We start from the raw sequence: 115343 nt of genomic DNA, 5'->3' as shown, positions 1-115343 counted from the left end.
TACCTGCCGGCCCTGTTGCGCGGCGCCCAGGTGACGATCGTGCTCGCCTTGCTGTCCGTCGCGCTCGCCGTGTGCATCGGCATCGCGGGCGCGATGGCCAAGCTGTCGGGCTCGCGCGTGCTGGTGTCTGCCGCCACCGCGTATACCACGCTGATTCGCGGCGTGCCGGAGTTCGTGATGATGTTGCTGGTGTTCTATGGCGGCCAGATCGTGCTGAACCGTCTGTCGGCCGCGTTCGGCTTGCGTGCGCCCGACGTCGACGCGTTCGCCACCGCGGTGCTGACGATCGGTTTCATATTCGGCGCGTACTACACGGAGACGTTCCGTGGCGCGATCCTCGGTGTGCCGCGCGGCCAGATGGAGGCGGCGCGCGCATACGGATTCTCGGGCTGGCTCGCGTTTCGCCGCATCCTGTTGCCGCAGATGGCGCGGCTCGCGTTGCCCGCCGCCCTGAACAACTGGCTGGTGCTGCTCAAGACCACGGCGATCGCGTCGCTGATCGGCCTGCACGACGTGATGTTCATCTCCGACCAGGCCGGCCGCACGACCCAGGCGCCGATGACGTTCTATCTCGCGGCCTGCGCGGTGTATCTGCTGGTGACGTCGGGATCGACGGCGTGCGCGGCGCGTGCCCGCGTGCGCCTGAACCGCGGCATGCGCGAGGGGAGGCTGCACGGATGAGCCATGAACAATGGATGTCGCTGCTCGGTGCGTACGCAGGCGGGCTGTGGGTGACGGTGCAGCTGACCGTGGGTTCGCTTGCTCTCGGGCTGCTGCTCGCGATTCCGCTCGCCGTGCTGCGCGTGTCGCCGAACCGCTTCGTGCACGGCCCGGTGGCGGTCTATACGTGGTTCATGCGCGGCACGCCGTTGCTCGCGCAACTGATGATCGTGTATTACGGCTTCGGCCAGTTCCAGTGGGTGCAGGACGCGTGGCAGCGCGGCAATCCGCTGCTGTTGCTGCTGCGCGATCCGTTCGGCTGCGCGATGATCGCGCTGACGGCGAACACCTGCGCGTACACCGTCGAAATCCTGGCCGGCGCGATCCGCGCGACCGCATACGGCGAAATCGAAGCGGCGCAGGCGTACGGGATGTCGCGTGCGACCGCCTGGCGCCGCATCGTGTTGCCGTCGGCACTGCGCCGGTTCCTGCCCGCGTACAGCAACGAAGTCATCCTGATGCTGCACGGCACGTCGCTCGTCAGCGCGATCACGCTGATCGACCTGACGGGCGCGGCGCGCGATTTCTACGCGAACTATTACGCGCCGTTCGAGGCGTTCATTTCGGTCGGCACCGTCTATTTCGCGTTGACCGGGCTCGTCGCGCTGCTGATCCGCGCAACCGAGCGCCGGCTGCTCGTTCACTTGCGGCCGCTGCCGCTTTCCCCGCTCGCCCAATCGCGGAGCCACGCCACATGAATGCACTGTCCGTCGAAAATCTTCACAAGCGCTACGGCGACAACGAGGTGCTGAAAGGCGTCTCGCTGGCCGCCAACCCGGGCGACGTGATCAGCGTGATCGGTTCGTCGGGGTCCGGCAAGAGCACGCTGCTTCGATGCATCAATTTCCTGGAATCGCCTTCGTCGGGCCGCGTCTCGCTCGGCGGCGGCGAGGTCAGGACGTCGGTCGACCGCAGCGGCCAGATCAGGATCTCGGATCCCGTCCAGTTGCGCCGGATGCGCACGCGGCTCGCGATGGTGTTCCAGCATTTCAATCTGTGGGCGCACATGACGGTGCTGCAGAACGTCGTCGAGGCGCCGCTGCGCGTACTGAAGCTCGGCCGCGCGGAGGCGCGCGAGCGGGCGGCGCGCTATCTCGAGCAGGTGGGCATGACGCGTTTCGCCGATGCGTATCCGGCGCACCTGTCCGGCGGTCAGCAGCAGCGTGTCGCGATCGCCCGCGCGCTCGCGATGGAGCCCGACGCGCTGCTGTTCGACGAGCCGACGTCGGCGCTCGATCCGGAGCTGGTCGGCGACGTGCTCAAGGTGATGCGCGATCTCGCGCGCGAAGGCCGCACGATGATCGTCGTCACGCACGAGATGGGCTTCGCGCGCGAAGTGTCGAACCACGTGATGTTCCTGCACGAGGGCATCGTGGAGGAGGAAGGCCATCCGCGCGACATATTGAAGACGCCGAAAAGCGGGCGATTGCAGAAGTTCCTGTCCGGCGGGCTCAAATAGCGGGAACGGGCGGCCTGTTCAGGCCGGTGCCGTACACGCAGGACACGACCATGGAAGAGACGAAACCAGGAAGGTACTCATGCACACTCTGAAGCAGAACGACATCGATCACGTCCTTCATCCGTACACGAACCTGAGCCGCCATCGCGATGTCGGGCCGATGGTGATCGAGCGCGGCGAGGGCGTCTACGTGTACGACACGGAAGGCAACCGCTATATCGAGGCGCTGAGCGGCCTGTTCTGCGCGTCGCTGGGGTTCAGCGAATCGCGGCTCGCCGACGCGGCGGACCGGCAAATGCGCAAACTGCCGTTTTATCACGCGTTCGGTCATAAGTCGTCCGAACCGTCGATCCTGCTGGCCGAGAAACTGATCGCGATGGCGCCCGTGCCGATGTCGAAGGTGTTCTTCGCGAACTCGGGCTCCGAAGCCAACGATACCGCGATGAAGCTGATCTGGTATTACAACAACGCGCTCGGGCGGCCGCTGAAGAAAAAGATCATCGCACGCACGCGGGCGTACCACGGCGTGACGATCGCGTCCGCGAGCCTGACCGGCCTGCCGAACAACCATCGCGACTTCGACCTGCCGATCGATCGCATCCTGCATACGGATTGCCCGCACTACTACCGCCATGCGCTGCCGGGCGAATCGGAGGAGCAGTTCGCGACGCGCTGCGCCGAGTCGCTCGAGCAACTGATCCTGCGCGAAGGGCCCGACACGATCGCCGCGTTCTTTGCCGAGCCGATCATGGCGTCGGGCGGCGTGATCGTCCCGCCGGCCACCTATATGGAGAAGATCCAGCGCGTGCTGAAGCGGTACGACATCCTGCTCGTGGCCGACGAGGTCATCTGCGGGTTCGGTCGCACCGGCAACATGTTCGGCTCGGAAACTTTCGGCATGCAGCCCGACATGATCGTCGTCGCCAAGCAGCTGTCGGCCGGCTACCTGCCGATCTCGGCGCTGATGGTCAACGATGCGATCTATCGCGCTCTCGTGGCCGAAAGCGAGAAGATCGGCACCTTCGGCCACGGCTTCACGTATAGCGGCCATCCGGTTTGCGCGGCCGTCGCGCTCGAGACGCTGCGCATCTACGACGAAGACGGCGTGCTCGACCACGTGCGCAGCGTGATCCCGCACTTCCAGCAGCGCGTGGCCGATCTCGCCGAGCATCCGCTCGTGGGCGAAGCACGCGGGGCCGGGCTGCTCGCGGCGGTCGAGCTGGTCGCCGACAAGGCGACGAAAACGCCGTTTCCGCCGTCCGAAGGCGTGGCCGCCCATGCCGGCGAGCGGGCGCTCGCGTACGGCGTGATCACGCGCGCGCTCGGCGATGCATTCAATTTCTGCCCGCCGCTGATCATCACGCACGACGAAATCGACCAGTTGTTCGATGCGTCGAAACGCGCGCTCGACGACACGCTCGCGTGGCGCCGGTCGCTGGCCGCCCGCTGAATCGGGAGCACACCATGAGGAATTTCGAACAACCGGGCCGCTCGCTCGTGATGTCGACCGGCGCGATGGCCGCGACGTCGCATCCCGCGTCGACGCTGGCTGCCGTCCGGATCCTGGAAGCGGGCGGCAACGCAATGGACGCCGCGATTGCCGCGTGCGCGGTGCAATGCGTCGTCGAGCCGGGCTCGACCGGCATCGGCGGCGACTGCTTCGCGCTCTATTCGCGCGGCGGCGGCGACGACATCGTCGGCTTCAACGGGTCGGGCTGGGCGCCGGCCGCCGCCAGCGTCGAGCGGCTGAGCGCGCTCGGTGTCACGTCGATCGAGCGCCACTCGCCGCACGCGGTGACGGTGCCCGGTGCGGTCGACGCATGGGCGACGCTCGCGCGCGACCACGGCTCGCTGCCGCTTTCCGCGTTGCTCGCGCCGGCAATCCGGTTCGCCCGTGACGGCTATGCGGTCGCGCCGCGCGCGGCGGCGGACTGGGCGCATCAGGCGCAACTGCTGTCGCTGGACGCGACGAGCCGCGCGCAGATGCTGGTGGCCGGCCACGCGCCGCGGGCAGGCAGCGTGCATCGGCAGCCGCTGCTCGCACGCACGCTCGAGGCGATCGCGCAAGGGGGCCCGCGCGTGTTCTACGAAGGCGGGGTCGCGGAGGACATCGTGGCGCGCCTGCGCAGCATGGGCGGCTTGCATACGATGGACGATTTCGCGGCGTTCCATGGCGAATACGTGACGCCGATCACCGCGCGCTTTCGCGGCTACGACGTGCACGAGTGTCCGCCGAACGGGCAGGGCGTCATCGCGCTGCTGATGCTGAAGCTGCTCGAAGGCTTCGACGCGAACGACGATCCGCTCGGCGCCGAGCGCCTGCACCGCGAGATCGATGCCGCACGGGTCGCGTATGCGCTGCGCGACGTGCTGCTGGCGGATCCGCGCCGGCGGCCGATGGACGTCGAGACGCTGTTGTCGGAGGCATCCGTCGAATCGCTGCGTACGCGCATCGCGGCGCTTCACGCGCTCGGCGCGCCGGTCGCGGCGACGGTGGAGCACAAGGATACGGTGTACATCTGCGTGGTCGACAAGGATCGCAACTGCGCGAGCTTCATCAATTCGCTGTTTCATCCGTTCGGCAGCGGCATCATGTCCGCTCAAACGGGCGTGATGCTGCACAACCGGGGCCAGAGTTTCACGCTCGAAGCCGGCCACCCGAACGCGATCGCGCCGCGCGCGAGGCCGATGCACACGATCATTCCCGGCATGGTGACCCGCGACGGCAAGGTGCAGATCACGTTCGGCGTGATGGGCGGCCACTATCAGGCGATGGGGCATGCGCACTTCCTGTCGAAGGTGCTCGACTACGGCCTGGACCTGCAAACGGCGATCGACCTGCCGCGCATCTTTCCGCGGCCGGGCACCGATCAGGTCGAGGTCGAATGCACGATGCCCGCGGGAGTGCGCGAAGCGCTCGCGCGTCGCGGCTTCAACGTCGTCGCGCCGAGCTGGGCGATCGGCGGCGCGCAGGCGATCCGGATCGACTGGGAGGCCGGCACGCTGATCGGCGCGTCCGACCATCGCAAGGACGGCTGCGCGCTGGGCATCTGATACCGGAGTGCGCGTTATCGGCACACGAAACAGGGGTAACGCATCATGCAGAAGCAGCCAGTCGTGCGCGGTGACGGCGCGATCCGTCGCGAATCGCCCTATGGTTCGTCGAAGGAGAACACCTATGCGGGCGTGGTGTCGTTCATGCGGCGCCTGTATACGAAGGAACTGGCAGGCGTCGATCTCGCGGTGACCGGTGTGCCGCTCGATATCGCGACGACCAACCGTCCGGGCGCACGGCTCGGCCCACGCGCGATCCGTGCGGCGAGCAGCCAGCTCGGCGTGCTGCTGCCGTATCCATGGGGGATCAATCCGTTTGACGACTATGCGGTGATCGACTACGGCGACTGCTGGCTCGACGTGCACAATCCGTCGACCGTCAAGGAGACGATCGTCACGCATGCGCGCACGATTCTCGATGCCGGTGCTCGGATGCTGACGCTCGGCGGTGATCACTACATCAGCTACCCGCTACTCGTGGCTCATGCGGAAAAGTACGGCAGGCCGCTTTCATTGATCCATTTCGATGCGCACTGCGATACCTGGCCCGACGATCAACCGGACAGCCTCAATCATGGGTCGATGTTCTACAAGGCGATCAAGGACGGGCTGATCGATCCCGCCCACTCGGTGCAGGTCGGCATCCGCACGTGGAACGACGATTTCATGGGCGTGTCGGTGCTCGATGCGGCTTGGGTGCATGAGCACGGCGTGAACGCGACCATCGCGCGCATCGTCGAGATCGTGGGCGCGCGGCCGGCTTATTTCACCTTCGACGTCGACGGGCTCGATCCGGCCTTCGCGCCCGGCACCGGCACGCCCGTGCCGGGCGGCCTGTCGAGCGCGCAGGCTCTGTCGATCATCCGCGGGCTCACGTCGGTCGACCTGGTCGGCGCGGACGTGGTCGAGGTCGCACCCGCCTACGATCATGCGGACATTACCGCGCTGGTCGCCGCGCACGTGGCGAGCGAGCTGATCTGCCTGTTCAGGCATCGCGCTCGCGCGGCACGGCACAGGTAGAGCCTCGGGGCGCGCCGGCGCTACGTGTCGCCGTCGCGTTCCGCCGAAACGCAGCGACCGGTATCGCCTTCATCAATTCGTTATCCAAATCAAATGACGAATGATGTCTGAAGCACGTCAATCAGATGGATCAACCCCGCAACGACAGGAGAGAAAGGCAATGAAATGGATCGCATCGACCACCCTCGCATGCGCGGCCGGCATATGCGGCAACGCATTCGCGCAAAGCTCGGTCACGCTTTACGGCGTCATCGACGAATCGATTCAGTACACGCACAACACCGGCGGCGCGAGCAACCAGGTCAAGCTGCAGTCGGGGCAGATGTCCGTCAGCCAGTGGGGGCTGAAAGGCACCGAGGATCTCGGCGGCGGCCTGAGCGCGCTGTTCAACCTGCAGAACGGCTTCAACGTGAACAGCGGCAAGATGAGCGGCGGCCTGCTGTTCGGGCGCAAGGCGTTCGTCGGGCTGGCGGGCGGGTTCGGCACGGTGACGGCCGGCCGTCAGCAGGATACGTTGCAGGATCTGGTGTTGACGGTGCAGGGCAACAATTTCCTCGAGTACTTCACGGCGCCCGGCGACGTCGACAATGCCGACGGCTCGGTTCGCAACAGCAATGCGGTCAAATGGGTGAGCCCGTCGTGGGGCGGCCTGCAGGTGGCCGCGATGTACGGGTTCGGCGGCGTGGCCGGCTCGGTCGGCTCGGGGCAGGCGTACAACGCGGCGATGTCGTATACGGCCGGGCCGTTGACCGTCGCGGCCGGCTACGCGCATCTGGACAACGGGAACGCGGTGCTGTCGACGCGCGGCGCAAGCAGTGCCGATACGATCTTCCTGTCGCCGGTCAATAACGCGTACGCGACGGCCAGCGCGGTGAATATCGCGCGCGCCGGCGTGAGCTACGTGCTCGGCGCATTCACGGTGGGCGGCCACTACAGTTATGCCGAATACCTGCGCGACGGGAATTCGACGTTCGGGACGGCCGAGCGCTACAACAACGGCTCGGTGTTCGTCGCGTGGCAGGCTTCGCCCGCGCTGCTGTTCGAGACGGGTTACAACTACCTGAAATCGCACGGCGATTCATCGGCCACGTACCAGCAGGTCACGCTCGCGGCCGACTACGCGCTCAGCAAGCGCACCGATCTCTACGCGACGGTGAGCTACGGGCACGCGTCGGGCAGCAACGGCGCGGGCCCGGCGCAGGCGGTGATTGCGGACGCCTACATCGACGGCGGCAAGGCGACCCAGGAGCTTGCGATCGTCGGCATTCGCCACCGCTTCTGATCGAATGCGCCGCGCGTCATGGCAGCGGCGCGCCCCATGCCGCCGTCACGTCGCCGCCGAGCCGCCATTCGCTGAACGGGCGGCGCGGCGCGATGATCGCCGGCAGGCGGCGATCGTGAAAGCGCGCGTAGTACGGCTCGACCCAGCTCAGTTCGTCGCGGAACGTCCACGGAAACAGGTCCTGCTTGACCGGCGTGATCTTCGTGAAACTCGCGGGGTCTTCCACCGCGTCGATCACGAGGTTCGCGAGGCGGCCGATCGCACCGTCGTTTTCGCGGTAGAGATCGATGTTGCGCCGCTGAACGAGTTCGGCCGCGAACACGAGCGGCAGCAGCGCAAAGGTGTGATAGTGGAGCGCGCGGTCGCCGCGCTTGACCTCGCGCTCGAGCGAGCCGTCCGGGCGGATGTCGCGAATGCCTTCGCGCACCCGCAGCAAGCCGGAATCGATCAGGCTGGCATTATCAGTGACGGTGCCGATCGCGATCAGGTTGAGCCCGGCCCAGTACACAAGATTGTTGTGCAGGTGGTTGATCGCTTCCGCATTGCGGGTCGCGATCGCGATGCGTTCGAGCCATGGGTCGATCGCGTTGAATTTCCCGCGGTTCGCTTCGCGCAACCCGCGCGGCATGCGCAGGATCACCATCGCGAAATCGGTGCCGGCCCACGAGCGCTCGTAGTAGCCCTGATAACCGGAGATCGCGCCCATCAACGCATCCGATTGCGCCCAGCTGTCGAGCAGCGTCAACGCGCACGACCAGTCGCCATGATCCGCCGCCGTGTTCAGCTTCGCGACGAAGTCGCGCATCGGCTTCACGTCGCGCGCATAACCGGTGGGGTCGTCGTAGTAGCCGGGCGGGTCGATCGTCCGCACGGGAGCAGGCACTTCGCATGCGTGGCTGGCGGAGGCCGTGCCGACGAGCGTACCGACGGCGAACAGGACAGCGGACAAGATTCGAACGGAACGGGCGCGCATGGGGGGCTCGACGGTGATGTTTCGGGGTGGACGCTGGACCGAAGGCAGTCTAGCGCCCGAGGCTTTCGCCCGGCTTTCCGGGGTGAGCCGGTGCCGCCGGCCCGGCGGGCCACCCGTGCGACGCATGGCGATCGCGGCGGCTTCGCATGACATGCAATACGTTATTCTGTCGTACTCACCCGCCAGCCCGATCCGATGAAGCGTCCGTCGTTTTCCACCCAACTTGTCATGCTCTGGGCACTCGTCGCCGCGCTGTGCGCGACGCTGGTCGCGGTCGTCTGGGTCACGGCGAGTTCCGCCGAGAGCCAGCAGGTCGCCGGCGCGAAGGCCGCCGGCGCATCGGCATGCGAGGCGGTCGCGTCGCGTTACAGCGCGTCTTCAGCGTCGCCAGGCGCCGGGCCCGCCCCGGACCTGATGCACGCGATCCTCGACATCGTGCTCTCCCGTGCGCCCGACATGGAAGGCGGGTTCTGGATGCCCGGCGCCGCCCCGGCGGCAAGCGGCTTTCTCGCGTATTCCTTTCCCACCTACCAGGGCAGCGGCGTCAAACGCGACGTTCCGGAAGCGGAAACGCCGCTGATCCTCCGCACGCTGCGCGCCGCGGCCGCGACGCATGCCGCGACGGCGAACGTCGTCGAAGGCGCGCAGGATGCCGTGGTCGCGGCGGCTTGCCCGGTACGCGGCGGCTCGGGGCTGTACGTGTGGATGCTCACACGTGCGCGCCCGCCGCTGGGCCGGCACGGCGAACTGCTGGCCACGGGCCTCGCGGCCGTGCTTGCCGTGATTCTGGCGATCGCGGCGGCGCTGGCCGTGGCGCTGCGCCGATGGAAGCGCAATCTCGCGCGGATCGAGAGCGGGCTGGGGCCCGACGGTCGCGAGCATCACCTGCCGTATGTCGGCGAGCCCGATCTCGACCGCGTCATCGATGCGTTCAACGAGCGGGCGCGGCGCGCGGACCTGCTGCAACAGCAGGCCGACGAACTGCGCACGCGCCTCGCGCAGGCCGAACGCTTCGGCATGCTGGGGAAGCTTGCCGCGCAGGTCGCGCACGAGATTCGCAATCCGATGGGCGCGATGCGGCTGAAGGCGGAAAACGCGCTGGCCGGCGATGGCCGGCGGCAGCAGGACGCGCTGCGCGTGATCCTCGCGCAGATCGAGCGCATCGATGCGCAATTGTCGAGCCTGCTCGCGCTGACGCAGCCGGTGCGCCCGCATGCGACACGGGTCGACGTCGACGCGTGGCTCGCGCAGGTGGTGGACGCGCACCGCGAGCTGGCACAGCGGCAAGCGATCGACCTGACGCTGTCGCTCGCGGGGCAGGGCGAGCGGCTTGCGTGGCCGTCGGATTTCCCCGCGTTCGATCCCGACCAGATGCGGCGCGCGCTCGACAATCTGCTGCTCAACGCGCTGCACCACGCGGGCGACGGCGGCGCGGTCACGCTCGCCGCCGAGCGGCGCGCGTTCGCCGGGCGCGACTGGCTGTGCCTCACCGTGTCGGATAGCGGCCCCGGCGTGCCGGCCGCGCAGCGCGAGCGGATTTTCGAACCGTTCGTGACGGGTCGCGCGGATGGGACGGGCCTCGGTCTTGCCGTCGTCCGCGAAGTGGCGGCGGCGCACGGCGGGCACGCGCGCCTCGACGGGGCCGCCGCATTCGTGATTGAAATTCCATGGCAAACATCCTCATAGTCGACGACGACGCGGCCTTTCGCGACGGCCTCGCCGAAACGCTCGCCGATCTCGGTCATCGGGCCGTCGAGGCCGCAACCGGTCGCGCCGCGCTCGGCACGCTGCGCGACGGCGGTGGCGTCGAATGCATCTTCCTGGATTTCCGCCTGCCGGATCTGGACGGGCTGGCCGTGCTCGCGCAACTGCGCGACGATCCCGCGCTGGCCGCGATTCCGGTCGTCATGCTGACGGCCCATGCGACCAGCGACAACACGATCGAAGCGATGCGGCTCGGCGCATTCGATCACCTGACGAAGCCGATCGGGCGTCGCGACATCGCGCAACTGCTCGAACGCGTCGTGTCGGCGAATCAGCCGCCCGCGCTCGCGACCGCGCCGCCCGACGGTGGTTTCGCGGGCGAACCGTCGGCGGACCGGCCGCGACTGCTGGGCGTGAGCGCCGCGATGCGCGACGTGCAAAAGCAGGTCGGCCGCGCCGCGATGAGCGACGCGACCGTGCTCCTGACCGGCGAGACGGGCACGGGCAAGGAGGTGGCCGCCCGCGTGCTGCATGCGGCATCGGCCCGGCATGCGGGGCCGTTCGTCGCCGTGAACTGCGCGGCCATTCCGGCCGATCTGCTCGAAAGCGAGTTGTTCGGGCATCGTCGCGGCGCGTTCACGGGCGCGCATGCCGATCGCGCGGGGCGCCTGGTCGAGGCCGACGGCGGCACGCTCTTTCTCGACGAGATCGGCGACATGCCCGCCGCGATGCAGGCGAAGCTGCTGCGCGCGCTGCAGGAGCGCCAGGTGACGCCGCTCGGCGCGGATCGCGCCACGGCAATCGACATTCGCGTCGTGGCCGCGACGCACCGCGACCTCGCTGCGGCCGTCGCGAACGGCACGTTCCGCGAAGATCTCTTCTATCGGCTGAACGTCATTCCGCTGCACCTGCCGCCGCTCGCGGAGCGTGTGGCCGACATCCTTCCGCTCGCCGCGCATTTCCTGCGCAACGCGGCAGGCATGCGCGCGCTGCATCTGACGAACGACGCGCAGCGCGCGCTGCTCGATCACCGCTGGCCGGGCAACGTGCGGGAACTGCGCAACGTGATGGAGCGGGCGGCCGCGCTCGCCCCCGGGCCGGCCGTCAGCGCGGCCGATCTCGGCTCGGCCGCCGTGCCGGCGCGCGAACCGGGCGCCGATGCGGTGCCGGCGCACCTGCTCGACATGCCGCTGACCGATGCGCTGGCGACGGTCGAGCGCGCAGCCATCCTGCACGCGCTCGAGCGTGCGAACGGCAACCGCGCGGAAGCCGCGAGGCAGCTCGGCATCGGCCGCCAGTCGCTCTATGCGCGCATGGCGAATCTCGGGATCGAGCGCGACGGCTAGCCGCGCCATTTCGACTGTCGGGAATGCCGACATCCGGTGACGCGACGTGTCGGGAAATCCGACATGTTTCGCACGCGTCGTCGTTCGGCGCATGGCCACGCGGGGCGTTGCGGGTTGGCACGGGTATTGCGGATATCGAGGCATCGCAACCCGTCGCCGGAGCCCGTCATGAAGTCGTACCTGCCTGTCGTTCGATCGCGGCCGCCGTGCCGTGCCGCCGTGCGCCGCTCGTCTCGCATGCTCTGCGCTGCCGCACTCGTTGCCGTCGCAACGGTCAGCCTGGCGCAGGTGCCGCCGGCGCCGCGCGCGGACGACCCGGCCGGCGCCATGCCGCCGCCTGCTCCTCCTCGGCCCCGCGCGCTTGTGCCTGCCGTACCCGGAAACGACACCGCATCGAATGCGCTGGTGTCGGGCACGCTGTCGCGCCTGACGATCAATCCGGAAGGCACCGTCGACGGCTTCGTGCTCACCGACGGCACGCTCGTCCGCCTGCCGCCGCATCTCGGTTCGCAACTGACGGCGCTCGTGAAGACGGGCGACCGCGTGACGGTAGCCGGCGAGCGACGCGTCGACGATGAAATCCGTGCCCGCGTGGTCCGCAATGACGGCAGCGGCGCGTCGCTGTCCGATCAGCCGCGCGCGCCCGTCGCGCCCATGCTGCGCGGCGTCAACCTCGCCCGCCTGAGCGTGTCCGGCGTCGTGCGCCGCGTGACGCGGGCGCCGCGCGGCGAGCCGGACGGCGTGATGCTCGACAGCGGGGCGATCGTCAAGCTGACCGTTCCGGCCGCCCAGCAATTCGGTGCGCTGCTCGCCCCCGGCGAGCGCGTGGCCGCGGTCGGCTACGGCACGCGCAACGCGTACGGCGAAGCGCTGCAGGCGACGGCGTTCGGCGCGCCGGGCCATGTCGTGAATCTCTATGACGATGTCGCGCGCTAATCGCGCGGCGCTATTCCGCAACTCATCGAAAGGAGTCCTGCCATGCATTGGATCGATCCCGCCTGCCTGCCCGAAACGCGCGGCCGCGTCACCCAGTTCCTGCTCAATCCGCACGGAGACATCGACGGCCTGATCCTGAACGGCGACCTGCAGGTGCACGTGCCGCCGCATCTGGGCCGCGAACTGGTACGCCGCGTCGCGGTCGGCGACCGCATCCGCGTGCGGGGCGTCAAGCCGCGTCGCGCGGAGATCATCGCGGCCGTGCAACTGACCGGCCGCGACGGCGTCGATATCGTCGACGACGGGCCCGCGCACGCTGCACCGCCGAAGCCGACGCACCCCGCTCGACAACCGATGGAATCGAGCGGCGAAGTCGCGTTCGCGCTGCATGGCCCGAAAGGCGAGGTGAACGGTGCGTTGCTGACGAGCGGCGTCGCGTTGCGGGTGCCGCCGCATGCGGCTGAGGCGCTGCACGAATATCTGCGTCCCGGGGTCCATGTGCAGGCGTGGGGGCACGGCGTCGTCACGCCGCACGGCACGACGCTCGACGTGAGCGAGATCGCCGAGCTCGTCGATGCGGATGTCGAATGAGCGAGCGACGGTGACACGACCATGAGACCGGCGCGCGCGCTCGAAGCGCTCAACTTCTTCCTGGCCGACGTGCAGGCCGGCATCGGCCCGTTCATCGGCGTCATCCTGCTGTCGCGCGGCTGGGGCGCCGATGCGATCGGCTCGGTCATGACGCTGGCCGGGCTCGCCGCGATGGCCGCGACGCCGTTGGCCGGCGCGCTCGTCGACGCGGTGCGCGCGAAGCGGGCGCTGATCGTCGCGGCGACCGCGGTGACGGCGCTTGCGTCGCTGGCGATGATGTTCGTCCACGGCTATCCGGCGGTGGCGGCGTCGCAGATCGTGGCGGCGGTCAGCGGCGCGGTGCTCGCGCCGGCCGCCGCGGGCGTAACGCTCGGCATCGTGCGCCGGCAGGGTTTCGACCGGCAGTTCGGGCGCAACCAGATGGCGAACCACGCCGGCAACGTCGCCGGTGCGGCGCTCGCCGGGTGGCTCGGCTGGCATGTCGGATTCGACGCGGTGTTCGCGCTGGTCGGCGCGTTTACGGTCCTCGCCGTCGTGAGCACGCTGGCGATTCCCGGGCACGCGATCGATCATGCGTCCGCACGGGGTCTCGATCCTGCCGGTGCCGCACCGGGAACGGAAGCTGCGCATCCGCATGCGTCGGACGCGGTGTCGGCGTCGACGTCGCGCGTCGGCGGCCTGAGCACGCTCGCCGAGAACCGGCCGCTGGTGCTGCTCGGCGCGTCGCTCGCGCTGTTTCATCTCGGCAACGCCGCGATGCTGCCGCTCTACGGGATGGGTGTCGTCGTCACGCAGCGCAGCAATGCGAGCGCGTTCACCGCACAGACGATCGTCATCGCGCAGTGCGTGATGATCGCGGCGGCGTGGCTCGCGCCCCGGCTGATTCGCTCGCACGGTTACTGGCGCGTGCTGCTGTTCTCGTACCTCGTGCTGCCGGTGCGCGGGCTGGTCGCCGCGGCGTGGATGAGCGAAGCGGGCGTGTGGCCGGTGCAGGTGCTCGACGGCATCGGCGCCGGGCTGCAAAGCGTGGTCGTGCCCGCGCTCGTCGTTCACCTGCTACATGGTTCCGGCCGCGTGAATGCCGGGCAGGGCGCCGTCGCGACCGCGCAGGGTATCGGCGCGGCGCTCAGCCCGGTGCTGGGCGGCGTGCTCGCGCAACACTTCGGCTATCCGTCCGCGTTCGTCGTGCTGGGCGCCGTGTCGACGGGCTCGCTCGCGCTGTGGCTCGGTCATGCACGCTCGCTGAGCAGCGTGTGCGGCAAGCCCGCCGATCTATCGGCGACATCGTCGTGAACGCGATGTCGATTCTCATGCCTCTATCGACTTGCCCATGAATCCTGTTTCGCTTGCATGGCTGATTTCCGCGCTCGCCACCGCGGGCGTCATCACACGTCCGTTCGGTTGGCCCGAAGCCACGTGGGCCGTGAGCGGCGCGCTACTGCTGGTCGTGTTGAACCTGTTGCCTGCTGCCCAGGCGCTGGACGCCGTCGCAAAAGGCGGCGACGTGTACCTCTTCCTGACGGGCATGATGCTGCTGTCCGAGGCGGCCCGTCGCGAGGGGCTGTTCGACTGGGTCGCGACGCACGTCGTCAATCTCGCGCAGGGCTCGCCGCGGCGGTTGTTCGCGCTGATCTACGGCGTCGGTGTCGTCACCACGGTGTTCCTGTCTAACGACGCGACCGCCGTCGTGCTGACGCCCGCGGTCCTGGCCGCCGCGCGCCGCGCGAAGGCCGACCCGATGCCGCTGTTGTACAGCTGCGCGCTCGTCGCCAATGCCGCGAGTTTCGTGCTGCCGATTTCGAATCCGGCGAACCTGGTACTGTACGGTGCGCACATGCCGGCGCTCGGCGTCTGGCTCGCGCACTTCGCGGCGCCGTCCGTCGCGTCGATCGTCTGCACGTTCGTGATGCTGCGGATTGTGCAGCGACGTGCGCTGTCCGGCCATTGCGAGTCCGCGCTGCCGGTGCAGCCGCTGACGCGCGGCGGGCGCATCGCGCTCGCGGGCATCGCCACAACGGCCGTCGCGCTGATGGCGGTGTCGGTCGCCGATCGCCCGCTCGGGTTGCCGACCGCGCTGGCGGGCGTCGTCACGGTCGCGTGCGTGGCGATGCGCGATCGCGCGGCGTGCGTGCCGATCGTTCGCGAGATTTCATGGAGCGTGTTGCCGCTCGTCGCTGGGCTGTTCGTCGTCGTCGAGACGCTCGACCGGACCGGCGCGGTGCGCGCGCTGGCGGGCCTGCTGCACATGCTGATGCAAAGCGGCGAGCACGTCGCCGCGGCCGTGGCCGGCGTCGCGGTCGCGCTGGTGTCGAATGCGGTCAACAACCTGCCCGCCGGGCTGATCGCGAGTTCGACGATCCACGCGGCGCACAGCCCGCAAACGGTGGTCGACGCGATTCTGATCGGCGTGGATCTTGGCCCGAACCTGTCGATCACCGGCTCGCTCGCGACGATTCTGTGGCTGGCGGCGATCCGGCGCGAAGGGCTGCAGGTCGGTTTCCGCGAATTTCTCGCGGTCGGCGCGTGCGTGATGGCGCCTGCGTTGCTGCTCGCGCTGGGCGCGCGGTTCGTGGTCGGCGGCTGACGCGCGAAGCGCGTCGCGTCAGCCGCCCCGGCCGGCCTAGAACGAGTACGCGAGCGACGCGAACAGGCTGCGCGGCGCGCCCGGCGTGACCCACAGGCTGTTGTACGAGCTGACGTAGGTGGTGCGATTGAACAGGTTGTTCAGGACTACGGACGCACGCAGGTGCTTGTTGACCTGAAGATAGCCGTTGAGCTGGACGGTCGCGTAGGCCGGCAGTTCGAAACCGTCCTGCGTGTTGGCCGTGTTGCCGGCGCGGCGGCCGACATAGATCACGCCCGCGCCGGCGCCGGCCTTGTCCGCGAACGGCAGGGTCGTCTCGTACATCAGCAGCGCACTGCCGCTCAGGCGCGGTACGTCGACGAGGCGAGAGCCGGGCGCGAGCACGGTATCGCGCGTGACCTCGGCGTCGACGTACGCGAAGTTCGCGATGCCGCGCAGGCCGTGACCGAGGTCGCCGCTCCATTCGAACTCGATGCCGCGGCTGCGCACTTCGCCGGCCGCGCGCGAGAAACCGGCATTCGCCGGATCGGCGGTGAGCACGTTGCGCTTGGTCACGTAGAACGCCGAGACGGTCGTGAGCGAGCGCGCGCCGGCCCATTTCGCGCCGGCTTCGTAGCCGTGGCCTTTCTCGGGATCGAACGCGTTGCCGCCGACGTCGGCGCCGTTGTTCGGCCGAAACGAGTACGCGGTGTTCGCATAGAACGACCACGCGGGGCTCATTTCGTACACGACGCCGATACGCGGGCTCACCGCGGTCTGCAGCTGGCTCGTCGTCACGCTCTTCAGGCGGTTGTCGATCGACTGGTGGAAGCGATCCCAGCGCAGCCCGGCCAGGATCTTCCAGTGCGGCCCGAACGCGAGCGTGTCCTGCGCGTAGACGCCTTGTCCGTTATCGCGTTCGAGCAGGTTGGTCGCGGTGCGCGGTGTCGGCGCGGGCTGGCCGTAGACCGGATCGAAGATGTCGATCGCATACGGCGCCGCGGCGCTCGGCGTGGAGCGCGTGACGAACTGGTCATAGTTGAAGCGGTACGCATCGACGCCCATCACGAGCGTATGGCCGATGCTGCCCGTGCGGAACGAGCCGGCGGTTTCGAGGCGGCCTTGCAGGTCGTTCGAGTGAAACGCGACTTGCCGGTAGCGGCGCCACAGCGTGCGACCGTCCGGCTGCAACGCGAATGCTTCGGACGAGCGCCCCGACAGGTCGGTGTTGCGTTGCGCGACGCCGGCATTGATCGACCAGCTGGAATCGAGGCGATGCTCGAGCGTGAACTGGTGGCCCGTGTTGCGCACGTCGTAGTCGCCGTCGCGCGGCTCGCCGAGGAAGCGCGACGCGGGGATCACGCCGAGCTGGCCGTTGACCGCCAGCACGCCGCGATCGAGCGGGGCGCTCTGACGCGCGCTCTCGAATTCGTAGTGGAGCGTCGTGTCCGCGCCGATGTCCCACGTGAACGACGGCGAGAACAGGTAGCGTTTGCTCGATACCGTGTCGCGGAAGCTGCCGTTGTTCTCGTTCATCGCGACGAAGCGGTACGCGAGCGATTTCGTGACGGGGCCGGTCGAATCGAGGGTCTGGCGCAGTGCGCCGTAGCTGCCGGCCGACACGCCGATGGTGTTCGCGCGGGCGAACTGCGGCTGCTTCGTCGTATAGCTGATGATCCCGCCCGGGTCGCCGCGGCCATACAGCGCGGACGCCGGCCCCTTGAGCACTTCCATGCGCTCGAGGTTGACGGTGTCGCGCGGCACGCTCATTCCGCGATTCCACGAAAAGCCGTTGACCAGGTAGTCGGTGCCGGACGTGTTGCCGTCGCCGGCGAAGCCGCGCACCGCGTAGTTGTCCCACAGGCCGCCGAAGTTGTTCTGGCGCGACACGCCCGCGACCCAGTCGTAAAGATCGTCGCCGCGCGTGGCGGCCACGGTCTGGATCAGCTTCGTATCGACACTGCTGACCGCGAACGGAATCTCCATCACGTCCGCCTCGCTGCGCGTCGCGCTCGTCGATTCGCGCGTGCGAAACGGCGCCGTCGCGCGTTGCGCGGACACCTCGATGGTCGGCAGCGCCGTCTCCTGCGCGTCGGCGGCGCCCATGCCAGCCGTGCCGACGACGATGGCCATCGGTGCGGCCGCCCAATTTCTCCTGCTCATACCCCTCCCTTTTTGTGTCGTTCGCGTTCGGGCACGGCGGGCGGCCTTGCGCCGGCATCTGTGTTCCAAACAGTACATTTGGGCGGCAATTTAATGCAAATGAGAGGCATTTGCAATCGTAATTTTGAGCGTGGAGGCGCGGGGTGAAACGGTGCACGGCGCGGGCGCGGTCAATGTGGCGGGGCAATTTATTGAAATTCCGAATGGTGGGAAACAAATCGCGTCGCGAGGGCGATCGGATAACGTCGTCACCTCGTTGTCGCGCGAAATAGTCGCGAAATTTCGGGTAAACGAGATCCTTCGTGGATCGCGAAAGTGAAATGGACCGTTTGACAAATCCCGTAATTCGGGATTACAGTAAAAACATCTCAGCCAAACCCGTCGAGCAGCCGCATGAACATCCCACAGTTGGACAGCGATACCGAAGCAAGAAGCGGGGCGAGCGTCGTGCTCACCACCGCGCGAGACGCGGGCGTCGACGTCTGTTTCGCCAATCCCGGCACGACCGAGATGCCGTTCGTCGGTGCGCTCGATACCGTGGCCGGCGTGCGGTCGATCCTCGGGCTGTTCGAGGGCGTGTGCACGGGCGCGGCCGACGGCTATGGCCGCATGACCGGCAAGCCCGCGATGACGCTGCTGCACCTCGGGCCCGGCCACGCGAACGGCATTGCCAACCTGCACAACGCGCGCCGCGCCCGCACGCCGATCCTGAACATCGTCGGCGATCACACGCGCGAGCATCTGAAGTACGACGCCCCGCTGACGTCGGACATCGAATCGCTCGCCCGTCCGGTGTCGGTGTGGTATCGCAGCGTGGCGCGCGACACCGATCTCGCGACCGATACGGCCGACGCGATTTCGGCCGCGATGGGCGCGCAACGCGGCGTCGCGACCCTCGTGCTGCCGGTCGATCTTCAGTCGGCCAGCGTGCGCGGCGCGGCGTGGCCCGCCGTCGTGCGCCCGGCCGCGGTGTCGTTCGATGCCGCTCGGGTCGAACAGGTCGCCGATCTGCTGCTCAGCGGTCATCGCGCCGTCCTGCTGATGGGCGCCCGCGCGCTGTCGGCGCGCGGGCAGCGGGCGGCGGCGCGCATCGCGGCGGCCACCGGCGCGACCTGCTTCAGCGAGACTTTTCCGGCACGGGCGGAGCGCGGCGGCGGCCTGCCGGACATCGACCGCCTGCCTTACTTCCCCGAGCCGGCGCTCGCGGCGCTGGCCGGCCGGCGCGTGGTGCTGGCCGGCGCGCTCGCGCCCGTTACCTACTTCGGCTACGAGGGCATTCCGGGCGAACTCGCGCGGCCCGAGGACATCGTGACGCTCGCAACGCCCGGCGACGCGGCGGACGACGCGCTGGAGGCGCTGGCCGATCGCATTGGCGCGGCGGGGAACGACGTGGGTGTGCACGTCGAGCGCTGGCGCGTGGAGGACGGCCCGCTCACGCCGCAGGCCGTCGGCCGCGTGCTCGCGAATGCGCTGCCCGACGATGCGATCGTGTCGATCGAAGGCGGCACCTGCGGCTACCCGTTCGTGACCGCATCGGCGCGCGCGCGTCGTCACACCATTTTGACGAACACGGGCGGTGCCATCGGCCAGGGCCTGCCGGTGGCGCTCGGCGCCGCCGTCGCGTGCCCGGAGCGCCGCGTGTTCGCGCTGCAGTCCGACGGCAGCGCGCAGTACACGATCCAGTCGCTTTGGACGATGGCGCGCGAGCGTTTGCCGATCGTGATGCTGATCGCATCGAACCGGCGCTACGGGATCCTGCAGACCGAACTCGCGCGCAGCGGCCTGCCGGCCGACACGCCGCACGCGAGCCGCCTGACGCAACTGGACGATCCGCCGATCGACTGGCTCGCGTTGTCGCGCGGCTACGGCGTGCCGGCCCAGCGCGTGAGCGACGTGCATGTGCTGGCGCAAGCGCTCGACGACGCACTCGCGCATACCGACGGGCCGACGCTCATCGAAATGCAGTTGTCCTGATCGCGCCACCGGCTCCTTTCTTCAATCCCGACTCTCACCTTTCATCGACATGGATCTGCAACTGCACGGAAAAGCCGCGTTCATCACCGGCGGCAGCATGGGCATCGGCAAGGCGGTCGCGCTCGAACTGGCGCGCGAAGGCGTCAACGTCGCGATCGCCGCGCGGCGCATCGAACATCTGGAAGCGGCGGCCGCCGAGATTCGCACGGCGCTCGCGCCGCTCGGCGACGCAGCCGGCACGATCCTGCCCGTCACGGTGGATACGACCGACATGGCATCGATCGAAGCGGCGATGGCCGCGGGCGTCGAGCGCTTCGGCCGGCTCGACATCCTGCTGAACGGCGCCGCGCATCCGGGCGGGCTCGTGCGCGCCGAACTCGAACACGCGGATCCGCAGGGACTGCTGCAGGACATCGACATCAAGGTGGTCGGCTACCTGCGTTGCGCGAAGGCGGCCGCACCGTACATGCGGGCCAACGGCTTCGGCCGGATCGTCAACATCGGCGGCCTGACGGGCCGCGGCAGCAAGCAGCTGTCCGGCATGCGCAACGTGGCGATCGTGCACCTGACCAAGACGCTGTCCGACCAGCTCGGCCCGTTCGGCATCACGGTCAACACGATTCATCCGGGCGTCGTCGAAACGCCGCACATCCACGAGCTCTACGAGAAGGAAGCGCAAAAGCAGGGGCTCACCGCCGCGGAAGTCGAGGCCAACTACGTGAAGGTCACACCGATCCGCCGCGTGCTGCAGCCGGAAGAAATGGGGTGGATCGTCGCGTTTCTCGCGTCGCCGAAGTCCGGCTCGATCACCGGCGAATCGATCGGCTGCGACGGCGGGCTCACGCGCGGCATTTTTCTCTGACACAAGGAGCACTTCATGACCGCAACCGTACTGGTCGCCACCGCCGGGCAAGGCATCCTGCGCTCGAACGACGACGGCAAGACCTGGCATCGTCTCGGCCTCGCCGAACCGATCGAGTTCGACGGCATCGTGCGCGCGCTCGCGGTGGATCCCGCGACGCCGTCGCGCGTCTATGCCGGGGCCGATTCGGGGCTGTGCATCAGCGACGATGGCGGCGCGCACTGGTTCCGGCCCGAGAACCTGCTGAACGGGCAGACGGTCTGGTCGATCGCGATCGATCCGGCCAACCCGGCAGTGCTCTATGCGGGCACCGGCGCGCCGTCGCGCGCCGCGCTTTACAAGTCGAGCGACGCGGGCGCGACCTGGGAACGAACGGCGCCCGAGTTTCCGGAGTTTTGCTCGGGCGTCAATCGTCCGCGGCTGCTGACGATCTGCGTGGACCCGGACGACAGCCGCAACGTCTGGTACGGCGTGGAGGAGGGCGGCGCGTGGCGCAGCCGCGACGCCGGCGCGAGCTGGACGCGCGTGGACGGCCCCGGCTCCGCGATCCGCAACAGCGACATTCACGCGATCGCAATTCTGCCTGCCAAGCAAGGCCGGCCGGAGACCACGGTGCTGCTGACGGTCAACGCGGTGTACGTGAGCGAGGACGACGGCCTGACCTGGGACGGCAAGCTGTCGCGCGACCGCTTCGACGGGCTGTACTACACGCGCACCGTCGTGCAACTGCCGGAGCCGGAAGGCGACCTGCTGATGGCGATCGGCGACGGCACGCCGGGCAGCCGCAGCCGCATCTACCGCTCGACCGATCGCGGTTACGCGTGGCACGAGACGGATCTGCACACGCCGCCGAACTCCACGTTCTGGGCGTTCGGCGTGCACGCGGCCCAACCGGCGCTCGTGTATGCGGGCACCAAGTACGGGCACCTGTTCCGCTCGCGCGACGGCGGCCGGAACTGGACCAAGGAATGGCGCGATTTCAGCGAGATCACGGCGGTGGCGTGGACGCCGTTCGAGGCGCCGCTGGCCGCCCACGCGCAGTCGACCCACTGAGCGGAGCGAACGATGACACCGTCCGATATCCGGCAACACGCCGAGCGTGCGAACGCGAGCGGCCTGCCGCTGCCGACGCCGCGCGTGCAGCGCACTCACCTGTCGCTGTTCGTGCGCGATCCCGTTCGCTCGAGCATCTGGTACGCCGACGTGCTCGGCATGACGGAAACCGCGCGCGACGCGCAGTGGGTGTTCATGTCGTTCGGCCAGAAGCACCACGACATCGCGCTGATTCGCGCGGCATCCGATGCGGAGCTCGGCACGATCGGCCTGCAGCACTACGGCCTCGAAATCGCCGGCGGGCTGACCGAATTGCGCCGCCTGTACGGGATGCTGATTCGCCGCGACGTGCCGATCGTCAAGATCACCGATCACAAGGTCGGGATTGGCGTGTATTTCACGGACCCGGACGGCAACCGGCTCGAATTCTTCTGCGAGACCGTCATGGACGACGAAGAGGGCAAGCGCGTGCTGCATCGATACAACGCGCCGAGCGACCCCGTCCAGCTCGAACCGCTGTTCGACTGAGGCGCCGCCTTTCCATCCGCATCATCGACGTTTTATATAGGAATGCAAATGAGCAAGACCGCCAATTTCGAAGGTTTTCATATCCGCAAGTGGTACACGCAGATCGAGGATTCGCTCGCGAACGAAACCGGTCAGCTCGCGGACGGCGAGCCGTTGCGCAAGATCGTGATCGCCGCGGCAGTTCACAACCCGTACGCAGGGCGATTCAGCGAAAACCTCGACGATCTCGTGCGTCCGTCGCCCGCGCTCGGCAAGGAGTTTGCGCGACGCATCGCGTCGCTCGCCGACGGCCGCGCGATCGAGAGCTACGGCAAGGCGTGCCTGGTCGGTTCGGCCGGCGAATACGAACACGGCAACGCGTTCCTCACGTCGATCTTCGCGGAGCCGATCCGCGCGGCGCTGGGCGGCGGCAAATCATGGGTGCCGTCGAGCGGCAAGCGCGGCCCGATCAACACAGTGATCGACGTGCCGCTCGCGCACAAGGATGCACTCTACGTGCGCTCGCACTACGACACGGTGACGTGCCTGTTTCCGGATGCGCCGAACGACGACGAAGTGCTGGTGATCTTCGCATTCGCGACGCGCGGCCGGCTGCATGCACGGCTCGGCGGCCTGAAGGCGAGCGAGATCGTCGGTCGCGACGGTCTGGTCTGAGCGCGCATGTCGGGCGAGGAGCAGATGATGAACACGGCGTCCGTCAACGAGGGATGGGTCGACAACGATGGATTGCGGCTGCACTACGTGAGCTGGGGGCGCGACGATGCGCCGACCGTGGTGATGCTGCACGGCTTGCGCAGTTACGCGCATACCTGGGCGCCCGTCGCCGCTGCGCTGGTCGACCGCTACCGGGTCGTCGCGCTCGATCAGCGCGGGCGCGGGCTGAGCGACTGGGATCCGCGACGGGACTACTACGCGGCCGCCTACGTGCGCGATCTCGACGCATTGGTGCGCGCGCTCGACCTGCGACGATTCGTGCTGGTCGGGCACTCGATGGGTGGCGCCAATGCATTCGTCTACGCGGCGGCGCAACTGGAACGGTACGCCGAACGGCACGCCGAAAGGCACGCCGTACGGCTCGCGGGCCTCGTGATCGAGGACATGGGCCCCGGCGCGTCGGCCGGCTCGCCGGGTTCGGAGCGCATCAAGCGCGAGCTGAAGGAAACGCCCGATGCGTTCGTGTCGTGGGACGACGCACGCACGTTCTGGCGACGCCAGCGGCCGAACATCGCGGAATCCGCGCTCGATTCGCGCATCGCGCATTCGCTGAAAGAAGACGAGCAGGGGAGGATCGTCTGGCGGCACGACGCGCAAGGGATTGCGGCCGCACGGCTCGCCGCGACACCGGAGCAGCTCGTCCATTTGTGGCCGCTGATCCTCAACCTGCACGTGCCGACGTTGCTGCTGCGCGGCGGCGACTCGGATTTCCTGTCCGCGGACGTGGCGGCCGAAATGGCGGCCGCCAATGCGGAAATCGAGCGGATCGACATTCCCGGGGCAACGCATTACGTGCATGACGATCAACCCGATGCATTCAATCGCGCATTGCGGTCGTGGCTCGATCGTCTCGATGATCCTGCATGGCGCAGCGGAGGCGCGGGCGAATGAAAGCGAACAACCTGAACCGGACGTCGGTCGCGATCGTCGGCGCGGGCCCGAACGGCGTCGCGATGGCAAACCTGCTCGGCCTTTACGGTGTCGCGACGGTGATCATCGAGAAGGCAGCGGACGTCGTCGATTTTCCGCGCGCGGTCGGCATCGACGACGAAGCATTGCGGATGTTTCAGACCGCGGGGCTCGCTGACGAACTGAGCCGCGACATCATCCAGAACGTGCCGTTGCGCATGTTCAAGGCGAATGGCGAATGCTTTGCCGATATCCGCCCGTCAAACCGCGAATTCGGCTGGTGGCGGCGCAACATCTTCATGCAGCAACTGGCCGAACACACGCTGCGCGCGGGGCTGGCGCGCTATCCGCACGTATCGCTGCGGACCGGCGAGGAAGTGGTCGGCGTCGAACAGGACGATCGCTGCGTCACGTTGCAGGTGCGCGGTGCCGACGGCCGGCAATATGCGCTCGATGCCGACTACGTGGTGGCGGCCGACGGCGGGCGCAGCCCGATGCGCGACTGGCTCGACATCAAGCTGGCCGGCACGACGCACCCGATCAAATGGGTCGTGGTCGACGTGAAGAACGCCGGGCTCGACCAGCCGTGCACGGCGCTGAACTGCGACCCGCGCCGCCCGAACGTGTGCATCTATCTGCCGTTCAATTTCCGGCGCTGGGAGTTTCTCGTATTCCCGCATGAAGACGCGGAGGCGATTGCCCGGCCCGAATCGATCCGCGCGCTGATCGCGCCGTACGTCGACGACGTCGAGCGCATCGAGATCGTGCGCGCACGGACCTATACGCACCATTCTCGCGTGGCCGAGCGCTTCGTGGCGGGCCGCGTGGCGCTCGTCGGCGACGCCGCCCACCTGAGCCCGCCGTGGATCGGCCAGGGCCTGAATGCGGGCTTGCGCGACGTCGGCAATCTCGCGTGGAAACTGGCAGGCGTCGTGAACGGCACGCTCGATCCCGGCGTGATCCACACCTACGAATCGGAACGCCGCGACCACGCGAAGGCGATGATCGATCTCGCGGACACGTTCGGCGCGATGCTGATGCCGACCAACCGGCTCGTCGCGTTTCTGCGCGACCGGTTCCTCGGGCTCGCGCGATATGCGCCCGGCCTGAAGGACTACGTGCTGCAGATGCGTTTCAAGCCGATGCCGAGCTATACGCGGGGCGTCGTGCTGCCGGGCGCGCCGGGCGACGCGACGGGCAGGATGATCGCGCAGCCCGACGTCGAAACGGCCGACGGCGTGCGCCGCAAGCTCGACGACGTGCTCGGCCCGTGGTTCGCGATCGTCGGCTGGCAATGCGATCCGCAGGCGTGCCTGAGCGACGACGATCGCGCGTACTGGACGGCGCTGGGTGCGACCTTCGTTCAGGTCAATCGCTCGCGTAGCGGGACGGGCCGCGCACGGCGCGTGACGAGCGCCCACGACAGCGTGTGCGTCGAGGATGTCGACAACGCGCTGGCGGCATGGTTCGACCGGCATCGCGGGCCGCTCGTGGTCGTGCGCCCCGATCGCTACGTGGCCGCGCAGACGGACGCCGCCGGAATGGCCGGCGTGACCGCGGCGTTCCAGGCCTTTGCACCGCGACAACGGGAGACCGCGGATGTTTGTTGAACAACGCACCTACACGCTCGTGCCGGGCGGCGTCGCAGAGTATCTGCGGCTCTATGCGGAGTGCGGCCGCGGGCCGCAGGAGCATGCGCTCGGCACGATGGTCGGCTGTTTCGCGATGGAAATCGGACCGCTGAACCAGCTCGTCTATCTGTGGGCGTTCGATTCGCTCGACGATCGGGCCCGGCGTCGTGCCGTGCTGATGGCCGATCCCGAGTTCAGGACGTTTCGCGGCAAGGTTCGGCATCTGCTCGTCCGGCAGGAAAACCAGATTCTCCGACAGGAAATCGGCGGCCTGTTGCGTGCACCGCCGCCAGCCGCATGACGCGTTCGCCACGTCGGCCCATCGTGCAGTCTCTACCGAGGTATCCGCCTTGATTCCGTTTACGCCGCTGACTTCCCGCATGACACCTCATGCGCAACGCGATTACGCGTCGCTCCATCTGTATATCGACGGCCGGTTCCTTCAGGCCGACGGCCGCCGCACGCAGCCCGTGCTCGATCCGGGAACCGGCAGCGTGCTCGGCGACCTGCCGCATGCGACGCCGGCCGATATCGACGCCGCCGTGCGCGCCGCGCATTGTGCGTTCGCGACGTGGCGACGCGAGTCGCCGCTCGCGCGCTCGGACATCCTGCGTCGCGCGGCTGCGCTGGTGCGCGAGCGTGCGCCGGCGATCGGCCGCCACATCACGATGGACCAGGGCAAGCCGCTTCGCGAGGCGATCGCCGAGGTCGTGTCGTCCGCCGAGCAGCTCGAATGGCATGCGGAGGAGGGGCGTCGCACCTACGGCCGCGTCGTGCCGTCGCGCTCGCCGGACGTCGCGCAGACAGTGTTGCGCGAACCGATCGGCGTGTGCGCGGCGTTCTCTCCGTGGAATTTTCCGTTCAGCCAGGCGATGCACAAGATCGCGGCCGCGCTTGCGTCTGGGTGCACGCTGGTGCTGAAAGGACCGGAGGAATCGCCGAGCGCGATCGTCGCGCTCGCGCGCATCTTTCACGATGCCGGCTTGCCCGCGGGCTGCCTGAACGTCGTCTGGGGCGTGCCGGCCGACGTGTCCACGCAGCTGATCGAGTCGCCGCTCGTGCGCAAGATCTCGTTCACGGGTTCGGTGCCGGTCGGCAAGCAACTGGCGGCGCTCGCCGCGTCGCACATGAAGCGCATGACCATGGAGCTGGGCGGGCATGCGCCGGTGCTGGTCTGCGCGGACGCAGAAATCGAGCGTGCCGCGACGATACTGGCTGCGTACAAGTTTCGCAATGCCGGGCAGGTTTGCGTGTCGCCGACGCGTTTCTTCGTGCAGCGCCCGGTGTTCGACCGGTTCGTCGGCGCGTATATCGACGCGGTCGGCAAGATTCGTGTCGGCCATGGGTTGGACGAGGCGACCACGATGGGGCCGCTTGCGCACGCGCGGCGCGTATCCGAGATCGACGCGTTTGTCGCCGATGCGAAGGCTAAAGGGGCGGAGATTGCCGCAGGCGGGACACGCTTGTCGGCGGCCGGGCCAGGGCACTATTTCGCACCGACGGTCGTGCTGGGCCCGGCCCGCGACACGCGGCTGATGAACGAGGAGCCGTTCGGCCCGATCGTCGGGATCGTGCCGTTCGACGCGCTCGACGATGCGCTGGACGAAGCGAACCGCTTGCCGTTCGGCCTCGCGTCGTACGCGTTCACGACGTCGGCGCGCGATGCGCACCGAATCGGCCGTGCGCTCGAAGCCGGCATGGTCAACATCAATCACTTCGGGATGGGGCCGGCGGAGATCCCGTTCGGCGGCGTGAAGGACAGCGGCTTCGGCAGCGAGGGCGGTACGGAGACGTTCGACGGCTATCTGGTCACCAAATTCATCACGCAGATGAACTGAGCGAATGTCGGTCGACCATCGCGCGTGACGACGGCCGCATGCTCAGGTCGCGTCGCCGATCTGCGCGGTCGCGTCGATCAGCAGCTTGCCGAGCACGTGCTCGTCGAACAGCGCGAAGTGTTCGGCGCGAAAGACCAGCGACAGGCTGCTGTTGACCTCGCCGCTGCTGGCCGTGCGAATCGGTGCGGCGATGCCGACGAACCCTTCATCGAGTTCGCCGCGCGAAATCCAGTATCCCGCGTCGACGATCTGCTGGCAGGCGCGCCAGAACTGCGTCCAGTCGCTCGCGAACTCGCCCAGCTCGGCGTTGTGGCGTTCGTGCAGGCGCTTCAGCCGCGCGCGCGACATCGCGGCGACGATCACTTTCGACGACGCGCCCTGAAACAGCGGCATGATGCGGCCGCGGCCGAAGCCCAGTTGCAGGTTCTCGGCGCCGGTTTCGTGCATCACGTTGATGATCTGCTCGTCGAACAGCGTCGACACGAGCGCGTCGCCGCCGGTGACCTGAACCAGCTTCTGGATCACGGGCTTCGCGGCGGTGAGCGTCGGGTCCGACTGCCGCATGTTGTAGTCGAGATGGATGATGCGCGGGCCCAGCGTATAGCGGCCGTTGGTGCCGACGAGCAGGCCGACGGAGGCCAGTTCCTTCACGTAGCGATAGCACGTGGTGCGCGAAAAGCCCATGTGTTCGGCGATTTCCTCGGCCGTCATCGACGTCGCGGACGAAGAGAAGACGTCGAGGATGGACAGCATTTTGGTGAGGCTCGACATGACGTAATCCGGGATCAGACGGCTCGCGGCTAGGGAACGTGAACGACGAAGGCGGTTTCGGGTTGCCGCGCTGCGGCACGGCATGCGGCGCCGCGGGCGACAGGCCGTAGTCTAACTTAAGTCGTGCCGGCGGCAACCGGAAGCGCGTCGACGCATGCGCGGGAAGCTTGCCAGCCGTGTCGAGGTGGTTCGTTTCGATATCTATTGATATGGATTCCTATTTTAGAAAATGAAATCGCACTGGATCGATGTTGCTGCCGCGCCGGTCGGTTCACGCGCACATCGGCCGAGAAATTTCGATGAGGAGAAGCAGATGAAAGGGTGGTTCCGGATGGTGGCATGGTGCGGCTGCGGTGCCGTCGCACCGGCGTTCGCGCAATCGAGCGTGACGCTCTACGGTTCGCTGGACACGGGCGTGACCTATACGAGCGACGTGGCGTCCGCCCCGCGTGGCGGGCGCCAGCTCGCGTTGCAGGCCGGCGTGTCGCGCAACGACGTGTGGGGCCTGACGGGCAGGGAGGATCTCGGCGGCGCCAACTATGCGGTCTTTCGGCTCGAAAGCCAGTTCCAGACCTCCGACGGCGCGCTGACCGTGCCCGGCTCCGCATTCAGTTCGCAAGCCTACGTCGGGCTCGGCGGCGACTGGGGGACCGTGACGCTCGGGCGCCAGTTCGATTTCGTCGGCGATCTGATGCCGGCTTTCGCGATCGGCGCGAACACGCCGGCCGGCCTGCTCGCGTGGGGCTTGCCGGCGAATGCGTCGGCGGGCGGTGCGCTCGACAACCGCGTGTGGGGCGTCCAGGTGAACAATGCGGTGAAGTACGTGAGCCCGACGTTCGGCGGATTGTCGTTCGGCGGCCTGTGGGGCTTCGGCAACGTGCCCGGCACGGTCGCGCGCAGCAGCGTGCAAAGCGCGATGCTGTCCTACACGCAAGGCGCGTTCAGCGCCGCGCTCGCTTATTTCGGCCAGCACGATGTAACTGCCGGTGGCAATCTGCGCAATTTCTCGGGCGGTGCAGGCTACAACGTCGGGCAGTTCCGCGTCTTCGGCATGGTGTCGGACGTGCGGATCAGCGCCGCCGCGCCGCTGCGGGCCACGACCTATGACGGCGGCTTGACCTATGCGGTCACGCCGGCGTTGCAGCTCGGCGGCGGCTTCCAGTACCAGCAGCGCGGCGGCGACATCGGCTCGGCCAACCAGGTCACGTTGAGCGCCGACTATTCGCTGTCGAAGCGTACCGGCCTTTACGTGGTATTCGCACGCGGGCACGACAGTGCGTATGGCGCGCAGGTCGAGGCGGCGCTCGGCGGGGCGGCGTCCGGCTCGACGCAGACCGCGGTCCGGCTCGGGCTGCGGCATCAGTTCTGACGATGCGCGAGAAACACGGGCTGCCGCGTACGCCGCGCGCGAGCCCGTGTTTTTCCGCCGGATTCAGAACCGATGCATCATCCCGACGCGCAACGCCAGCTGGTTGCGGCCCGACGACTGCCCGGCCGTGCCGAGCACGTGCGCGTAGTCGAAATCGGTGCCGGTATGGCCGGTTGCATGCTGGTACGCGCCCTGGATGTACGTCGAGGTTCGCTTGCTCAGATCGTAGTCGAGCATCATCGACACCTGGTGCCAGTTCGGCGACGCATCGCCCGCCGCCGTCGCGACATGCGCATGCGTGTAGATATAGGCGGCGCCGAGCCAGAGGTCCGGCCGGAAGAAATACTGGCCGTTGACCTCGAAGTTGTCGAATTTCCACGCGTTCTGCGAGCCTGCCGCCGGCTGGTTCGCGAAGTACAGATTCGACTCGGGGTTGGTCACGTCGACGTGCGAATACGCGGCGGACAGCGTCAGCTTGTCGCTGAACTTGTACGATGCGCCCGCATCGATGTTCTGCTGCGCGCGGCCGCTGAAGACCGTATCGTCGCTCGACAACGCACCGCCCGCGGTCGCGCCGCCGTTGTTGGCCTTCAGGTACGCGACGGCGGCGGAGAACGCGCCCGCCTGGTACTGCACGGCGGCGCTATAGACGCGGTTCCGCGCGAAGCCCCCCGCCTGGTTCGCGAGCCCGTAGAGCACTTCGCCCTTGAAGCCGGCGTAGGAGGGCGACACGTACTTGACGCTGTTCTGGATGCGGTAGTCCCAATCGGCGTTGTCGTTGTCGTACGGGTGCGCGCCGAAGTCGCCGAGCCAGTTGCCGGTGGCGGTGAAGGTACTCCACATGTCGAGCGTGGGGTCGTACTGGCGGCCGAACGTGAGCGTGCCGAACCGGTCGGAATCGAGGCCGACGTAGGCTTGCCTGCCGAACATCCGCGACGTCACGCCGAGCGCGCCGGTGCTCGCGTTGAAGCCGTTCTCGAGCTGGAACAGCGCTCTGATCCCGCCGCCGAGATCCTCGGTGCCTTTCAGCCCCCAGTTGCTGCCGACGGTATCGCCGCTGACCATCTGGTAAGCCTTGCTGCCGCCCGCGTTGCTCGTGAAATTGACGCCTTCGTCGATCAGGCCGTACAGCGTCACGGTGCTTTGCGCATGGGCCGTCAGGCCGAATCCCATGGCGCTCGCGGCCGATACGGCCGCCATCATCTTCTTCATCGTCGATCTCCAGGTGTGGGCAGCCCACGCGGCGCGGTGCGGTTTCCGACGGCATACGTCAGCACCGGACGCGTGCAGCGAGTCCGTTTGTCGTTAGTAAAACGAAATATGAATTACGAAGAAAAGAGGCCCGCCGCGATCGGGCGGACCGGATGACGAACCGCGCCGGGCGCGCGGTTCCGCGTGGCGGCGGCGTTACAGCATCCGTCGCAGCACGTCGTTTTCCGGGTTGCGGTCGAAGAACCGGTGTTTCAGCGCGCCAAGCACATGCAGCACGATGAGCGCGAGCAACGTATAGGCGAGCGTTTTGTGCAGCCACTGAAACGCCTCGAACCAATGGTCGTTCTTCGGCAGCAGCTCGGGTACGCGGAAAAAGAAGAACGGCACGCCGTCGCTCTGCGTATACGTGCTGGACATCGAATAGCCCATCAGCGGCACGATGATCGCGAGCGCATACAGCAGGTAATGGCCGATCTTCGCGAGCGTGCGATCGAGCGTCGGCAGCGTGGAGGGCAGCGGCGGCAACGGCTTCATCGCGCGAATCGCCAGTTGCGTGACGACCACCAGCAGCGTGAGCACGCCGAACTCCTTGTGCGTCGGGTAGTACCAGTCGAACTTGGCCGGCAGGTTGTCGTCGAGCCGGACCATCGTCCAGCCGGTCCACAGCTGCGCGCCGATCAGGATCGCCCTGACCCAGTGCAGCAACCGAAGCGCGAGCGGGTATTTCTCCGCGGGGAATGCAATGGCCTGGTTGTCCATTTGACTTGTCTTCCTTTGAAACGACATTGCGACAGGCGGGATGCCGATCGTCGACTTCGGCGTCCCGCGGCGATCTACGTCGAACCGAGGCCGGATCGCGATACGCACGGACCTTCGACGAAAAGCCCGTGCGTCGGGCTGTTTCGCGCGGTCAGGCGATCGCGCGCGAATCCGCGCAGCACTCCTGCAACGCCTCGCGCAGTGTCACGGCCATGAAGTCGGCTTCGCCAGGCTGCAGCGTGAGCGGCGGCGAGATCACCACCTTGTTCGCGATCGCCCGCACCAGCACGCCGCGCCGACGCGCGGCATCGGCCACGCGGGCGGCGAACCCCTGGCCCGGATCGAGCGGCGTGCGGCTGGCCTTGTCGGTCACCAGATCGAGCGCCAGCATCAGCCCCTTGCCGCGGACGTCGCCGACCGTCTCGAAGTCGGCCTTCAGCGGCAGCAATTGCTCGAGCAGGCGCTGTCCGACCCGCGCCGCGTTGCCCGGCAGATCCTCGGCCTCGACGATGTCGAGCACCGCGAGCGACGCGGCGCACGCGAGCGGATGGCCGCTGTACGTATAGCCGTGCATGACCACGTGCGAGAAGCCCGCGCCATGTTCGATCGCGTCGGCGATCCGCCCGTTGTACAGCGTCGCGCCGAGCGGCACGTAGCCGGCGGAGATGCCCTTGGCGACGCACAGGATGTCGGCGGCGACGCCCCAGCCGCGGCTGCCGAGCAGGCTGCCGGTGCGGCCGAAGCCGGTGACCACCTCGTCGGCGATCAGCAGGATGCCGTTGCGGTCGCACACGGCCCGCACGCGCGCCCAGTAATCGGCCGGCGGGACGATCAGGCCGCCGGCGCCCTGCACCGGTTCGGCGACGAATGCGGCAATGGTCTGCGGGCCGTGGAACGCGATCGTTTCCTCGAGCTGCCGGATGCAGTGCTCGACGAGCTGGTGCGGATCGTCGCAATTCCACGGATTGCGATAGAGCCACGGCGTGTCGAGCAGCACGCAGCCGGGCAGCAGCGGGCCATGATTGTAATGGTAGACGCCGTTGCCGCCGATCGACGTGCCGCCCATGTGCACGCCGTGATAGCCGTTGCGCAGCGACAGGAATTTCGTGCGCGACGGCTCGCCCGCGGCGACCCAGTACTGGCGCGCCATCTTGAGCGCGGTCTCGATCGCGTCGGAGCCGCCGCTGCCGAACATCACCCGCTGCATGTCTTCCTGCGCGAACATCGCGCACAGGCGGTCGGCCAGATCGTAGACGCGCGGATGGGCGACGCCGTCGAAGGTCTGGTAGTACGACAGCTCGTCCATCTGCCGCGCGATCGCGCTTTTCACTTCCGGCCGGTTGTGGCCGACGTTGACGTTCCACAGTCCGCCGACGCCGTCGAGCATGCGGTGGCCGTCGACGTCGTACACGTAGTTGCCGTCGCCGCGCTCGATGATCACGGTGGGAGTCGTATGCCCGGCGGCCGCCGAGCTCATCGGGTGCCAGAATCGTTTTTGACGCTTTTGATAGTCCATGGTGTCTCTCGTCTCTCTTACGAAGTGCTTGAACAGGGGGCGGCGCGGTGTGCGCCGCCGGATCACAGGGCTGCGGTGATGATCTTTTCCTCGAGGTACGAATCGAGGGCGGCCTTCGACAGGTCGCGCCCGATCCCGCTTTGCTTGGTGCCGCCCCACGGCAGGCGTGCGTCGATCGGGCTCCACGCATTGATCGCGACCGCGCCGATGTCGAGCCGCTCGGCGACGCGGTGCGCGGTGCCGACGTCCTGCGTCCACACCGACGCCGACAGGCCGAACGGCGTGTCGTTGGCGACGCGAACGGCGTCGTCCTCGGTCTCGAACGGCATCACCATGCCGACCGGGCCGAACACCTCGTCGCGGGCGATCCGCATGCCCGGATGGACCCCGCCCAGAATCGTCGGGCGCATGAAGCAGCCGCGCGGCGGCACCTGTTCGTCGCCGGCGAGCATCACCGCGCCTTCGGCGAGCGCGCCGTCGACGAGCGCGCGGACGCGCGCGAGGTGGCGCGGGTTGATCAGCGCGCCCATCTGCACGCCGGGCTCCGACGGCGGACCGACGCGCATCGCCCGGGCCGCGTCGGCAAGCCGTTCTTCGAGCGCGTGCGCGATCGAGCGGTGCGCGAGCACGCGCGAGCCGGCCGCGCACGTCTGCCCCTGGTTCGCGAACATGCCGGCCATCAACGACGGAATCGCCCGGTCGAGATCGGTATCCGCGAACACGATCTGCGCGGCCTTGCCGCCGAGTTCGAGCGTGACGCGCTTGAAGGTCTTCGCTGCCACGCCCGCGATCGCGCGGCCGACTTCGGTGCTGCCGGTGAAGCTGATCTTGTTCACGAGCGGGTGCGCGACCAGCGCGGCGCCGACTTCCGCGCCCACGCCGTGGACGATGTTGACGACCCCGGCGGGCAGGCCGGCTTCGCAGACGAGCTCGCCGAGCCGGGCGACGGCCAGCGGCGCGTCCTCCGACGGCTTGATGACCACCGGGCAGCCGGCCGCGAGCGCCGGCGCGAGCTTCCACACGGCGATCATCAACGGCGCGTTCCACGGGATGATCTGACCGGCGACGCCCACCGGCGCACGCCGCGTGTAGCTGAGGGTCGGGCGGCCCATGAAGCCGTCGGTCGGAATCGTGCGGCCCTCGAGCTTGTCGGCCCAGCCGGCGAAGTAGCGCAGCGTGTCGATGCACATCGGCAGGTCCATCATCCGCATCTCGGCAAGCGGGCGCCCTTGTTCGACGGCCAGGCATTCCGCCAGCGCGTCACGGTCGCGCTCTACCAGGTCCGCCAGCCGAAGCAGCCAGCGGGCGCGGGCCGGGCCGCCAGCTCGGGCCCACGCGTCGCCGTGCAGCGCGGCGTGCGCGGCACGCACCGCGCGATCGACGTCTTCGGCGGTCGATGCGGGCACGGCGGCCACGTAGTCGCCGGTCGCCGGCGCCAGTTTTTCGAAGGTACGGCCGGCCGCTGCGTCGCAATGCCTGCCGTCGATCAGATTCTGAATTTTCATCATGGTGTTCCGTGTTTCCCAGGGGCGAATCGTCGGGCCGAACGGGTGAGGGCGATGGCAACTACCCCTGCCACCGTCAGGCTTCGACGTCGCATTCACTGTATGTCGATGAAAACGCGCGCCTTGTCCGCTATCGGCAATCGTTGCGGCGCGATCGGGATAGGGAATACCCGTGCCGGCGCGACGCATGGCGCGTCGCGTCGGCAGCGGGAAATGCGCGGGGAGTGAACAACGAGACGACGGTGCGGCGCGGCACCGTTCGGGCAGCGACTACTGGGCGGCGCGCCCGAGTTCGCGATACAGGTCGGGGTCGCTGCGCTTCAAGCGCAGCGCGGCGCGGATGCCGAGCGCGCCGACGGCGACGAGGAAATACGGAAACATCGCGACGAAGGTCGAATCCGATCCGCTCAGCACGGACAGGTTGCGCACGACCAGCACGAGGCACGCGCCGAGCGCAATCACGCTGACGAGCGGCGCGATCAGCCGATGCACGACGCCGGCGTCGCGGTGATCGCGTGCGAAGAACGCGATCACCGACGCCGCCACAAGGATCTGCACCCCGATGATGCCGATCGTGGCCAGTGCGCTCATCCACGAGAACACGACCGCGAACGGGTCGAGGCGGAACGCGGCCGACCCGACGATAGCCGCGAGCGCGATCAGCGTCTGCACCTTGCCCGCGACGTCCGGGCAACGATGCACGGGGCATGTATGGCCGAGCTTGCGCCACAGCACGCGTTCGCGGCCCATCGCGTAGAAATAGCGCGTGATCGTGTTGTGGAACGACAGGATGGCCGCGAACAGGCTCGTGACGAGCAGCACGTTCATCGCGTCCGTCGCGATGCCGCCGAGCAGCCGGCCGCTGACGGCAAACCAGAGATTGGCCGGATCGCGCGCGGCCTGCGCGGCGATCGCGCGCTCGCCCCATGCCTCGACGATCGCCCACGACGACAGCGCGTAAAACGCCATGATGAGAATTACGGCCAGGTAGGTCGCGCGCGGAATCGTGCGCTTCGGGTCGCGCGCCTCCTCGGAGAAGATCGCCGTCGCCTCGAAGCCCATGTACGAGCCGAGCACGAACACGAGCGCGGTGCCGAGCCCGGGCGCGAACACCATCGCGGGGCTGAACGGTTTCGCGCTGAAGCCGCCGGCGCTTGCGCCGTGCACGACGATCGCGAGATCGAGCAGCATCACGATCGCGATTTCGCCGATCATCAGCATGCCGAGCAGCCGGCCGCTGAACTCGATGCGCCGCGCGCCGCAGAAGTGGACCGCGACGACGCATGCGAGCGCGAACGCCCACCACGGCACGTCGACGCCGTAGTGCCGCTGGATGCTGTCGTTCAGGAAGAAGCCGAACATGCAGTAGATCGCGATCTGCACCGCGTTGTACGCGACGATCGCGACGAACGCGCCGCCCACGCCGGCGGGGCGTCCCAGTCCGTTCGCGATGTACGCGTAGAACGCGCCCGCATTGGAGATGTGCCGGCTCATCGCCGCATAGCCGATGCTGAAGATCAGGTACATGACGCCCGCCAGCACGAATACGCCGGGCACGCCGGAGCCGTTGCCGAGCGAGAATGCCGCGGGCGTCGCGCCGACCATCGCGGTGAGCGGCGCGGCCGCGGCGACGACGAAGAAGACGATGTGGGAGAGTCCGACGGCGTTCTTGCTGAGCCCCGCTTCGGACCGGGGTGACGATTCGTTCATGAGTGGTCCCGCTGGCCGGCTCGTCCGTCAGGAGTCGACACCGGCATGCCTGATCGATATCCCCGTGCCGCGGCCGATCCTGACGAGCCGGCAATCGATGCCGACCTTCGTCGACGACACGGGTATGCGCTTGGACGGCCGCTCGATGCGGTGCAGCGCGCATGCGAGCAGGGCCGACGACAAAATTTACGGTGCCGAAAAAACGGGCGTTGTCCGTAATCGGCAATCCGCATGCGCGGGGGCGGCAGGGGATTACCCGGATGCGACGCCGCGATGCGTGGGTCGCGCGCTCAGCTCAGGCGCGGCGTGTGCGATGGCAGCTCGTGGAAATGCTGCTGGTAGTACGCGGAGAAGCGTCCGAAGTGGCAAAAGCCGAATTGCGCCGCCGCATCGCCGATCCGCATCGTGTCGGGCGTCGTCATCAGGAAGCGGCGCACGGCGTTCAGCCGGATCGAGCGGAGGTAGGCGGTCGGCGTGGTGCCGACCACGTTCTGGAAGCTGTATTGCAGCGTGCGGCGGCTGATCCGCAAGTGGTGACAGAGATCGATCACCGTCGGCACGTCGTCGGATTCCAGCGCGATTTCCTGGCTGCGGCGCACGATGTAGCTTTGCGTCGAGGCCGACGGCAGCGCACCGGCATCCGGGTCGTCGGACTGCACGAGGTCGAGCAGGATGCCGACCAGACTGTGCGCGAGCACGCGTTCGTCGAATGCGTCGCGGGCGGTGAGCGAACCGCTGTCGAGCGCCTGGCCCAGCACGCGTTCGAGGCCGTCCAGCGCGTTGCGGTAGCGCGCGGGCGAGATCGGCAGCACCGGCTGCTTCAGGAAACGTGCGGGCAGGTTCGCGAGTTCATCCACCTCGCGATCGGCCGCGAGCGAGCGGTCGATCGTGAACGCGAGCACCTCGGTGTCGCACGGCAGATGGGCGACGAACTCCTCGCCGCCGCGCAGTGTCAGCAGGCTCGGGCGCTCGACGATGCGCCCCTGGACCACGGGCGCGACCGCATTGGCGATCGGCAGGGCGAAGCAGAGCCGGTCGCGCGGCGCGAGGCCGTGCTGCATCACGCGCTGGTTGATGCGTTCGCGAAAGACGTGAAAACGCTGGCCGGCGACCTGGCGCAGCGTGGTCGTCGCGGTGCCGGGACTGATCTGGTCGTAGTGCTGCGACCAGTTCACGATCGCCTGGGAATGGAGGAACACATCCGAGAAGCACAGTGTTTCAGCGCGCAGGTTCATGGCGTGGCGAATGCATCCCGTTTCAAATTCGATGCCGGCCGAAGCCGGCTCATGCTGCGGCGCGGGCAGCGCGATCGCGCCATGCGCGCGCCGCCCGGATGACTTCCGAACGCGCGGTACGACGCACTCAGTCCTGCCGACGATCATATCCAGAAAAAAACACCGCGTGACGCGATCGAAACGCCCGGTGGCGCTTGTCGAGCGAGCACCCTGCGGAAGGCGATGCAGCGTAACCGAACCGAAAGAAATTCGGGGCGCCGGGCGATATCGACAAGCGAATGTCGTTGACAATCGTATTTTTTATGAATCTCATTATAAGGGATTGAGTTTATTTTTGAGGTGGGGTTTACACATGGTGTCGCGCACGACCTGGTAACGTGGACTTCATGGTTAAGACGATCGAGTGGCATCGAGATTTTCTTACAAATCTGACGAATGCAGATCGGCAGCCGGACGCAGGCGGCGTGCGACGTCTTCTCTCGTGTTAACCACCAATAAATCCCGAAATACGGGATTTGTATAATTGCCTCGCAACGCCTCGCCTGTTCGTGACGCATGTCCACATACCGGGAGCGGTCCATGTCCGAGTCACCCCCTGCCATGTTGTATCGTCGGATCGCGCTGCGCGTGATCCCGTTTCTGTTCGTCTGCTACGTGATCAACTTCATCGATCGCGTCAACATCGGCTTCGCCAAGCTGCAGTTCCTGCAGGATCTCGGCTTGAGTGAAGCCGTATTCGGCTCCGCGACGGCCATCTTCTTCATCAGTTACGCCGCCTTCGAGGTGCCGAGCAACCTGGTGCTGGCGCGCATCGGCGCGAGCCGCACGCTGATGCGGATCATGGTGCTGTGGGGCCTGTGCACGGTCGCGCAGATGTTCGTGACCGGCCGCGTGTCGCTGTACGTGGTGCGCTTTCTGCTCGGCGCCGCCGAGGCCGGCTTCTTTCCAGGCCTGATCCTGTACCTGTCGTACTGGTTTCCGGATGCGGTGCGCGCCCGCGTCAACAGCGTGCTGCTGCTCGCCGTTCCGGTCGCCGGGATGATCGGCGGGCCGTTGTCCGGCTGGATCATGGCCCAACTGCAGGACACGATGGGGTTGCGCGGATGGCAGTGGCTGTTCCTGATCGAGGGATTGCCGGCCATCGCGCTCGGGCTGGTTGCGCCGCTGATGCTGAGCGACCGGCCGGAGCGGGCGGCATGGCTGTCGCCTGCGGACCGGCAGGCGCTCTTGCGGGATCTGGACGCGGAGCGCGCGTCGGCCGTGGTCGGCCATGACCGGGCGGGCGTGTTCGACATCGTTCGCAACGCGCGTGTGCTGGGGCTGGCGGCGATCTATTTCTGCGTCTACGTCGGGATGGGGACCGTGACGTTCTGGTCGCCGACGGTGCTGAAGGCGGCCGGGGTGGCGAGCGTCACCGGAATCGGTTGGTTGTCCGGACTGATTTCCGTGTTCACGATGATCGGCAACGTGGCGATCGCATGGAGTTCCGACCGATACGGCGAGCGCCGCTGGCATACGGTGGCCTGCATGCTCGTCACCGCGTGCAGTCTGCTGCTCCTGCGCTTCTCGGTCGGCCATGTAGCGATCACCGTGGCCTTGCTTGCGATCGCGCAGCTGTGCGCGTTCACCGTGCCGATCGTGTTCTGGACGATTCCGGCTGCCCAGTTGACCGGCCGGGCGGCGGCAGCGGGCATCGCGGTGATCAGCATGCTGGGTTCGCTCGGCGGCGCGTTCAGTTCGTGGCTGGTCGGTGTTCTGTTCGCACGTACCGGCGCGCCGTATGCCGGGTTCGCGGTGGTCGCGGGGCTGCTGGTGGTCGGCGCGGTGCTGGTGACGAGCCTGGTGCCGCGCACGCTGCCGTCGCGCCGCACGGCGCGCGAACGGGCCGCGTTGCAGGGCGCTGAATAGCGCGTTGTCAGCGCCCGCGCACGCTCAATCCGGATCGGCTTTCAGCCCACCCTCGATCCACCGCGCTTCCGACGCACGAAGATGCGCGCGGATGGCCGTCTGGGCCGCGATCGGATCGCCGGCCTGCAGCGCGAGCAGCACGTCCTCGTGCTCGCGCACCGCGGCGGTCCACGTCTGCGGATTCTCCGCGTGGCCGCGCATCGCGGTCGCGATCGGGTCGTGGCGGCTGTCGAACAGCTCGCCGACGAAGCGGGTGAGCACCGAGTTGCCGGCGGCTTCCGCGATCAGCATGTGGAACTGCCGGTCGGCTTCGACCGGGGATTTGCCGGCCTCCGCGAGCCGCTTCATGCGCTGCACCGTGCGGCGCAGGCGCTCGAGCATCGCGGCCGTCATCCGTGCGGCGGCCAGTGCGGCGACGCTGCCTTCGACGGCCGCGCGCGCCTGCATCAATTCCGACGGGCTGTCGCCGAGCGTGGCCATCGGGCCGACGGCGTCGGCCGCCGTGTCGCGCACATACACGCCGGAGCCCATCCGGATCTCGATCTGGCCGCCGATTTCCAGCGCGATCAGCGCCTCGCGAAGCGACGGGCGCGATACGCCGAGCGTCAGCGCCAGCTCGCGCTCCGGCGGCAGCCGCTCGCCGATCGCGAATTCGCCCTGGCGAATCAACGCGACGATCTGGGCCGCGACCGATTGGTAAAGCCGCTTGGGTTCTGTCGATTTCATCCGATTGATAGGGATCAATGCGCTTTGGGCGCAAGCGCGTGTCGCGGAGTCTATCACGCCTGCCGCATTGCCCCGTGTGGCGGCGGGTTCATCCCGATGTCCGGGTTTTCACCATTGGTAAGATCAGATGTGAATAGTTAAATTGGCTTGACCAAAACGGGTTTGATTGCTGTAATTCATCCAAATTGGACTGACCGGATAGTGCGGAGGTCGATCCACCCCAAGGAGACGCAATGGCAATGCCTCGCAATCTGCCCGGTCAGGCCGCGCACGACGAAGCGGACCGGGAGATCCTGCGCCTGGACGGAATTCGCAAGCGCTTCCCGGGCGTCCTCGCGCTCGACGGGATTCGCCTCGACCTGCGCCGCGGCGAGGTGCATGCGGTGTGCGGCGAAAACGGCGCGGGCAAATCGACGCTGATGAAGATCATCAGCGGCCAGTACCTGCCCGACGACGGCGTCGTTCACTATCGCGGCGCGCCGGTGCGGTTTCGTTCGGCGTCCGAAGCGCAGGCGGCCGGCATCTCGATCATTCACCAGGAACTCAATCTCGTCCCGCACCTGAGCGTGGCGGAGAACCTGTTCCTCGCGCGCGAGCCCCGGCGCGGGCCGTTCGTCGGTACGAAACGCATGAACGCGGATGCGGCGCGCTGCATCGCGCGTATCGGGCTGAACGTGGCCCCGACGACGAAGGTCGGCGTGCTGTCCATCGCGCAGCAGCAGATGGTCGAGATCGCGAAGGCGCTGTCGCACGACGCGCGCGTGCTGATCATGGACGAGCCCACGTCGTCGCTGACGGAAGCGGAAACGGTGCAGCTCTTTCGCATCATCGAGGAGCTGCGTGCCGACGGCGTGGCGATTCTGTACATCTCGCACCGGCTCGACGAAATGGCGCAGATCGTCGATCGCGTGACGGTGCTGCGCGACGGGCGCCACATCTCGACCGACGATTTCGCCGACGTGAGCATCGACGACATCGTCGCGCGCATGGTCGGACGCACGCTCGACGACGCCTATCCGTCCCGGCAATCGGTGCCGACCGACGAGGTGCTGCTCGATGTGCGGGACCTGCGCCGCGACGGCGTGTTCGGGCCGGTGTCGTTCGCGCTGCGCCGCGGCGAGATCCTCGGGTTCGCGGGGTTGATGGGCGCCGGGCGCACCGAGATCGCCCGCGCGATCTTCGGCGCCGATCGCGCCGACGGCGGCACGATCGCGCTGCACGGCCGGCCCGTGACGATCCGCTCGCCGCGCGAGGCGATCCGGCACGGCATCGCGTATCTGTCGGAGGACCGCAAGACGGAGGGGCTCGCGCTGCCGATGCCCGTCGCGGCGAACCTCACGCTCGCGAACGTGCGCGGCATCACGTCACGCTTCGGGTTCCTGCGCTTCGACGACGAACTCGACGTCGCGCGCCGCTACGTGCAGGACCTCGCGATTCGCACGCCGTCCGTGCACCAGCGCGTGCGCAACCTGTCCGGCGGCAACCAGCAGAAGGTCGTCATCGGCAAATGGCTGTACCGCGGCTCGAAGATCCTGTTCTTCGACGAGCCGACGCGCGGCATCGACGTCGGCGCGAAATTCGCGATCTACGGGCTGATGGACCGGCTCGCCGCCGACGGCGTCGGCGTGGTGCTGATCAGTTCGGAGTTGCCCGAACTGCTCGGCATGACCGACCGGATCGCCGTTTTTCACGAAGGTCGATTGACCGCATTTCTCGACACGAAACACACCAGTCAGGAGGAGATCATGCACTACGCGTCGGGGCGTTCCCATGCTTGAAATGACATCCGATCGAAGCCAGGCCGACGAGCGGGCGGCGCGACAGCGGCGGCGCGACCTGATCCAGAAGTTTGCGGCGCTGGGCAGTCTCGTCGTGCTCGTGTCCGCGTTCTCGATATCGAGCGCGGCGTTCTTCTCGGTCGACAACCTGATGACGGTCGGCCTGCAGGTCACGTCGATCGCCTATCTGGGCGTGGCCGCCACCTGCGTGATCATCACGGGCGGCATCGACCTGTCGGTCGGCTCGGTGCTCGCGCTGGCCGGCGTCTGCGCGGCGCTGCTGGTCAAGGCCGGCGTGCCGGTGCCCGCCGCGATGGCGGCCGGCATCCTGGTCGGCGCGCTGTGCGGGCTCGTCAACGGCATCTGCGTGACGCAGATGGGCCTGCCGCCGTTCATCGCGACGCTCGGCATGATGCTCGTCGCGCGCGGCATCGCGCTGCAGATCACGGGCGCGCGGCCGGTATCGGATCTCGGCGACGCGTTCGGCGCGCTGGGCAACGGCGCGCTGCTGCGGATCTCGCGCATCGGCGCGGACGGGTTCCCCGACACGACCTTTCCCGGCATTCCGTATCCGGTCGTGATCATGGTCGTGCTGTTCGTCGTGGTGTCCGTGCTGCTGTCGAGAACGTCGCTCGGCCGCCATATCTACGCGGTCGGGTCGAACGCGGAAGCGGCACGGCTGTCGGGCGTGAACGTGCAGGGCGTGAAGCTGTTCACCTACGTACTGTCCGGCGCGCTCGCGGGCGTGACCGGCTGCGTGCTGATGTCGCGGCTCGTCACCGGGCAGCCGAACGAAGGCGTGATGTACGAGCTCGACGCGATCGCCAGTTCGGTCATCGGCGGCACGTCGCTGATGGGCGGCGTCGGCACGATCTCCGGCACGGCGATCGGCGCGTTCGTGATCGGCGTGCTGCGCAACGGCCTGAACATGAACGGCGTATCGAGCTTCATCCAGCAGATCATCATCGGCGTCGTGATCCTCGGCACGGTGTGGATCGACCAGTTGCGCAATCGCCGGCCCTGACCGGCAGCAAGCAGTCCCTACCAACGAGAAGCGGAGCGAGACATGAACAAATCCATCCTGCTGGCGGCATCGGCGTGCGTGTTCGCGGTATGCAGCAGCGGTGCGTATGCGGCGGGCGGCGAGATCGCGGTGATCGTCAAGACGGTCAATTCGAACTACTGGCAGAACGTGCAGAAAGGCGCGAAGGCGGCGCTCGACGGCGCGAAGGGCTACACGATGACGTTCCAGGGCCCGGCGGCCGAGTCCGACATCAGCGGCCAGGTCAACATGGTCGACAACGCGGTCACGCGGCATGTGGCGGGCATCGTGCTCGCGCCGTCCGATCCCGATGCGCTGGTGCCCGCGATCAAGAAGGCGTGGGAAGCGCACATTCCCGTCGTGCTGATCGACTCGGCGATCGCGGACGCCGGCAAGCCGTACTACCAGGCGTTCCTGTCGACCGACAACGAGAAGGCGGGCGCGCTGTGCGCGAAGGCGCTGATCGACCGCGTCGGGCAGTCGGGCAAGATCGCGATCATGTCGTACGTGCCGGGCGCGGGGTCCGAGGTCAGCCGCGTCGGCGGGTTCCGCAAGTACATCGAGAGCCATTCGAAGCTGCAGGTCGTCGGCCCGTACTACTCGCAATCGCAAATGGCGACCGCGCTGAACCAGACGACCGACGTGCTGTCGGCGAACCCGGACCTGAAGGGCATCTTCGGCGCGAACGAGCCGACCGCGGTCGGGATGGGCCGTGCGCTGAAGCAGTCGGGCAAGGCGGGCAAGGTGGTGGCGATCGGGTTCGACGGCAACGAGGACCTGCAGGGCTTCGTGCGCGACGGCACCGTGCAGGCGATCGCCGTGCAGGGCTCGTGGCAGATGGGGAACCAGGGCGTGCGCACGGCGCTCGACGTGATCGAGCGCAAGCCCGCGCCGAAGCTGATCGATACCGGCGTCGTGATGGTCGACAAGCAGAACCTCGATTCGCAGGCGGCGAAGAACGTCCTGTACTGATCCCTTTTCCCCGCATCCGGTTACGCCTCATGAATGCAAACGATACGCGCACCTTGCCGCGCAGCGGGCTGACGGTGTCCGCGCTCGGCCTCGGCTGCTCGCAGCTCGGCGGCCTTTATCGGCCGATGTCGGCCGCCGATGCCGCCGCGCTCGTCGACGCCGCGTGGGCGGCCGGCCTGCGCTATTTCGACACCGCGCCGTATTACGGCTACACGCTGTCCGAGCGGCGCGTGGGGGCGGGGCTCGCCCCGCGCGAGCGCCGCGCCTTCACGCTCAGCACGAAGGTCGGGCGGCTGATGCGGGCCGACGCGAGCGTGCGGCCGGGCGACGACGGCTGGGCGGAGCCGCTGCCGTTCCGGCCGGTGTACGACTACAGCTACGACGGCATCATGCGCTCGCACGACGACAGCCGGCAACGGCTCGGGCTCGCGCGAGTCGACATGCTGTACGTGCACGACATCGGCGCGATGACGCACGGCGATCGTCACGCGCACTACTGGGACCAGTTGACCCGCGGCGGCGGGTTTCGCGCGCTGGATGCGTTGCGCTCGGGCGGCGAGATCGGCGGGTTCGGTCTCGGCGTGAACGAATGGGAAGTCGCGGCCGACGCGCTGAACGAAGCGGCGCTCGATGCGGTGCTGCTGGCCGGCCGCTATACGCTGCTCGAACAGACGGCGCTCGAACCGCTGCTCGACGCGTGTGCCCGTGAAGGGACGGCGATCGTGATCGGCGGCGTGTTCAATTCCGGTTTGCTCGCCGGCAACGGCAAATTCAACTATGCGGACGCGAGCGCCGACGTGATCGACAAGGCGACGCGGCTCGGCGCGTTGTGCAACCGCTTCGACGTGCCGCTTCCGGCCGCGGCGTTGCAGTTTCCGTTCGGCCATCCGGCCGTCGTGTCGTGCGTGGTCGGCGCGCGCAGCGTGGCTCAGCTGAAGCAGAACATCGCATGGTTCGAGCGCCCCGCGCCGGCCGAGCTGTGGGATGCGCTGCGCGACGAAGGGCTGATCGCGGCGCACGCGCCGGTGCCGGGAGCACACGCATGACCCCGCGCATCGACGCCCATCAGCACTACTGGCGCATCGACGCGCGGGCCGGCTGCTGGCCGCCGGCCGAGCTCGACGCGATTCACCGGGATTTCGGCCCGGCCGATCTGGCGCCGCTGCTCGACGCCGCGCGCATCGATATCACCGTCGTCGTGCAGTCGCTGCCGAGCGAAGCCGACACGCGCTTTCTGCTCGATCTCGCGGCTGAAACGCCGAGCGTCGGCGCCGTGGTCGGCTGGGTCGACCTGAAGGCCGACGACGCACCCGCGCGGATCGCGGCGTTTGCATCCGCGCCGAAGGCGCGCGGCTTGCGACCGATGCTGCAGGATCTGCCCGACGACGCGTGGATCGACGATCCGCGGCTGGATCGCGCAGTCGCCGCGATGCTCGAGTACGGGCTGCGTTTCGATGCGCTGGTGATGCCGCGCCATCTCGATGCGCTGCACGCGTTCGCGCAACGCCATCCGGATCTGCCGATCGTGATCGACCACGGCGCGAAGCCGTTCATCGAGCGCGGCGAGATGCAGCCGTGGCTAACGGCGATGCGCAGGCTCGCGAGCCTGCCGAACCTGCATTGCAAGCTGTCCGGCCTCTGGACGGAAGCCGGGCCGTCGGCCGGCCCGGATGCGGTGCGCGCACGCACGCGGCCGTATGTCCAGGCGCTGGCCGAGCTGTTCGGGCCGACGCGCTTGATGTGGGGCAGCGACTGGCCGGTGCTGCGGCTGGCGTCGGCGTGCGGCGGCTACGGCGAATGGCTGGCCGCGTGCGAGGACGACTGCGCGCAGATGCTCGGCGCCGCGGCGCTGGAGGACCTTTTCGGCGGCAACGCGCGCCGCTTCTACCGGATCGACACCGCACGCCACGACGAATGAACCAGAACGAAAGGAAACCGACATGCTCAGCGTGATTTGCGAATCCCCCGGCGTGCTGCGCGTGCAGCATCGCGAGCTGCCCGTGCGCGGCAGCGGCGAAGTGCTGTTGCGCGTGCAACGGGTCGGCATCTGCGGCACCGATCTGCACATCTTCACCGGCAACCAGCCGTACCTCGACTATCCGCGCGTGATGGGCCACGAGCTGTCGGCGGTCGTCGTCGAGGCGGAAGCCGAGTCGGGGCTCGGCGCCGGCGACGCGGTGTACGTGATGCCGTATCTGTCGTGCGGGCACTGCGTCGCCTGCCGTCACGGCAACACGAACTGCTGCGTGAACATCAAGGTGCTCGGCGTGCATCGCGACGGCGCACTCGCCGAATACCTGAGCGTGCCCGCGCAGTTCGTGCACAAGGCCGACGGCATTTCGCTCGACCAGGCGGCGATGCTCGAATTTCTCGCGATCGGCGCGCATGCGGTGCGGCGCGCGGACATCCGCGCCGGGCAGCGCGCGCTGGTCGTCGGCGCCGGGCCGATCGGCATGGCCGCGATGATCTTCGCGAAGCTGCGCGGCGCCGACGTCACGTGCCTCGACACGCGGGCCGACCGGCTGGCGTTCTGCCGCCAGCATCTGGCGGTCGATGCGGCGGTGGAGGTGGGGGAAGGCGACGCGGAGCGTCTCGCGTCGTTGACGAACGGCGAGTATTTCGATGCGGTGTTCGACGCGACCGGCAACCTCGATGCGATGAATCGCGGTTTCGAATTCGTCGCGCACGGCGGCAAATACACGTTGATCTCGATCGTGCGCGGGCACGTCGCGTTTTCGGATCCCGAGTTCCACAAGCGGGAAACCACGCTGCTCGCGAGCCGCAATGCGACGGCCGAGGATTTCGCGACGGTGCTCGACGCGATGCGCGCGGGGCGCATTCCGGACCGCGCGCTGAACACGCACCGGATGCGGCTCGATGAGGTGCCGGACGCGCTGCCGCGTCTGCTGGATGCCGGGCAGACCGTCGTGAAGGCGCTCGTCGAATGCTGATCTATCGAATCCGCCACGCGGAGCGCACGCGATGACGCCGCCGATCCTGCAGTTCGGCACGAGCCGCTTCCTGCTCGCGCACGTCGACCTGTTCGTCTCCCAGGCGCTGGACGAAGGCAACGCGATCGGCGGCATCGGCATCGTGCAGACGACCGGCAATCCGGCCAGCCGCGCCCGCATCGACGCGCTGCGCGCCACCGGCCGCTATCCGGTGCGGATTCGCGGGCGCGAGCGCGGCGGCGTGGTCGACGAAGTCGTCGAGTGCCGCGCCGTGCAGCGCGCGTGGGACGCCGAGCGCGACTGGGCGGAAATACGCGGCGCCGCGATCGAGACGGTGCGCGTGATCGTGTCGAACACCGGCGACGCAGGCTATCGCGCCGATCCGCGCGACGCCGCAAACCTGCTGGCCCAGCCGGAGCACGCACCGCATGGTTTTCCGGCGAAGCTGCTCGCGCTGCTGCATGCGCGCTGGCAGGTGCGGCCCGATGACGGCGTTTCCATCCTGCCTTGCGAACTGGTGACGAACAACGGCGACACGCTGCGCGACATCGTGCTGGGCCTCGCGCGCCGGTGGCAGCTGCCCGACGCTTTCGCCGACTATCTGGGCAACCGCTGCGTGTGGGTCAACTCGCTCGTCGATCGCATCGTGTCGGAGCCGCTTCATCCGGTCGGCGCGATCGCGGAGCCTTACGCGCTATGGGCGATCGAACGACGTGCCGGCATGACGCTGCCGTGCGGGCACGCGCAGATCGTCGTCACCGACGATTTGCGCAGCCACGAGCGCCTGAAGCTGTTCTTCCTCAATCTCGGGCACAGCTGGCTCGCGGAGCAGTGGCTCGCGGGCGGGCGCGACGCATCGGAAACGGTGCTGGACGCGATGAACGACGCGCGGCTGCGCGACGGTCTCGAGGCCGTGTGGCGCGATGAAGTCGCGCCGGTGTTCGTGGCGCTGGGCTTGCGCGAAACGGCCGAACGCTACGTCGACAGCGTGCGCGAGCGCTTGCTCAATCCGTTTCTCGCGCATCGCATCGCCGATATCGCGGTCAACCATCGCGAGAAGGTCGCGCGGCGGATCGAGCCGCTGCTCGCGCTCGCCGATTCGCTGGCGCTGCCGGCCGGACAACCGCGGTTGCGGCAGCTCGTCGCCCGCCATGAACCGGCGGCCCGCGCTGCGGCGGCAGGCATCGCAACGACAGGGAGAGAGGCATCGTGAAGCAACCGGCAATCGTGATCCTTCACGGCAACGACAACGTCGCCGTCGCACTCGACGCGCTGGCGCCCGACGTGCCGATCGACGTGCACGGCGCACCGCTGCGGCCGGCGGACGCGATACCGGCCGGCCACAAGGTCGCCACCGCGCCGATCGCGCGCGGCGACGCGATCGTCAAATGCGGGCAGCCGATCGGCGTCGCGCTGCGCGACATCGCCGCGGGCGAGCACGTGCACGTGCACAACGTCGGGATGCCCGACCGGCATGCGAACGACGACGGGCCGGTTGGCGACGCGTATGAGGTCGAGACGGATCGCCGCGATACCTTCGACGGCTTCGTGCGGCCCGACGGCAGCGTGGGGACCCGCAACTTCGTCGGCGTGATCGCGAGCGTCAACTGTTCGGCGAGCGTCTGTCATGCGATCGCCGATGCATACCGGCACGGCGCGCTCGACGCGTTCGGTCACGTCGACGGCGTCGTCGCGATCACCCATCAGAGCGGCTGCGGCATGTCGGCGACCGGCGACGGCATCGAGCTGCTGCGGCGCACGCTCGTCGGCTATGCACGGAACCCGAATTTCGCCGGCGTGCTGCTCGTCGGCCTCGGCTGCGAGGTCAACCAGGTCGGCGCGCTCGCGCAACGGCTCGACGCGGCAGCGCCGGGCACCGTGCGCACGCTGGTGATCCAGGACGAGGGCGGCGTGCGCGACACCGTGGCCAAAGGCGTGTCGATCGTGCGCGAGTTGGTGGAGGCGGCCGACGGCGCGCGTCGCAGCGCCGTGCCGGCGTCGCGGCTGACGGTCGGCCTGCAATGCGGCGGGTCGGACGGCTACTCGGGCATCACCGCGAACCCGGCGCTCGGCGCGGCCGTCGACTTGCTGGTCCGCAACGGCGGCACCGCGATTCTGTCCGAGACGCCCGAGATCTACGGCGCCGAGCATCTGCTGATCGCGCGGGCGGCGTCGCGCGACGTGGCCGAGCGCTTGCTCGGCCGGTTGCAGTGGTGGGAGCGCTACGTCGCCGACAACGGCGGCGAAATGAACAACAACCCGTCGCCCGGCAATCTCGCCGGCGGCATCACGACGATTCTCGAGAAGTCGCTCGGTGCCGTGTCGAAGGGCGGCCGCTCGCCGCTGCGCGCGGTCTACGACTATGCGGAGCCGGTGCGGCAAGCCGGACTCGTGTTCATGGATACGCCGGGTTACGACCCGGTGTCGGCCACCGGGCAGATCGCCGGCGGCGCGAATCTCGTGTGCTTCACGACGGGCCGCGGTTCGGTGTTCGGCTCGAAGCCGGTGCCGACGATCAAGATCGCGACGACGACCGGCCTGTTCGAGCGGATGCAATCGGATATGGATTTCGACAGCGGCGGGATCGTCGCCGGTTCGCTCTCGGTCGGCGAAGCGGGCGAGCGGCTGTTCCGGCTGATGCTCGACGTCGCGTCCGGGCGACGATCGCGCAGCGAGGACAACGGCATCGGCGAACGCGAATTCGTGCCGTGGCTGCGCGGCGCGGTCATGTGACGGGAAAGGCGGTGTGCGTCCGCGTGCGCAATCGGACAGCGAAGGAGAACCCGCGATGGAAACCAGCATGAGCGAGCCGATGATCGGCGCAACCGGTCGTGACGACTCGCTGTCGGAACTGGAGAAGGGCTTGCTCGGCGAGGCGCTGCGCCTGCTCGCCGAGACGCGCGCGCGTGCGCTGGAACTCTGTGTCGAGGTCAGCCGGCGGCAGGGCGGCGCTGCGCCCGACGTCCACGATTTCAACCTGCCCACGATCATCGAGCTGCAACGGCGCTTCGGCACGCGGTCTTGCCCGGACGGCGCCGGCATGGCAGCGTCCGGTCGCTTCGCGTAGCCCAACCCGAAGCCGAAGCCGCCCGCGGGCGGCGCCGTTGCAGGAACGCTCTTCGCTGCCGGTTACGCCGCCGACAGCGTGATCGACACGCCCGTCGCGGTATAAACGGGCGTTGCCTTGAACCCGTCGACCGTCACCGTCGAGAACTTCGCGGCAGCCGCCGCGCCGTCGATCAGTGCGATGGTGTCGCCGGCCTTCGGCGTGTAGCCGTTCACGAATTTCACGTGCAGCGTGCCGCCCGTGACGGTGAGCGTGCCGCCCACGCGCAGGCGTCCACCGCCGTTGCCGTCGATGTCGAGTTCGAGCGTCGTGTTGTCGAGCTGCGTATAGCGGGTCGCGATCGTTACCGGTGCATTGGCCGCGATCTGCACGCCGCCGCCCGAGCCGACGTACACGTCGCCCTTGCCGAACGCCGTCGCCGACGCGGCCGCGAGCGTGCCGCCGCTCACCTGCGTGCCGCCCGTGTAGCTGTTGTTGCCCGCCAGCGTCAGCGTGCCGTTGCCTTGCAGCGTCAGCTTGCCGGCGCCCGCGACGTCGTTGCGCCACAGGTCGGCTGCATTGAGCCCGCCCTGCGACGCATCCATCGACACGATCACGTTGCCGTTGAACGCGCCGTAGCCGTCGGCCGCCGCGAACAGGTTCAGGCGGCCCCAGCCTTCCGCGTCGTCCATGACCGGATAGCCGGACGGCAGTTCGGTCGTCTTCAGCACGACGCGCCGCTGGTCGGCGCTCAGGTACGGGAAGCGCGTCTGCAGCAGGATCTCCGCGCCCTTCGGCACGACCGGCGGTGCGTTCGTCGATTCGATCGCGCCGAAGCCGAACGTCATGCGGCGCAGGAACGCGGCCTGGTTCGTCGAGTAGTCGGCGAACCGGTCGGTGGCCGTCGTGCCCGAGTGGGCGAATGCGGAGAACGTCGTGGCGCTCGTTCCCGTCAGTTGCTGCAGCGTCTGATGGGCTTGGGTGTACGCGGCCTGCGCGTCGCTCGCATACGCGGTCAGGTTCGCCGCGCTGACGGCCAGCGCGAGCATGCGCCCGCCGATCACGTCGAGCGGCGAATGCATGCCGGCGAGAATCCGGTTCTCGCCGAGCTCGAGGCCGCGGCTGATCATTTCCTGGAAGCGCTCCGGCACGAGCCACGCCATCGTCGTCGCATCGCGCACGGCCTCGGCCGTGTGGCCGCTGATGAAACCGCCGTCGGTCGCGGGCGTCGTGCTTTCGGCCGGCACGAGCGTCGGCGCGACCACCACGCTCGTGCTCCAGCGGTACGGGCGCGCATATTTGAAGAAGCGCTTCGACGGCTCGGTCGACGCGTTATTGCCCATTTCGTTGAGCAGGTCGACGACCTTCCCGAAGCTGGCGTTGCCGCTGCTGCTGCCGACGCCGACGTTGTTGCCGGAATCGTTGTACAGCACGGTGGTCGCATCGGCGGGCACGCTGGTGATGCTGGTCGTCTGCTGGGCCGCGGTGCGCCATGCGGCGGTGAGCGGGCCCATGCCGTCGGTCACGCTGTAACCCTTGCCGCGCCGGTCGTCGTAGTACGCGGCATCGGCCTGCTGCGGCGTGCGTGCGGTCGTCGCGTTGATCACGTACTGCACGTTGGCCGACAGCACCGCATCGTTCAGGATCGTGCCGCACGACACGCCGCTGTTCGGCAGCCCGGAGCAGGTGGACGGCGAGATGGCCGGGAATGCGCCGTTCGCTGGCGCGCTCACGCCCGCGTCGACCAGCATCGTTGCCGGCTGCCAGAGATCGAGGAAGCGGCTCAACACGCGCACCGCGGCGTTGGTCGACAGCGTCGCGTAGCGCGCATCGCCGCGCTGGTTGGTCGCGACGTTGTCGACGAAAGCGGGCGCGCTCGGGATCGGTGCGCTGTCGACGAAGCCGGGGTCGGCGGGCGGCGCGGGAACGGCCGCGGCGATCGTGCCGGTCGACACGACGTCATCGCCGCCGCCGCAGGCAGCCAGCACGATCGCACTCGACAAGGCTGCAACGTGCAGCGGGAAACGGCTTCGTGACGCAAACATGCAAGACTCCATCCTGATGGTAGAAGATGGAGGATTGTGGTGAGCGATCGTTACGCGGCCGTTACGAATTTGTTTCGCATCGGATTCAATGCGCGCGAATTCCCACTATCTGGTTAATTCCGGATGCTGAGCATGTCGGGCACTGGATTCGATGCGTCCATCGAGGGCGTGCGGCGGGAGGCTATGCGCCGGCCGCCCGCGTGTCGAGCCGGAACAGCGATACCGCCTCGGCAAGCCGGCCTCCCTGTTCCTCGAGCGACTTCGATGCGGCGGCTGCCTGTTCGACGAGCGCCGCGTTCTGCTGGGTGACTTCGTCCATTTGCGTAATGGCCAGATTCACCTGCTCGATGCCGCGGCTCTGCTCGTTCGACGCGGCAGCGATCTCGCCCATGATGTCCGTCACGCGCGCAATCGCATGCGTGACCTGGTTCATCGTCTCGCCCGCGTTGTTCGCGATATGCGAGCCGTCCTGGACTTTCCGGACCGATTGCGAGATCAGCTCGCGAATTTCCTTCGCGGCGCTCGACGAGCGCTGCGCGAGACTCCGGACTTCGCTGGCCACCACGGCAAAGCCGCGGCCCTGTTCGCCGGCGCGGGCGGCCTCCACGGCCGCGTTGAGCGCGAGGATGTTGGTCTGGAAGGCAATCCCTTCGATGATCGCGGTGATCTCGGCGATTTTGGCGGAGCTGGCGCTGATGTCCGTCATCGTGTCGACCATCAGGCCGACCGCCGTGCTGCCGCGCTGGGCGACTTCCGATGCGTTGTTGGCCAGCCCGCTCGCCTGCTGCGCGTTGTCGGCGTTCAGGCGCACGGTGGAGGTCAGTTGCTCCATGCTCGACGCGGTTTCCTGCAACGAGGCGGCCTGCTGTTCCGTGCGGGACGACAGGTCCTGGTTGCCCGACGCGATTTCGCCGGCGCCCGTCGCGACGTTGCTCGATGCGGTACGGACCTCCGAGATCAGGCGGATCAGGTTCGCCTGCATGTCGCGCATCGAAGCGAGGACGCTGCCGGCCGGCGCGGCGCCGGTCGTGGATTCGACGCCGAGGTTGCCGGCGGCGATATGGCCGGCGATCTCGCTGAGCACGGCAGGCTCCGTGCCCAACGCGCGCAGCAGGCCGCGGGTGATGAAGAGGCCCGAGATCGCGGCCGCCGCGGCGGCGGCGATGCTGATCGCGATCAGCATCAGTCGCCGCGACGTATAACGGTCGTCCGATTCCTTCACCAGTTGGGCGGCCATCGTACGCGAGAACGTCGCATACGCATCGGTGGCCGCGACGAGCTGGGCCAGCAGCGGTCGGCACTGTTCGTTGATCATCGTGATCGCCTGATCGCGACGGTTGTTTGCCGCCGCTTCGACGATGGCGCGCGCCACGGGGCCGTATTGCGCCTCGACCGCCCCGATTTGCCGCACCAGTTCGCGGGCCTTGTCGGTCGCGCCGCTGCCCTCGCGGACTGCATTCGTCAGTTCGCCCAGCAGCGCGCCGACTTCGCGATCGGCCCGCAGTGCTGCTTCCTTCTCGATGTCCGCATCGCGGGGCGCGGTCGCCAGGACCTGGTTGCGGGCGGCGATCGCACGGCGGTCGACCGCGGCGAGAATCTTGTCCGCCAGGGTCGCGCGGGCGTTGATGCCGTTGACATAGTTCTCGAATGCCGCGTTCGCATTGCCGAGCGATACGATGCCGAGAATGGAGACGAGCAGAACCATGCACGTCAGGAGACTGAAAGCCAGGGTCAGCTTCGTGCGAACCGTCAATTGTCGATCATTCATGTGGGAGGTCCAGTTTCGTTGACATCGAGTAGTTTTCCTTATTATCTGATTGGTACATGAACAATTGGGGACCGTTTTCGAGGCAATCGTTTGCGTATGCTCCGCGACCGAAAAAAAATGCTGGCCCGCTGCGTGACCGGTCAAGCCAGGCGAGCGAGTTGCTCCGTTTCCGCGCAACACACCCGGTTCCGGCCTTCGCGCTTCGCACGATAAAGCGCCATGTCCGCCTGATGCGACAGCGCATGCACGGACGGCGGGCGCGCGCGATGGCCGGTCGCGCAGCCGATGCTGACGGTGAAGGCCGGAACGGTTTCCGCAAACCCGTCGAGCCGGTTGCGCTCGACTTCGCGGCGAATCGCCTCCGCCACCTGCGCGGCGCCGCTTTCGTCCGTATCCGGCAGCACCGCGACGAACTCCTCGCCGCCGTAGCGCGCGGCGAGATCGCCGCGCCGCCGCGTGTGGGCGCGGATGCATTCGGCGAGAAAGCGCAGTGCCGTGTCGCCCACCGCATGGCCGTGCCGGTCGTTGTACTGCTTGAAGTGGTCGGCATCGATGAACAGGATCGACAGGCTGCCGTTGCTGCCCCGCTGCAGCCGTTCCCATTCGTCGCCCAGCGCGATATCGAGCGCGCGGCGGTTGCACAGGCCCGTCAGCGGATCGGTCCGGGTGAGGTCCATGAGCAGCGTCTGCTTGCGCAGGTTGTCGCGCAGCGCAAACGCGAGCAGCCAGACCACCGTGCAGAAGAGTGCGCTGATCACGGTGGCGGACACGCCGACCGTCCACGACAGGCGCGTGATGCTCGCCAGCACGTCGCGCTCGGCCGGCGCGACGACGGCGATCAGCGGCGTGCCCGGCACCCGCTGGTACGTGTACAGCCGCATGGTGCCGTCGATGACCGAACGAGCGGGGTAGAAGCCCGATTCGCTGTGCACCATCCGGTCGAAGGCTTTCGAGCGACGCAGGTGGTTCATCTGGTTGTCGTTCAACGACGGATTTCTCGCGAGGATCGAGCCGTCCTCGCGCAGGATCGCGCTGACCCCGTTCGGCCCGACATCGAGACCGGACAGGAGCTGCTCGAAATAGGCGATGTCGAGGGCGACCACCGCGATGCCGTTGAACGTATGATCCGGTCGCTCGATGCGCCGCGACAGCGCGATCGATTCCTTGCCGCCGCGCGAGCGTGCGCGATACGCCTCGGACACGTAGAGGCCGACGTTGTCGGCATCGCGATGGACCTTGAAGTAGTCGCGATCGCTGAAATCCCAACGATGGGTCGTGCCGCAGCATCCGTCGATCAACTGGCCGTGCCGGTCGGTCACGCCCATCCCGGTCACGTATTGCGCGGCCGTGCGCTCGAACAGCAGATCATGCCGCAGCCCGGCATCCATGCGTCGCACCGCGGGCTTGCCGAGATCGGACGCGAGTGCGACCAGCGCGTTGTTCGACGTTTCGACGGTGCGCGCGATCTGGCTCACCAGGACGGCGGCGACGTTGCGCGACGTCTCGTGCGCGTGGTCGATCACTTCGCTGCGCCCGACCCACAGCGTTGCCGCGCTGATCCCGAGCGCCGCCAGCGACATCAACGTGCCCAATGCCCCGACGACAAGATGGTTGCGTCCGGCCCAGTCGGCAATTTTCTCGATCGAGGTGGTTGCGGCCATGCTCGTGCTCGTAGGGGATGCCGGCGGCAGTGGGGCCGGCGCGGGTCAAACCTGGGTTAACGGCACGGTTAACAGAAAATCGAGGCCCGCAGGGCCGCCCGCGGGCGCGAGCGATCGCGCGCGGGGGCGCAAACGTGTGCGAGCCCGCCTGGCTGGTCCTGCGAAATCTTGCATCGGGCGTTCGCCGCGCGCGGAACGCGGTGCGGCGACACGCGCCGCCGGCAGGTCGATTGATAACACACCAACATCAATCCTTCCAAAAATTGCACTTATCGTTTGCCGGGCGACGAGCGAACATGCCGGAAAACGACAATCGATCCACCCCTCCCGCGTATTTCCGGATTTTCAGGAGACACCCCGATGCACCCCTCGTCCAGCCTTCCGAACGAACGTTCGAAGGCCGCTGCAGTTTTCCGCGTCACCGCCGGGAATTTTCTCGAGCAGTTCGACTTCTTCCTGTTCGGCTTCTACGCCACGCAAATCGCCAACGTTTTCTTTCCCGCGCAAAGCGAGTTCGCATCGCTGATGATGACCTTCGCCGTGTTCGGCGCCGGCTTCCTGATGCGGCCGCTGGGCGCCATCGTGCTGGGCGCGTATATCGACGACGTCGGCCGCCGCAAGGGCCTGATCGTCACGCTGTCCATCATGGCGAGCGGCACCATCCTGATCGCGTTCGTGCCGGGCTACGCGACGATCGGCCTGCTGGCGCCCGCGCTCGTGCTGCTCGGGCGGCTGCTGCAGGGCTTCTCCGCCGGCGCGGAACTGGGCGGCGTATCGGTCTATCTCGCCGAGCTGGCCACGCCCGGCCGCAAGGGCTTCTTCACGAGCTGGCAGTCCGCCAGCCAGCAGGTCGCGATCGTCGTTGCCGCGGGCCTCGGCTTTGCGCTCAACCAATGGCTGAGCGCGTCGGCCATCGCCGCATGGGGATGGCGCGTGCCGTTCTTCGTCGGCTGCATGATCGTGCCGTTCATCTTCATGCTGCGCCGTAACCTGGAGGAAACCCAGGAGTTCAAGGCGCGCAAGCATCGCCCGGGCATGAAGGAAGTGTTCGGTACGCTGGTGCAGAACTGGGGCGTCGTGGTGGCCGGCATGATGCTGGTCGCGATGACCACCACGAGCTTCTACTTGATCACGGTCTACGCGCCGACCTTCGGCAAGACGGTGCTGCACCTGAGCACCGCCGACAGCCTGCTCGTGACGCTTTGCGTCGGCGTGTCGAACTTCGTGTGGCTGCCGATCGGCGGCGCGCTGTCCGACCGGATCGGCCGCCGGCCGCTGCTGGTCGGCATGACGGTGCTCACCGTCGTGACGGCTTACCCGGCGCTGTCGTTGCTTGCTCACGCGCCGTCGTTCGTCAACATGCTGCTCGTCCTCCTGTGGCTCTCGTTCATGTACGGGATCTACAACGGGGCAATGGTCGTCGCGCTCACGGAGGTGATGCCGGTGCAGGTGCGCGTCGCAGGGTTCTCGCTCGCGTACAGCCTCGCGACCGCCGTGTTCGGGGGTTTCACGCCCGCGATCTCGACCGCGCTCATTCACGCGACGGGCGACAAGGCCGCACCGGGCTACTGGATGAGCTTTGCCGCCGTGTGCGCGCTGCTTGCGACGTTCGCACTCTATCGTCGCCGCACGGCGACGCTGACGCCCGCGCATTGAAGCCCGGTCCATCCGGAATGCCTGCCAACACCTACGAATCCTCACGACCACGACCACGATCATGAGAAACCTGCTCCCGAAATTTTGCGCGGCCGCGCTCGTTCTTGCCACGGCAGTGGCTGCCAACGTGCAGGCCGCCGAACTGCACGTGATGAGCTCGGGCGGCTTCACCGCCGCCTACAAGCTGCTCGGCCCCCGGTTCGCGTCCAACACGGGTAACACGCTCGCTACCGCGCTCGGCCCGTCGATGGGCAAGTCGCCCGAAGCGATTCCGAACCGGCTCGCGCGCGGCGAGCCCGCCGACGCCGTCATCATGGTCGGCTATGCGCTGGACGACCTGATCAAGCAGGGCAAGGTCATCCCCGGATCGCGCGTCGAGCTGGCCGATTCGCGCATCGGCGTGGTCGTTCGCGACGGCTCGGCGAAACCCGACGTCGGTTCCCCCGAAGGTCTCAAGCAGGCGCTGCTGCACGCGAAGTCGATCGCCTACTCGGACAGCGCGAGCGGCGTGTATATCGAACGCGAGCTGTTCAGGAAGCTCGGCATCGAGGACCAGGTGAAGTCGAAGGCGAAGATGATTCCGCGGATTCCGGTGGCATCGGTCGTCGCGAACGGCGACTACGAAATCGGCTTCCAGCAGGTGAGCGAGCTGCTGCCGGTCAAGGGCGCGACGTTCGTCGGCAAGATTCCGGAATCGCTGCAGTCGGTCACGCGCTTCGCGGCCGGCATCCCCGTCGGCGCGCAGCATCCGGCGGAAGCGAAGGCGCTGCTCGACTATCTCGCGTCGCCCGACGTGCAGGCCGACGTGAAATCGACCGGGCTGGATTCCGTTCCCGCTCACTGAGCCTGATCGACGGGAAGGTTGGCGTCATACCGCCTTCCCGTCGCCGCCACCGTCGCCGCCGGCATCCGCGGCGGCACGGTCCGCATCGACCCCGCTCGGGGATCCCGGCCCTCCTGCAGCGAGCCGCTGCGCAAGACGCGTGCGATCGCATGCGCCTTCCCACATCGACACGAAGATCACCGCGCATGCGTTGCTGATCACGCTCGTCAGCGCGCGTGCCTCGGACATGAAGCGATCGATGCCGACCAGCAGTGCGACACCGGCGACGGGCAGGTCGGGCATGACGACGAGCGTGGCGACCAGCGCAACCAGCCCGCTTCCGGAAACGCCGGCCGCGCCCTTGGACGTGAGCAGCATGATGGCGAGCATCACGGCGATCTGCGACGCGGAAAGGGGCACGTCGCACGCCTGCGCGATGAACAACGCGGCGAGCGTCAGATAGATCGCGGTACCGTCCAGATTGAACGAATAACCCGCCGGCAGCACGAGCCCCACGACGCCCTTGTCGCACCCGAGCGATTCCAGCTTGACGATCAGGCGTGGCAGAACGGGCTCCGAAGAGGACGTCGCGAGGACGATGAGCAACTCTTCGCGCAGGTAGCGCAAGAGCCGCCACAGCGCGAAGCCGTGCAGCCGCGCGAGCGGGGCGAGCACCAGTGCGACGAACAGCCCGCAGGCCACGTAGAAGGACAGCATCAGCTTCGCGAGCGAGCCGATCGAGCCGATTCCGAAGCGGCCCACCGTGAAGGCCATCGCGCCGAATGCGCCGAGCGGCGCGAGCCGCATGATCATCGCGAGCACGCGAAAGACGACCTGGGCGACGCCGTCGATCAGTGCAAGAACGGGCCGCCCGGCCCGCGGGTGTGCGTTCAGCGAGAAGCCGAACAACAGCGACAGCAGCAGCACCGGCAACACCTCGCCTTTCTCGAACGCGCCGAGCATCGTATCGGGGATCACGCTCAGCCCGAACGCGACGAGCCCGTTCGGTTGCGCGTCCCTCACGTACGGCGCGAGGATGCGCGAATCGAGATGGTGGACGTCGATGTGCATGCCGGCGCCCGGTTGCAACACGAACGCGGTGATGAGCCCGATGGCGAGCGCGACGGCGGTGAGCAGATAGAAGAGCGCGAGCGCCCGCACGATCGTGCGGCCGATTGCCTGCCCGTTCGCCAGCGACGTGATGCCCGAGACGATCGTGCAGAACACGATCGGCGCGATGGTCATCCTCACGAGGCCGACGAACGCGTCGCTGAGCGGTTTGAACATCGCGCCTGCGTCCGGCCATACATGACCGACGGTCACGCCGAGCAGCATCGCGAGCAGGACCTGCACGTAGAGCGATTTGAGCAGCCTGGCCAACCTCACGGAACGGTCTTCCTTCGTGTCTCTTGTGTCGTTGTCACACCGATGCATCGCTGTTCGCGATGCCGTCGCGCTTCGCGTCGACGATCATCCGGTGAAATGCTTCGGCGGCCGGCGTGAGCGGCCGTCCGCGCCGCTTGACGATGCCCACGCGGCGTTTGACGACCGGCTCGACGAGCGGCACGCTCGTGAGAATCGGGTGGTCGTGCCCGGGCATCGCCATCGACGGCACCGCGGCGACGCCGAGCCCCGCCTCGATCAAGCCGAGCAGGGTCGTCACGTGGCGCGCTTCGCATACGCTCGGCCCCCGCGGCGCCACGGCGGCCAGCGCCTGGTCGAGCAACAGGCGGTTCCCGGAAGTCTTGTCCACCGACACGTAATCGTGCTCGTACAGTTCGTTCCAGGTAACGCGCTTCTTGCGCGCGAGCGGATGGTCGCGGCGGCAGGCAGCGACGAACCGCTCCTGGAGCAACATCTTGAACTCGATGTCGGATTCCTGGCTGCCCATGAAGCTCACGCCGAAATCGGCTTCGCCGCTGATGACGGCGCCCAGCACCTCGTTCGCGCTCGCGTCCAGCAGCTTGACCCGGATGCGCGGAAAGCGCTGATGATAGCGCGCGATGATGGCCGGCAGAAAGTAGTAGGCGACCGAGGGCACGCACGCGATGGTCACATGGCCCAGGCGGCTCGACGACACGTCGCGAATGCCGAGCAGCGCCGCATCGAGATCGTCGAGCAGCTGTTCGGCGCTCTGGGCGAACACGCGGCCGACCGTGGTGAGCGCGACGCGACGCGTGGTGCGCTCGAACAGGCGCACGCCGAGCGCTTCCTCGAGCTTGTCGATCCGGCGACTCAACGCGGGCTGGGAAATGCTGACCGATTCCGCGGCCTTGCGGAAACTGCCCGTTTCCACGACCGCGCGAAACGCCTGCAAGTCGTTCAAGTCGAAGTTGATCCCCACGGGCGCGTCTCCCCATCTCAGATGGGGCGTATTTTGCATGATTTCGCCGGGCGGCCGCATCGGCGCGGCACGCATTCGCGCCACCCTCGATCGCAACCGCGTGCGTGAGCGTGCGGCCTGGCCGTCGATCCGCCGCGCGTCGATGTCGATGGGGGGCGTCGAGCCTGCGGGCCTTACGGCGCAAGCAGGCCGCGTGCGGCCAGATTGGCATACAGCGCGCGCACGCCGAAGGTCCAAGGCGCGATCTCGGTGCACAGCCGCACGGTGTTGACGAGTGCGCCGAGCGCGGGCGTGGAGATCGTGACGCGGTCGCCGAGGTGATGCGTGAATCCGCCGCCGGGCGCGTCGCGATCCTGGATCGGCGAAAACATCGTGCCGAGGAACAGCATGAAGCCGTCCGGATACTGGTGATGCGCGCCGCAGGTCTGCGCGACGAGGTCGGCCGGGTCGCGGCTGATCTCGCGCATGTGGCTGATGCCGTCGAGGACGAAGCCGTCGTCCGCGCCTTCGACGTGCAGCGACACGCTGGCCTCGCGCACGCTGTCCAGCGTGAAGCCCCCATCGAACAGCCGCACGAACGGGCCGATCGCGCACGAGCCGTTGTTGTCCTTGCACTTGCCGAGCAGCAGCGCCGAGCGGCCTTCGATGTCGCGCAGGTTCACGTCGTTGCCGAGCGTCGCGCCCACCGGCCTGCCGTCGCTGGAAACCGCGAGGACGATCTCCGGCTCGGGGTTGTTCCATACCGAAACCGGCAGCAGCCCCACGTCCGCGCCGAAGCCCACCGCCGACATCGGCTGCGCCTTCGAGAACACCTCGGCATCGGGGCCGATGCCGACTTCCATGTATTGCGACCACGCGCCGCGGCGCTCGAGTTCCGCCTTCAGCCGCATCGCGGCGTCCGAGCCCGGCACGATCTTCGACAGATCGGTGCCGATGGTGGCCGCGATGGTCGCGCGCACGTCCGCTGCCTTCACGGGGTCGCCGCCGGCCTGTTCCTCGATCACGCGCTCGATCAGGCTGACGGCGAAGGTGACGCCGCATGCCTTGACGGCCTGCACGTCGCACGGTGCGAGCAGGTGGGTCGCGCCGCGCGTGCCGTCGAGCGCCGCCTGCAGCAGCGGCTCGACGCGGCCCAGCGATTCGCCGGGCGCCGTGCGGGCGATGGCGGCCGCGTCGGGGCGGTCGAACAGGTCTGCGGTGGTCGGTACGGTGCGCGTGATGTCGATCACTTCGCCGTCGCGCACGGCAACGACGCTCGGGCCCGCATGGGCGCCGTCGTGCCGCCACACACGGCCGATCAGCAGCGCTTGCGCCAGGTCGTGCGGCAGGCAGTCGGAAACGGAAAGAGTACGCATGGTCAGCTCGGCAAGGGTCGTGGGCAGGGAGGGTCAGTGCGAATGGCGCGGGTTGCCGCGTTGTTCGATCACCTTCAGGTACAGCGTGGCGGGCTCGAGGCAGCCGCCGGTGGACAACTGGCCGACGAACTGGCGATAGAGTGCCTGCCACGGCGTCTGCGCCTGCGGCACCGTGAAGCTCGCCGTCTCGCGACGGCGCGCGAGTTCATCCTCGTCCACGAGCACGTCGACGCTGCGGCGATTCAGGTCCACGCGAATGCGGTCGTTCGTGCGCAGCAGCGCCAGGCCGCCGCCGACCGCCGCCTCGGGCGACACGTTCAGGATCGACGGGCTGGCCGACGTACCGCTCTGGCGGCCGTCGCCCATGCAGGGCAGCGAGGTCACACCGCGCTTCACGAGTTCGGCCGGCGGCGCCATGTTGACGACTTCCGCGCTGCCCGGGTAGCCGACCGTGCCGCAGCCGCGAATCACGAGGATGCAGCGCTCGTCGATGTTCAGCGCGGGATCGTTGATGCGCGCGTGGTAGTCCTCGGGGCCTTCGAACACGATCGCGCGCGCCTCGAACGTGTTCTCCGCGCCCGGCTCGGCCAGATAGGTCCGGCGGAACGCTTCACCGACCACCGACATCTTCATGATCGCGCTGTCGAAGAAGTTGCCCGACAGCACCATGAAGCCCGCGCCATGCTTGAGCGGTGCGTCGGGCGTGCGGATCACGTCGTGGTCGGCGTCGGGCGCGGTGTCGGCGATCTCGCCGATCGCGCGGCCGGACACGGTCGCGCAGTCGCGCCGCAGCAGGCCGGCCGCATCGAGCTGGCGCAGTACCGCGGGCACGCCGCCGGCGCGGTGGAAGCTCTCGCCGAGGTACTCGCCGGCCGGCATGCAGTTGACGAGCAGCGGCACGGCCTCGCCGAGGCGCTGCCAGTCGTCCAGGCCCAGTTCGACGCCCATGTGGCGCGCGATCGCGATCAGGTGCGGCGGGCAGTTGGTCGATGCGCCGAGCGCGGACGCGACGACGATCGCATTCTCGAACGCCGCGCGCGTCATGATCGCCGACGGGCGCACGTTTTCGCGCACCAGCTCGACCGCGCGCTTGCCGGTGGCGTACGCCATCTGGCCGCGCTCGCGGTACGCGGCGGGGATGCTCGCGCAGCCCGGCAACGACATGCCGAGCGCCTCGGCCAGGCTGTTCATCGACAGCGCGGTGCCCATGGTGTTGCAATGGCCGATCGACGGCGACGAAGCCGTGGTCAGCTGCATGAAGCCTTCGTAGTCGATCTCGCCGGCGGCGAGCAGGTTGCGCGCATGCCAGATCACCGTGCCCGAGCCGACGCGCTTGCCGTCGTGCCAGCCGTCGAGCATCGGCCCGCCCGACAGCACGATCGCCGGCATGTCGACGGTCGCGGCTGCCATCAGGCAGGCGGGCGTGGTCTTGTCGCAGCCGGTGGTGAGCACCACGCCGTCCAGCGGAAAGCCGTGCAGCACTTCCACCAGCCCGAGGTACGCGAGGTTGCGGTCGAGCGCGGCGGTCGGCCGGCGGCTTTGCTCGGCCAGCGGATGCACGGGGAATTCCATCGGAATGCCGCCCGCATCGCGGATGCCCGCCTTCGTGCGCTCGGCCAGTTCGATGTGGTGGCGGTTGCACGGCGCGAGGTCGCTGCCCGTCTGCGCAATGCCGATCACGGGGCGGCCCGACTGCAACTCCTCGCGCGTCAGCCCGTAGTTCATGAAGCGCTCGACATAGAGCGCGGTCATGTCGGCATGCGCGGGATCGTCGAACCATTCCTGGCTGCGCAGGCGGCGAGGCGTGTGTGACATGGCGGGCTGTCTCCGAAGGGGCTTTTCGTTCTGGCGCACCGGATAGTTACCGGTAACATCGTCTGGATGTTAGCACGGGTTTTTTGTGCGGAGGAAGGGTGTGTCGTGCGAGACGGGCGGCGCGAGGGCAGGGGACGGGGCGTCGTTGCGTGCATCGCGGCCCGCCGATGCGCCGCTCCGCCGCGACCGTCAGCGCATCACGCGCTTTCGCGCGCGACGATCGTATAGTCGATGCGGATGCTTCGCGGCTCGGTGCGCTCGCCGCCGTCGCGCGCCTGCAGCGCGGCCAGCAACGCTTCGCCCGTGCGTCGCCCGATGCCGTACGCGTCGACCGACACGGTCGTGATGGCCGGGTGGCAGCATGCGGCCACTTCGAAATTCCCGAATCCGGCCACGGCCATGTCCGCGGGCACGGACAGCCCGCGCCGGTGGCATTCCATGATCGCGCCGAACGCGGACATGTCGCTCACGCACATCACCGCATCGGTATCCGGCCATTGTTCGAGCAGCGCGGCCATCGCGGGCCCGCCATGGCCCATCGTGATCGGCGATTCGCCCAGCCGCACGATGCGCGGCTCACCAAGCTTCTGCGCCTTGATCTCCGCCTGGTATCCCTTGAGCCGGTCGAGGCCGCGCCGATCCAGCTCGCTCGCGCCGCCCAGGAAACCGATGCGCCGGTAGCCGCGCTCGGCCAGGTGGCGCACCATCGCCCGGGCGGCGCGCACGTTCGAGAAGCCGACGGCGGTGTCGATCGGATGCGTGGGCAGGTCCCACATCTCGACCACCGGAATCGCCGAGCGTTCGAGCACCTTGCGTGTCGCATCGGTGTGCTGCGCCCCCGTCAGCGCGATGCAGCGCGGCTGGTGCCGCAACATCGAGCGCACGAGCCGTTCCTCGCGTTCGAGATCGTAGTCGGTGTCGCCGAGCAGCAGCTGGAGACCTTCGGGTTCGAGCGCGTCGGTCAGGCCGCGCACGGTGTCGGAGAAGTTGGAGCTCGACAGCGACGGCACCAGCACCGCGACGAATTCCGAACGCCCCGACGACAGCGCGCCCGCGGCCGCGTCCGCCACGTAGCCGAGCTGGTCGATCGCCGCGCAGACCCGCGCGCGCGTCTCGGCGGCCACGCTGTGGCCGGCGAGCACGCGCGACACCGTCATCTTCGATACGCCGGCGAGGCGGGCTACGTCGGACATGCGGGGCGGCCCGGCAGGCCGGACGGCGGTGGGACTGGGCATCGGAATCGCGATCGGACGGAAGCTGGAAAGGCTACATCATACCGGTGCCGCATCCGCGTTCATGCGTGCCGCGCCGCCCCGTCGAGGCGATGCGCGCACTAGGGAAACCACGCGTTCGACGGCCCTTGTACGCGCCTGTTGACGCGTGCTACCTTCCGATTCGTTACCGGTATCAGTGTGCCGATTGCTCCCCGCTGCCTCGTCGGCGTTTTTTTTGCCACGGAATGTTATCGGTAACATCGATGTGTCGAAGAACCCGCCGGTACGAAGAAGACCTACACAATCAGGAGACAGACCGATGCCATCCATTACGCAGGCCGCTGCCGCCCCGGCCGCGGCCGATTCATCCGACGACGCCCTGTATCGCAAGGTGATGCGGCGCATCCTGCCGTTGCTGCTGCTCTGTTACGTCGTGGCCTACCTCGATCGCGTGAACGTGGGCTTTGCGAAGCTGCAGATGCTCGACGACCTGAGCTTGAGCGACGGCGTCTATGCGCTCGGCGCCAGCATTTTCTTCTGGGGCTATTTCCTGTTCGAGATGCCCAGCAACCTGTTGCTGCACCGCTACGGCGCGCGCTTCTGGATCGCGCGGATCATGATCACGTGGGGCATCGTGTCGTCGTCGATGGCGTTCATCGTGCCGCTCGCGCAGTTCTTCCACGTGCAGACGTCCACGATGTTCTATGCATTGCGCTTCCTGCTCGGCCTGTGCGAAGCCGGCTTCTTTCCGGGCGTCATCCTGTACATGAACTACTGGTTTCCGGCGCGCCGCCAGAGCGTGGCCATGTCGGGCTTCCTGGTCGCGATCCCGCTGAGCCTGACGCTCGGCAGCGTGGTGTCCGGCTGGCTGATGGAGCACACGCACGGTTTGTCGGGCATGAGCGGCTGGCAATGGATGCTGCTGCTCGAAGGGCTGCCGTCGATCGTGGTGGCGTTCATCGTGCTGGCGTGCCTCGGCGACGGCCCGCAGTCGGCGAAGTGGCTGTCCGGCGACGAAAAGGCGCGGCTGGCGCGCAACCTCGAAACCGAAGCCGCGCACAAGTCGCACAGCATCGGCGCCGCGCTGCGCAGCCCGCGCGTCTGGCTGCTCACCTTCATCCTGCTCACGTTCAATACCGGCTTCTACGGGCTGGCGTTCTGGCTGCCGTCGATCATTCGCGCGTCGGGCGTGCAGAGCCCGCTGCATATCGGTGTCCTGACCGCCATTCCGTACCTGACGGCAATCTTCGCGATGGTGTGGAACGCGTCGCACTCGCGCAAGACCGGCGAGCGCCGCCTGCACGCGGCGATTCCCGCGCTGATCGGCGGGGTCGGCCTGATCGCGAGCGCGGCGTTGGCGCACAACGTCGCGCTGTCGATCGTATTCCTGACCATCGCGACGTGCGGCATCCTCGCGCTGATGCCGATCTACTGGACCTTTCCGGGGCAGATCCTCTCCGGCACGGCCGCGGCGGCCGGCATTGCGCTGATCAACTCGGTGGGCAACCTGTCCGGGTTCACGGGCTCGATGATCACCGGCGTCGCCAAGCAGATGACCGGCGACATCAACAACGGCACCTATGCGCTGGGCGCGTGCCTGCTGGTCAGCTGCGTGCTGATCGCGGCGATTCCGCGCGACATCCTGCAGCCGCCGGCAGGGCGGTAGGGCGGTAGAGCGGTAGGGCGGTAGGGCGGTAGGGCGGTAGGGCGGTAGGGCGGTAGGGCGGTAGGGCGGTAGGGCGGTAGGGCGTTTGGCCGATGTGACGGTCGGCCGAGCTGGGCATCGCGCCGCCCGGCCTCGGAAGTTTCACGTCATGTGGATCGTCACAAGCGAGAATTTCCGCAAAAACACGATTTCGCGTGAGTTCGTTCGACCATCCCGCGCGACATGCCGGGTACCTCGAGCCACGGACGCTCGGCCCAGTACTCGGCTTTCTCGTGAGCGGCCGTCATGCGTCCTCCAGTGCGAGGCGCACCTTGTTTCCGAGCGTGCGCAACCGTTCGACCGGCTCGTTCGAGAACACGAAACGGACGTACTGCTCGCCGTGTGCGACGCCCCATCCGGTCATCGCCGTCGCACATACGCCGCGGCTCAGCAACCGCTCCGACATCTGCGATCCGGTCAGGCCGAAGTCGGAGACGCGCAGCAGCATCGACCAGCCGCCCGCCGGCATGCCGAACGGGAGCCCCGACAATTCGGCCGCGATCGTGTCCCGTCGCCTTTCGAGCTCACTCACGTAGCCGGGCAGATCGGACGCGGAATGTTCGAGCGCAACCGCCGCAGCCTCCTGGGCAATGCCGACCGGTACCACGACATTGGCGAGCGACACCGCTACCAGATCGGGAATCAGCCATTCCGGCGCGACGATCCAGCCTACCCGCCAGCCGATCATGCGCAGCTCCTTCGACGCCGCGCCGACCGTCACCGTCCGCTCGGCCATGCCGGGCAGGCCGGCGGGATGGATGACCGTGCGTCCATCGAACAGCAGCCGCTCCATCGCACTGTCGAGAATCAGCAGCAGATCGTTCCGTACACACAGGCTCGCGATCAGTTGCCAGTCGGACGCATCGAAGACCCCGCCCGAAGGCATCGACGGAGACATCAACAGCATGGCCTGCGTTTTCGGGCCGATTGCCGCCCGCAGCGCGGCCTGGTCCAGCTTCCATTCGCCGCCCGGCGTGAAGGCGAACGGGACTTGCCGCGGCACGCCGCCGGCCAGGCGGACGCGGTTCAGCAGGCCCGCGTAGGTCGGATCGGTGACGATCACTTCGTCGCCGGTCGCGACGGTGGCAAGCAGCGTGTTCAGAATGCCGGAGAGCCCGCCCGCCGACACCACCACCTGGTCGGCCGTCAAGCGCTGCCCCGAAAGCGCCGACACGTGCGCGGCGGCGCTCGCGCGCAGCCGATCCTGACCGACGAATGGCAAATAGGAGTTGGCCGAGTCTCGCTCGATTGCCGCTCGGGTGAAGGCGAGCGCCTCTGCAGTGGGCGGGATGTCGGTATCGAGATTTTCGAGTCGCAACAGGTCGACGTCGGCATGATCGGCGATCGAACCCATACGATCGACCCCGATGCCGGCAATGTGCTGCAGACGCGCAGGACGGTGGTGGCGCATCGAGCCTCCGGTTTTGTTACAATTTAATAGATAATATATGCATGGTGGTCGGAATGGATTTCGGAGTCAAGGAAGATCGCTCGCTGGCTGATCGGATCGCTGGCGCATTGGCGGATCGAATCATCTCGGGCGTCATCGCGCCGGGGGAGTGGCTGCGTCAGGACCACATCGCCGCCGAATTCGGCGCGAGCCATGTGCCGGTACGCGAGGCGTTCAGACGGCTGGAAGCGCAAGGGCTGGCCGTGGTGGAACCGCGAAGGGGCGTGCGGGCGGCGCCGCTCGAGCCGGCGGACGTGCTTGAAATGGCAAAGATGCGCGCTGCTTTCGAGGCGCTGGCACTGCGCGAGGCGATTCCCGCTCTCGACGCAAGTGCGCTGGAGGAACTCGATGCGATCCTCGATCAGGAGTCGGCGGCGCATGGCATCGCCGTGCTCGCGACGCTGAACCTCAGGTTTCATCGCGCATTGACCGCGCGGTGCGGGATGCCGCGGCTCATCGACGCAATCGGCGACATGCATCGGGCCAGCTCGAGGCATCTGTACGCGACGTGGCAGCAACTCGACTGGCAGCATCGCTCGAACGACGAGCATCGGGACATCGTCCGGGCGATACGCGATGGTGACGTGGACGCCGCGTGTGCGGCGCTGTCAGCGCATATTCTGGCTGCGGGTGACGCGCTTGCAGAGGCGTTGCGTAGCCGGTAGGCGCGCGGGGCAAGCTGGCGTCGTCAAGGGGTCCCAAAGGTCGGGTTTGGGAGTGGCTGCATACGACGAATGTCGAGGCTGCGCGATCAATGCTGCAACGCTATCGCGCAGATGAGATGGCGGCCGAGCCGAAGTGACTCTTGGCCTGCTGTCGGGCAGATGGCAGAGACGGGTTGCATGCCCTCAAGCTGCCTCGGTGTTTCACAACTGAATCATTCGCGCCGATCTTCCCGCATTCCGCGCGGATCCGCTTGCAGGTGCGTTGCGCCGTCGACCGAGAGTCGACGCTTCACGCTTCAAGCCTGAAACATTTCCCACCTCTCACGTCTTCCTTCCTGTGCGTCGCAAGGCGCTGTGCCCGCGCGTCAACCGTGTGCGACCGGTGGCGCGCAATTTGCTTGTTCGCTGACCGTGTACGGGGTAGTGCATGCGGGAAGAAGCAATGAGAGCGCGTCGAACATCGCGTCAGTTTCTTATACGGGGAACAAGAATCATGAATCGACGACACTGGAGGAAGCAACGGGGCGTTGCGGTTGTTGAATTCGCATTGGTGCTCCCTTTGCTGCTGTTGATCCTGTTCGGCATTGTCGAATTCGGTCTCGTCATGTTTGACCAGGCCGTCATAACAAACGCGAGCCGCGAAGGCGCGCGAGCCGGGATCGTTCTGAAATCCCCGAAAGCTTCGACAACGGATATTCAGAATGTCGCGCTCAATTACTGCCAGACTCACTTGATCAGCCTGGGTAGCGCGTCAAAGCCTACCGTTGCCGTTCCGTCGGGGCAGGGCGGGAGTTTTGGCACACCGCTCACGGTTACGGTCACGTATAAATTTACCGGCCTGGCCCTGGGGTCGTGGATCGGGCCATTAACCAAGCTGCTGACCTTGACAGCTACCACCGTCATGAACAACGAGTGAGGAGCCGGTCATGGATCACACTCGTTTCCGAGGTGTGCGGTCATCGCGCACGCGCAGACATTCGAAGCATGCCGGCCTCGCTTCGAAGAGCCGTCGGGATCAGCGAGGTGCGGTAGCGATAACGGTCGCTGTCTTGCTGACGATACTGCTCGGTTTTGGCGCCCTGGCGATCGACGTCGGCTATCTTTTTGTCGTGCGCAACGAGCTTCAGAATGCCGCCGACGCTGCAGCGTTGGCAGGTGCGCCATGCATCTATCCGCGAGCGCAATGCGGCAACACGAAGTCGACGGCTCCCGATTGGGCCACGGCTCAGGCGCAGACGGTACAGAGCGTTTCGTTAAACAAGTCGTCAAACATGACGCTGGTCGGATACACGACCGATGTGACGTACGGCTATTGGGACGTGACGGGTAGCGTCAAGGGCCTTCAAACCACAAAGCCGGCGTCGCCGGCCGTCGGCGAGCCGGGCGTGCAAGTCATCGTCACTCGCTCCGGAACGAAAAACGGTGGCGGCGTTCCTTCCTTTCTGGCGAAGGTTTTAGGGTTCCAGTCCGTACCCGAGAGCGCGGTGGCTGTCGCGGTCATTTCGGACCCCGGAAGTGTCGGCACCGGCGCGCTCTTCCCGGTTGCGATGACGAAATGCATGTACGACCAGTATTGGGATTCGACGAACGGAAAACCCAAGGTCGCGACATCCACGACGCCGCCTGGCCCTGGTCAACCCAATCAGGTCGTTGGTCAGCCGTACACCTTTTACGTGACCTCGTCCTACCATGCCGGGCCTTGCGAGGCGAGTCAGTGGACGACGTTCGATACGACCGCCAATGACGTGCCGACGGTGCGGAACCTGATAGCCAGCGGCAATCCGGATCCGGCAGCGGTCGGATCGCCAGGCGGCGTTTGCTCGACACCCGACAATACTTGCACGTATATCCAGCCCGGCACCAAGACGACACTGTATTCGTCCGTCAACGCGTGTAGTGCGGCCGGCACGAAGGCTTGTGAATATGTCCTGGTCCCGATTGTTCAGGATCTCACGACCTCGTCCTACGAGCGGATTCTGGCATTTGCATGTGTGCACATTGACGGCGCGAGTGGCGGGAGTGCGAAATACATCCAGATGGAGATGAGCAACAATCCAGACAAATGCCAGGCATCAGGGGCGGGTGGCATCGGGACCAACTACGGCGCCTACTCGCCTGCGCGCCTGGTCGAATGAGCGAAAGGAGAGCACGGACATGTCGATCGGCCCGGGCACCGGTGAGCGGCCATTCGATCAGCAACGACAAACGATTGTTGCCGCATGCCCAAGCGAGTGCCTGTATGCATAAAGCATGACCGAATGCCGCCGCCAGGCCCGCGCGGCGGTTCAGTCACCGACACTGCCGGGCGCGCTTACGCTGCCTTGGCTGCCGCCTCCTTTGCGAGCAGACGCTGCGCCTGCCTGTCACCTTTTCCTGCTTCTTGCGCGGTTTGAACCGAGGTCTCCGTTGCTTCCGCCAACATCGCGCGCGCGGCGCTGCTGATGTTGACCGTATACGACGACGTGGACGTGCTGGCGCTTGATCCAGCGGCCGACGAAGCGCTTGCGCTCGCGGCCGGAGCCGTCGACGCCGAGCCCGAAGTCGATGCAACCGACGGACCCTGTGCCTGCGCAGTACTTTGACTGATTGCCTGAATGGACATCTGACTCTCCCGATAGAAAGGTGTGTACTGCGTTCCTTTTATCGGCGTCGATTCGTAAAACATGAGCAGTATATTTTTCCCGTTTGTAGCCGTTCTTAATCATCTGTTAAGAAATGGCGACAATCGGTCTCGTGCTGCGTCTCCAGGTCAGGGCCATCGGGTGAGCCGGTTGCTTTCGATCATTACGCATGCGGTGGCGGCGACCTGTCATGCGCCTGGCTAACTGTGCGTCACGCCACGAGCAGACAAACGGCAGCGTGTAACTTAGACTCTTGCCGCAATGACCATTGAGTGGCTGAAGGCTTCGTCAACGAGAGCATCCGGGAGACGCATCCGGTGCAGGGACGACATCGCCTTTGTCCATCTGATCAGCATCCGAGCGACTCCCGAAAGGTTGGGCAACCGTATGGAAGCGTTGCTGCGGCAAAGCCGCTCGGCCGACGCGGTGAAGCCTGTGAACGATAGAAGTATCTAAGGATGCTGTATGGCGACCAAGCTGTCATTTGAAGTTCTCGAAGTTTTGGATGCAATTGACCGGACCGGTACATTCGCCGATGCGGCCGAGTTGTTGCATAGAGTTCCGTCCACGCTCACTTACCTCGTGCAAAAGCTGGAAAGCGACATGGATGTCGAGCTGTTCGATCGCAGCGGCAGACGGGCGAGACTCACGGAAGCGGGGCGTGCTGTTGTGGAGGACGGGCGTCGACTTTTAGACGCGGCTCGACGCCTGGAGGTCAAAGCAAAAGGTATTCGAGACAGTTGGGAATCGGAGCTTCGACTGTGCGTCGATGCAATCTTGCCGATCCAGTCCTTATGGCCGTATGTCCATGCCTTCTACGACCTGGAGATGAATACCCAGCTCAGTCTTTCCACCGAGGTGCTTGGGGGCGTGTGGGATGCCCTGGTTACGCGGCGTGCCGATCTCGCGATAGGGGCGTTCGGCGAGCCGCCGCATGCCGCCAATATTGCGGCCCGGCCAATCGGAACCATCCGGCACGTTTTCGTCGTGGCACCGGACCATCCACTCGCCCGCATGCCCGAGCCGTTGGAGAGCGAAACGATCGCAAGATATCGGGGTGTCGTCATCAGTGACACTTCTCGCGAACTGCAACCGCAATCTGTGGCCACCCGTGACGGACAGCCTCTGATCATCGTGCCGACGCTCGCAGCTAAACTGCAAGCACTGTGCGAAGGTATCGCTGTCGGGATGCTGCCCGATCTCGTAGCGAAAGAACCGATACACGAAGGCAGGCTGGTCGCGCGTCGCATCGTGGGTGTGCGCGAGTTCACGAATGGCTACCTCGCTTGGCGCGAGGACAAGGTGGGGAACGCTTTGAACTGGTGGATTGCGCAACTGGACAGCGCCGATCTGCTTGAACGGCTCCTGACGCCGCGTCAAGAGAGTAAAGGGCAGCCCGGGGTGCCCGCTTGCGCAGTCCGTTACCAAAGCGCGTAGTGACAGCCCATCAGTGCGACTGTCTGAGGACCTTCGCCGGTGCATGCAGTTGGACGTTCGAAGGTCAGCTTGGCACTGAACCTTGCTCCAACGGCGGTAGTGGATCGATTGATCGCCATGTCTTCCACGAACAATCGACAACCTGGAACTATACTGGGCAACCTGGAGGCTTCCATGACCGATCACGACAGACTGCATCCACTACGTCCGCTCCTGAAAAACTGGGTTTGGGAGCATGGTCGAATCGGGACTCGCTATCTCGACTGCGTAGATGGCGAAATCAGGTTTGACGAGGGCAAGAAGTCGCATTTTGCGGCCGAGAAATATATCTATGTGCCCCTTGGCAAGGGCGCTGAAGACGATGCATCGGCGGAGGGGCCTGCGATCCATGAGGCTGGACTTGCCCGTTTTTTGCGGGCCGCGCAGTTGGGTACGCCGGAGGAAGCCGGTTCCGTAGCGGATGTCCAGCGCGCGGTGCAGGACTGCGTGGAGATTGGCCTGTTCAGCGCATATCAATGGGAGGCTCGCAAGGCGTTTGCCCGATACGCGCAGGAACCCATGTTCGATGACGAGATACGCGCGGCGGTTGTCGACGACATCCGGCGTATTTACGCCGGCATGCGGGAGCAACTGGCGCTGTACGATTTCAGTGTGCTTTACGGCTTGCCCATGCCGCTGCTTATCGGCGACACGCCCTTCATCGACTGGCGCGTGCGTGCCAGTCCGGCACTTCCGTTCGTATCGCTCCCGCTGGGACCTTACTGCCTGCTGGTGGGCGCGCCGTCAGGCAGGAAAAGCCGAATCGCCCCGGTCGTCTGGAAGGCCGCTGCCGCGATGGGCCCGTTGAAGGACCACAACCGCCAAATCGAGGAGCAGGCACGTCTGTGGCTGGTAGCGACCACGGATGACCAACTCGTCGCCGCGCAAAGCCGCATTGCTGCGGCCATCGGCTCCAGGCAAGGGAATGAGAAACCCTGACCGAAGTTGACCTTGAGCAGATCGTCGGCGGTGGCTGAGTGATGAGCGGCAATCCGTTGCGTCGTCGGGCGGTTATTGCTTGCAAATATCGTCGGATCAACGGGTTTTCCTGTTTTTCCGTACGTTGTAATGCGGTAATGTCGCCATGCGGCCAGGGGCAGCCGCTTAGTAGGTGAAGGAATACAATTTTCTTTGCGCTCAAGGGAGCCAACCAACGATGCATAAAATGGAAGCTTCTCATTTCTATCTTGGCCGGATAACTGACACCTCCCGATTTTCAAGCTTTCTCGCAGAACACTACGGCCAGGATGAAGGCCGACCAGTTTCCGAGTTCTACGGCTCCCAAGGTGAGTTCTTCTGTGACCATGATTTCATGGAAACAGGGCTGCGAGAGTCGGATACTTCACTGGAAGAGTTCTTTGCACCTCACTCGTACTCGGACAAATGGTCGGAAGCGCTATGTGAAGCGGCGCGCGCCGCAAATTTGGGAGATGCGAACGCGCTGATTTTCATAAATTGCGAACAGATAAAATCGCCAAGGTCAGTGCAAGGCGAAGGGTTCGAACTGGTCTATATCGGAATGTTTGAGTATTCAATCTGAGCTTCTCGAACTTGGTTTCGCCAAATGCGATGCCTATTGCTGGGCGACCGCTTTCTGCCAGAAGCAGACGGTCGACACCTCAGTGCGGATCGCTGACAATCGAACACTGGCGTGTTTGCATTCTTGGCCGGATTCAGACCGAACGGAGACAGTTCGATATCCAGCAAGTCAAGAGACAAATAGCCTCATCGAAGCTGATTCAGACTGTCCGCGAACAACGAACCCATGAGAGGTGGCCGCCTTGACAACGCAGTTCAATCGGTTGCTCGAGCAAATTGCTTCACTGCAACGCCAGTTGAATGACAAGCGCTTTCTCGAACTTCGTCTGTATCGGCGCGACGCGACGATCTATCAGTTGTCCAGTGCGGTCAATCACACGATTGCTTGCTGGTTTAGCGAGAATTATCGACCGATCAGCTTCTTTATCGACCGCGGCAGAAGCTTCATGCACGAGTTCCCGGCCGGGAGACCCGAAGCTGCGGAGTATTACGCGCTTGCGGAAGAGTTCTTCAAGGTCGTGCTATCCGCACTTGAGGTTATCCCGGACGCGGAAGCTTGCGATGACTGAAAAATATCGACTCAGACTCATGTTCGAATGGGGCAGCGGTTGTATTGGGCGGGAGACGACACTACCCGCAGCGCATACGGGGTTGGTCCGATTGAGGACTCGATGCCGCTAGCTGATGAAACGCGCAGAAAGCTTGCGGAAATGACGGCGTGGCATGACCTATCGCTCAACTGGGAATACCCTCCAGACCCGGGACCATGAGACGCGCCTGAGTACGAGCGCTTTGAAGCGAGCGCGGTCACGATGCGTGACCGTCTTCAACAGGAACTGGGAGACTGCTTCGCTATCGTCTACGAGAGATTGGGGGATTGTGAGGGACGGGCCGAGAATCAATAGCTCGGAACACCCGGTCACCGGAAGGCTCGCCTCTCAGTGAATAGCCGCTTAAGAGAAGGACCACTGTCCCTTGTGGGCCGTTCATACCCGTTCGCGTCGCCCAACACCTGCCATTCGCGCCCGCGAAATCCCCCGGTTTTCACCGCTGCGATCATCTGCATGAGCGCATGCGTTGCACGACGAGTGCCCTTGACCGCAACCACGGCGACGGCGCCCCGTGGCGTGACATCTTCATCTCGATCGACGGCTCACGACGCGCTACGTCGCGCCCGCCGCAGTTGCAGCCACAGTGCCGATATCAGGAAATAGGCGGCGCCTACCGCCGCGTAGCCCGCGATCTTCACGATGGCGGGCGGCATGGACGCGTGACTTTGCGCGATGAACAGCACGCCCGCGAGCGCGGATTGCGCGCCGCTCAGAACCATCGCCCACTGCGCGCCGACCTGCTTCCAGCGACGCAGCGCCGTGCCGAGCTGCAGCAAGCCGGAAAGAATTGCCCAGATGCCGAACACCGTGAGCACCGCGTGCATGCCGGCATTCAAAGCCGCAAAAACCGCCAGCGTCGTGGCGGCGCTGATCGCGACGTTGACCGCCTGGGTGCGGTTCGTCGCCGCTCCGCCGCTGCGGGCGAGGTCGACGAAATTGGCGAGCGCATCCCAGGCCGGATAAACGATCAGCAGGATCGCCGCGCCGGCCGCGCTCTGCCGGCCGACGGAGAATGCCAGCGCGACCCAGAGCAGCGAGAATATCGCCCGGGAAAAGTAATACCGTTTCAGCCATTGTGCGTCGGCAGGGGCACGGAATTCGGGGGAGTGGTCAGTCATTTGCATTCCTTCGTATATCGGATCGTCGTTCCGGCCGGCGTGCAGCGTGTCCGCCGCGCGGAGGCCGTGCCGACCGGATCTCCGGTGCACCGAGTATCGCGATCGTCGCGGTCGCCCGCCATCGGTCAGATATCCGATGGCGAAGGTGCGCCCGCGCGCGCCCCGGGCAGCGGCCGACATCGCTTCGGGCCGGGGTGCGGCACGCGACCGATCCGCACGCGCACGCGCATGCAGGGCGCGACGTCGTCGCGTATGATCGTTTTCCCGTTCCCGTGAATGCCCGCACCCCATCCGATGCCCGACGCCGAAGCCCGTCACGCCCCGCTGCGCATATTCGACGCCGTACGCGCGCTGGCCTTCATCGGCGATCTCAGCATGGGGCAGCCGACCGATCATTCGCTGCGCACCGGCTGGCTGGCGGCACAGCTCGCGCACGCGGCGGGATTCGACGCAGCGGTGTGCGACACGGCTCGCGAAGTGGCGCTGTTGCGCTGGTCGGGCTGTACCGCGAACGCCGCGGGTTTCGCTCAAGCATTCGGCGACGATGTCGCGATTCGCGCCGCCATGCTCGAGAACCGGCCCGGCCTCGCCGAAGCGGTCGGCCGCGTCGGCGCCGCGATGATCCCGCTCGCGCAAATCCATTGCGAAGTGTCGGGCGAAGTCGCGCGAATACTGGGCCTCTCCAGCGCCACGGAAACCGCGCTGCGGCACATTTTCGAAAGCTGGGACGGCAACGGGCTGCCCGCACGGCTCGCTCGGGAACAGGTGCCGGCCGCCGTGTCGATCGTCACGCTCGCGGGCGATCTCGACGTATTCAGCCGCACGTACGGCATCGAGCAGGCCATCGAATGGATCGGGCAACGCGCGGGCGCACGCTATCCGAGCGCGCTCGTCGAGGCGGCCGCGCACGCCGCCGCGCGCTGGCTCGCGGCGCTCGATCACCTGTCGCCCGACGGTCTCGATGCCGCATTGGCCACGCCCGGCATGCAAGGCGCGACCTCCGCCGAATTGATCGCGGACGTCATCGATCTGAAGCTGCCGTGGATGACGGGGTTCTCGCGTTCGGTCGCCGTGACGGCGGCCGCGTGTTACGAGCGCCTGTCGCCGGATGCGGCCGCGCGCGAACGCGTGTACCGCGCCGGGCTGATTCATGGCATCGGCAGGGCCGCGGTGCCGAACGACGTGTGGAACCTGCCGACGCGGCTGCCTGCAAGCGCATGGGAAAAGGTGCGGCTCGTGCCGTACTGGACGGAGCGCGCCGGCAGGCAGACCGGCGCGCTCGGCGAAGCCGCGGTGCTTGCGTCGTATGCGTACGAGCGGCAGGACGGTTCCGGTTATTTCCGCGGCGCTCGCGATGCGGCGCTGACGCTGGAAGCGCGCGTACTCGCGGCATCGCTGGCGTGGGTCGCGTTGCGCTCGGCGCGCCCGTGGCGGGCGGCGCTCAGCGATGCGGCCGCCGCCGGCCAATTGCAGGAAGAGGCGGCGCGCGGCCGGCTATGCGGCGACGTGGTCGCGGCGCTCGTCACGGGTGGCGCGCCTGCGGCCCGGCGCATGTCCGCTCGCGCGTCGCACGACGGCCCGCGCCTGTCGCCACGGGAGATCGACGTACTGCGGGCCATCTCCCGAGGGGCGAGCAACAAGCAGGTCGCGCAGGCGCTTTCGATGAGTCCGAGCACGGTGCGCACCCATGTCGAGAAGGCGTTTCGCAAGCTCGAATGCTCGACACGGGCCGCGGCGACGCTCAAGGCATCGGCAATGGGGTTGCTCTGACGATAAGCATGACGTATGACGCACGACGCGCGATGCGCGATGCGCGATGCGCATACGCTTCCGTGCAACGTCGAATGTCGATACGGGCGATCACGGTCGTTTGCGCGCGGGGCCGAATGCCGGCTGGCCGGCGGAGCGCACCGACGACGGCGCGGCCGGTGCACGCGCGAGCGAGATGCCCAGCGCGGCGCCGACGGCGAGGAACGCCGAGATAGACAGGAGTGCGACGATAAACGCGTGCGCAATGGTCGCCGGATCCTGGCGCGCGCCCAGAACCGTATAGAAAATCCCGCCGATGATCGCGACGCTGAGCGACGTGCTGACCTGCAGCGTCGAGCTGGCGATACCGGCGATCATCCCCGACACCGCGGGTGCGACGCGCCCCGTCACCATGCGCATCAGCGTCGGCAGCGCGAGACCTTGTCCGAACCCGATCACGAAGAGCGCGGCGGCGAGCGGCACGGACGCGAGCGGCATCCCGGTCGGCGTCGTGTCGATCAGGCAGGCGAGTCCGACGAGCCCGACGATCTCGAGGCCCATGCCGAGCGGATTCACATAAGCGCCGATCGCACGCGTGCACAACGGCGTCGACAGCGGGCCGAGCAGAAACCCCACGCCGAACGGCAAGAACACGAGGCCCGCGCTCAACGCGTCGACGTGCAACGCATTCTGCAGATACACCGAGAACAGCAGGAAGAACGCGCCGATCGAGTACAGCAACAGCGCGATCAGCAACGCGCGGCCGAGCCCCGGTGCGCGCAGCGCGGTCGGATCGAGCAGCGGTGCGCCGCCGCGGCGGCCGAGCTGGCTCTCGTAACGCCAGAAGCCCCACGCGAGTGCGGGCGCGGCGATCAGCGAGGCCCGGGCCCACACGGGCCAGCCCGCCTCGCGCCCTTCGATCAGCGGCACGATCAACGCGCCGAGCGTCAGCATCGACAGCGCGGTGCCGCCGAGGTCGAGCTTGCGCGCATGCTGCGCACGCGTTTCCTTCAACAGCGGAATGCCGAACACGACGACCAGCATCGCCAGCGGCAGGTTGACGAGGAAGATCGTCCGCCAGCCGAGGTTCAACAGGTTCAGCGAGATCAGGATCCCGCCCAGCGCCTGCCCGATCACGGCCGCCAAGCCGAAGACCGCGCCATACAGGCTGAGCGCGAGCGGCTTTTCCGCTTCCGGGAAGATCGCCTGGATCGACGCGAGCGCCTGCGGCGCCATGATCGCGGCCGTCACACCCTGCAACGCTCGCCCGGCGATGAGCATCCCAGGCGAACCTGCGAGGCCGCACAGCGTCGAGGCGATCGCAAAGCCGATCAACCCGAGGAAAAACACGCGGCCGCGACCGTACAGGTCGCCCAGCCGCCCGCCGGTGATCAGCGTGACCGCGTACAGGCCGGCATACGACGAAATCACCAGTTGCTCGGCGGACGACGACGCACCCAGCTCCGCGCGAATCGACGGCAGCGCGACATTGACGATGAAGAAATCCAGCGGCGGCAGGAACGCGCCGACGAGCAGCACCGCAAACATGGCCCACCGACGCGGGTCGGGCGATACAGGATCATTCCGTGACATGAACGGCTCTCCATACGGAACCAATTGGTTCCAAATTGGGTAAAAAAATTTCAATCGAGAAAACGCATCGTGCGGTCGACCAGCGCGAGCATGTCGGCCTCGGACACGCCGGTCTTGCCCAGCACGCGCATGCCCTCGACCTGGCAGACGAGCAAGCGCGCCAGCACCTGCTCGTCCTGCTCGGCGATCTCGCCGCTTGCCTGGCCGCGCACGATCGCGCCGGCATAGAGTTGCTGCAGGCGGCGGAACATGCGCCCGGTACGCTCCGCGACATCGGGGTCGCGGGCGGCCAGTTCCGTGGTCATTGCGACCGCGAGACAGCCGCGCCGGCCCGCCTCGCCGACGGACAGGCGGGCATAGCGCAGCAGCGAGTCGCGAATGGCCGCTTTCACGGTGCCGGGTTGCGACAGGATGTCGGCGGTTGCCTTGAGCCCGTCGGCCATGTACAGGTCGAGCGCCGCCAGCAGCAGCGCCTTCTTGTCGCCGAAGGCCTTGTACAGGCTGCCGCGTGACAAGCCCGTGCCGGCCATCAGGTCGGGCAGGGACGCGCCTTCGTACCCGTGGTCCCAGAAGACGGCCATCGCGTCGCGCGCGGCATCTTCGAGTTCGAATTCGCGCGGGCGGCCCACGCCGGCGGGATTTGCCATTGATCGGTTTCGCAAACGATGCGGTGTCCAGGAATGGATCGCATTATATGGACCGATCGGTTCCTATGTCAATGCGCGTTTTCGGGCCGGGCGGCGCGATGCCGCCCTCGCGGACGGCTTGCGCCCGCCCGGTCAGTCCAGCCCGCCCTGGCACAGATACTTGATCGACAGGTAATCGTCGAGCCCGTAGCGCGAGCCTTCGCGGCCGTAGCCGGACTCCTTCACGCCGCCGAACGGCGCGGCCTCGCTCGCGAGCGCGCCTTCGTTGATCCCGACGATGCCGGTTTCGAGCCGCGCCGACACGCGCGCGATGCGCCGCACGTCCTGCGTGTAGAAATACGCGGCGAGGCCGAACGGCGTGTCGTTCGCGGCGTCGACGGCGTCGTCCTCGGTGTCGAACCGGAACAGCGGCGCCACCGGGCCGAACGTTTCCTCGCACGTGAGCTGCATGTCGGCGCTCGCGTCGGCGAGCACCGTCGGCGCGTAGAAGTTCGGGCCCAGCTCGGTGAGGCGCTTGCCGCCCGTCAGCACGCGCGCGCCGCGCTCGACGGCATCGCCGACGTGCCGCGCGATCTTGTCGACCGCCCGCGCGTTGATCATCGGGCCGATCTGCGCGGCCGGGTCGGTCGCCGGCGCGACCTTCAGCGCGGCGACGCGCGCCGCGAGCTTCGCGGCGAACGCGTCGTACACGCCGGCCTGCACGTAGATGCGGTTCGGCGATACGCACGTCTGCCCGCCATTGCGGAACTTCGCGGCCATCAGCCCGTCGACCGCGGCATCGAGCTCGGCATCGTCGAACACGATGAACGGCGCATTGCCGCCCAACTCGAGCGAAAGCTTCTTCAGCGTCGCGGCCGAATCGCGCGCGAGCAGCTTGCCGACGGCCGTCGAGCCGGTGAAGGTGATCTTGCGCACGCGGCTGTCGGCAAGCCAGTCGGCGGCCGCGTCGATGCCGCGCTCGCGCGACGCCGTGATCAGGTTCAGCACGCCCGCCGGCACGCCGGCTTCCTGCGCGAGGAACGCGAGCGCGAGCGCGGTGAGCGGCGTATCCTCCGCGGGCTTCGCGACGACCGTGCAGCCGGCCGCGAGCGCCGGCGCGATCTTGCGCGCGATCATCGCGAGCGGGAAGTTCCACGGCGTGATCGCCGCGACGACGCCGATCGGCTCCTTCACCGCACTCAGCCGCTTGCCGCGCTGCTGCTGCGGAATGATGTCGCCGTACGTGCGCGTCGCTTCCTCGGCGAACCACAGTACGTACGACGCGCCGTACGCGACTTCACCGCGCGCTTCCGCGAGCGGCTTGCCCTGTTCTCGCGACATCAGCTTCGCGAGATCGTCGGTATTCGCGACGATCGCCGCGTGCCATGCTCGCAGGATCGCCGCGCGGTCGCGAGCGGGCGTCGCGCGCCACGCGGGCAGTGCGCGTACCGCCGCATCGGTTGCCGCGCGCGCGTCGGCGGCGCCGCTGTCGGGTGCATGGGCAACGGTGTCGAGCCGTGCCGGATCGGTCACGGCGAAACGGCTGCCGTCGTGCGCGTCGCGCCACGTGCCGTCGATCAGGTTGGCGGAGCGCAGGAGTTCGGTGCGGGTCAGCGAAAGCGGCATGGCAAGTCCTTGGATGAAGCGGTTCGGCGACGACGGCGGCGCGGCAGGCGCGCGACTCCCCCATACGGACAGCGAAGCTGCCGTATTCGCGGGTGCCGCGCGCGGTGCGTCAGTGACGTTCGCCGAACAGCGATTCGAGCGGGTAGTGCCGTTTGACGAACGGCGACTTGATGATCACGTAACTGAAATACTTCTCGATGCCGATGTTCTGCTCGAGCAGCCCTTCGACGATCGTCTGGTAATGGCTCACGCTGCGCGTGATGAACTTCAGCAGATAGTCGTAGCCGCCGCTCGCGAGGTGGCATTCGACGATCTCGTCGACGTTGCGGATCGCCGCGACGAAGCGGTCGAAATCCTCGCGTCGATGGTCGGCCAGCGTGACTTCGGTGAACACGACCTGCACGTCGCCGAGTTTCTCGAGCTGAATGTGCGCGCCGTAGCCGCCGATGTAGCCGGCCTTCTCGAGCCGCTTCACGCGGATCAGGCATGGACTTGGCGACAGCCCGACCGCGTCGGCCAGTTCGACGTTGGTCATGCGGCCGCGCTTCTGCAACTGGGAGAGGATGCGCAGGTCGATGCGATCCAGCTTGCTGTCCGTCATGTTCACGTGAGTCGGGAGTCGGAAAAATGGAATGTCCGGTTACTTTAGAGTCGAAAGATATCCGCCACAAGCCCGGCTTTCCCTCGGCCCGTCAGGCCGGCTGCGCGTGCGCGGCATCGAGCGCGCGCTGCACGCCCGCATCGGCCAGCACGTCGTCGAGCGTCTTGCGCACGCGTTCGAACAGCAGGTCGAACTCGCCCGCGGTGAAGCTCAGCGCCGGCGCGAAGCCGAGCACGCCGTCGCCGAACGCGCGGAAGATGATGCCGTTCGCATAGGCGGCCGCCGCGATCTTGTCGGGCACGTTCAGTGCCGGATCGAAGCGCGTCTTGTGCGCCTTGTCGGTGACCAGTTCGAGCGCGCCGAGCAGGCCGACCGAGCGTGCGTCGCCGACGAGCGGATGCGCGCGCAGCGCGTCGAGGCCCGCGGCAAAGCGGGGCGCCATCGCCTGGCCGTTCGCGAGCAGCCCGCCTTCGTGATAGAGCTTCAGCACCTCGAGGCCGATCGCCGCGCTCACCGGATGCGCGGAATACGTATGCCCGTGGCCGACCGCGGCCGACTCGGTGCGGCTGCCCGCGATCCCTTCGTAGATCTCGTCGGACATCAGCACCGCGCCCATCGGCGCATAGCCGGCGGTCAGCCCCTTCGCGACGGTCATCAGGTCCGGATCGACCTGTTCGGCTTCGCAGGCGAACAGCGGGCCCGTGCGGCCGAAGCCGGTGATCACCTCGTCGGCGACGAACAGGATGCCGAGGCGCCGGCACGCGTCGCGCATCGCCTTCAGCCAGCCGGCCGGCGGCACGATCACGCCGCCGGAGCCCTGCACGGGCTCGCAGAAAAACGCGGCGACGTTGTCCGCGCCGAGTTCAGCGACCTTCGCTTCGAGCGCGGCGACCGACGCGGCGATCAGCGCCTGCGGATCGTTGCCGAGCGGGTTGCGGTACGGGTACGGCGACGGAATATGGTGCTGGTCCGCACGCGGCAGGTCGAAATGGCGATGGAACGCCGGCAGCGCGGTGAGGCCGGCGCCGATCGACGACGAGCCGTGATAGCCGCGTTCCAGCGCGATCATGTGCTTTTTCGACGGGCGGCCGGTTGCGTTGAAATAGTGCGTGATGAAACGGATCGCGGAGTCGACCGCGTCCGAGCCGCCAAGCGTGAAGTACACGCGGTTCAGCGACGGCGGCGCGAGCGCGGCGAGCCGCTCGGCAAGCTCGATCGCCGGCTGCGAGCCGAAATGGAAATAGCCGGTTGCGTACGGCAGCCTGGCCATCTGGTCGGCGGCGGCTTTCACGATGCTGTCGCGGCCGTAGCCGACGTTCACGCACCACAGGCCCGAGAACGCGTCGAGCAGCGTATGGCCGGCGGCATCGCGCAGGAATACGCCTTGAGCGGATTCGAGCACGGTGACGCCGCGCGCCTCGTGCGTACGGTAATTGACGACGGGGTGGATCAGGTGTTGACGATCAGCTTCGATCAGCGCGGCTTGGTTCATGGCAGGCGGGACTCTCGTCAGGTGTCAGCGGTGAGGTCATGCTACCGGGCGACCCGTGCGCATGCGTTTTCAATTTGCGGCCCGAAACGTACGCACGCGGCGTTTGCACGGGGCGCTTCGGCATTTTCTGCTGCGCGCCCCGTGCGGCCGGACATAGGCGTCAGTAGCCGCGCGCGCGATCGACGACGCCGATCATCGGCTGTCCCGCGCGATGGCGGGCGAGGTTCGCGAGCACCGCATCGACCGCGGTGTCGGGGCGCGTCGCGCTCGCGATGTGCGGCGTGATGCGGATGCGCGGATGGGCCCAGAACGGATGGCCGGCCGGCAACGGTTCGGGGTCCGTCACGTCGAGGATCGCGTTGTCGACGCGGCCGCTCGCGAGCGCCGCGAGCAGCGCGGCTGCATCCAGTTGCGGCCCGCGCCCCACTTGCACGAGCGACGCGCCGGCCGGCAACGCGTCGAACACGCGCGCGCCGAGCAGGCCGCGTGTGTCGTCGGTGAGCGGCAGCAGGCAGATCAGGATGTCGGTGCGCGCCAGGAATGTGTCGAGTGCCGCATCGCCCGCGTAGCAGTCGATGCCGTCGAGCGTGCGCGGCGTGCGGCTCCAGCCGGCGCACGGGAAACCGAAGCGCCGCAGCGTGTCGAGCACGGCCTGGCCGAGCGTGCCGAGGCCGAGCACGCCGATACGCCGCGACGCGGCCGCGCGCACCGGCTTCTCGTGCCACACCTGCTCGCGCTGCTGCGCGGCATAGTCGAACAGGTCGCGATGGATCGTCAGCACGGCCTGCGTCACGTATTCGACCATCCCTTCGACGATGCCCGGCTCGATCATCCGCACGACCGGGATGTGCGCGGGCACGCGCGACAGGTCGAACTGGTCGATGCCGGCGCCGACGGAGAACACGACTTCGAGATTCGGCAGCAGCGCGGCCGGGTCGTCCGGCGGCTGCCAGGCGGCGAGGTAGCGAACGGCCGCGGCATCGCCGATGTCCGGCCAGATCCGGAACGGCAGATCGGGCGCGCGTTGCGCGAAGCGCGCAGCCCACTGCGCGCCGCGCACGGGGTCGGCCTTGTACAGGAAGCTCATCGTCGTGCCCCTCAGCCGAGCGCCTGGCTCACGATCGCGAACGCGCGCAGCGCCGGGTCGCCCACCGGCACGTCGCCGCGCGCCATCGCGACGACGGTATCGACGCGCGGCAGCCCGAGGCCCTCCAGCCAGTCGGACAGCCCGCTGTCGCTGGGCAAGTCGAGCCGCACGAACATCCCTTCGTTCAGCGCGAGCCAGTGGCTGATCAGCGCCTGCGCGCGCCGCGCATCCGGCGCGATCACCGGGCCGATCACATGGCCGCGGCCGAAGCGGCGGAACAGCGCGAAGCCGAGCAGCTCGCCGTCGCGATCGAGCGCGATGCCGTTCGCGACGTCGAGCAGCGCGTCGGTCACCGCGCCGCGTTCGTAGCCGGCCGCACGCGTGGCGAGCGCGGCGAGGCGCGGCCCGTCGTTGGTGCCGAGCGGGCGCAGGCGCTCGCCGGGCGGCAGCGAGATCAGCGGCGGCCGGAACGCCGCGCCCTGGTGCTGGTCGATCGTATCGATCGGCTCGAATCCGAACGCCGCGTACAGCGGCTCGCGTTCCGGCATCGCATGCAGAAAGACGGTGCGCGTGCCGAAGCTGTCGAGCGCACGGGCGAGCAGCTCGCGGTCGATCCCGCCGCCCGCGCGCTCGGGCGACACGATCAGCATGCCGAGCGCCGCGTGCGCTTCGCCGAGACGCCAGCCGAGCGCGGTACCCACGACGCCGGTCTCGTCTTCGGCCACGAAGCCGCCGCCGAGCTGGAGCACGAAGCGCCAGTCCTCGAGCCGGTGCGGCCACTTGACCGCCTCCGACAGCCGATGGGCGGCGGGCAGGTCGCTTTCGGCGAACGGGCGGTAGGTGAGCGTGCGGGAAGGGTTGAGGTCGGACACGCCGGACTCCGGATGGGTGGAAATGACGCATTCACTCTGCCAGCGCGGTTGCGGCGCGGATAGGACGATTCGCCTGTTTTCGGGCGCTGACGGGCGCGCCCGCGAGATCGACGCAAACCCGTTCGTTCGACGCGGACGAACGCGGCGATCGTGCCGGCGCGGCCGATCAATTCCACCACGCCTGCTGTGGGAACACCACTACGATCAATACACGGCGGCGCTGCCGCCTGCCGGAGGGCCGCACCGGCAGGCGAGCCCGCTGCGGCAGCGCGGCGGCCACCGGCCGGCCCCGCCGCGCCGCGCCCGATCGCACTGCGGATCGCACCGCAGATCGTGCTGCATGCGCCGGGCAACTTGCGGCGATTGTGCGTTTTGAGCGGCGCCGAACGATGCGCGAACGGTATTTTGCCCTGATTCAATTTCGTTGAACCCAGCCCATCCCCGGCCCTGCCGGGGCTTCACACCGACAGGACGTCACCATGATCCAGTTTGAACCGAAGTACATCACCTTCGACTGCTACGGCACGCTGACCCATTTCCGGATGGCCGAGACGGCGCGCGAAATCTATGCGGACCGGCTGTCGCCGGCGACGATGGAGGCCTTCGTGCGCGCGTTCGCCGCCTACCGGCTCGACGAGGTGCTGGGCGCATGGAAGCCGTATCGCGACGTGGTCGTCAACGCGGTTCGCCGCACCTGCGCACGGGTCGGTGTGCCGTTCGACGAAGCCGAGGCCGAGCTTTTCTATCATGCGGTGCCGACGTGGGGCCCGCATCCGGACGTGCCGGCCGGGCTGTCGCGGCTGGCGTCGAAGTACAAGCTGGTGATCCTGTCGAACGCGATGGACGAGCAGATCATGAGCAACGTCGACAAGCTCGGCGCGCCGTTCCATGCGGTGTTCACCGCGCAGCAGGCGCAATCGTACAAGCCGCGGATGCAGGGCTTCGAATACATGTTCGACAAGCTCGGCTGCAAGCCCGAGGACGTGCTGCACGTGTCGTCGAGCCTGCGCTACGACCTGATGACGGCCGAGGATCTCGGGATCAGGCACAAGGCCTTCGTGAACCGCGGCCACGAGCCGGGCACGCCGTTCTACAACTATTACGAAGTGTCGGACATCGGCCAGCTCGCGACGCAACTCGGGCTGTAAGCCGCCTGCGCCGGCGGATTGCCGATCGCCGCGACGGGACGGGACGGGACGCGGCCGCGATGCCGCCAGCGGGCATCGCGACCCGTCGCGCGTTCGATCAGCGCACGAAACAAGGGTAATTACCGATATTGAGCGGTTCAAGGGGCGGCGTTGCGGGCCGATATATGTACCGAACGGTTAATCTTTCGAGGCCCCGCATGAAGTTGTCCACCAAACTGCTGATGCTCGTCGCCGCGGCGCTGCTCGGCGTCGTCCTGCTCGCCGCGTTGTCGCTGCATACGCTGCGCGACGCGCTGATCGACAGCCGGCGCGACGAGATCGTCATTCTGCTGACCAAGGCCGAGCATCTGGTCGATTCGTATCGCGCGATGCAGACCAGCGGCACGCTCACGCAGGAGCAGGCGCAGCAGCAGGCCAAGGCCGCGCTGGCGGCGCTCAACGCGAATTCGAAGAGCTACTTCTGGGTCACGACGTCCGACGGCGTCAACCTGGTCCACCCGAACGCGAAATTCATCGGCACGCGCGCGAAAGGCAACCGCACGACCAGCGGCCTGACCGACAGCGAGGCGTACCGCGCGGGCATGGCGCAGTCGCATTTCGCGCTCGTCGACGTGCTGATCAAGCGCAGCCCCGACGCGGACCTGGAGCCGAAGCTGCAGGGCGTGGTCGCGATTCCGGACTGGGACTGGTGGATCGGCACGGGATTTTTCTACGACGACATCAACGCGGCGTTTGCGCGGCTCGCGATGGTGCTCGGGGCCGTCGCGCTCGTCATCGCCGCGGCGCTCGCGGCCATCGCATGGGGCGTGCTGCGCAGCGTCAGGCGCACGCTCGGCGGCGAGCCCGCGCATGCGACGCAGATCGCCGCCCGCATCGCCGCCGGCGAACTGGACGTGCAGTTCGACACGGCGCATGCCGCGCCCGGCAGCCTGCTCGTCGCGCTCGGCGACATGAAGGCGCGGCTGACCGACACCATCGCCGAAATCCAGACCACGACCCATTCGATCGCCACCGGCACCGGCGAGATCGCCCAAGGCAACCTGGATCTGTCGCAGCGCACGGAGCAGCAGGCCGCGTCGCTGCAGGAAACGGCCGCGAGCATGGAGCAGATGACGTCCACGGTCAAACAGAATGCGGACAACGCGCGCCAGGCGAATGCGCTCGTGGCCCAGGCGAAGGATGCGACCGAGCTCGGCGGCGCCGCCGTGCAGGCGGTCGTCGAAACGATGCGGCAGATTTCGGACGGGTCGGTGCGGATCGCCGACATTACCGTCGTCATCGAAAGCATCGCGTTCCAGACCAACATTCTCGCGCTCAATGCCGCGGTGGAAGCCGCGCGGGCGGGTGAGGAGGGGCGCGGGTTCGCCGTCGTCGCATCGGAAGTCCGCTCGCTCGCGCAACGCAGCGCCGCAGCCGCGAAGGACATCAAGGGATTGATCGACGCGTCGGTCGAGCGGGCCGGCAGCGGCAGCCGGCTCGTCGAGACGGCCGGCGAGCGCATGACGGAGATCGTCCGGTCGATCGACCGGGTGGCCGGCATCATGGGCGAGATTTCGGCGGCATCGGCCGAGCAGAGCACCGGCATCGAACAGATCGGGCTGGCGGTCGCGCAAATGGACGAAGTCACCCAGCAGAACGCCGCGCTCGTCGAGCAGGCGGCTGCGGCCGCGTCGTCGCTGGACGAGCAGGCGGCGCGCCTGCGGGCCGCCGTATCGGTCTTCCGGCTCGCTGCGTGACGGCTTCGCGCCGCTCGCCCGCGGCCGGCGCATCGTCCTGCCTTCCTCCGTGCGCCGCGCCGGCATGCGACCGGCGTGCGCGCCGACATGCCGGTGACGGACGCGTCGCCGCCTGGCGGCGCGGTGCCTGACGGCTGCACGGGCCCGGTTTCCGGGCAGTCCCGTCATCCTCCCGCCTTCCCCCAAAGCCGTTCCGATCGAGCGGCATTCTTCTGACCTTTCCCGCGCGGCGTACCGTCGCGATCCCCATCGCCGACGCCCGTGCGGGCGGCGATCTGCCGCGATGCGCCGCTCGTTTCGGCCGTCGTCGGCAGGCGCGCACGCATTCGACACAAACGTGTGGTTTGCGCGAGCCAAACGCGCGCCGGATGCCGAACGGGCAATTTTGTCGGCGCAATCTGCGGCGGCTGCGGCCTTACGATTTCCTGCATCGACACGGGTTCGGCAGCCGCCGCGACGCGCTGCCGGGCACACGGCGACACGTGCGCGCACGCAGCTAATCATGCTGCGCAGGCCACCCAAAACGGTCGATTCGTATCGTGCGGGGCGCCCGAATCGCGACAAACCGCATTTTGGCGATGCTTAAATGAATTGCATGTGTACGACGTCGCGCCCGCCACCAGCAAGCGGGCGCGGCGGGACTGAACAACCACGCTGGACCCTTGGACCTACTTCCCACAGTCAGGAGCAGTTCGGATGAGCGACGATATCGACAATGGCGGCAAGGGCGGCATCACGCGCCGCGACATGATGAAGGTCATGGCGGCGGGCGGCATGATGGCCGCCGGCGCCGGCGGACTGCTGATGACCCCCGGCGCTGCATTCGCCGCGCCCGCGCCGAAGCGCGGCGGCAAGATCCGGGTCGCGAACGAAGCCGGCTCGACGGCCGATACGCTCGACCCGGCCAAGGGCTCGACGGGCGCGGACTACACGCGTTTCTTCATGTTCTACAGCGGCCTCACGCAGCTCGATGCGAGCCTGACGCCGCAGATGAACCTCGCCGAATCGCTGCAGACGACCGATGCGAAGACGTGGATCATCAAGCTGCGCAAGGGCGTCACGTTCCACGACGGCAAGCCGGTCGGCCCGGCCGACGTGGTGTTCTCGCTGATGCGCCACAAGAACGCGGCCACCGCGTCGAAGGTCAAGACGCTTGCCGAACAGTTCGCGGACGCGAAGGCGAGCGGCCCGGACGAAGTCACGCTCACGCTCACCAGCGCGAACGCGGACCTGCCGGTGATCCTCGCGACGCCGCAGCTCGTGATCGTCAAGGACGGCACGACCGACTTCTCGACCGGCATCGGCTGCGGCCCGTACAAGCTGAAGACGTTCAAGCCGGGCGTGTCGACCGTCGGCGTGCGCAACGAGAGCTACTTCAAGCCGGGCAAGCCGTATCTCGACGAGATCGAGCTGATCGGCATCAGCGACAGCGCCGCGCGCCTGAACGCGCTGCTGTCGGGCGACGTGCACCTGATCAACGCGATCGACCCGCGCTCGACGCAGCGGGTCTCGTCGACGCCGGGCTACGCGCTGAAGGAGACCAAGTCGGGCCTCTATACCGACCTGATCATGCGCAGCGACAACCCGATCGTCTCGAGTCCCGATTTCGTCGAAGGGATGAAGTACCTGTTCGATCGCGAGCAACTGCGCACGTCGGTGTTCCGCGGCTACTCGGTGATCGGCAACGACCAGCCGATTCCGCCGGGGCACCGCTACTTCAACGCGTCGCTGCCGCAGCGGGCGCACGATCCGGACAAGGCGAAGTTCCTGCTCCAGAAGGCGGGCGCGCTTGGCGCCACGTTGCCGCCGATCTATGCGACGTCCGACGCGAACGGGTCGATCGAGATGGCCGTGCTGCTGCAGCAAGCCGGCCAGAAGATCGGGCTGAACCTGCAAGTCAACCGCGCGTCGCCCGACGGCTACTGGTCGAACCACTGGATGAAGCACCCGCTCACCTTCGGCAACATCAACCCGCGCTCGAGCGCCGACGTGCTGTTCACGCAGTTCTTCAAGTCGGATGCGCCGTGGAACGAGTCGGGCTGGAAGAACGCGAAGTTTGACCAGTTGCTGCTCGCCGCGCGTTCGGAAACCGACGACGCGAAGCGCAAGCAGATGTACGGCGACATGCAGGTGATCGTGGCGCAGCAGGGCCGGGTCGGCATTCCGGCGTTCATCAGCTTCCTCGACGGCTACGACAAGCGGCTCGCGGGCCTCGGCTCGATCCCCACCGGGCCGATGATGGGCTTCACGTTCGCCGAGAACGTGTGGTGGAACGCATGACGTTGTGGCTGGCCGCCGTCGCGCGGCCGGTGCGGACCACCGCGCCGGCCACGCGCGGTTTTTTCGGGAGTGCCGCTCGATGAACCGAATTCTCATCGGCCTGATCGGCCGGCGCATCGCGGTCACCGCGCTGACGCTGCTGATCGTGTCCGCGATCATCTTCACGATCACGAACCTGCTGCCGGGCGACGCCGCGCAGGCCGCGCTCGGCCAGTCGGCGACGCCGGAGACGGTCGCCGCGCTGCGCCAGCAGTTCGGCCTCGACATGCCGGCGCACGTGCGTTACCTGCACTGGCTCACCGGGCTGCTGCACGGCGATTTCGGCCGCTCGTTTTCCGGCGACATGCCGGTGTCGGAGCTGATCGGCACACGCCTGCCGAAGTCGCTCGCGCTCGCGGCGATCACGACCGCCGTGTCGGTGCCGATCGCGCTGCTGCTCGGCATCCTCGCGGCCGTCAAGCGCGAGTCGGCGGTCGATCGCGTGATCAGCCTCGGCACGCTGTCGCTCGTCGCGACGCCGGAGTTCCTGATCGCGACGGTCGCCGTGCTCGTGTTCGCGGTGAAGCTGCGCTGGCTGTCCGCACTGTCGTACGGCGGCCCGATCGAAAGCCTGCACGACTTCCTGCGTGCGTACGCGATGCCGGTGCTGACGCTGTGCGCGGTCGTGATCGCGCAGATGGCACGCATGACGCGCGCCGCGGTGATCGAGCAGTTGAGCGCGTCGTATGTCGAGATGGCTGTGCTCAAGGGCGCGAGCCCCGCACGCGTCGTACTGCGCCATGCGTTGCCGAACGCGATCGGCCCGATCGCCAATGCGATCGCGCTGAGCCTGTCGTATCTGCTCGGCGGCGTGATCGTCGTCGAGACGATCTTCAACTATCCGGGCCTGGCGAGCCTGATGGTCGACGCCGTCAGCAACCGCGATTTCCCGCTGGTCCAGGCGTGCACGCTGATCTTCTGCGTCGCGTACCTGACGCTCGTGCTGTTCGCCGACCTGTGCTCGATCGTGTCGAACCCGCGACTGCGAACCTGAGTGTTTCGTCTTCCTTCCGAGATGCCGCCCATGCAACCGATCGAACCCGTACAACGCAGCAGCGCGCTGCCGCCATCCGGCGACCCGCCCCTGGGGCGGGGCAGCGTGCCGCCTGCCGCGCCTGCCCCCGACCAGCCGCGCAAGCGCCGCGCCGTGCGCATCGCCTTGACGACCGGCGGCCGCGTCGGCCTGTCGATGGTCGGCCTGATGCTGTTCGTCGCGGTGTTCGCACCGCTGCTCGCGCCGCACGAAGTCGGCACGATCGTCACGCCGGACGTGTTCGCGCCGTTCAGCGCGAAGCTGCCGTTCGGTTCGGACTTCCTCGGCCGCGACATGTTGAGCCGGATCCTGTACGGCACGCGCCTCACCGTGCTGCTCGCGCTCGCCGCGGTGCTGCTCGCCGCGGCGACCGGCACGACGCTCGGGCTGCTCGCGACGGTCTCCGGCCGCGCGGTGGACGAGACGATGAGCCGGCTGCTCGACGCGCTCACGTCGATTCCGTCGAAGATGTTCGCGCTGATGTTCGTCGCCGCGTTCGGCTCGTCGCTGCCGCTGCTGGTGCTCACCGCGGCGGTCAGCTACATGCCGGGCTCGTACCGGATCGCGCGTGCGCTGGCCATCAACATCAGCACGCTCGAATTCGTGCAGGTGGCGAAGGCGCGCGGTGAAAGCGCGCTGTACATCGCGTGCGTCGAGATGCTGCCGAACATGATCCATCCGATGCTGGCGGACACCGGGCTGCGCTTCACGTTCGTCGTGCTGCTGCTGAGCGGCCTGAGCTTTCTCGGGCTCGGCGTGCAGCCGCCGTATGCGGATCTCGGTTCGCTCGTGCGCGAGAACATCGCGAGCCTCGGCGACGGTTCGGCCGTCGCGATCATGCCCGCGGTCGCGATCGCGATCCTGACGGTGGGCGTCAACCTGTTGATCGACGGCCTGCCGCATCGCGGCCGCCGCAAGGGCGCGGCTGCCGCCGCGGGAGAACACTGATGCGAGATGAATCGACTCCGGAATCGACTCCGCTCGTCGAGGTGCGCGGGCTGCGCGTGGTCGGCGGCCGCCCGGGCGGCGCGGAAACGACGATCGTCCACGACGTCGACTTCGACATCGGGCGCGGCGAGGTGCTCGCGCTGATCGGCGAATCGGGCTCCGGCAAGACGACGATCGCGCTGTCGCTGATGGGCCACGCACGCACCGGCTGCCGGATCGCCGGCGGCTCGGTGAAGCTCGGCGGCACGGACGTGTGCACGCTGTCCGCGCAGGCACTGACCGCGCTGCGCGGCCGCAAGGTCGCGTATATCGCGCAGAGCGCGGCCGCCGCGTTCAATCCGTCGCGCACGATTCTCGACCAGGTGATCGAGAGCGCGCTGATCCACAAGACGATGACGAAGCGCGATGCGCAGGCGAAGGCGGTCGAGCTGTTCCGCGCACTCGCGCTGCCGGAGCCGGAGACGATCGGCAAGCGCTATCCGCACCAGGTGTCGGGCGGGCAGTTGCAGCGGCTGATGGCCGCGATGGCGCTGATCACCGATCCGGAGCTCGTGATCCTCGACGAGCCGACCACCGCGCTCGACGTGACCACGCAGATCGACGTGCTGCAGGCGTTCAAGAGCGTGATCCGGCGCTGCGGGATGAGTGCGGTGTACGTGTCGCACGACCTGGCCGTGGTCGCGCAGATGGCCGACCGCATCGTCGTGCTGAGCGACGGCGTGATCCGCGAGACGGGCGGCACCGAGCAGATCCTGCATGCGCCCGCGCATCCGTACACGCAGAGCCTGATCGCGGCGGTGACGCCGACCGACGCCGAACGCGCTGCGAAAGCGGCGCCCGCCGCGCCGGCCCCGCTGCTCGACGTGCGCGGCGCGGTCGCCGGCTACGGCGGCCGGACCGCGAAGGGCTGGCCCGCGAAGCTGATCCTTCATGAAGTCGACCTGCGCATCGGGCGCGGGCAGACGGTCGGTGTGATCGGCGAGTCGGGCTCCGGCAAGACGACGCTCGCGAAGGTGATCGCGGGCCTCGTGCCGGCGACGGCCGGGCAGATCCTGCTCGACGGCGAGCCGCTCGCGCTCGATATCGGCAAACGCTCGAAGGAGCAGCACCGCCGCGTGCAGATCGTGTTCCAGAACGCCGATACCGCGCTCAACCCCGTGCATACCGTCGAGCGCACGCTGGCGCGGCCGCTCGCGTTCTATCACGGGATTCGCGGTGCGCGGGCGCGGCAGCGCGTCGCGGAACTGCTCGAACTCGTGCGGCTGCCGCAGGCGGTGGCCGGGCGGCGCACCGGAGAATTGTCCGGCGGGCAGAAGCAGCGCGTGAACCTCGCGCGTGCACTCGCGGCCGAGCCCGACCTGATCCTGTGCGACGAAGTCACGTCGGCACTCGATACCGTGGTGGGCGCCGCGATCATGGACCTGCTGCGCGACCTGCAGGCGAAGCTCGGCGTGTCGTACGTGTTCATCACGCACGACATCGCGAAGGTGCGCGCGATCAGCGACGACATCGTCGTGCTGTACGCGGGCCGTCGCGTCGAAACCGGCAGCCGCGACGCGCTGTGCGCGCCGCCTTACCACCCGTATTCGCATTTGCTCGTGTCGTCCGCGCCTGAGTTGCGCGCGGGCTGGCTCGACGATGCGGCCGAGCGTTGCCACCGGCCGTTGGTGCCGATCGGCGAGCGCGAGCACGAGGCCGAGCTGTGTCCGTTCCTGTCGCGCTGTGCGATGCGCGTGGACGGCGTGTGCAACCGCACGGCCCCGTCGCTGCGCACGCTCGGCAACGGCGCGCAGGTGCTGTGCCATCGCAGCGAGGACGATCTCGCGCGGTTCCAGGCGGAGCCGGTGCCGGCAGGCGGCGCGACGATGCAGCCGGTCCGGCTGTAATGCGCGCCGCCGTTCGTCCATCGCGCCTGCCCGCGCCGACGATCGACGTTGCGCATAGTGTGCTGCGGCAGGCGCGCAAAACGGCAAATTGCGCGTGTGGCGTGCGCGAATACGCGGCAACTGCGCTTTTTGATGGTGATTAAATGATTCTCATTGGACGGTCGCCGATCGTCGTCGCCGGAATGCTCGAGAAGAATCGATGAAACTGGAATCGTACTGGCTGGATACCCGTCCCGCGTTTCGCGCCGGCAGCGAAGGGCCGGTCGAAGGGCGCGCGGACGTGGCCGTGATCGGCGGCGGCTTCACCGGTTTGTCGGCGGCGCTCGCGCTCGCGCAGCGCGGCGTGTCGGTGGTCGTGCTCGAAGCCGCGCAGATCGCCGGCGAAGCATCGGGCCGCAACGGCGGCCAGTGCAATACCGGCGTCGCGCAGGACTACGCGTCGCTGGCCGCGCGCATCGGCGCAGCGCAAGCGAAGCACTTCTATCGTGCGTACGAAAGCGCGGTGAAGAGCGTCGAGACGATCGTGACCGAACAGGCGATCGACTGCGATTTCCGGCGCGCGGGCAAGCTGAAGCTCGCCGCGAAGCCGCAGCATTTCGCCGGGCTCGAAAAGACCTTCAACGCATTGCGGCGCGACGTCGATCCGGACATCGAACTGATCGAGCCGTCGCGCATCCGCGATGAAATCGCGTCCGACGGCTTTTACGGTGGGCTCCTGCAGCGCAACGGCGCGCAGATGCACATGGGCAAGTTCGGCGTCGGGCTCGCGCAGGCGGCCGTGCGCGCCGGCGCCCGCATCTACGAGCACGCGGCCGTCACGCAGCTCGACCGGCTCGACGGCGAGCGCCACCGGATCACCTGCGCCCGCGGCACGATCGTCGCCGATCGCGTGCTGGTCGCGACGGGCGCATCGCAGCACGGGCCGTTCGCGTGGTTCCGGCGGCGCATCGCGCCGGTCGGCAGCTTCATCGTCGTGACCGAGCCGCTGCCCGATGCGCAGTTGAACCGGCTGTTTCCGCATCGCCGTGCATACGTGACGTCGCGCCAGATCGGCAACTACTTCCGCGTGACGCCCGACAACCGGCTGCTGTTCGGCGGCCGCGCGCGCTTCGCGATGTCGAGCCCGCGCTCCGATGCAAAAAGCGGCGACATCCTGCGTGCGGGCATGGCCGGCTATTTCCCGGAACTGGCGAACGTGCGGCTCGACTACTGCTGGGGCGGGCTCGTCGACATCACCGCCGATCGCCTGCCGCGCGCGGGCCAGCATGACGGGCTCTATTACTCGATGGGCTACAGCGGCCACGGTGTGCAGATGTCGGTGCACATGGGCCGCGTGATGGCCGACGTGCTGTATGGCGCGGCCGCGTCGAACCCGTGGCGCGAGCTGGAATGGCCGGCGATACCGGGCCATTTCGGGCACGCGTGGTTCCTGCCGGTCGTCGGCGCGTATTACCGGATGCAGGATTTCCTGCATTGAAGCGAGCGCCGGGAGAATTCGATATGACAGTGCAATTCATTGGCTCGGTTGGCTCCGCCGGCTCGCTGCGTGTCGCGCAACCCGTGTCGCCGGCGATCGGCGACGTGCTGCGCACGATCGACGCGTCGTTCGCGCAGCCGCTGAACCTGGACACGCTCGCGGCGGTGGCCGGGTTGAGCGTGTCGCGTTTCACCGCGCGCTTTCGCAGCGAAACCGGGCTGTCGCCGCACCGCTATCTGTGTCTCGTGCGCGTGCGACGGGCGCAGGACCTGTTGCGCGCCGGTCTCGCGCCGTCGGTCGTCGCGACCGACGTCGGCTTCTTCGACCAGAGCCATCTGTGCCGGCATTTCCGGCGTGCGCTAGGAATCACGCCGCGCGATTACGTGGTCGCCCGCACGGGCGGCGCGCCGATGCGAGTGCCATCGGCGCGCCTGCACAGCGAACGCCGCGATGCATCGTGTCACGCGGCATGAGCATGGGCAGGGACGACGTGCCCCGCTGAGGACGTCCGGCAGAAGCGCCGGCGAACGACGATTTCCGATATCGCGTGACCGCTTTCGAACGAATCCGTCACGCACTGCACAGGAGCAGAAATGACCGCAGTTTTCGTGTTGCACCGGGCCGACGGCGCACCGTATTCCAGCGCGTTCCGCAAAGCGGCGTTCGGCGCGAGCGATCCGTTCGCGTCGCATCGCGAGATCGCGTGGGAAGGCCCCGACGCGATGGCCGCGGGGCGCATCGGCTTCGTCGGCGAACTGGACGTGGCGAGCTTTCCACACATCGAAACCCTCGTCGTCGTCCAGGGCGAGCTGACGCTCGACGCGGCCGGGGCCGCACCGCTGGTGGTCGGCCCGGGAGAGGGCGCCGTCATCGGCGGCGGCACGGCGCTGCGCATCGCCGCGCAATCGCCGGTGCTGCTGACGTTCTGCGCGGCCGCGTGCGCGCAACCGACGAAACGCGGCGTCTTCGCGCTGCACGCGGACGCCGACTTCAAGCCGTCCGCCACACTGCCGGCCGAGGTGTTGCTCGGCCCCGCGCCGCAATGCCGCAGCGACAACGTGTTTACCGACGACGGCGCCGGGTACTGCGCGGGCACCTGGGATTCGACGCCGTATCACCGGATCGTGCGGCCGCATCGCGCGAACGAGTTCATGTTCCTGCTGGACGGCGGCGTCCGGTTCGCGGCGCCCGACGGCAGCGTGCAGTCGCTCGGCACCGGCGACGCGCTGTTCGTGCCGCGCGGCGCGTCGATCGGGTGGGAAAGCAGCGAACGCGTGGCGAAGTTCTACGTGATGCAGAACGTCAAACCCTCCACCGAACGAGAGTGAGCATGTCCCCTCCGCTGCGCCATATCGAAACCTTGTCCACGCCGCCGGCCGCGGCCGACGTCGTCGTGATCGGCGGCGGCATCATCGGCGTGTTCACCGCCTACTACCTGGCCCGCCGCGGCATATCGGTCGCGCTCGTCGAGAAGGGGCGCATAGGCGCCGAACAGTCGAGCCGAAACTGGGGCTGGTGCCGCCAGCAGAATCGCGACGAACGCGAGTTGCCGATGGCCAGCAAGAGCATCGATCTGTGGGAGCGATTCGCGGCCGAATCCGGCGAAGACACCGGCTTTCATCGCTGCGGGCTGCTGTATCTCAGCAATGACGAAGCCGAATTGTCCCGCTGGGCGAGCTGGGGCGAATTCGCGAAGACGGCAGGCGTGACCACCTACATGCTCGACAGCAAGCAGGCCGCCGAGCGCGGTCGGGCGACCGGGCGGCAGTGGAAGGGCGGCGTATTCTCGCCGACCGACGGCACGGCCGATCCGGGCAAGGCCGCGCCGGCCGTGGCCGCCGCGCTGATGAAGCTGGGCGGCAGTGTCCACCAGCACTGCGCGGCGCGCGGCATCGAACTCGAAGGCGGTCGCGTCGCGGGCGTCGTCACCGAGGCCGGCGTCATCAAGACGCGCACGGTCGTGATGGCCGGCGGCGCTTGGGCGTCGTCGTTCTGCCGCCAGCTCGGCATCCGGTTTCCGCAGGCGTCGATCCGTCAGTCGATCCTGAGCGTGTCGCCCGTCGAAACGCCGCTGCCCGATGCGATGTACACGTCCGGGGTGTCCATCACGCGCCGCAGCGATGGACGCTACGCATTGGCGATCAGCGGCCGCGCGCGCGTGGACCTGACGCCGCAGTTCCTGCGCTTCGCGCCGCAATTCGTGCCGATGTTCGCGAAACGCTGGCGCAACCTGGCGCCGGGCGGCCTCGAAGGCGTGCGCGGCGGGCATGAAACGCTGAAGCGCTGGCGCCTCGACGCGCCGACGCCGATGGAAGCCGTGCGCATTCTCGATCCGAAGCCCGACATGCCGACGGTTTCGGAAACGTACCGCCGCGCGGCCGAACTGTTGCCCGAACTGCGCGAAGCGAAGATCACGCACGCGTGGGCCGGGTTCGTCGACAGCACGCCGGACGGCGTGCCGGGCATCGGCGAAGTGCCGGGCGTGCCGGGCCTGATCCTCGCGGCGGGTTTTTCGGGTCACGGCTTCGGGATCGGCCCGGGCGCCGGGCACCTGATCGCCGATCTGGCGTCCGGTGCGCAACCGTTCGTGGACCCGACGCCGTACCGGCCCGGCCGGTTCAGCGAATCCGCGTGGGGCAAGGTCGCCGATTTCTGATGCAACGCCGTCACATGGATGAGAGGCCGCCTGTATCCGACGCGCATCGAGCCGGGCCGCCCGCAAGCGGCCGGATCGGTGCGGTGGACGTTCGCCGGCCCGGCAGTGCGATGCGACAGCTTGGGAGTGCCTGATGCGTTTCAGTTCGTACTGGCTCGATACGTCGGAGCCATTCGTGAGCCAATCGCCGGAGCTGCCCGACGGCAGCTGCGACGTGCTGGTGGTGGGCGGCGGGATCACCGGTTCGGCCGCCGCGCTGGCCTTGGCCAAGAAAGGCGCGCGCGTGATCGTCTGCGAGGCGGGCACCGTCGGCCAGGCAGCGTCGGGCCGCAACGGCGGCATGTGCAACAACGGCTTCGCGCAGGATTATGCATCGCTGTCGCAGCGCCTCGGCACGGAACTGGCGAACCGGCTCTATCTCGCGTTCGACGCGGGCGTCGACACGGTCGAGCGGCTCGTGAGGGAAGAGTCGATCGATTGCAATTTCGCCCGTACCGGCAAGCTGAAGCTCGCGGCGAAACCCGAGCACTACGACAAGCTCGCGCGCAGCCACGCATTGCTCGCGACGAGCGTGGACCCCGACACGCGCCTCGTGACGAAGGCCGAGCTGCGCGACGAGATCGGCTCGGATCGTTATCACGGCGGGCTGCTGTTCGGCAAAAGCGCGGGGATGCATGTCGGCCGATATGTGCGCGGCCTGGCGCGCGCGGCCCAGGCGCGCGGCGCGCACATCGTCGAGCAGGCGCCGGTGCTGGGACTGACGCGGCAAACGGGCGGCGCGTATGCGGTCCGCACGCCGCGCGGCGAGATTCGTGCGCGCCAGGTGCTGCTCGCGAGCGGCATTTCGCACGTCGGGCCGTTCGGCTGGATTCGCCGCCGGGTCGTACCCGTGGGCGCATTCATCATCGTCACCGAGCCGTTGCCGCGCGAGCTGCTCGACCGCCTGCTGCCGACGCGCCGGATGGCCACCGACACGAAGAACTTCGTCAACTTCTTCCGTACGACGCCCGACGGCCGCCTGCTGTTCGGCGGGCGCGCGCGGTTCGCCACGTCGAACCCGCGTTCGGACGAAAAGAGCGGCGCGATCCTGCGGCGTCAACTGGCCGCCGTGTTTCCCGAGCTGGCCAGCGTGCGCATCGACTATTGCTGGGGCGGGATGGTCGACATGACGGCCAACCGGCTGCCGCGCGCGGGCGAGCGCGACGGCGTCTACTACTCGATGGGCTATAGCGGCCACGGTACGCACATGGCTACGCTGATGGGCACGCTGATGGCGGAAATCATGGACGGGCGCGCCGAGCTCAACCCGTGGCGAGGCTTCGACTGGCCGGCCATTCCCGGGCACTTCGGCAAACCGTGGTTCCTGCCGTTCGTCGGCGCCTGGTATCGACTCAAGGACACCCTCCAATGAATTCACCCGTTGTTCACCTGATGCAAGCCGGCCGGCTCGATCGCTTCTTCATCGACGGCGACTGGGTGTTGCCCGACGGCAGTGACCGGTTCGCGGTCGTCAGCCCGTCCACCGAAGACACGCTGGGCGAGATCCCGCTCGGCAGCGCGCGCGACGCCGACCGCGCGGTGCAGGCCGCGCGCCGCGCGTTCGAGCGCTGGTCCGCGACGTCACCGCAGGAACGCGCCGCGCTGCTCGACCGTGTGCATGCATTGATGCTCGAGCGCGCCGAGTTGTTCGCGACGGCGCTCGCGATGGAAATGGGCGCGCCGATCGGCTATGCCCGCGGCGCGCACGTGCCGCTCGCGGCCGAACATATCCGCGTCGCACGCGACAACCTCGCGAACTACGCGTTCGTCAGGCAGCGCGGCACGACCGCGGTCGTGCGCGAGCCGATCGGCGTATGCGCGCTGATCACGCCGTGGAACTGGCCGATCTACCAGATCACCGCGAAGGTCGGGCCCGCGCTCGCGGCCGGCTGTACGGTCGTGCTGAAGCCGAGCGAGCTGTCGCCGCTCAGCGCGCTGCTGTTCGCGGAAGTGATCGCGGATGCGGGCGTGCCCGCCGGCGTATTCAACCTCGTGAGCGGCAGCGGCGACACGGTGGGCGCCGCGCTGTCGTCGCACCCGGAGGTCGACATGGTGTCGATCACCGGATCGACGCGTGCCGGCGTGCTCGTCGCGCAGGCGGCGGCGCCGACCGTCAAGCGCGTCGCGCAGGAGCTCGGCGGCAAATCGCCGAATATCGTGTTGCCGGATGCGGACCTGTCGCGTGCGATCCCGCCGGGCGTGGCCGCCGCGTTCCGCAACATGGGGCAGTCGTGCAGCGCGCCGACCCGCATGATCGTGCCGCGCAACGTGCTCGGTGCGGTCGAGGAGTTGGCTGCTGCGGCGGCGCGCACGCTCGTCGTCGGCGATCCGTTCGCCGAGGCCACGACGCACGGGCCGCTCGCCAACCGCGCGCAGTTCGGGCGGGTTGCGCAGATGATCGACGCGGGCATCGACGAACGCGCGAAACTGATCGCCGGCGGCCCCGGCCGGCCCGCGGAGCTCGCGCGCGGCTTTTACGCGCAGCCGACGATTTTCTCCGACGTGCGCACCGACATGACGATCGCGCAGCAGGAGATCTTCGGCCCGGTGCTCGCGATCCTGCCGTACGACACCGTCGACGAAGCGGTCGCGATCGCGAACGACACGGTCTACGGGCTCGGCGCGCACGTGCAGGGCACCGACAAGGCGCAGGCCCGCGCGGTGGCCGCCCGCATCCGGGCGGGGCAGGTGCATCTGAACTACCCGGCATGGGATCCCCAGGCGCCGTTCGGCGGCTACAAGCAGTCGGGCAACGGCCGCGAGTACGGGATCGAAGGGATGGAGGAGTATATGGAGATCAAGTCGATCGTCGGCTTTTACGACTGACACGGCCGCCGCGCGCGATCGCGCCGGCAGTACGGCTGAACCCTTTTACTTTCCGCAGGTGCCGAAATTGGAACTGGATAACCCCGCCATTCCCGACCCGTTGCTGCAAGCGCATCACGCGCACTGGGCGAAGCTGCGCCGCGACCTGCATGCGCATCCCGAGTTGCGATTCGAAGAACACCGGACGGCCGATGTCGTCGCGAGCGAGCTCGAAGCGCTCGGCTATGCGGTGTCGCGCGGGCTGGGCGGCACGGGCGTCGTCGCGAGCCTGCCCGGCGCCGATCCGGCGCGCGGGATCGTGCTGCGCGCCGACCTGGACGCGTTGCCGATCCATGAGGCCAACGATTTTGCGCATGCGTCGTGCACGCACGGGATCATGCACGCGTGCGGCCATGACGGTCACACGGTGATGCTGCTCGGCGCCGCGCGCGTGCTGAAGGCGCTGCCGCAGTTGCCCGGCAGCGTTCACCTGGTGTTCCAGCCGGGCGAAGAGGGCGGCGCGGGCGCGCGCCGGATGATCGACGACGGGCTGTTCGACCAGTTCCCGACGGAGGCGGTCTTCGGCATGCACAACTGGCCCGGGCTGCCGGCCGGGCATTTCGGGTTGCGCACCGGGCCGATCATGGCGGCCGGCTCGCGCTTCAGGATCACGGTGACGGGCAAGGGCGCGCACGCGGCGCAGCCGCACCTGGGCATCGATCCCGTGCCGCTCGCGTGCTCGATGGTGCTGCAGTGCCAGACGATCGCCGCGCGGCACAAGGATCCGGTCGATCCCGCGGTGATTTCCGTGTGCATGTTTCATGCGGGCACCACGGACAACGTGATTCCCGACACCGCCGAGCTGCGCGGCACGATCCGCACGCTGTCGTCGGCGTTGCAGCAGCAGTTGCAGCGCGACGTCCGGCTCATGTGCGAGGCGCTGGCGAGTGCCTATGGCGCGCAGGTCGACGTGGAGTTTTTCCAGTATTACCCGGCGACGGTCAACACGCCGGCCGAGACCGCGCTGTGCGAGACGGTGATTCGCGACACGTTCGGCGACGCACGCGTGGCCCGCGACGTGCCGCCGAACATGACGTCCGAAGATTTCGGCTTCATGCTCGAAGAACGACCGGGTGCCTACGTGCTGATCGGCAACGCGCGCGACGGCGCGGACACGCCGGCGCTGCATCACCCGAAATACGATTTCAACGACGACATCATTCCGGCCGGCGTGCGGTACTGGGTTGCGCTGGCGCAGCATTACTTCGCGCGATCGCGATGATGCGCGCAGCCGGCATTGAACTCGGGCCGTGGGCACGACGACACTTTTGTAACGACTGCTTGAAGAAACAGGACACCGAAATGAACGATTCCGACACGATGCCGGCGCTTCGCTACCGGCGCTTCACCGCCGCGGACGTCCCCGCCGCCCATGCCCTTACCGTCGCGCTTCGCTGGCCGTTCAGGGCGGAAGACTGGCAGTTTTCCGCGGACACGTCGACCGCGTTCGCGGCCGAGGAAAACGGCGTGGTGATCGGCACGGCGATGTGCTGGAAGTACGGTGCCGATCGCGCCTCGATCGGGCATGTGATCGTGTCCGACGCGCATCAGGGGCGAGGCATCGGCCGCAAGCTGATGGAGATGCTCCTCGACGAGCTGGGGCCGCGCATCACGTTTCTGCATGCGACGCCGGCCGGCCGGCCGCTCTATGAAAAGCTCGGCTTCACTGTGTGCGGATCGCTGGGCCAGTATCAGGGGAACGTGGTGCGGCCGGCCGACGTGGTCCTGCCCGATGGCGTGCGGCTGCGGGCCGGATCGCCGGCCGACTGGCCGCGCCTCGTCGAACTGGACGCGCGCGCGTCCGGCCTCCAGCGCGATGAGTTGATGGCCGCGCTGTTCCAGCGCGGTGAAAGCGCCGTGCTCGAACGCGATGGCGAGGTGGTCGGATTTTCGGTGCTGCGGCGCTTCGGTCGCGGCGACGTGATCGGCCCGGTGGCCGCACCGCGCGCAAGCGACGATGCGTATGCGAAGGCGCTCATCAGTCATTGGCTGACGCAACGGGAAGGCGAATTCGTCCGCATCGACGTGCCGGACGGCACCCGTTTGCCGGACTGGCTGGGCGAACAGGGTCTGGTGCGAGTCGATACGTGTTCGAAGATGGTGCGCAACGCGCCGGCTACAGCGCACGAAGGGCCGGCCGACCCGGCCTTCGGACAGTACGCGCTCGTCAGCCAGGCGATGCTGTAGCCTGCGGCGACGCCCGCGGGATTGCCTCGCACGGTCGGTGAGCCCGGCCGCGCGGGGATCGCGCAGATGGCCGGCTACCAGATTCGCGACCCTCTCGCGTCGAACGAACTCGTCGTCGCGCTGGCGAAGCACGTGCCGGAAGATCGAGCCCACACCATCCGCTATCTGAGCCGGCAACACCTGCCGACACGCATCCGGATCTTAGTCGATTTCATGACCGGGCAGATTCGCGCGCTCGACCTGAACTGCATGACGCAGTTCAACCGGAATCTCACGGTTGCTTCATCGATGGGATTGGCTGCTTGAGGCATGAAGGGCCAATGCGGTGCGCAAAGCCGCCTGCCGAACGATCGGCGCCGGTGTTTTAATGAATTGGCGGTTTATTCAATGTCGCGCAATTGAAGTCGAGCTAAAACCGGTTGAAATTAATAACGAATCAGGCTTTTGATCAAAATTAAAAAACTATCAATAAGGAACGTTTATTTTTCCGGTTTTTGCGGATAAGGTTCGGTTCGGTGAAAGTGATTTGTCAGAAAGCGCGGCGATTGATCATCGCGTGCCGCGGTTTCACAGGGTTGCCGCTTTTGCCGATCAGTGTGCGCGACGACGTGTCGACAGGAACCCCTGCCGGGGATCTTGCGGCAGGCCCGATATGCGCATATCCGTTCCGACATCAATGTCATGAGGGCGCATGAACAAGATCATCCGCAAATACGTTGCTTCCGTGATGCCATGCACATTGACCGGCGTGGCACTGCTGGTCGCGGCGGCCGGTGCGCACGCGCACGGCCGCTTGACCGAACCGCCTTCGCGCATCGTGCTGTGCACGCAAGGGCAGAATCCGAACTGCCCCGTCGACGCCTGGCACGCGAACGCGATGGAGAACGGCAAGTTCTTCCCCGCGACGCAAAGCGGCCTGTCCGATCCGTTCGCGCCGGCCGACGCGAAGAATGCCGCACCGCCGCCCGACGGCGAAATCGCCGGCGCCAGCACGAATGGCCCGCTGCCCGTGCTGAACGAGCAGTCGCCGAGCCGCTGGCAGAAGATCCCGCTGCGGCCGGGCGCGTTGCAGAATTTCAAATGGGAATTCAGCGCCGTGCACAAGACGCGTCGCTGGAACTACTTCATTACCCGCGCCGACTGGAACCCGTCGCAAAAGCTCACGCGCGCGCAGTTCGAGCCCACGCCGTTCTGCACGATCCAGAATCCCGGCCAGCCATACTGGGACCCGAACGCGAACCTGGTGCCACAGCAGCCGACCATTCACCAGTGCCGGTTGCCGATGCGTAGCGGTTACCACGTCATCCTGGCGGTCTGGGAAGTCGCCGATACGGCGATGGCGTTCTATCAGGTCGTCGACGCGACGTTCACCAACGGCGATACGACGCGCAGCCCGTTCTGATCGTGCCGCGACATGACGCGCCCGGCGATGGCCGGGGCGTCATGAATACCGGCGCAGCTTGCGCAACCGCGCCACGAATGCCTCTCTTGCCACCCGCGCGATCCCGTCGTGCGGCGGATCGCATCGCCTGAATTTCGTCTATTTGAACAATCAGCCAGATGGCTGCGCGATATCTGTTTGAATTATCGAATGGCGACAATTGCAAAATGGTATTGCGATCGCTTGAATATTTCGGGTTTCGATATTGGCGAAAATAATCGATTCCAGGGTTGCTGCCTGATGATTATGTAGTATAACAAAGCGAAGTGATGGCTCGGGAGTGAAGCATCACTACATCGGGGGCGAAATATCGGTATCGCTACATTGCGGCAGATCCGTCACCTCAGGTTGCCGTGACAACTTCATGATATCGCTTGCATCGCGCGGTCCTTGAACCCGATGCGCCGCCGCAGGCAGTTGCGCGGCGGTGAAAGGTCGAGATCCATCACCGGAGGGAAGCCACGATTTGATCCGATCGCGATGTATATTTGGCAATCCATATCAAATTTTCTGGCGCTGGCCGTCCATGCTGTGTGGCGGGTTTCCATTTCCCGTTACGCCCGTGTGGGCGAAATGCATCTCCCTGAAATATTCCCCGGCACGAATGGCGTGCACGTCAGGTGGCGGTCATGCGTAAAACGAGACGAGGGCATGAAAATGAAGCGCAACCCAGACACTGGAATCATGAAGCGATCGACCGTGAGGGGCGCGCTGGCGCTTCTGCTGGCATGGTCGTCTTTCGGCACCGGCGCGGCCGCGGCGGGCGGGGCGGGTACCGGCACGGCGCCGGCATTCGTTTATAGCCCGTACAAGGACGCGACGATTTCGATGAACTGGAACACGAACGTCATCTCGACGAACGTCACCGGTCAGTTGAGCCCGGTGCTGTCGGTGCTGCCACCCGGCGTACGGACGCTGACGCTCGCGTTCGCGACCGGTGAATGCGGCAGCGAGAACTGGGCGGGCGTCGACGGTGGCGCGATGGCGGCTGCCAATGTGCCGCTTTTCACTGCGGCCAATGTGAATTACGTGATTTCCACCGGCGGCGCGGCCGGCATGTTCACGTGCGGGACGGATGCGGGCATGGCGGCCTTCATCGACCGCTATGCATCGAGCAACCTGATCGGGATCGACTTCGATATCGAGGGCGGCCAGACGCAACAGGTGATCAACGATCTCGTCCGGCGCGTGGCGGTCGCCCAGCAGAAATATCCCGGCCTGCGTTTCAGCTTTACGTTGGCGACGCTGGCCCCGTCGCAGCCGGGTGCGACCACGGCCAGCTCCTGGGGCGCCAGCGCTCCCGACAGCTTCAACGTGTATGGCGACTGGGTCATGCAGGCGATCCAGGCGGCCGGCCTGAAGAACTACACCATCGACCTGATGACGATGGACTACGGGTCGGCCGGGGCGGGGAACTGCGTGGTCGTGAACGGCACCTGCCAGATGGGCCAGTCGGCGATCCAGGCGGCGATGAACCTGCACGATCACTGGGGCGTACCGTACAGCCAGATCGAGCTGACGCCGATGATCGGCGGCAATGATGTGGTCGGCGAAACCTTTACGCCGGCGGATGCGGACACCGTCGCGCAGTTCGTGAAACAGAATGGTCTAGCGGGTGTCCACTTCTGGTCGTTCGACCGTGACGTCGATTGTCCGCCCGGCGCCGCATCGTCGACGTGCAATTCGATCGGCGGTGTCGGGACGCTCGGTTATACGAACCGGTTTGCCAACGGCCTCGCGCCCGGCAAGTGAACGCAGCCGGGCTGGAAGGAGACCATGCGGGCGCCCGTGTCATGGCGACGAAGTTTCGCATGGTTTCCGGCTCTCGCGATCGGCTACCGGCGGCATCGCCGAGTGCAGGCGTTGAACGGCCGTTGCCGCCCGAATGCGCGCTGAACCGCAGGATCGCGGCCGCCGTGACGACAAAATTCGACAAATCGGAACAGATGGGCGGGGTGTTCCCGCCTACCATCCGCACGTATCTCGCGCATTCCCGTACCGATGCCGCATCGGTCGCGGCATCGCGCTGCCCGCGTCCTCCTCGCACCGCCGCATCCTGACAAGCCGCCAACAGAGCAAAGGATTCGCCATGTCCGCAAGATCGTTCGCTTCATTCGTGCTGATGCTGCTGCTCGCGGCATGCGGCGGCGACTCCGATTCGTCCTTGCCCGGCAGCGCGTTCGCTGCCGCCTCGGCGCGTGCGTCGCAGGTCGCCACGTGGAAACCGCTCGTACCCGGCACGAGCTGGCAATGGCAGATCGACGGCAACCGCATCAACGAGACGGTGCTGGACGGCGTGAACAACCCGCGCAAGATGTTCGACGTCGACATGGAGCTGACCGATGCCGGCACGATCCAGCGCCTGAAGGCGAAGGGCATCTATGTCGTCTGCTACATGGAGGTGGGCGGGCGGGAGGACACGCGTGGCGACGCCGGCAAGTTTCCGGACAGCGTGCTCGGCAACCCCGTCGAAGGATACGAGGATCACGAGCGCTGGCTGGACATTCGCCAGACCGCGATCCTGATGCCCCTGATGCTGGCGCGGCTCGACCAGGCGAAGAAGAAGGGTTGCGACGGCATCGAGCCGGACCTCGACGACAGCTATCGCCAGGAAACGGGCTTTCCGCTGACGCGCGACGACCAGCTGCGGTACAACACGGCGCTGATCGCCGCCGCGCACGATCGCGGGATGTCGATGGGCCTGAAGAACGGCTCGGGTATCGCCGTCGCGATGGCGAAAGTGGCCGACTGGGCGCTCAACGAGCAATGCAACAGGTTCCACGAGTGCGGCGACTACGCGAGCTTCGTCGCGCTGAACAAGGCCGTGTTCAATGTCGAGTACACGCGCCCGGACGGCATGAAGCTCGCGGATTTCTGCCCGGCGGACAACCAGGCCAATTTCGACGGCATTCTGAAACTGTCGAGCGACACGCTCTCGGCGTTGCCGCGCGCGGCTTGCCGGTTCGAGTGAGCGGCGGGGCGCGACGCCGATTTTCGTCAGGCGAATCGACGGCTGATTCGCGTGCCCGCACGCGCTCGATGATGTGCGTCAAGGTGGAGCGTCCCGCGAAGCGCGAAGATGGGTGTTCATGCATGCCGGCCGTCATCGAAGCCGGCATGTTCCGTGCCGTTTGCGTCGTCACGTTCATGATACGGACACCGTCATGCTTTCCTGCTTCGAGGACACGCCTGTCCACCCGATCGTCACCCGCGCCGAAGCAGGCACGCTGAGCGCGCTGCCTGTCGCGCGATACCCGGCGCAGCCGCCTGAAGCCGGCGGCGACCGTCTGCTGAGTCCGCACGAGATCGCGATCCTGATGGTGCTTGCAAGCGAGCCGCGACGCCAGCAAGGCGATCCCGCCGACCTTCGCTGCCTGGCCGATCGCGGTCTCGTCCGGCTCGATGCCGCGCCGCTTGCGGAGGCGCCCGTCCGCCTGTCGGACGACGGCTGCCAGATCGTGTCGCGTCTCGCCGAGTGCGATCGCTTCGACCGTGATGACGACACAGGCTTCGCGAGCGCACGCCGGACGGCCAGCGCCCCCGTTTCGCGCGGCGTGCCGTCCGGCGCGCTGCGCTGACCTGCATCGGTTGCCGGCAACGGAACCGGATTTGCACGGTTGTCATCGGGGGCGAACAGGCGGTCGTCGCAACGAGGCCGGGGCGCGTCGCCTGCCGATGACCCGTTTCACTCCCGGCCGGGAGAACGACCATGAATGCCGCCATGCTTTGCACCCGCGATGTCGCCACGTGTTCCACGCGGATGAGCGTCGTCGAAGCGGCCGCCAGGATGCGCGACGCGCATGCTGGCGACCTGGTCGTCGTACGTGAACGGGAAGGGCGATGCGAGCCGGTCGGCATGCTGACCGATCGGGACATCGTGCTCGCCGTGGTCGGCCCCGATGCGCAGCCCGCGTCGCTGTTCGTCGGCGACGTGATGTCGGCACCCGTCGCAATCGCGCACGCCGATGACGACATCTGGCTGCTTGCGAAGCGGATGCGCCAGCACGCTGTGCGCCGATTGCCGGTTGTCGGCGACGACGGCGAACTGATCGGGATCGTTTCACTCGACGATCTGCTTCGCGCGGCTGCGGGTCTGCTCGACGAGTTGCGTCTCGTCGCGGCACGCCAGCCGTATTTCGAGGAAAAGCAGCGGGGATGAGCACGGCGCGTGCGCGAGCGCGGCCGTGAAGGCGGCATCGCCGCTGCGATGTCCGGAACCGCACTGTCGAGGCGAGCTGCGCGACGCCGCCGGCCAGCCGCCCGTGTCCGCGACGAATACGGCCGGGTTCGCGAGCGTCGAGGCGCGGGTCATGGCAACGGCGGCGGCGGGGCGCACGCGGTGAACAACGGCGCCCAGAATGCACGGTCATCGTATGCCGCGACATCGCATTCCGTCTCGAACCGGATCGCGATCGCGGCCTCGGAGCCGTCCAGCGGCTCGGCATGCGCGATCTGCGTGGCCAGTACGGCAGTGTCGGCGTCGGACGCATCGCGCCCGAGGGCGGCCCGGGCCGCGACACGCGCGGCGAGCGTCGCCGGGCTCGCGCTGAAGTCGAGAATCGCGACGCGCACGCCGAGCTGCGCGGCGAGCGCGATGAAGGCCGTCCGGTTGTGCCGGCGCAGGAACGTCGCGTCGACGATCGCCGTGTAGCCGCTGGCGAGGACCACGCCGGCCTGCTCACGGAGCCTGTCGTAGGTCGCGTCGATTGCCGTATCCGAGTACGCGGCGGCGGGCAGCCGGGTGTGCTCCGGCGCGCAGGCGTCGCGCTTGCGCTCGACATCGCTGGACAGCCGGATCGCGCCGATCTGTTCCGCCAGCGCGCGGCTGGCCACCGACTTGCCCGAGCCGGACAAGCCGCGGCACAGAAGCAGCACGGGTTGCGCATCGCGCCGCGTCTGCGCCATATCCGACGCGACGCGCAGATAGCGGCCGCGCGCCGCTTCGTCGCCGCGCAGCCGCGCGGTCATCGCCCGCACCAGCGCGCGATAGACGAAGTAGCACGGCAGCACGCCCAGCGCCGCATGGTCGCCCGTGCGGGCGAGCCATCCGGACAGGAGGCGGTGGGCGCAGTCGGCTCGCCCGCGGGCGGAATAATCCATCAGCGCAAACGCGAGATCGCTCGCCACGTCGATCCAGCGCAGCGAGTCGTCGAATTCGATGCAGTCGAACATCAGGATGCGGTTGCGCCAGCGCACGACGTTGTCGAGATGCAGGTCGCCGTGGCACGCGCGCACGAAGCCGTGCGCATGCCGCTCGGCGAGCAGCGGTGCGATGCGGGCCAGCTCGGACTCGTACCAGCGGCGCAGTGCGGCTTCTCCGGGCACGGTGACGTCGAGCGTGTCGCACAACGGCCGGCATTGCGCGGCGACACCGGCCGCGCTGCCCGGGCGGCCGCGCGGCGCGTGGCGGGGCGCGTGAAGGTGATGGCGAGCCAGCGTCACCGCGAGTGCGTCCGCATCCGTCAGGCCCACGTCGTGCGATGCGCTGCGTGCCGACAGCATCGCAGTCGCATCGAACCGGCGCATGCGCACCACGTGCTCGCCCGGCACCGCGGCGTGTCGGCGCCGGCGCGCGGCGGTCGCCACGGGCGGGCCGAATGCACTGCGCCGGCCCTGCGCGACGAGCGGCCAGACGCCCAGGTACAGCGGGCCGGCGAACGGCCGGTTGAGCGTGCATTCGGCAAGCGCGCAGCGGCGCCGCTGCGCGGGGCGCACGAGGTCGACGAACGCGAAGCGGACGGGCTTGATGCGCTTGTACGCATAACGCCCTGCCAGATACACGACGGACAGGTGCGTTTCGATCCGTTCGATCCGGCCGGCGGGATGGGGATAGTTGGCGGGCCGGCGCAATGCGCGATCGAATTGCTCGGTCTCGCGTCGTGCGGCTCCGCGGCTCGACTTGAACGGCAGGCGTGGCGTTCGGGGCATGGCGTACGGATCGGTGGCGGGGCGCATGCGGCGGCGCCCGCGGGTGGTCGTCGAACGGGAACGGCTCCGTGCCCGTCTGCTCGATGTCGCGGAATCGGGCCGGCAGGCCCAACGTGACGCGTGCGACGACCCCTATTGCAGCCGACCGGCGCCCGTTCCGGCTTGATGCGCGTCAAGCCTGTCGCGCTCGCGCGTCCCGCACGCGGCTCCGCGAGCCGGCACTGGCCGGCGTCGGCGCAACGCCGTCGCGTCCACACCATCGGCGGTCTGTGCGGTGCGAGTGGTTCGCACCGCACAGGCGGGTGATTGACGCAGATCATCCGCGCGCTTCGAGCGCGCAATACAGTCGATTCGAACGCTTGCGCGATACGGGACGAGGCTGCGTGCCGAATGCGGGGAGTGGGCCGCGACACGGCCGGATTCGCGCCGAGCGTGTTCATGCCACCCGGTTGCGGGCGGAACTCGATGCGATGCGTTGCGGGGCAGCGGCGATGAAACTACGTTTATGGGCGGTCGGCGTGCTCGTTGCATTGGCCGCGTGCGCCGGCGCGGAACGGAGCACGGCCTTCCGGTCGACGGAAACGCAATTGTTCGCGACGCGCCAGGCCGCGGTGCTGCAGTGTTCGACGCCTGCCGAATGCGATCGCGCATGGCACTTCGCACGTGGCTACGTCGAAGCGCATTCGTCGACCCGGATCACGCGCGCCGATGCCGACACGATCGAAACGGCGGCGCCGTTTCTTGCCGGAGAAGTGTATCTGTGGGCCTCCCGTACGACGTCGGGCGGCACTTCGGTGATCCGGCTCAAGGCGATGTGCAAGGGCATGTACGCCAGCGACGGCGGCCCGGGCTGGCGGTACGACGCGTGCGCGACGAGGATCCTCGACATCGAGCGGGGCTTCCGGTCATACGGGAGCCCGGCGCGTTCGTCCGATGCGCCGACGGCGCCCGTCGTGCCGCGATGATCCGGCGTCTCGCGGCCACTCGCGTGCCGGTTTCCGCGTGACTCCGAACCGTTGACCTCCGTCAACGCCCGCTTCCGGCGAACGCCGATGATGAAAACCATGCCGAACGCCGCCGGCGCGTCGGTTCATCCAGCGAGGTCGGTATGTACACGAACATCATGGTCGCCATGGACGGCAGTCCTTCATCGCAACGCGCGCTCGACGAGGGCTTGAAGGTGGCGCGATCGTGCGGGGCCCGCCTGTTCGCCGTTTTCGTCGTCGACAAGTCGCTGATGATCACGTTCGGCGGACGTATGGACCCGGATGCACTGCTCGCCGAGATCCGGCGCGACGGCGTGTCGGTCCTGCGACAAGCGGAACGAACCATCGCGCACGCGGCAGTCAATGGCGAGACGGAACTCGTCGAGACCGAGCTTGGCGAGAGCATCGCCGAACGGCTGCAGCGCTACGTTGCCGAGCGGTCGATCGATCTCGCGGTGGTCGGCACCCACGGGCGGCGCGGAGTCCGGCGGCTGTTCCTCGGCAGCGTCGCCGAACGGTTCCTGCGCGGATCGAGCTGCCCGGTGCTGCTCTTGCGCGGCAGCGACGCCGCACCGGCCGCGGCGGCGTAGGGCCGCCATGCCCGCAGCGCCGCCCGCCGGCGCTTGCCCGTGCGCAACCTGCCGAGGTGACCATCATGCAAATCTCCTTTCCTTCCGAACATCCGACGTATTGCGGCCAGGATCCGGCACTGACTTTTCCGGCGCTGGTCGAAGGCCACCGCGTGCGCTGCGCGATTACCGCGGCAGCGCTGGAGGATCACTTCCGCGCGGCGTCGCCGCGCGAGCAGGATCTCGTGGAGGCGTTTGCCCGCCACCGTCCCGCGATCGAGCGCGCCGCACGCTGCCTGCTCGAGGAAATGGGCGGCCGGCCGATCCTGCTTCACAGCGGCTATTTCCGGTTCTGCACGTGAGCGCCCGCAGTCGTTGACGCGCATCAAGCGCGTGCCGATACGGGCAGTTACGCTGGAATCCTGATGATCGTTCGTCCGTTGTGCGGCACACGGTGCCGCGCCAATCCGGTCTTGATCATGGCGTCGCGCGGGCGGGACGAACGCGCGGGCCGCTTGTCTATCGTTCAAGGAGTACGAACCATGAGCAATGTCACGCGTTACGATCCGTTTTCGATCGAACCCGTCGCCGACCTGTTTCAGGGGCTGTTCAGGCCGCTGCGCGGAATGACGCTTGCGGACGGGCCCGACCTGGCCTCGATGAAGATCGACGTGACGGAAAGCGACGAGGCATACAAGGTCAACGCGGAACTGCCGGGCGTCGCCAAGGACGACATCGACGTCCAGGTGACGGGCAGCACCGTATCGATCAACGCGAAGATCGAGCGCAACAAGGAGCAGAAGGAGGGCGAACGCGTGATCCGGCGCGAGCGCTACAGCGGTGCGGTCAGCCGTTCGTTCTCGCTGTCGGGCGAGATCGACGACGCGAATGCAACGGCGACTTACCAGGACGGCGTGCTGTCGTTGACGCTACCGAAGAAGGCGCCGGTCGCGCAGAAGAAGCTGTCGATCAGCTGATCGGACGGCAGGCAGCAGGCGATGCGGGCACGCGTCGTCCGAAGGGAGATGCCGGCGCGCGGAGCGATCCGCGCGCCGTCTCTATTGAAGCGGTCGCGCGAACGCTCACGCATGCGATCCCGTGCCGCCGGCCCGGTAGCCCACCGTCTGCGCGAGGATCGGGAGCTCGTCCTCGTTCAGCCGCAGCGCGTCGGCAAGCGCGCGGTGGTTGATCCAGCCGCGTACGACGGTGCCGAGCCCGGCGGCCGCGCAGTAGAGCGACACGTTCTGCGCGATGGCGCCGGCCGTGATCGCCGAGAACACGTCGCGTTGTTGCGGCGGCATGTCGAGGATCGCCGAGGTGCGCACGACGTAGACGAGATCCAGCGGCGCGCGGCCGACGAAGTCCTGGTAACCCGTGAGGTTGCGGGCATCCACCGCGTGTTTCAGCACGAGCCGGTGCGCGGGCGCGTCATAGCGATAAACGCCGCATGGCAGCGCGACGTACACGTCGATTTCGTTGAACGCATGTGCGGACGGCGCCGTGCGGCCGCCGCCGGCAGGCCGGTTGACGCCGTCCGCGGCCCACAGCATCGCGCCGAGCGTCGCGGGCGGCAGCGGCGTGGCGGCGAATTCGCGGGCGCTCATTCTGGCTGCGAGTGCCGTCATCAAGGGCGGGCCGCTGTCGAGGTCCGGATGCGGCAGGTCGATGAAGGCCGGGGATTCGCCCTGTGGCGATACCGGCCGTGCCGGTGGCGCCGGCGAATAGGCCAACAGTTGCTGGTCCGTCATGTGAGTCTCCTTGGAGCATCGCCGTGCTCGCCTGGAACGTCGCGCATCGGCGATCTCACGATAAGACGGCCGGGCCGCATCGGCTTGACCTCCGTCAAGCGGTGCTCCGGCGGGCTGCGATGCGCGTCGAGCGGCGTCCGTTGACCTGCATCAGCGATCCCCGGCCGCGCGTGTGCAAATCTGGAGGTGTGCGGCGGACTGGCGCGCCGCGGCTCACAGGAGTGCAGGCGATGAAGACCGACAAGCAGTTGAAGCAGGACGTTCAGGACGAACTGGAGTCCGACCCGGCGATCGACGCGACACGTATCGGTGTCGAGGTGGTCAACCGGATCGTGACGCTCTCGGGGCATCCGCCGAGCTATGCGGAGAAGCTGGCGATCGAGCGGGCGGCGAACCGCGTGGCCGGCGTCAAGGCGCTCGTCGTCGACATGACCGTGCATCTGCCGGACGACGACGTCCGCACCGACGAGGACATCGCGAACGCGGTGCGTTCGGTGCTGCACTGGACGGTCGGGCTGCACGACGACGCGGTGAAGGTGCAGGTCGAACACGGCTGGATCACGCTGTCCGGCAGGGTCGAATGGGCGTACCAGAGCCACCTGGCCGTGCGGGCGATCTCGCAGATGCGCAGCGTGACCGGCGTGACCGACCATATCGCGGTGCAGGGGACGATCGGCTCGGCCGACATCGGCGGCAACATCAAGCGCGCGATCATGCGCCATGCGGAGCGCGAGGCGAAGCACATCGCGATCGAGGTGCGCGACGGCACGGTGCGGCTGTCCGGCAAGGTCGGCTCGTTCTCCGAGCGCAAGGCCGTGCGCGGGGCGGCATGGTCGGCGCGCGGCGTGCGCGCCGTCGTCGACGACCTGGTCGTGGAGTAACGCCGGCAAGCGGCAACCGGATGCGCGGTGCGCGCGGAAGGGGGAGTCAAATGACACTGTCAGGCGAGGTACGCGATGCGGACTGGTCGGTGGCGATCGAGACGATCGCCGCCGGAACGGGCGGCTACTGTTGCAGGATCCACGTGACGCTGGTGTCGCCGGAG

General features: G+C 67.4%; 100 protein-coding genes and 1 pseudogene (2 of these 101 cut by a window edge). 71 read left to right on the top strand and 30 right to left on the bottom strand.

The window, feature by feature from the left end; translation table 11 throughout:
* The 7 genes from LXE91_RS38020 to LXE91_RS37990 form a co-directional block, all read left to right on the top strand.
* Positions 1-681 carry the 3' portion of an ABC transporter permease gene (locus LXE91_RS38020; RefSeq protein ID WP_039371208.1) on the top strand. The gene continues 18 nt to the left of window position 1, outside the view, so the window shows 681 of its 699 coding nt (coding positions 19-699); the start codon falls outside the window, past its left edge; the stop codon is at positions 679-681.
* A complete protein-coding gene (locus tag LXE91_RS38015) occupies positions 678-1418 on the top strand; it encodes an ABC transporter permease (protein WP_039371205.1) in 741 nt (246 codons plus the stop codon). Before LXE91_RS38020 ends, LXE91_RS38015 begins: the two co-directional genes overlap by 4 nt.
* Entirely contained in the window at positions 1415-2179 is a 765-nt protein-coding gene (locus LXE91_RS38010) for an ABC transporter ATP-binding protein (RefSeq protein WP_039371203.1), read from the top strand. The genes LXE91_RS38015 and LXE91_RS38010 overlap by 4 nt, the downstream gene beginning before the upstream one ends.
* 79 nt (positions 2180-2258) lie before the next feature.
* Positions 2259-3629, top strand: a complete 1371-nt coding sequence (locus LXE91_RS38005) for an aspartate aminotransferase family protein (RefSeq protein ID WP_039371201.1) — start codon at positions 2259-2261, stop codon at positions 3627-3629.
* A gap of 14 nt (positions 3630-3643) precedes the next feature.
* Positions 3644-5233 carry a gamma-glutamyltransferase family protein gene (locus LXE91_RS38000; RefSeq protein ID WP_039371365.1) on the top strand — a complete coding sequence of 530 codons (1590 nt, stop codon included), beginning with the start codon at positions 3644-3646 and terminating at the stop codon, positions 5231-5233.
* 45 nt (positions 5234-5278) lie between these two features.
* Entirely contained in the window at positions 5279-6253 is a 975-nt protein-coding gene (gene speB / locus LXE91_RS37995) for an agmatinase (protein WP_046196865.1), read from the top strand.
* A 160-nt stretch (positions 6254-6413) separates the two neighbouring features.
* Positions 6414-7535, top strand: coding sequence for a porin (locus LXE91_RS37990; protein WP_039355990.1), 1122 nt, complete (start codon positions 6414-6416; stop codon positions 7533-7535).
* Between the two features lie 16 nt (positions 7536-7551).
* On the opposite strand, the gene LXE91_RS37985 is transcribed toward LXE91_RS37990, so the two are convergent.
* Positions 7552-8661 (bottom strand): mannuronate-specific alginate lyase, encoded by a 1110-nt coding sequence (locus tag LXE91_RS37985; RefSeq protein ID WP_223274399.1) that lies wholly within the window; start codon positions 8659-8661, stop codon positions 7552-7554.
* 42 nt (positions 8662-8703) lie between these two features.
* On the opposite strand from LXE91_RS37985, the gene LXE91_RS37980 reads away from it, so the two are divergent.
* From LXE91_RS37980 to LXE91_RS37955, 6 genes are all read left to right on the top strand, one after another.
* On the top strand, positions 8704-10194 hold the full coding sequence (locus LXE91_RS37980; protein WP_039355996.1) for a sensor histidine kinase: 1491 nt from the start codon (positions 8704-8706) through the stop codon (positions 10192-10194).
* Positions 10176-11558: a sigma-54-dependent transcriptional regulator gene (locus LXE91_RS37975; protein WP_278068176.1), complete on the top strand. Its 1383-nt coding sequence runs from the start codon at positions 10176-10178 to the stop codon at positions 11556-11558. Before LXE91_RS37980 ends, LXE91_RS37975 begins: the two co-directional genes overlap by 19 nt.
* A 363-nt stretch (positions 11559-11921) precedes the next feature.
* Positions 11922-12494 carry a hypothetical protein gene (locus LXE91_RS37970; protein ID WP_223274398.1) on the top strand — a complete coding sequence of 191 codons (573 nt, stop codon included), beginning with the start codon at positions 11922-11924 and terminating at the stop codon, positions 12492-12494.
* Positions 12495-12536: 42 nt separating this feature from the next.
* On the top strand, positions 12537-13085 hold the full coding sequence (locus LXE91_RS37965) for a hypothetical protein (RefSeq protein ID WP_039356005.1): 549 nt from the start codon (positions 12537-12539) through the stop codon (positions 13083-13085).
* Positions 13086-13106: 21 nt separating this feature from the next.
* Positions 13107-14378 carry an MFS transporter gene (locus LXE91_RS37960; protein ID WP_039356008.1) on the top strand — a complete coding sequence of 424 codons (1272 nt, stop codon included), beginning with the start codon at positions 13107-13109 and terminating at the stop codon, positions 14376-14378.
* 37 nt (positions 14379-14415) lie between these two features.
* Entirely contained in the window at positions 14416-15669 is a 1254-nt protein-coding gene (locus tag LXE91_RS37955) for an arsenic transporter (RefSeq protein WP_039356011.1), read from the top strand.
* 36 nt (positions 15670-15705) lie between these two features.
* Here the strand turns inward: LXE91_RS37955 and LXE91_RS37950 are convergent, their stop codons facing one another.
* Complete coding sequence (locus LXE91_RS37950) at positions 15706-17811, bottom strand: TonB-dependent siderophore receptor (protein ID WP_039356012.1); 2106 nt, start codon at positions 17809-17811, stop codon at positions 15706-15708.
* Between the two features lie 393 nt (positions 17812-18204).
* Between LXE91_RS37950 and LXE91_RS37945 the strand changes: the two genes are divergently transcribed.
* From LXE91_RS37945 to LXE91_RS37905, 9 genes are all read left to right on the top strand, one after another.
* Positions 18205-19785, top strand: coding sequence for an acetolactate synthase large subunit (locus tag LXE91_RS37945; protein ID WP_039356014.1), 1581 nt, complete (start codon positions 18205-18207; stop codon positions 19783-19785).
* Positions 19786-19834: 49 nt separating this feature from the next.
* Complete coding sequence (locus LXE91_RS37940) at positions 19835-20647, top strand: SDR family NAD(P)-dependent oxidoreductase (protein ID WP_039356016.1); 813 nt, start codon at positions 19835-19837, stop codon at positions 20645-20647.
* Between the two features lie 15 nt (positions 20648-20662).
* Positions 20663-21700 carry a WD40/YVTN/BNR-like repeat-containing protein gene (locus tag LXE91_RS37935; RefSeq protein ID WP_039356019.1) on the top strand — a complete coding sequence of 346 codons (1038 nt, stop codon included), beginning with the start codon at positions 20663-20665 and terminating at the stop codon, positions 21698-21700.
* Positions 21701-21712: 12 nt separating this feature from the next.
* Positions 21713-22228, top strand: coding sequence for a VOC family protein (locus LXE91_RS37930; protein WP_039356023.1), 516 nt, complete (start codon positions 21713-21715; stop codon positions 22226-22228).
* Positions 22229-22276: 48 nt separating this feature from the next.
* On the top strand, positions 22277-22882 hold the full coding sequence (locus tag LXE91_RS37925) for an amino acid synthesis family protein (protein ID WP_039356026.1): 606 nt from the start codon (positions 22277-22279) through the stop codon (positions 22880-22882).
* A 27-nt stretch (positions 22883-22909) separates the two neighbouring features.
* Positions 22910-23833, top strand: a complete 924-nt coding sequence (locus LXE91_RS37920; protein WP_172625613.1) for an alpha/beta fold hydrolase — start codon at positions 22910-22912, stop codon at positions 23831-23833.
* Positions 23830-25461, top strand: a complete 1632-nt coding sequence (locus LXE91_RS37915; protein ID WP_039356032.1) for a bifunctional 3-(3-hydroxy-phenyl)propionate/3-hydroxycinnamic acid hydroxylase — start codon at positions 23830-23832, stop codon at positions 25459-25461. The genes LXE91_RS37920 and LXE91_RS37915 overlap by 4 nt, the downstream gene beginning before the upstream one ends.
* Positions 25451-25783 carry an NIPSNAP family protein gene (locus LXE91_RS37910; protein ID WP_039356035.1) on the top strand — a complete coding sequence of 111 codons (333 nt, stop codon included), beginning with the start codon at positions 25451-25453 and terminating at the stop codon, positions 25781-25783. Before LXE91_RS37915 ends, LXE91_RS37910 begins: the two co-directional genes overlap by 11 nt.
* A 79-nt stretch (positions 25784-25862) precedes the next feature.
* Positions 25863-27320, top strand: a complete 1458-nt coding sequence (locus LXE91_RS37905; protein WP_046196866.1) for an NAD-dependent succinate-semialdehyde dehydrogenase — start codon at positions 25863-25865, stop codon at positions 27318-27320.
* 42 nt (positions 27321-27362) lie between these two features.
* Here the strand turns inward: LXE91_RS37905 and LXE91_RS37900 are convergent, their stop codons facing one another.
* Positions 27363-28091: an IclR family transcriptional regulator gene (locus LXE91_RS37900; protein WP_039356037.1), complete on the bottom strand. Its 729-nt coding sequence runs from the start codon at positions 28089-28091 to the stop codon at positions 27363-27365.
* Positions 28092-28404: 313 nt separating this feature from the next.
* Here LXE91_RS37900 and LXE91_RS37895 point away from each other — a divergent pair, with 313 nt between their 5' ends.
* Complete coding sequence (locus tag LXE91_RS37895) at positions 28405-29460, top strand: porin (protein ID WP_039356222.1); 1056 nt, start codon at positions 28405-28407, stop codon at positions 29458-29460.
* Positions 29461-29523: 63 nt separating this feature from the next.
* Here LXE91_RS37895 and LXE91_RS37890 read toward each other — a convergent pair whose 3' ends face one another.
* The 6 genes from LXE91_RS37890 to LXE91_RS37865 form a co-directional block, all read right to left on the bottom strand.
* On the bottom strand, positions 29524-30672 hold the full coding sequence (locus tag LXE91_RS37890; protein ID WP_039356040.1) for a porin: 1149 nt from the start codon (positions 30670-30672) through the stop codon (positions 29524-29526).
* A 195-nt stretch (positions 30673-30867) separates the two neighbouring features.
* A complete protein-coding gene (locus LXE91_RS37885; protein ID WP_039356042.1) occupies positions 30868-31431 on the bottom strand; it encodes a cytochrome b in 564 nt (187 codons plus the stop codon).
* Positions 31432-31582: 151 nt separating this feature from the next.
* Complete coding sequence (locus tag LXE91_RS37880; RefSeq protein WP_039356045.1) at positions 31583-32947, bottom strand: aspartate aminotransferase family protein; 1365 nt, start codon at positions 32945-32947, stop codon at positions 31583-31585.
* 62 nt (positions 32948-33009) lie between these two features.
* Positions 33010-34455: an aldehyde dehydrogenase family protein gene (locus LXE91_RS37875; RefSeq protein ID WP_039356047.1), complete on the bottom strand. Its 1446-nt coding sequence runs from the start codon at positions 34453-34455 to the stop codon at positions 33010-33012.
* Between the two features lie 267 nt (positions 34456-34722).
* Positions 34723-36162, bottom strand: coding sequence for an APC family permease (locus tag LXE91_RS37870; RefSeq protein ID WP_039356050.1), 1440 nt, complete (start codon positions 36160-36162; stop codon positions 34723-34725).
* A gap of 290 nt (positions 36163-36452) precedes the next feature.
* Entirely contained in the window at positions 36453-37397 is a 945-nt protein-coding gene (locus LXE91_RS37865; RefSeq protein WP_039356225.1) for a helix-turn-helix domain-containing protein, read from the bottom strand.
* 579 nt (positions 37398-37976) lie between these two features.
* Here LXE91_RS37865 and LXE91_RS37860 point away from each other — a divergent pair.
* The gene (locus tag LXE91_RS37860) at positions 37977-39305 is read left to right on the top strand and encodes an MFS transporter (protein ID WP_039356053.1); all 1329 of its coding nucleotides are present in this window, start codon (positions 37977-37979) and stop codon (positions 39303-39305) included.
* Between the two features lie 24 nt (positions 39306-39329).
* On the opposite strand, the gene LXE91_RS37855 is transcribed toward LXE91_RS37860, so the two are convergent.
* Entirely contained in the window at positions 39330-40031 is a 702-nt protein-coding gene (locus tag LXE91_RS37855; RefSeq protein ID WP_034209092.1) for a FadR/GntR family transcriptional regulator, read from the bottom strand.
* Positions 40032-40264: 233 nt separating this feature from the next.
* Here LXE91_RS37855 and LXE91_RS37850 point away from each other — a divergent pair, with 233 nt between their 5' ends.
* Genes LXE91_RS37850 through LXE91_RS37810 form a run of 9 tightly spaced genes read left to right on the top strand, consistent with a single transcriptional unit; the run spans position 40265 to position 49841 of the window.
* On the top strand, positions 40265-41809 hold the full coding sequence (locus LXE91_RS37850) for a sugar ABC transporter ATP-binding protein (RefSeq protein WP_046543615.1): 1545 nt from the start codon (positions 40265-40267) through the stop codon (positions 41807-41809).
* The gene (locus LXE91_RS37845) at positions 41802-42833 is read left to right on the top strand and encodes an ABC transporter permease (protein WP_039356060.1); all 1032 of its coding nucleotides are present in this window, start codon (positions 41802-41804) and stop codon (positions 42831-42833) included. The genes LXE91_RS37850 and LXE91_RS37845 overlap by 8 nt, the downstream gene beginning before the upstream one ends.
* A 42-nt stretch (positions 42834-42875) precedes the next feature.
* Entirely contained in the window at positions 42876-43823 is a 948-nt protein-coding gene (locus LXE91_RS37840; protein WP_011549866.1) for an ABC transporter substrate-binding protein, read from the top strand.
* A gap of 29 nt (positions 43824-43852) precedes the next feature.
* The gene (locus LXE91_RS37835) at positions 43853-44869 is read left to right on the top strand and encodes an aldo/keto reductase (RefSeq protein WP_039356073.1); all 1017 of its coding nucleotides are present in this window, start codon (positions 43853-43855) and stop codon (positions 44867-44869) included.
* Positions 44866-45741 (top strand): amidohydrolase family protein, encoded by an 876-nt coding sequence (locus LXE91_RS37830; RefSeq protein WP_039356077.1) that lies wholly within the window; start codon positions 44866-44868, stop codon positions 45739-45741. Before LXE91_RS37835 ends, LXE91_RS37830 begins: the two co-directional genes overlap by 4 nt.
* Before the next feature lie 22 nt (positions 45742-45763).
* Positions 45764-46774, top strand: coding sequence for a zinc-binding alcohol dehydrogenase family protein (locus LXE91_RS37825; RefSeq protein ID WP_039356079.1), 1011 nt, complete (start codon positions 45764-45766; stop codon positions 46772-46774).
* 31 nt (positions 46775-46805) lie between these two features.
* A complete protein-coding gene (locus LXE91_RS37820) occupies positions 46806-47987 on the top strand; it encodes a mannitol dehydrogenase family protein (RefSeq protein ID WP_039356082.1) in 1182 nt (393 codons plus the stop codon).
* A complete protein-coding gene (locus LXE91_RS37815) occupies positions 47984-49507 on the top strand; it encodes a UxaA family hydrolase (protein WP_039356085.1) in 1524 nt (507 codons plus the stop codon). The genes LXE91_RS37820 and LXE91_RS37815 overlap by 4 nt, the downstream gene beginning before the upstream one ends.
* A gap of 55 nt (positions 49508-49562) precedes the next feature.
* The gene (locus tag LXE91_RS37810) at positions 49563-49841 is read left to right on the top strand and encodes a hypothetical protein (protein ID WP_039356087.1); all 279 of its coding nucleotides are present in this window, start codon (positions 49563-49565) and stop codon (positions 49839-49841) included.
* 62 nt (positions 49842-49903) lie between these two features.
* Here the strand turns inward: LXE91_RS37810 and LXE91_RS37805 are convergent, their stop codons facing one another.
* The 3 genes from LXE91_RS37805 to LXE91_RS37795 all read right to left on the bottom strand — a co-directional run bounded on the left by LXE91_RS37805 (position 49904) and on the right by LXE91_RS37795 (position 55294).
* Positions 49904-51865 carry a phosphatase PAP2 family protein gene (locus LXE91_RS37805; protein ID WP_039356090.1) on the bottom strand — a complete coding sequence of 654 codons (1962 nt, stop codon included), beginning with the start codon at positions 51863-51865 and terminating at the stop codon, positions 49904-49906.
* A 181-nt stretch (positions 51866-52046) separates the two neighbouring features.
* Positions 52047-53633, bottom strand: coding sequence for a methyl-accepting chemotaxis protein (locus LXE91_RS37800; RefSeq protein WP_039356092.1), 1587 nt, complete (start codon positions 53631-53633; stop codon positions 52047-52049).
* 140 nt (positions 53634-53773) lie between these two features.
* Positions 53774-55294: a GGDEF domain-containing protein gene (locus tag LXE91_RS37795; RefSeq protein WP_039356095.1), complete on the bottom strand. Its 1521-nt coding sequence runs from the start codon at positions 55292-55294 to the stop codon at positions 53774-53776.
* 360 nt (positions 55295-55654) lie between these two features.
* On the opposite strand from LXE91_RS37795, the gene tcuC reads away from it, so the two are divergent.
* Both tcuC and LXE91_RS37785 read left to right on the top strand, forming a co-directional pair.
* A complete protein-coding gene (gene tcuC / locus LXE91_RS37790; RefSeq protein WP_039356098.1) occupies positions 55655-56950 on the top strand; it encodes an MFS transporter in 1296 nt (431 codons plus the stop codon).
* Between the two features lie 61 nt (positions 56951-57011).
* The gene (locus tag LXE91_RS37785; RefSeq protein WP_039356100.1) at positions 57012-57794 is read left to right on the top strand and encodes a substrate-binding domain-containing protein; all 783 of its coding nucleotides are present in this window, start codon (positions 57012-57014) and stop codon (positions 57792-57794) included.
* 24 nt (positions 57795-57818) lie between these two features.
* Here LXE91_RS37785 and dctA read toward each other — a convergent pair whose 3' ends face one another.
* From dctA to LXE91_RS37760, 5 genes are all read right to left on the bottom strand, one after another.
* Entirely contained in the window at positions 57819-59159 is a 1341-nt protein-coding gene (gene dctA, locus LXE91_RS37780; RefSeq protein ID WP_039356103.1) for a C4-dicarboxylate transporter DctA, read from the bottom strand.
* 34 nt (positions 59160-59193) lie between these two features.
* Positions 59194-60117 (bottom strand): LysR family transcriptional regulator, encoded by a 924-nt coding sequence (locus tag LXE91_RS37775; RefSeq protein WP_039356228.1) that lies wholly within the window; start codon positions 60115-60117, stop codon positions 59194-59196.
* A 173-nt stretch (positions 60118-60290) separates the two neighbouring features.
* On the bottom strand, positions 60291-61472 hold the full coding sequence (locus tag LXE91_RS37770; RefSeq protein WP_039356105.1) for a fumarylacetoacetate hydrolase family protein: 1182 nt from the start codon (positions 61470-61472) through the stop codon (positions 60291-60293).
* A 33-nt stretch (positions 61473-61505) separates the two neighbouring features.
* Positions 61506-63287 (bottom strand): IlvD/Edd family dehydratase, encoded by a 1782-nt coding sequence (locus tag LXE91_RS37765; RefSeq protein ID WP_039356108.1) that lies wholly within the window; start codon positions 63285-63287, stop codon positions 61506-61508.
* Between the two features lie 197 nt (positions 63288-63484).
* Positions 63485-64522, bottom strand: a complete 1038-nt coding sequence (locus LXE91_RS37760; protein ID WP_172625612.1) for a LacI family DNA-binding transcriptional regulator — start codon at positions 64520-64522, stop codon at positions 63485-63487.
* A gap of 298 nt (positions 64523-64820) precedes the next feature.
* On the opposite strand from LXE91_RS37760, the gene LXE91_RS37755 reads away from it, so the two are divergent.
* Complete coding sequence (locus tag LXE91_RS37755; RefSeq protein WP_039356114.1) at positions 64821-66167, top strand: MFS transporter; 1347 nt, start codon at positions 64821-64823, stop codon at positions 66165-66167.
* Positions 66168-66450: 283 nt separating this feature from the next.
* Here the strand turns inward: LXE91_RS37755 and LXE91_RS37750 are convergent, their stop codons facing one another.
* Complete coding sequence (locus LXE91_RS37750; protein WP_039356117.1) at positions 66451-67617, bottom strand: pyridoxal phosphate-dependent aminotransferase; 1167 nt, start codon at positions 67615-67617, stop codon at positions 66451-66453.
* Positions 67618-67670: 53 nt separating this feature from the next.
* Between LXE91_RS37750 and LXE91_RS37745 the strand changes: the two genes are divergently transcribed.
* From LXE91_RS37745 to LXE91_RS37730, 3 genes are all read left to right on the top strand, one after another.
* The gene (locus LXE91_RS37745) at positions 67671-68321 is read left to right on the top strand and encodes a GntR family transcriptional regulator (RefSeq protein ID WP_039356120.1); all 651 of its coding nucleotides are present in this window, start codon (positions 67671-67673) and stop codon (positions 68319-68321) included.
* A 493-nt stretch (positions 68322-68814) separates the two neighbouring features.
* The gene (locus tag LXE91_RS37735; RefSeq protein ID WP_039356123.1) at positions 68815-69237 is read left to right on the top strand and encodes a TadE/TadG family type IV pilus assembly protein; all 423 of its coding nucleotides are present in this window, start codon (positions 68815-68817) and stop codon (positions 69235-69237) included.
* Between the two features lie 10 nt (positions 69238-69247).
* The gene (locus tag LXE91_RS37730; RefSeq protein ID WP_076841497.1) at positions 69248-70456 is read left to right on the top strand and encodes a pilus assembly protein TadG-related protein; all 1209 of its coding nucleotides are present in this window, start codon (positions 69248-69250) and stop codon (positions 70454-70456) included.
* Between the two features lie 176 nt (positions 70457-70632).
* Here the strand turns inward: LXE91_RS37730 and LXE91_RS37725 are convergent, their stop codons facing one another.
* On the bottom strand, positions 70633-70923 hold the full coding sequence (locus LXE91_RS37725; protein WP_135370827.1) for a hypothetical protein: 291 nt from the start codon (positions 70921-70923) through the stop codon (positions 70633-70635).
* Between the two features lie 484 nt (positions 70924-71407).
* Between LXE91_RS37725 and LXE91_RS37720 the strand changes: the two genes are divergently transcribed.
* The 4 genes from LXE91_RS37720 to LXE91_RS37705 all read left to right on the top strand — a co-directional run bounded on the left by LXE91_RS37720 (position 71408) and on the right by LXE91_RS37705 (position 74526).
* Positions 71408-72379: a LysR family transcriptional regulator gene (locus tag LXE91_RS37720; protein ID WP_039356126.1), complete on the top strand. Its 972-nt coding sequence runs from the start codon at positions 71408-71410 to the stop codon at positions 72377-72379.
* A 174-nt stretch (positions 72380-72553) separates the two neighbouring features.
* Positions 72554-73357, top strand: coding sequence for a hypothetical protein (locus LXE91_RS37715; protein ID WP_039356129.1), 804 nt, complete (start codon positions 72554-72556; stop codon positions 73355-73357).
* A gap of 226 nt (positions 73358-73583) precedes the next feature.
* The gene (locus LXE91_RS37710; RefSeq protein ID WP_076841495.1) at positions 73584-73958 is read left to right on the top strand and encodes an immunity 22 family protein; all 375 of its coding nucleotides are present in this window, start codon (positions 73584-73586) and stop codon (positions 73956-73958) included.
* A gap of 241 nt (positions 73959-74199) precedes the next feature.
* Positions 74200-74526, top strand: coding sequence for a hypothetical protein (locus LXE91_RS37705; protein ID WP_135370826.1), 327 nt, complete (start codon positions 74200-74202; stop codon positions 74524-74526).
* A gap of 584 nt (positions 74527-75110) precedes the next feature.
* Here LXE91_RS37705 and LXE91_RS37700 read toward each other — a convergent pair.
* A complete protein-coding gene (locus LXE91_RS37700) occupies positions 75111-75686 on the bottom strand; it encodes a DUF308 domain-containing protein (protein WP_039356132.1) in 576 nt (191 codons plus the stop codon).
* A gap of 294 nt (positions 75687-75980) precedes the next feature.
* Between LXE91_RS37700 and LXE91_RS37695 the strand changes: the two genes are divergently transcribed.
* Complete coding sequence (locus tag LXE91_RS37695; RefSeq protein WP_039356234.1) at positions 75981-77456, top strand: HD domain-containing phosphohydrolase; 1476 nt, start codon at positions 75981-75983, stop codon at positions 77454-77456.
* A gap of 90 nt (positions 77457-77546) precedes the next feature.
* Here the strand turns inward: LXE91_RS37695 and LXE91_RS37690 are convergent, their stop codons facing one another.
* The 7 genes from LXE91_RS37690 to LXE91_RS37660 form a co-directional block, all read right to left on the bottom strand.
* Entirely contained in the window at positions 77547-79028 is a 1482-nt protein-coding gene (locus tag LXE91_RS37690) for an MFS transporter (protein ID WP_039356138.1), read from the bottom strand.
* A 50-nt stretch (positions 79029-79078) separates the two neighbouring features.
* Positions 79079-79675, bottom strand: coding sequence for a TetR/AcrR family transcriptional regulator (locus LXE91_RS37685; protein WP_039356141.1), 597 nt, complete (start codon positions 79673-79675; stop codon positions 79079-79081).
* A 132-nt stretch (positions 79676-79807) separates the two neighbouring features.
* On the bottom strand, positions 79808-81280 hold the full coding sequence (locus tag LXE91_RS37680) for an NAD-dependent succinate-semialdehyde dehydrogenase (protein WP_039356144.1): 1473 nt from the start codon (positions 81278-81280) through the stop codon (positions 79808-79810).
* Between the two features lie 109 nt (positions 81281-81389).
* Positions 81390-81881 (bottom strand): Lrp/AsnC family transcriptional regulator, encoded by a 492-nt coding sequence (locus LXE91_RS37675; protein ID WP_006749694.1) that lies wholly within the window; start codon positions 81879-81881, stop codon positions 81390-81392.
* A 91-nt stretch (positions 81882-81972) separates the two neighbouring features.
* Positions 81973-83373 (bottom strand): aspartate aminotransferase family protein, encoded by a 1401-nt coding sequence (locus LXE91_RS37670; RefSeq protein ID WP_046196873.1) that lies wholly within the window; start codon positions 83371-83373, stop codon positions 81973-81975.
* 160 nt (positions 83374-83533) lie between these two features.
* On the bottom strand, positions 83534-84460 hold the full coding sequence (locus LXE91_RS37665) for a 2-hydroxyacid dehydrogenase (protein ID WP_039356159.1): 927 nt from the start codon (positions 84458-84460) through the stop codon (positions 83534-83536).
* Between the two features lie 11 nt (positions 84461-84471).
* Positions 84472-85332, bottom strand: a complete 861-nt coding sequence (locus LXE91_RS37660; RefSeq protein WP_039356161.1) for a GNAT family N-acetyltransferase — start codon at positions 85330-85332, stop codon at positions 84472-84474.
* Between the two features lie 479 nt (positions 85333-85811).
* Between LXE91_RS37660 and LXE91_RS37655 the strand changes: the two genes are divergently transcribed.
* The 21 genes and pseudogenes from LXE91_RS37655 to LXE91_RS37555 all read left to right on the top strand — a co-directional run bounded on the left by LXE91_RS37655 (position 85812) and on the right by LXE91_RS37555 (position 109226).
* Entirely contained in the window at positions 85812-86480 is a 669-nt protein-coding gene (locus LXE91_RS37655; protein ID WP_039356165.1) for a haloacid dehalogenase type II, read from the top strand.
* A 197-nt stretch (positions 86481-86677) separates the two neighbouring features.
* Positions 86678-88216 (top strand): methyl-accepting chemotaxis protein, encoded by a 1539-nt coding sequence (locus tag LXE91_RS37650; RefSeq protein ID WP_039356168.1) that lies wholly within the window; start codon positions 86678-86680, stop codon positions 88214-88216.
* Between the two features lie 696 nt (positions 88217-88912).
* Positions 88913-90496, top strand: coding sequence for an ABC transporter substrate-binding protein (locus tag LXE91_RS37645; protein ID WP_039356171.1), 1584 nt, complete (start codon positions 88913-88915; stop codon positions 90494-90496).
* Positions 90497-90575: 79 nt separating this feature from the next.
* On the top strand, positions 90576-91529 hold the full coding sequence (locus LXE91_RS37640; RefSeq protein ID WP_039356237.1) for an ABC transporter permease: 954 nt from the start codon (positions 90576-90578) through the stop codon (positions 91527-91529).
* 30 nt (positions 91530-91559) lie between these two features.
* Complete coding sequence (locus LXE91_RS37635; protein ID WP_039356174.1) at positions 91560-92516, top strand: ABC transporter permease; 957 nt, start codon at positions 91560-91562, stop codon at positions 92514-92516.
* Positions 92516-94402: an ABC transporter ATP-binding protein gene (locus LXE91_RS37630; RefSeq protein ID WP_039356177.1), complete on the top strand. Its 1887-nt coding sequence runs from the start codon at positions 92516-92518 to the stop codon at positions 94400-94402. Before LXE91_RS37635 ends, LXE91_RS37630 begins: the two co-directional genes overlap by 1 nt.
* 199 nt (positions 94403-94601) lie before the next feature.
* On the top strand, positions 94602-95879 hold the full coding sequence (locus LXE91_RS37625) for an NAD(P)/FAD-dependent oxidoreductase (protein WP_039356180.1): 1278 nt from the start codon (positions 94602-94604) through the stop codon (positions 95877-95879).
* Positions 95880-95902: 23 nt separating this feature from the next.
* Complete coding sequence (locus tag LXE91_RS37620; protein ID WP_039356183.1) at positions 95903-96352, top strand: helix-turn-helix domain-containing protein; 450 nt, start codon at positions 95903-95905, stop codon at positions 96350-96352.
* Positions 96353-96472: 120 nt separating this feature from the next.
* Positions 96473-97207: a cupin domain-containing protein gene (locus LXE91_RS37615; protein WP_039356186.1), complete on the top strand. Its 735-nt coding sequence runs from the start codon at positions 96473-96475 to the stop codon at positions 97205-97207.
* A gap of 2 nt (positions 97208-97209) precedes the next feature.
* Positions 97210-98535, top strand: coding sequence for an NAD(P)/FAD-dependent oxidoreductase (locus LXE91_RS37610; protein ID WP_039356189.1), 1326 nt, complete (start codon positions 97210-97212; stop codon positions 98533-98535).
* 133 nt (positions 98536-98668) lie between these two features.
* Entirely contained in the window at positions 98669-99946 is a 1278-nt protein-coding gene (locus tag LXE91_RS37605) for an NAD(P)/FAD-dependent oxidoreductase (RefSeq protein ID WP_039356192.1), read from the top strand.
* Positions 99943-101400 (top strand): aldehyde dehydrogenase family protein, encoded by a 1458-nt coding sequence (locus LXE91_RS37600; RefSeq protein WP_039356195.1) that lies wholly within the window; start codon positions 99943-99945, stop codon positions 101398-101400. The genes LXE91_RS37605 and LXE91_RS37600 overlap by 4 nt, the downstream gene beginning before the upstream one ends.
* 73 nt (positions 101401-101473) lie before the next feature.
* Positions 101474-102661 (top strand): M20 aminoacylase family protein, encoded by a 1188-nt coding sequence (locus LXE91_RS37595; RefSeq protein WP_039356240.1) that lies wholly within the window; start codon positions 101474-101476, stop codon positions 102659-102661.
* A gap of 80 nt (positions 102662-102741) precedes the next feature.
* Positions 102742-103626, top strand: a complete 885-nt coding sequence (locus LXE91_RS37590; RefSeq protein WP_039356198.1) for a GNAT family N-acetyltransferase — start codon at positions 102742-102744, stop codon at positions 103624-103626.
* Between the two features lie 51 nt (positions 103627-103677).
* Positions 103678-103932 (top strand): annotated as a pseudogene (locus LXE91_RS37585) (LysR family transcriptional regulator); the annotation flags it as partial.
* Positions 103933-104353: 421 nt separating this feature from the next.
* Positions 104354-105028, top strand: coding sequence for a lytic polysaccharide monooxygenase (locus LXE91_RS37580; RefSeq protein WP_039356243.1), 675 nt, complete (start codon positions 104354-104356; stop codon positions 105026-105028).
* 438 nt (positions 105029-105466) lie between these two features.
* Positions 105467-106819, top strand: coding sequence for a chitinase (locus tag LXE91_RS37575; RefSeq protein ID WP_223274400.1), 1353 nt, complete (start codon positions 105467-105469; stop codon positions 106817-106819).
* 41 nt (positions 106820-106860) lie between these two features.
* Positions 106861-107127: a hypothetical protein gene (locus tag LXE91_RS37570; protein WP_046543614.1), complete on the top strand. Its 267-nt coding sequence runs from the start codon at positions 106861-106863 to the stop codon at positions 107125-107127.
* A gap of 29 nt (positions 107128-107156) precedes the next feature.
* On the top strand, positions 107157-108038 hold the full coding sequence (locus tag LXE91_RS37565) for an endo alpha-1,4 polygalactosaminidase (protein WP_052760072.1): 882 nt from the start codon (positions 107157-107159) through the stop codon (positions 108036-108038).
* Positions 108039-108231: 193 nt separating this feature from the next.
* Entirely contained in the window at positions 108232-108645 is a 414-nt protein-coding gene (locus tag LXE91_RS37560; protein ID WP_063779157.1) for a hypothetical protein, read from the top strand.
* Positions 108646-108776: 131 nt separating this feature from the next.
* Complete coding sequence (locus tag LXE91_RS37555) at positions 108777-109226, top strand: CBS domain-containing protein (protein ID WP_039356207.1); 450 nt, start codon at positions 108777-108779, stop codon at positions 109224-109226.
* Between the two features lie 149 nt (positions 109227-109375).
* On the opposite strand, the gene LXE91_RS37550 is transcribed toward LXE91_RS37555, so the two are convergent.
* Entirely contained in the window at positions 109376-110995 is a 1620-nt protein-coding gene (locus LXE91_RS37550; protein WP_039356250.1) for a bifunctional aminoglycoside phosphotransferase/ATP-binding protein, read from the bottom strand.
* 491 nt (positions 110996-111486) lie between these two features.
* Here LXE91_RS37550 and LXE91_RS37545 point away from each other — a divergent pair, with 491 nt between their 5' ends.
* The 4 genes from LXE91_RS37545 to LXE91_RS37530 all read left to right on the top strand — a co-directional run bounded on the left by LXE91_RS37545 (position 111487) and on the right by LXE91_RS37530 (position 113527).
* The gene (locus tag LXE91_RS37545) at positions 111487-111960 is read left to right on the top strand and encodes a hypothetical protein (protein ID WP_046196884.1); all 474 of its coding nucleotides are present in this window, start codon (positions 111487-111489) and stop codon (positions 111958-111960) included.
* Positions 111961-112103: 143 nt separating this feature from the next.
* The gene (locus LXE91_RS37540) at positions 112104-112571 is read left to right on the top strand and encodes a universal stress protein (RefSeq protein ID WP_039356210.1); all 468 of its coding nucleotides are present in this window, start codon (positions 112104-112106) and stop codon (positions 112569-112571) included.
* Between the two features lie 65 nt (positions 112572-112636).
* On the top strand, positions 112637-112912 hold the full coding sequence (locus LXE91_RS37535; RefSeq protein WP_039356253.1) for a DUF1488 family protein: 276 nt from the start codon (positions 112637-112639) through the stop codon (positions 112910-112912).
* Between the two features lie 180 nt (positions 112913-113092).
* Positions 113093-113527: an Hsp20/alpha crystallin family protein gene (locus LXE91_RS37530; RefSeq protein WP_039356212.1), complete on the top strand. Its 435-nt coding sequence runs from the start codon at positions 113093-113095 to the stop codon at positions 113525-113527.
* Positions 113528-113632: 105 nt separating this feature from the next.
* Here the strand turns inward: LXE91_RS37530 and LXE91_RS37525 are convergent, their stop codons facing one another.
* Positions 113633-114298, bottom strand: coding sequence for a nitroreductase family protein (locus LXE91_RS37525; RefSeq protein ID WP_039353460.1), 666 nt, complete (start codon positions 114296-114298; stop codon positions 113633-113635).
* A 230-nt stretch (positions 114299-114528) separates the two neighbouring features.
* Between LXE91_RS37525 and LXE91_RS37520 the strand changes: the two genes are divergently transcribed.
* A complete protein-coding gene (locus LXE91_RS37520) occupies positions 114529-115179 on the top strand; it encodes a BON domain-containing protein (RefSeq protein WP_039353456.1) in 651 nt (216 codons plus the stop codon).
* A 50-nt stretch (positions 115180-115229) separates the two neighbouring features.
* Positions 115230-115343, top strand: the 5' end (the start) of a protein-coding gene (locus tag LXE91_RS37515; RefSeq protein WP_039353453.1) for a hypothetical protein. 126 nt of this gene lie beyond the right edge of the window; only the first 114 of its 240 coding nucleotides appear in the window; its start codon is at positions 115230-115232; the stop codon falls past the right edge of the window.

Origin of the sequence: Burkholderia contaminans, assembly GCF_029633825.1 — a bacterium.
GTDB lineage: Bacteria > Pseudomonadota > Gammaproteobacteria > Burkholderiales > Burkholderiaceae > Burkholderia > Burkholderia contaminans.
The sequence above is the reverse complement of the archived record's forward strand: the minus strand, read 5'-3'. Positions and strand labels throughout refer to the sequence as shown.

Excerpts from the sequence above, each read along its gene's own strand:
- LXE91_RS37580 (WP_039356243.1), top strand. The coding sequence starts at position 104,354 with ATGCCATGCACATTGACCGGCGTGGCACTGCTGGTCGCGGCGGCCGGT.
- LXE91_RS37885 (WP_039356042.1), bottom strand. The coding sequence starts at position 31,431 with ATGGACAACCAGGCCATTGCATTCCCCGCGGAGAAATACCCGCTCGCG.
- LXE91_RS37800 (WP_039356092.1), bottom strand. The coding sequence starts at position 53,633 with ATGAATGATCGACAATTGACGGTTCGCACGAAGCTGACCCTGGCTTTC.
- LXE91_RS37565 (WP_052760072.1), top strand. The coding sequence starts at position 107,157 with ATGTCCGCAAGATCGTTCGCTTCATTCGTGCTGATGCTGCTGCTCGCG.
- LXE91_RS37630 (WP_039356177.1), top strand. The coding sequence starts at position 92,516 with ATGCGAGATGAATCGACTCCGGAATCGACTCCGCTCGTCGAGGTGCGC.
- LXE91_RS37690 (WP_039356138.1), bottom strand. The coding sequence starts at position 79,028 with ATGTCACGGAATGATCCTGTATCGCCCGACCCGCGTCGGTGGGCCATG.
- LXE91_RS37975 (WP_278068176.1), top strand. The coding sequence starts at position 10,176 with ATGGCAAACATCCTCATAGTCGACGACGACGCGGCCTTTCGCGACGGC.
- LXE91_RS37955 (WP_039356011.1), top strand. The coding sequence starts at position 14,416 with ATGAATCCTGTTTCGCTTGCATGGCTGATTTCCGCGCTCGCCACCGCG.
- LXE91_RS37915 (WP_039356032.1), top strand. The coding sequence starts at position 23,830 with ATGAAAGCGAACAACCTGAACCGGACGTCGGTCGCGATCGTCGGCGCG.
- LXE91_RS37530 (WP_039356212.1), top strand. The coding sequence starts at position 113,093 with ATGAGCAATGTCACGCGTTACGATCCGTTTTCGATCGAACCCGTCGCC.
- LXE91_RS37860 (WP_039356053.1), top strand. The coding sequence starts at position 37,977 with ATGTCCGAGTCACCCCCTGCCATGTTGTATCGTCGGATCGCGCTGCGC.
- LXE91_RS37940 (WP_039356016.1), top strand. The coding sequence starts at position 19,835 with ATGGATCTGCAACTGCACGGAAAAGCCGCGTTCATCACCGGCGGCAGC.
- LXE91_RS37680 (WP_039356144.1), bottom strand. The coding sequence starts at position 81,280 with ATGCCGCTTTCGCTGACCCGCACCGAACTCCTGCGCTCCGCCAACCTG.
- LXE91_RS37635 (WP_039356174.1), top strand. The coding sequence starts at position 91,560 with ATGCAACCGATCGAACCCGTACAACGCAGCAGCGCGCTGCCGCCATCC.
- LXE91_RS37950 (WP_039356012.1), bottom strand. The coding sequence starts at position 17,811 with ATGAGCAGGAGAAATTGGGCGGCCGCACCGATGGCCATCGTCGTCGGC.
- LXE91_RS37650 (WP_039356168.1), top strand. The coding sequence starts at position 86,678 with ATGAAGTTGTCCACCAAACTGCTGATGCTCGTCGCCGCGGCGCTGCTC.
- LXE91_RS37920 (WP_172625613.1), top strand. The coding sequence starts at position 22,910 with ATGAACACGGCGTCCGTCAACGAGGGATGGGTCGACAACGATGGATTG.
- LXE91_RS37805 (WP_039356090.1), bottom strand. The coding sequence starts at position 51,865 with ATGTTTGCGTCACGAAGCCGTTTCCCGCTGCACGTTGCAGCCTTGTCG.
- LXE91_RS37770 (WP_039356105.1), bottom strand. The coding sequence starts at position 61,472 with ATGCGTACTCTTTCCGTTTCCGACTGCCTGCCGCACGACCTGGCGCAA.
- LXE91_RS37960 (WP_039356008.1), top strand. The coding sequence starts at position 13,107 with ATGAGACCGGCGCGCGCGCTCGAAGCGCTCAACTTCTTCCTGGCCGAC.
- LXE91_RS37875 (WP_039356047.1), bottom strand. The coding sequence starts at position 34,455 with ATGATGAAAATTCAGAATCTGATCGACGGCAGGCATTGCGACGCAGCG.
- LXE91_RS37620 (WP_039356183.1), top strand. The coding sequence starts at position 95,903 with ATGACAGTGCAATTCATTGGCTCGGTTGGCTCCGCCGGCTCGCTGCGT.
- LXE91_RS37645 (WP_039356171.1), top strand. The coding sequence starts at position 88,913 with ATGAGCGACGATATCGACAATGGCGGCAAGGGCGGCATCACGCGCCGC.
- tcuC (WP_039356098.1), top strand. The coding sequence starts at position 55,655 with ATGCACCCCTCGTCCAGCCTTCCGAACGAACGTTCGAAGGCCGCTGCA.
- LXE91_RS37520 (WP_039353456.1), top strand. The coding sequence starts at position 114,529 with ATGAAGACCGACAAGCAGTTGAAGCAGGACGTTCAGGACGAACTGGAG.
- LXE91_RS37830 (WP_039356077.1), top strand. The coding sequence starts at position 44,866 with ATGACCCCGCGCATCGACGCCCATCAGCACTACTGGCGCATCGACGCG.
- LXE91_RS37965 (WP_039356005.1), top strand. The coding sequence starts at position 12,537 with ATGCATTGGATCGATCCCGCCTGCCTGCCCGAAACGCGCGGCCGCGTC.
- LXE91_RS37840 (WP_011549866.1), top strand. The coding sequence starts at position 42,876 with ATGAACAAATCCATCCTGCTGGCGGCATCGGCGTGCGTGTTCGCGGTA.
- LXE91_RS37550 (WP_039356250.1), bottom strand. The coding sequence starts at position 110,995 with ATGCCCCGAACGCCACGCCTGCCGTTCAAGTCGAGCCGCGGAGCCGCA.
- LXE91_RS37905 (WP_046196866.1), top strand. The coding sequence starts at position 25,863 with ATGACACCTCATGCGCAACGCGATTACGCGTCGCTCCATCTGTATATC.
- LXE91_RS37610 (WP_039356189.1), top strand. The coding sequence starts at position 97,210 with ATGTCCCCTCCGCTGCGCCATATCGAAACCTTGTCCACGCCGCCGGCC.
- LXE91_RS37715 (WP_039356129.1), top strand. The coding sequence starts at position 72,554 with ATGACCGATCACGACAGACTGCATCCACTACGTCCGCTCCTGAAAAAC.
- LXE91_RS37640 (WP_039356237.1), top strand. The coding sequence starts at position 90,576 with ATGAACCGAATTCTCATCGGCCTGATCGGCCGGCGCATCGCGGTCACC.
- LXE91_RS37725 (WP_135370827.1), bottom strand. The coding sequence starts at position 70,923 with ATGTCCATTCAGGCAATCAGTCAAAGTACTGCGCAGGCACAGGGTCCG.
- LXE91_RS37665 (WP_039356159.1), bottom strand. The coding sequence starts at position 84,460 with ATGAGCTTCCTGTACAAGGCCGACCCCGTGCGCGGCGCGCAGTGGGCT.
- LXE91_RS37870 (WP_039356050.1), bottom strand. The coding sequence starts at position 36,162 with ATGAACGAATCGTCACCCCGGTCCGAAGCGGGGCTCAGCAAGAACGCC.
- LXE91_RS37755 (WP_039356114.1), top strand. The coding sequence starts at position 64,821 with ATGCCATCCATTACGCAGGCCGCTGCCGCCCCGGCCGCGGCCGATTCA.
- LXE91_RS37895 (WP_039356222.1), top strand. The coding sequence starts at position 28,405 with ATGAAAGGGTGGTTCCGGATGGTGGCATGGTGCGGCTGCGGTGCCGTC.
- LXE91_RS37935 (WP_039356019.1), top strand. The coding sequence starts at position 20,663 with ATGACCGCAACCGTACTGGTCGCCACCGCCGGGCAAGGCATCCTGCGC.
- LXE91_RS37900 (WP_039356037.1), bottom strand. The coding sequence starts at position 28,091 with ATGTCGAGCCTCACCAAAATGCTGTCCATCCTCGACGTCTTCTCTTCG.
- LXE91_RS37760 (WP_172625612.1), bottom strand. The coding sequence starts at position 64,522 with ATGCCCAGTCCCACCGCCGTCCGGCCTGCCGGGCCGCCCCGCATGTCC.
- LXE91_RS37850 (WP_046543615.1), top strand. The coding sequence starts at position 40,265 with ATGGCAATGCCTCGCAATCTGCCCGGTCAGGCCGCGCACGACGAAGCG.
- LXE91_RS37695 (WP_039356234.1), top strand. The coding sequence starts at position 75,981 with ATGCCCGACGCCGAAGCCCGTCACGCCCCGCTGCGCATATTCGACGCC.
- LXE91_RS38005 (WP_039371201.1), top strand. The coding sequence starts at position 2,259 with ATGCACACTCTGAAGCAGAACGACATCGATCACGTCCTTCATCCGTAC.
- LXE91_RS37990 (WP_039355990.1), top strand. The coding sequence starts at position 6,414 with ATGAAATGGATCGCATCGACCACCCTCGCATGCGCGGCCGGCATATGC.
- LXE91_RS37590 (WP_039356198.1), top strand. The coding sequence starts at position 102,742 with ATGAACGATTCCGACACGATGCCGGCGCTTCGCTACCGGCGCTTCACC.
- LXE91_RS37945 (WP_039356014.1), top strand. The coding sequence starts at position 18,205 with ATGAACATCCCACAGTTGGACAGCGATACCGAAGCAAGAAGCGGGGCG.
- LXE91_RS37765 (WP_039356108.1), bottom strand. The coding sequence starts at position 63,287 with ATGTCACACACGCCTCGCCGCCTGCGCAGCCAGGAATGGTTCGACGAT.
- LXE91_RS37700 (WP_039356132.1), bottom strand. The coding sequence starts at position 75,686 with ATGACTGACCACTCCCCCGAATTCCGTGCCCCTGCCGACGCACAATGG.
- LXE91_RS37980 (WP_039355996.1), top strand. The coding sequence starts at position 8,704 with ATGAAGCGTCCGTCGTTTTCCACCCAACTTGTCATGCTCTGGGCACTC.
- LXE91_RS37985 (WP_223274399.1), bottom strand. The coding sequence starts at position 8,661 with ATGTCATGCGAAGCCGCCGCGATCGCCATGCGTCGCACGGGTGGCCCG.
- LXE91_RS37910 (WP_039356035.1), top strand. The coding sequence starts at position 25,451 with ATGTTTGTTGAACAACGCACCTACACGCTCGTGCCGGGCGGCGTCGCA.
- LXE91_RS37795 (WP_039356095.1), bottom strand. The coding sequence starts at position 55,294 with ATGGCCGCAACCACCTCGATCGAGAAAATTGCCGACTGGGCCGGACGC.
- LXE91_RS37605 (WP_039356192.1), top strand. The coding sequence starts at position 98,669 with ATGCGTTTCAGTTCGTACTGGCTCGATACGTCGGAGCCATTCGTGAGC.
- LXE91_RS37670 (WP_046196873.1), bottom strand. The coding sequence starts at position 83,373 with ATGAACCAAGCCGCGCTGATCGAAGCTGATCGTCAACACCTGATCCAC.
- LXE91_RS37575 (WP_223274400.1), top strand. The coding sequence starts at position 105,467 with ATGCGCCGCCGCAGGCAGTTGCGCGGCGGTGAAAGGTCGAGATCCATC.
- LXE91_RS38010 (WP_039371203.1), top strand. The coding sequence starts at position 1,415 with ATGAATGCACTGTCCGTCGAAAATCTTCACAAGCGCTACGGCGACAAC.
- LXE91_RS37820 (WP_039356082.1), top strand. The coding sequence starts at position 46,806 with ATGACGCCGCCGATCCTGCAGTTCGGCACGAGCCGCTTCCTGCTCGCG.
- LXE91_RS37810 (WP_039356087.1), top strand. The coding sequence starts at position 49,563 with ATGGAAACCAGCATGAGCGAGCCGATGATCGGCGCAACCGGTCGTGAC.
- LXE91_RS37930 (WP_039356023.1), top strand. The coding sequence starts at position 21,713 with ATGACACCGTCCGATATCCGGCAACACGCCGAGCGTGCGAACGCGAGC.
- speB (WP_046196865.1), top strand. The coding sequence starts at position 5,279 with ATGCAGAAGCAGCCAGTCGTGCGCGGTGACGGCGCGATCCGTCGCGAA.
- LXE91_RS37555 (WP_039356207.1), top strand. The coding sequence starts at position 108,777 with ATGAATGCCGCCATGCTTTGCACCCGCGATGTCGCCACGTGTTCCACG.
- LXE91_RS37890 (WP_039356040.1), bottom strand. The coding sequence starts at position 30,672 with ATGAAGAAGATGATGGCGGCCGTATCGGCCGCGAGCGCCATGGGATTC.
- LXE91_RS37615 (WP_039356186.1), top strand. The coding sequence starts at position 96,473 with ATGACCGCAGTTTTCGTGTTGCACCGGGCCGACGGCGCACCGTATTCC.
- LXE91_RS37855 (WP_034209092.1), bottom strand. The coding sequence starts at position 40,031 with ATGAAATCGACAGAACCCAAGCGGCTTTACCAATCGGTCGCGGCCCAG.
- LXE91_RS37600 (WP_039356195.1), top strand. The coding sequence starts at position 99,943 with ATGAATTCACCCGTTGTTCACCTGATGCAAGCCGGCCGGCTCGATCGC.
- LXE91_RS37745 (WP_039356120.1), top strand. The coding sequence starts at position 67,671 with ATGGATTTCGGAGTCAAGGAAGATCGCTCGCTGGCTGATCGGATCGCT.
- LXE91_RS37925 (WP_039356026.1), top strand. The coding sequence starts at position 22,277 with ATGAGCAAGACCGCCAATTTCGAAGGTTTTCATATCCGCAAGTGGTAC.
- LXE91_RS37525 (WP_039353460.1), bottom strand. The coding sequence starts at position 114,298 with ATGACGGACCAGCAACTGTTGGCCTATTCGCCGGCGCCACCGGCACGG.
- LXE91_RS37825 (WP_039356079.1), top strand. The coding sequence starts at position 45,764 with ATGCTCAGCGTGATTTGCGAATCCCCCGGCGTGCTGCGCGTGCAGCAT.
- LXE91_RS37570 (WP_046543614.1), top strand. The coding sequence starts at position 106,861 with ATGGCGACGAAGTTTCGCATGGTTTCCGGCTCTCGCGATCGGCTACCG.
- LXE91_RS37735 (WP_039356123.1), top strand. The coding sequence starts at position 68,815 with ATGAATCGACGACACTGGAGGAAGCAACGGGGCGTTGCGGTTGTTGAA.
- LXE91_RS38015 (WP_039371205.1), top strand. The coding sequence starts at position 678 with ATGAGCCATGAACAATGGATGTCGCTGCTCGGTGCGTACGCAGGCGGG.
- LXE91_RS37535 (WP_039356253.1), top strand. The coding sequence starts at position 112,637 with ATGCAAATCTCCTTTCCTTCCGAACATCCGACGTATTGCGGCCAGGAT.
- LXE91_RS37625 (WP_039356180.1), top strand. The coding sequence starts at position 94,602 with ATGAAACTGGAATCGTACTGGCTGGATACCCGTCCCGCGTTTCGCGCC.
- LXE91_RS37540 (WP_039356210.1), top strand. The coding sequence starts at position 112,104 with ATGTACACGAACATCATGGTCGCCATGGACGGCAGTCCTTCATCGCAA.
- LXE91_RS37720 (WP_039356126.1), top strand. The coding sequence starts at position 71,408 with ATGGCGACCAAGCTGTCATTTGAAGTTCTCGAAGTTTTGGATGCAATT.
- LXE91_RS37785 (WP_039356100.1), top strand. The coding sequence starts at position 57,012 with ATGAGAAACCTGCTCCCGAAATTTTGCGCGGCCGCGCTCGTTCTTGCC.
- LXE91_RS37655 (WP_039356165.1), top strand. The coding sequence starts at position 85,812 with ATGATCCAGTTTGAACCGAAGTACATCACCTTCGACTGCTACGGCACG.
- LXE91_RS37750 (WP_039356117.1), bottom strand. The coding sequence starts at position 67,617 with ATGCGCCACCACCGTCCTGCGCGTCTGCAGCACATTGCCGGCATCGGG.
- LXE91_RS38000 (WP_039371365.1), top strand. The coding sequence starts at position 3,644 with ATGAGGAATTTCGAACAACCGGGCCGCTCGCTCGTGATGTCGACCGGC.
- LXE91_RS37845 (WP_039356060.1), top strand. The coding sequence starts at position 41,802 with ATGCTTGAAATGACATCCGATCGAAGCCAGGCCGACGAGCGGGCGGCG.
- LXE91_RS37865 (WP_039356225.1), bottom strand. The coding sequence starts at position 37,397 with ATGAACCTGCGCGCTGAAACACTGTGCTTCTCGGATGTGTTCCTCCAT.
- LXE91_RS37730 (WP_076841497.1), top strand. The coding sequence starts at position 69,248 with ATGGATCACACTCGTTTCCGAGGTGTGCGGTCATCGCGCACGCGCAGA.
- LXE91_RS37710 (WP_076841495.1), top strand. The coding sequence starts at position 73,584 with ATGGAAGCTTCTCATTTCTATCTTGGCCGGATAACTGACACCTCCCGA.
- LXE91_RS37545 (WP_046196884.1), top strand. The coding sequence starts at position 111,487 with ATGAAACTACGTTTATGGGCGGTCGGCGTGCTCGTTGCATTGGCCGCG.
- LXE91_RS37675 (WP_006749694.1), bottom strand. The coding sequence starts at position 81,881 with ATGACGGACAGCAAGCTGGATCGCATCGACCTGCGCATCCTCTCCCAG.
- LXE91_RS37835 (WP_039356073.1), top strand. The coding sequence starts at position 43,853 with ATGAATGCAAACGATACGCGCACCTTGCCGCGCAGCGGGCTGACGGTG.
- LXE91_RS37685 (WP_039356141.1), bottom strand. The coding sequence starts at position 79,675 with ATGGCAAATCCCGCCGGCGTGGGCCGCCCGCGCGAATTCGAACTCGAA.
- LXE91_RS37560 (WP_063779157.1), top strand. The coding sequence starts at position 108,232 with ATGCTTTCCTGCTTCGAGGACACGCCTGTCCACCCGATCGTCACCCGC.
- LXE91_RS37880 (WP_039356045.1), bottom strand. The coding sequence starts at position 32,947 with ATGGACTATCAAAAGCGTCAAAAACGATTCTGGCACCCGATGAGCTCG.